We start from the raw sequence: 115,343 nt of genomic DNA on the forward strand, positions 1-115,343 counted from the left end.
GCCGGACCAGGTTCAAAATCGAGACCCATGTCGGCCATTACCTCTTCGATAAGCTTTGTGCCACGGTGGTTTTGGTTCATATCATCATACGGATTGCCATAAAACTCTACATCCACAGTTGTACCTGTACAAAGGGCAGCCCCTTCAAAGATTTTTTTGATCTGCTCAGATAAACGATTTAAGTAATCCCGCTCTGTGTGACGCACGGTGACCTCTAATTCACCGAAGGCAGGAATCACATTGGATGCGGTACCTCCAGCAATGATCCACGTGCCTATGCGCGTTTCAGGGCGTACTTGTTGACGCATCATATCCATAGCATGGATAGCGAGTTGCACACCATTTACCGCGTTGATGCCATTCCAAGGCTCGCCGGCTGCATGAGCCGGTTTACCGTAATACTTAGCACGGAAACAATCGAGTGCCAAGAATTGTGAGTTAGGGCGTGTTTCCTCGCCGTCGAGATGAACCATTATGGCAAAATCGTATTCTTTGAATACCCCTGTATTGCACATATCTACCTTGCACCCCATCGCTTCTTCGTCTGGTGTGCCGATAATATCGATGTCCATGTTGAAAGCTACGCCCTCTTCTTGCATTTTATGCAGTGTCAATGCAGCCAATACACTCATAGAACCACTGGCGGAATGACCACACGCATGGCCTACCTCAGGGAGTGCATCATATTCACAAAGTATCGCTAAGCGACCTTTTGGATGATCTACTTTTACGGCAGACGCCTTGAAGGCAGTCGGCAAATTACAGAATTCATAGGTTACGTCCATACCATATTTTTCGAGAACAGCACCAATGGTTTTGACAGACTCGAATTCTTGACTGGAAATCTCAGGGTTTTTAGCTAATGTATAATTCACCGCAAAAGCATCTGGGGCGAAGCTTTTACAAAGATCGGAAAATGTATGCATAAGGTTCATAGCGCCTCCAATAGATATAATCAAAAATGTGTGCAAATCGATGGATTTAAACAATGTTAAATGAAATCCATTTTTAAATATGAAACTCATGTACTCTTAATTATACAATGTTATTGCCTATTGGTGTAAAATTCCGTACAATATAAACAGAAATGTATAAATCATGTATATGGATGTTTGAGGAGGACACTATGTTTAAGTTCAAAAAATTGACAGCCATCGCCCTCGTAGCGGTAGCAGCAATGGGTTTATTGGCTGGTTGTGGCAACGACAAGCCTAAAATGACACAACAAGAAGGCGTATTGCGTGTAGGTTCTGAAACTACATTCCCACCGTTCGAATTCACTGAAGGCGACAAATATGTTGGTTTCGACGTTGATTTGTCCGAAGCAATTTCCAAAAAAATCGGCCTAAAAATGGAATTCAAATCCATGGGCTTCGACGCTTTGATTCCAGCGGTTCAATCTGGCGATATCGACATGATCGCTGCAGGCATCAACGCTACTCCAGAACGTGAAAAAGTATTGGACTTCTCCGATGTGTACTTTGATCAAGGCGGTTTCATCACAGTTGTGCGTAAAGACAACACTACCATCCACAACATGGACGAGTTAGCAGGTAAAACTGTAGGTGTTCAAATCGGTACAATCCCTGTTGAAATGGCTCAAAAAATTCCTAATACAACTGTAAAACAAATCGATTCCAACGCTAATATCTTCATGGAATTGAAAGCCGGTACAATTGATGGCGCTATCATCGATAACGCTGTAGCTATGTACTACCTCAAACAAGGTGCTGACCAAGACCTTAAACTCGTAGGCGAACCTACACAATCCCCTGGCACAGTGCTTGGTGTAAAAAAAGGCAACAAAGCTCTTCAAGAAGCTGTTAATAAAGCTCTTAAAGAACTTAAAGAAGACGGCACTTACCAAAAAATCTACAACAAATGGTTTGGCGATTACAACAAAAAATAATATGTATTCCTACGAACTAGGATACATAATAACCCCTCTGAAAGATTTCAGACATCACATAAAATTTGTGACAACAGATCTTCTTCAGAGGGGATTTTTTGCGCTTTAATACAACACATACTAAAGCTTCCGTATTAAATTGTATTACATACGGGCATATTAGAAATAAGCTAGTATATTGTGAGAACAGTTAAACGATATCAATATGATATCAATAGAAGACATACAGTTATACTAGCATTGCCTCTTTTACGGTACCTAGCGTTCGTTATATAATAAATATGTATTTTATAGTATAAAAGGAGGCCTAATGGCACAGTATTTTACGGAACGCCTGCAAAAGGTCTTCCACATGATTTTTACATCCTATAATCAAAAAATGGCTCAAGAAGGATTACGTCAGTTAGAACTCATCGTCAATAATCAGCAAGGGACAGTACAAACTGATCATCTTGCCTTGCGAAACGATATGACCACCCTTCTTGAAAGTGATATAGATACTAAAGAAGATGCTCTCAAAATAGCCAACGATCCAGAGAGCCGAGAGCTAGGTGATGCCTATGCCCTCTTGGCACGTGTCTATGCAGGGCCTCGCTTTACCTGGGAAGAGTCTAACTTCCCAGAGGACAATATGCGTACTTATCAGTGCTTACACGATAGCATTCGCCGTTGTAGCCCTATCGGTACATTACAAGCCTTGCGTATCAAAGGCTCCATCACGCCTACCGTTGAAAAGGATATGCAAATCTCCTTCGACGATGCCTTTCGCATTGTCTATGACCATGCGAATCGAGGCGATGCCTATTGCCAATATGTTATAGGCAATGTCTTTTTCTGGCGCGATGATAATCGCATCGACTCCGCTGAAGCTATGCTAACACCACCGCCCATGAGCTGGACTAAACGCATTCAAAGAAGCCTTACAGCAAACTCTGTACAGGATCGTATCGCCGCCTTACAAGGCACCGTGCCAGACGAAAAATTGCAAAAAAATGCATCTAACCTGGCGAAAGAATGGTTTAATAAGGCTCTCGACAACGGTCTTGCCATGTTCCAAGGAAACTTGCGCAATATCTATATCGACGAAGCTGACTTTTCCAATGCGCGCCGCGTCGCCAAGACTGCGGCCGAGCTTGGCAACCCGTCCATGATGCTATATACAGGCCTCGACTGCCATGAAAGCGGTAAATTCGAGGATGCTTTCACGTGGTTCACTAAAGGTGCCGCCTTAGGTCAATCTGAAAGCATCGCAGAATTAGCAGATTATTACTATCATTTCTATGATGCCAAAGAGTTACGTTCTACGATTCCCTACGATCCGGTAAAGGCTATCGGTCTCTACCGCCGTGCAGCAACAAAAGAGTTTAGTGATGCGGGGTACACCGCCTTACAGGCAGCCTTTGGCTACATCTTTCACATAGGCCACCTCCCTCTTGACTGGGGACTAATTGCAGACTTAACACATATGGCGGCTACAAAAGATCGCTTCATATTCGCCTTGCCCTATATCGGATACATGCGAATCCACGGTTTAGGGGTAACGAAAAATATACGCTTTGGTGTGCAATCATTACTACGTGTCTTAGACGAGGAACAACGAGCCTTTGAAGCGGAGAATCGCGTTCTTTTCTACGATATCACACGCGCTTTAACACGTGTTGCCTTAGGCTATGCCTACGAAAAAGGCTATGTAACAGGCAAGCCAGATTTAGATCAAGCCGTATCCTATTACGAGCAATCTCATCAATATATCTTGTCTCATAAAGCCAATTTGGATCCGGAGCTAAAGGATATTCCTATCGATGACGAAGCAGAAGAACGCTTAGCAGCCTTTGAGGAGGTCGATGGTCATTGGCAATACAAAGAAGGCGTTGCCGAATCCACTACTACGGTACGTCCTGCGCCTACCACCTGGCCTCAAAATGCGGCCCGCTTATCTGTAACTATGGACGACTTCCTATGGGATACGACCTTGTACGACTGGCAAACCATTGAAACCGCCATAGAGTCACAGGAGGAAATGAAGCTCAGCTTTTACAATCATTTCCTATCCGTCCCAGATACATTGCGCAATATCTTTAAGGTCGATGTAAAACGGATGCTACGAGATCACTATCAAATAAGGCTACATGGTTATGATCCATCAGAAGGACACGAAATTATCTACAAGTCCATTTACGACAAAGAAAATACCATAAACCTATTGAAAGAGCTTTACGATAATCATCAATTGCCTAGCCTCGAGGATAATTGGACTATCGAGAAGAACGAAGAAAAGCCGACCTGGCATTACGTGCTCGATGTGGATCAACAACCGTTCTTGCTAGAGGAATACGATGATGCAAATGCTATGATTCAGGCTGCCTTGCAAGGATTAAAAGAGAAAAAGTACGAACAAATTAATATTCGCACCCATGACTTTGTAGGCCCATCCTATTTCATTTTTAAAGGCAAGACATCGACCCCATTTAGAGTACAGCTCTATCTGAAAGAGTCCGCCCGTCATACCATCGATGATGATGGAAACCAACAAGACACGCCTGGTAAGACCTACTTATTTGAACAATATGTGGGAAACGAAGTGTCCTTAAATTATTGGATTCAAAAAACGATAAATACCTTGGAAATCCCTGAACTAGATAATTGGAAACAATTAACAGTGCCAAAGGATTTACAAACATAAAAAAGACCATCCCCAGTGAACTGTACCCCCAAATTTGGACACAATTTTTGGAAGTGAAGTTCAACAGGATGGTCTTTTTTGATAATCCCTATAATCTTAATAATAGGATTATTTTGATTCTAGATTTTTACTACAGCGTTTCTATTATAGTAGTCTTATTACAGCACTTTTATTATAGTGTTTTTACAACATCGGCACAACGTGCACAAAGTGTAGGATGTGCGCTATCTTGACCTACTGTATCGCGGTGGATCCAGCAGCGTTCACATTTTTCGAGACCAGAGGCAACAACAACTGTAGCAACGCCAGTTTCTTCGTCTTTAACAGCCTCTGCTGGTGCAGCGCCGTTTACGATGTGCGCTTCGGATACGATAACAAGTTTAGCCAAGCCTTCTTCACCAAGGGCATTCAATGCATCGAATGCAGCACCTTCAGCATATACTGTAACGGATGCATCCAATGGATGACCGATTGTTTTATCTTGACGAGCAAGTTCCAATGCTTTTTGTACGGATGTACGCAAGTCTAACAATTGGTTCCATTTGTCAGCCAATTCTTGGTTGAAGTGTTCTGGATGACCTTGTGGCCAATCTTGAAGCATAACGGATTCGCGCATGCCCTCTTCTTTAGGCATATATTTCCAAACTTCTTCCGCTGTGAAAGAAAGTACTGGAGATACCATGGCTACCAATGTTTTCAAGATTTCGTACATCGCTGTTTGAGCAGAACGACGAGCTACGTTGTTTTTGCTTTCAGCATACATAGTATCTTTCATTACATCAAGGTAGATGGAACTCAAGTCTACTGTACAGAAGTTATGAATTGCATGGTATAACATGTGGAATTCATAGTTTTCGTACGCATCAGTAACCTTTTGACGTACTTCTTCTAAGCGCAATAATGCCCATTTATCAAATTCGGACATATCTGCGTAAGCCACTTTATCGGTATTTGGATTGAAGTCATCCAAGTTGCCGAGTAAGAAGCGGAATGTATTGCGGATCTTACGGTATACTTCGGATAATTGTTTTACGATGTCTTTGGACAAACGTACGTCTGCTTGGTAATCCGCAGAAGATACCCACAAACGCATTACATCGGCACCGTATACATCGATGATGTCGCTTGGAGCCACTGTATTACCTACAGATTTAGACATTTTGCGACCTTCGCCGTCCACAACGAAGCCGTGAGTCAATACGGAGTTGTATGGTGCTTTACCTGTTGTGGCTACTGCAGTCAACAAGGAAGAGTTAAACCAACCGCGATGTTGGTCAGAACCTTCAAGGTACATAGCACATGGTACATCAAGATCATTTACTTCGAGCACGCCAGCCCAAGAGGAACCAGAGTCGAACCATACGTCCATGATGTCTGTTTCTTTTTTGAACTCATCATGACCGCAATGAGGGCATTTGAAGCCTTCTGGTAACAATTCTTTTGCACTATGAGCCCACCAAGCATCAGAGCCCTCTACGGCTACTTTTTCTTGTAATGCTTTGATAGTATCATCGTTGATGATGTGCTCGCCACAGCTTTCACAATAGTAAATAGGAATTGGCACGCCCCAAATACGTTGACGAGAAATTACCCAGTCACCACGGTCGCGCACCATGTTGAAGATACGGTCATGACCCCATTTAGGAATCCATTGCACTTGGTTATCGATTGCATCAAGCGCTTGTTGACGGTACCCATCTACAGAGGAGAACCATTGTTCTGTAGCGCGATAGATGACAGGATTTTTACAACGCCAGCAGTGAGCGTATTGGTGGCGCAAACTAGATTTGTGAAGTAATGCATTATTGTGCGCTAAGATTTTAATAACAGGCACCTCTGCATCGTGAATTTCTACGCCAGCCAATGGGAATTCAGTATCGCCATAACGGTTGTCATCTACTTGTTTAGTGTAGTTACCAGTTTCGTTAACAAGGGAAATGATAGGAAGCTCAGTTTTACCTTCCTTGTTATAACGCATAACGATGTTAAAGTCGTCTTCACCGTGTGCAGGAGCTGTATGTACGCAACCAGTACCTGCTTCAAGTGTTACATGGTCACCACACAATACAGTGGATGTACGTTCTACGAAAGGATGCTTAAACTCAGCTAATTCTAAGTCTGCCCCAGAGAAGCGGTTTACGATTTCGTAATCTTCGATACCGATATCTTTCATAGCTGCGTCAACAAGTTCAGTAGCCATCAAGTAGTATTCGTCGCCAGCTTTCACCCAGCCATATTCTAGATCAGGGTTAACGGAAATAGCTACGTTGGCAGGCATTGTCCAAGGAGTAGTTGTCCAAATAACAGCATATGCTTGTTTAGGATCTACGCCAGCTGGCAATGTTACCTTTTTCTCGGATACGTAAGGGAATTTTACGTAAATGGAGAAGGATTTTTTCTCAGCATATTCGATTTCTGCCTCTGCCAATGCAGTTTCGCAGTGCGTACACCAGTATACAGTTTTAAGACCTTTGTAGATATGTCCGCGTTTTGCCATTTCGCCAAAGATGCCGAGTTGTTTTACTTCGAACTCAGGACGCAATGTCAAGTACGGACGGTCCCATTCGCCTAATACACCAAAACGAATGAAGTCTTGTTTTTGTGTTTCTACGCACTCCAATGCATATTCCTTACATTTATTGCGCAAGTCCAATGGAGCCATTTCATGACGGTTAAGACCAGTGTTCTTAATAACCGCATGCTCGATTGGCAAGCCGTGCGTATCCCAACCAGGAATGTAGCGAGTATAATGACCAGTCATTGTTTTGTATTTCATGATGATGTCCTTCAACGTTTTGTTGAGGGTATGACCGATATGCAATTTACCGTTTGCATATGGAGGGCCATCATGCAAAATGAATGGCTTTGCATCTTTACGCAACTCCAAACGTTTTTGATAAATCTTGTTATCTTCCCAGAATTTTAAGATTTCTGGTTCGCGCTTAGGCAAATTGCCGCGCATTGGGAATTCTGTTTCAGGCAAATGTAACGTCTTACCGTAATCCATGCTGTGCTCCTTTTACATAAAAAAATCGCCCGCCCCCGAAGGGACGGACGTAATATCCGTGGTACCACCCTACTGACTTTCGTTACTTGTGAAAGCTAGCGCCACCGCATTTCTGCAATTGTCACACCATGCTAGCACATGTTTGTAACACATAAGACGCAACTCATCTCTCATATTGTGAAAGCCACTTAAACATATAACGGTGTTCACCGGCGGCGTTGCCGCTTGCTCCAAAGTGATCCGCAAATCTCTAGATTTCCAAACCTTTCAGCCCATGAGTTTGGTCTCTACTAAATCCGTCTGAGACATGCCGTCTTTTTCAACGCAATATTCATATAATAGATAATTATAGGACTCAAACGGGGAAATTGTCAAATATTTCATTTCTAAATTTAACAGAACCTACATCCCCTATTAAGCAAAAGAAAAAGCCTACTTACGTAGGCTTTATTGTATATACAATTATTAAATAGCACTCATGAGAATTAGTTCAAGAATAATAATTGCAATGCACACGTACATGAATTTACGATCCATGTCGTCAGTTGGAGTTTCTTTAAGACCAGTGCGAGCAGCTTCTTCAGCAGTAATTACTTCATAGCTCATTGGAGATCCATATTGGTTATCACCTTCATCACCCTTTTGAGCGAGTAGATAAATAATATAGATAATACCAAATGGAATCAAGCTAATCAAAAGCATCCAACCACTTTTACCAATGTCATGTAAACGACGAGCAGCAAGACCAATGGAAGGCAATAGAATTGCAAGATTATATACTATAGAAATAAGACCTACAACACTTGCTAGCGCAGTATCCATTACAAGAGCACTCAATACATTGAAGATACCAGCAATAACAATTGTGATACCATAGAAACGCCAATATTCACTGCGGCTTGCACGACCTTTAAAATTAGCATAATTACCCATAATCGTATGTTTAAAATTATCTACATACGAAAGATTTTTGATAGACAAATCAGTCATAATCTTCTCTCCTCTAGAAATAACAAATAAATTCTTCTTGAAAATATTATATCATTACTGTTGACGATTTTGAAAATGAATGTCTATATGTTTTGGGAATAACTTATGCTTTATATTTCATTATAGGATACATCATAAACTACATCGCACTAGTCATAAGTAGTTTGTCCACCAAGAACCAGAGCACAAAGATAGCGCAGAATAGTCCTGCAGTTAGTCCCATAGATGGCGTAGTATCAATAAGACCTAATTCACGGGCCATTTGTTTTGTTACAACTACTTGACCTGTAGGGGAACCAAAGCGATTTGGTTGGCTTTCACCAGGCAGAGCCATAAGGATCAACAGGATAATAGTCCCTATCACAGGGATGAATCCAATAAATACGAGGCCCCCTGAGCGGCCTTGATCGTGTAGACGTCGTACTGAAACGGCCACACCAGGAATAACCATAATCACGGACAAAAGAACAAGAATGACCAAGCCAAAACCTACGCCTACTACGCTAGATAGTGGGCTAATATAGCTCAAAAAAGCACAAGTAAATAGAATGGCCACAAACAACAATTGATAGACTAACAAGAAATGCCAATATTCACTACGACTTGCACGACCATCAAAATCAGCATATTTATAAACCAAACATTGTTTAAAGTTTTCAATCAAGCCTAGATTATATTTATCTAACGAGATTTGTGGCCTACTAACATGCCCACATTCTGGACAGTAACACTCTGTTTTTAACACTTCATGTCCACAATAGGGACAAGATTTCATAATAAACTCCTTCTAGTTACAAACAGGAATCAGCAAAGATTACGAAGTCCTGCGGTACTTAACACATATAAGAACTTAGATATTTTTTATTTATTAATATCTATATTTTTGAATTCATCTGAAATTCATTTTACTACAAAGTGTTATATTGTCTATAAAGGAGATGTTAAACTTTTATAAAATAAAATAATGAGATTGTTAATAAATGCAGATCTTTATTACATATATCCATTTCCATTAATACCATACCATAATATCTCTCTAATGATATCAGCAATAATAATAGATTGGATAATAAAGATAGCAATCCCCATCGCCCAATCTTGGCGACGGGATGGAGTTTCTTCTAGACCAGTAGCTTTGCTAACCTCAGGAGTAATAGGTGTATATCCGGTTCTTTCACCATATGAATTCTCTCTTTGATCGCCACGACGCAATTCGTAAATGAGAAATATAAAGAATCCTATAACAGGAATAAATGAGATTAACTGCGTCCAACCACTCCGGCCAATATCATGCATACGCCGTGTTGTGATAGCTATATTGGGAACTATAAAGAAAAGGGATACCCCTACAGTAACATTATCGATAAGCGCTTCATAATTAGGAAAGCCCAAGTTACTACATAGTAAAGCCAAAATCCCAAGTAATCCTTGTATCAACGTAACGCCTGCCACGAATCGCCAATATTCACTACGACTAGCACGACCATTAAAATTAGCATAGTTTCTAATGCCTAATTTGAAGGCATCGGTATAATTCAAATCATATATATTTATGGTTGACATAACCTAATCCTCCTCCGCGGCTTCAATAGCAACAATGCCCCAGCCTTTGCCTTCATTATGCAAACGAACTAATACGGGCTCTAGATTATCTTCAAAGGTAATGGTAAAGCCCATATAGTTTACAACAATATCATCATCTTGGTCTTGGGAAACATAGTCAAGCTGTATCGCTTTCACCTTAGGAACCTCTTCCTTAGTCATGGCTTGTTCCCATAGTTCAAAGGTACCATATCGCTCCATAGCACGAGCACTCAAATAACGATATGCACCATGATAATCCTTTTTGTTGAGGGCTTCATAATAATTACTTACCACAGTACGCCCCTCTGTTGTAGCCGTTTCACTTTGTAAAAGACGATTTGCTTGTTTCGTTAACGAACTAGGTTCCAAATTGCCATAAGCAGTCTCTTCTACCATAAAATTATGATTAATCATTGTACTACCTGCACTAGTGGCTAGGCATCCTAATACTAATATGGACACAATAAAGAGGCCCGAAACGGAACGTTTTTCCTCTAATTCATTAGATACAGGCGATGTGCGCTTACAGAATAGATACAATAATGCAAGCCAGCCTAAAATAGGAACCAATAGTAAAATCATCAACGTTGGATCATTATTAGAATCTCGTAACCGTCTTGCCATTAACATAATCTTCGGCAAGCATAACAGGATGGACAATACAACTAATACGCCGCCACCGATAGAGACAGCATAAAGAAATCCGTACGGTATGTAGGTTGCAAGACCTGTAATACATATAATTAAGCCATATACAAAGGATATAGCACTTATGGTGAGCCAAAAATCGGCTGTATTTGTACGTCCTTTACTGTTTGCATAGTTTTCCACTAGCTCACGATAGAGGATTTCGTATACTCTCTGTTTCATAAAACTCCTACCATAATCTTAGATAATAAATATATATAGATATTCCTATTATACTATGATTTATCAACTTAGTTGATTCATTTTTTGTTCATGAAATATGCCTATACTACAGATATATTTCTTACAACTAAAATTCGTACAATCAATTATACAGGAGATAATTATGAAAGCTAAATTAATGAAAGCAATAGCCTTGGCCAGCTTAGGTGCCTTCTTAACAGTTGGTATTGGTGCCAATGTAACCCAAGCCAAAGATTACCACTTCAAAATCGGTGAAAATCATCGCATGGTAAAAAATGATGATGGCACAGTAGATAGCAGCGCTCATCCATGGTACAAAGTAAATGATAAAAAGAAAAAGCACAGAAAGCATAGAATATCTGAACGTGAAAAGCATGATAAAAATGCAACAGCAAAACGCAGTGAACAACATCAACGTTCTGAATCCTCCAATGACTAAGCCTTGTGCATAATACATATTACTAGCCCTAAAAACACAAAACTAAATTAACCAACCAATGAAAAGGACGTTATACATTGTATAACGTCCTTTTGTGTTATCCCCTATATAATTTTTCCCAAGCCTATATGAGTTATTATATTATGCGCCAGCCTTTAGAACAGCTTGTTTCATGGATTGTACATAGTCAAACAACGCTTGGTCCGCATGTTCGCCATGTTCTGCTACAATTTTAACGATGGCAGAGCCTACGATGGCTCCATCGGATACGCGCGCCATGGCTTCTGCTTGTTCTGGCTTGGAAATACCGAAACCAACAGCTACAGGGATATCCGTATATTTACGAATCATTTCAACAATGGATTTAATATCCGTCTTAATTTCACTGCGCATGCCTGTAACGCCAAGGGAAGATACACAGTATACAAAACCTTCTGCATCTTTGGCGATCATTTCGATGCGGTTTTCAGATGTTGGCGCAATTAAGGATACCACTTCAACATCATGCTTATGAGCCACACTAGCGAGCTCACCTTTTTCTTCAAACGGCATATCTGGCACGATAACACCAGAGATTCCCACCTCTTCACAGAGGGTAAAGAATTTTTCACGACCGAATACGTAAATGGGATTCAAATAGGTCATGAATACGAGCGGTATAGTCACCGCATCATCACCAGTACGTAAACGACGTACCATATCGAAGATGTCATTGATTTTTACGCCTGTAGAGAGAGCACGCGTGCTCGCCTCTTGAATAACTGGGCCTTCCGCTGTTGGGTCAGAGAAGGGAATACCAATTTCTACGATGTCCGCACCGGCTTTCACCATAATACGAATATAACGTTCTGTATTCTCAATACCGTGGTCACCAGCGCTAATGAACGGGATGAATGCCTTGCCCTTTGTGAAAGCGTCTTTAATTTTACTCATGAAGATCCACCCCTCTGTATTTCGCCATAGCCGCCACGTCTTTATCACCGCGACCAGATAAACAAATAATAATGATATCGTCCTTGCTCATAGTAGGAGCAATTTTACGTGCATGTGCCACCGCATGAGCACTTTCAATCGCAGGAATAATACCTTCCAAGCGAGATAAGTATTCAAAGGCATCGACTGCTTCGTCATCTGTAACCGGCACGTATTCAGCACGACCGCTATCGTGCAAGTACGCATGTTCAGGACCGATACCAGGATAATCAAGACCTGCAGAGATAGAATATACTGGCGCAATTTGGCCGTCTTCATCTTGGCAGAAGTACGATTTCATGCCGTGGAAGATACCAACGGACCCCTTTGCGATTGTCGCCGCATGTTCTTCTGTATCAATACCACGACCTGCCGCTTCACAACCGATGAGACGAACACCTTCATCTGGAATGAAGTGATAGAACATGCCCATCGCATTAGAGCCGCCACCTACACAAGCCATAACAGCTGTTGGCAATTTTCCTTCTGCTTCGAGGATTTGCTCATGCGCTTCACGGCTGATAATGGATTGGAAATCGCGTACGATCATAGGAAATGGGTGAGCACCCATCACAGATCCCAATACGTAATGCGTATCAGACATGCGGTTTGTCCATTCGCGCAATGCTTCGGAAACCGCATCTTTCAATGTACTAGTCCCCGTTGTTACAGGATGCACCTTAGCGCCTAGCAATTCCATACGGTAAACGTTAAGTGCTTGACGTTCACAGTCCTCTGCACCCATGTATACTTCACATTCCATACCCATCAACGCAGCGATGGTAGCCGTTGCCACGCCGTGTTGACCTGCGCCAGTTTCAGCAATAACACGAGTTTTACCCATCCGTTTTGCCAATAACATTTGGCCGATTACGTTATTCAACTTGTGAGAACCAGTATGATTTAAGTCCTCACGTTTTAAATAGATTTTGGCGCCCCCAAGGTCCTTTGTCATGCGATCTGCATAGTATAACAGGGATGGACGACCTGTATATTTTTTATGTAAATCCTCAAGTTCGTGTACGAAATCAGGATCATCTTTGTACTTGTTGTACGCCTCTTCCAATTCGATGACTGCATTCATCAATGTTTCTGGCATAAATTGGCCACCAAAGGAGCCAAAATAGCCATGTCTTTGTTCGCTCATATAACTTACCTTTCTATATACCATTCCTACTAGCACGCCATATTATGGCATTGCTATTGTTCTCACAATGTTGGCGAAAGCTTTAATCTTTTCATCGTCCTTCACGCCATCTGTTTCAATACCGCTACTGATATCGATGCCGTACGGACGAACCGTACGAATGGCACGTGCCACATTGGTGCTATCGATACCACCAGCGAGCATAAATGGTCGTTCAAACTCATCTAAGCAAGACCAGTCGAATACTTCGCCTGTACCGCCGCGCTCATCTTTGTGGTACGCATCAAATAATAGCATATCCGCACTGCTATCAATCCACGCCTCTGCATCTGCAGCGCTACGGATTTGAACAGCCTTCCAAACCTCTACATTAGTACGTTCTTTTAAGGATTGGATGAAAGCTTCATCTTCATCACCGTGCAATTGCACCACATCAAGATTGGCTTCTGTAGCAATGCTAACGAGATTATCTAGCGTTTCATTGACGAAAACGCCGACAGTTTTAATAGCTTCTTGATGTATAAGCGTCGGACTTGCATTTTCTGTACTAGTCAGCATCCCTTCATGCGCATCACCAGTTGTTGTTCCTTCTTGCAATGCGTCAGTTATGGTTCCAACTTGTATTACATCATTACTCCATTGGACAGCGTCTCTGTTATATCGATTTGCATATTGTTTGTGTAGCTCACTTACTAAAATCTTAGCTTGGTCTACAGTGACTTGTCGTTTACTTGGTGCAAATACAAGGCCCATGTAGTCTGGTTTTGCTTCTACTACAGCAGGGATTGTTTCCACTTTGGAGATGCCGCACATTTTAACCTTTGGTGTGTAGTAGGTTGGACCATAGAGATATGCCAATTTCTTCACCTTGTTAGGAGAACGCATAAAGGTTTCTCCCATCAAGGCTACGCCGATATTGTTATCGCGCAACACTTGAATATCCTCTGGTGTTTCAAGGCCGCTTTCAGATACGAAGATCACATCGTCTTGAACGAGATTCCGCAAGCGTACACTGTTTTGTACATCTACAGTAAAGTCTTTCAAATTGCGGTTGTTAACGCCGATAATACGCGCACCGCAATCGATGGCCATTTGTACTTCGTGCTCATCATGAGCCTCTACCAAAGAGGACAATCCAAGCGAATCAGCTAGCTCACGGAACTTTGTTAATGTTGGCACATCGAGGCATGCACAGATTAATAAGATGGCACTAGCGCCCCAAACCTTCGCTTGGTAGATTTGGTATTCATCGATGATAAAGTCCTTGCGAAGCACGGGAATTTTTACGGTGCTTGCAATTTCTTGCAAATATTTTTTATCGCCTTTAAAGAAGTCTGGCTCCGTCAATACAGAGATAGCCGCTGCACCAGCAACCTCATATTCTTTAGCGATGTCTAAATATGGGAAGTCCTCAGCAATGATTCCCTTAGATGGAGATGCCTTCTTTACTTCGCAAATAAAGTTGAAGTCTTGCTGACGAAGGGCTGCTTCAAAAGGAAATCCTGTATCAGATGGTAACGCTAAAGCCGCTGCTTTTACAGCCTCAGGAGACTCCACCTGTTTTTCTTGGGCTACCCGAATTTTGGTAGCCTCTATAATCTTATCTAAAATCAATGATTACACCTCTTGGGTTGCTTTCACAAACTGTTCCATTGTCGCAAGCGCCTTACCAGAATCGATTATATGTTTCGCCTCTTCGATGCCCTCTGCTAGTGTAAGGTCCTCTTTTGCAAGGTAAATCGCCATGCCTGCGTTAAGAAGAACGGCAGTGCGTTTGCCACCTTGCTCACCACCGAGAACGCGGCGAGTAATCTCAGCATTCACTGTAGCATCGCCACCTTCAAGCTCGGTTTTATCAGCATATTCAAAACCATATTCTTTAGGATCGAATTCGTAACTTGTGAAAGTACCATTATTAATTTCGCACACATAGGTTTTATTGGTAGCCGTAATCTCATCAAGGCCGTCAAAACCGTGTACCACAGCACCGCGTTTAACCCCAAGATTAGCCAATACACGAGCCAATGGTTCTACTAAGGATTTGTCGTAAACGCCCATCAACTCCACAGTAGCCCCTGCTGGGTTTGCCAAAGGTCCAAGAATATTAAACACAGTGCGTACGCCCAAAGCCTTACGTACAGGACCTGCATATTTCATAGCTTGGTGATACACAGGAGCAAACATAAAGCACATATTCGCTTTGTTCAACACCGCCTCGTTTTGCTCGCCGTTAAGCTCTAATTTAGCGCCCAACGCTTCGATTAAGTCAGCAGCACCACATTTACTAGATACACTGCGGTTACCATGTTTTGCTACAGGAATGCCTGCGGCGGAAATGATAAAGCCAGATGTGGTAGAAATATTAAACGTATTCGCTTCGTCGCCGCCAGTACCTACAATTTCTACAACTGTACCTTCATGAGGTACAGAACCAGCCTTCTCGCGCATAACCTCAGCAAAGGCCGTAACCTCATCTACAGTAGGGCCCTTCGCAGCCAATGCGCACAAGAAACCAGCCATAGGAACCTCGGGTACCTCGCCGCTCATAATTTTGTTCATTGTATCTTTAGCAAGGTCGTAGGATAAATCTTGACCATGCGTTACTGCATATAATGCGTCTTTAATCATTTTAAATCTCCTTTTGAGGATATCTATTAAATTGATACCCTATCTACCTAGTCGGTAACGATTGGGTCATGCCCTCAGCCTCCAAGTGGCCACCCCCCGCTATGCGGGGCGCCAAGTCGGCTTCGCACATAACCCAATCGCACCTATCAATAAAATCATACCAATTTAATAGATATCCCTCAAACAAACTATTATCAAATGATCCTGCGCATTATATGAAGTAATGCACAGGTCATTTCTTTATATGGGGTGGGAACGGTGGTGCTACGCACCACCACTTCTTACATAAGGGGTTCTGGTTCGCATATTTCTTTAGAAAAATATATCTACAGTTCATGTTATGTATTGTAGAGGGGCTATTATTAGATATTGTCAAAATTGAGTTGGCAGGAAATAAGGTCTTAAGGAACGACTTGGCGGCCCCACGTAGTGGGGTTGGTGTCCATCGGAGTTCCGAGAGCTCTTATTTTTGCCTCAACGTGTTAATGCTTAAGAATAGCCCCTCGAATACCTAAATTAGACAGTAGCTATTTTTCTAAGAAATTACGAATCATTTGTTCCCCGTCCGGTGTCATGATGGATTCCGGATGGAATTGAACGCCATATATCGGATAGTCTTTGTGTTCCACGCTCATTACTTCGCCGTCGTCTGTAATGGATGTGACGATGAGTTCACTTGGCATAGTTTCGTCGATAATCGCCAAGGAGTGGTATCTAGCGACTTCGAATTGTTCAGGCAAACCTTTAAGAATTTTGGATGGGTTCACTTGTTTGGCTACACTTTGTTTGCCGTGCATTACTTGTTTAGCGTAGGAAACGGTGCCACCGAATACTTCGCCGATGGCTTGGTGTCCCAGGCATACGCCGAGGATTGGGAATTCCCCTTTACATTCACGCAAGAGGTCTTCGTATACACCCGCATCAGCTGGTCTGCCAGGTCCTGGTGAAAGTATCACATAGTCTGGTTTCAAAGTGCGGATTTCTTCAACTGTTAGTTCATCGCTACGGATGACTTTTATATCTGGATCGATAGAGCCTACTAATTGGTATAAATTAAAGGAGAAGCTATCGTAATTATCTATAAGGAGTACCATTATTCTACCTCCTGTGCATTTGTAATTGCGGAAATCATGGATTGACCTTTTATCAAGGTCTCGTTGTATTCACTTTCAGGAACACTATCTCGAACGATACCTGCACCAGCGCGAACATAGACCTTGCCGCCTTTATTCATGGCCATGCGGATACCGATACATACATCCATGTTACCGGAGAAATCGATGTAACCTACGGCGCCGCCGTATACGCCACGTGGGCTTTTTTCAAGTTCCTGTAAAATCTCGATAGCGCGAATCTTAGGAGCCCCAGACAATGTGCCTGCCGGCAAGGTAGCCCCGATAGCATCGAGTGCATCTTTGCCGTCTTGAATATCACCACTTACAGTAGATGTAATATGGATAACATGCGAGAAACGTTGCAACATATGTAAGGCCTCTACTTTTACGGAACCAAATTTAGAAATTTTACCTAAATCGTTACGGCCAAGGTCAACAAGCATGTTATGTTCAGCCAATTCTTTTTCGTCGTTGATGAGTTTTTCCTCTATGGCAAGGTCCTCTGCTTCGTTTTTACCACGGCGCATAGTGCCTGCAATTGGAAAGGTGTACATCTTACCGTCCGTCAATTTTACCAATGTCTCTGGAGAAGCACCTGTAAGCTCTACATCGCCACCAGATAGGTAGAACATGTATGGAGATGGGTTCAACGTACGCAATACGCGGTACGCATTTAACAAGCTGCCTTCGAACTCAGCTTCGCGACGATTAGATACAACACATTGGAAGATATCCCCTTCCTTGATGTAGTACTGCGTCTTTTTAACAACTGCTTCGAACTCGTCCTTTGTAAATTCAGAGGTAAACTCTGTTTTAAGAACGCCTTTTGGCACATCCGCCTCTTTGCCGTTTACAACGAGATCAGCAAGAGTTTTCAATTCGAGCTCAGCCTTGTTGTAGTTGCGTTCTAAGTCATTTGTGCTGATGTTGGCAATCAAGTAAATTTTATTTTTATAGTGATCAAAAGCGATAACCTTATCAAAGAGCATAAGGTCTACATCATTTACCATGGCAGAGTCATCATCCGGCGTTGGAAAGTCCAATGTTGGCTCGATGTAGCGAATATATTCACATGCGAAGTACCCTACAAATCCACCTGTAAAAGTTGGCAACTCTTCTAAACGAGGACTTTTATATTGGCTTAAAATATTGCGAATCTCTGCGGCAGGATCAGCGCACTCAAAGGTACGTGTCGTACCGTCTTTGATGGTCATTTTATGATTTTTGCAGAATAGCTCAATCTTAGGATCGTAGCCCAAGAAGGAATAACGGCCCCAATGATTACTGTTATCCGCACTTTCAAGCAAGTACGTATGACTGCTCACTTGTTTTAACGCTTTCAACACGCTAATCGGTGTGCGTACGTCGGATAAAATTTCCATATATACAGGCACGATATCGTAGCCCGGTGCGATAGCTTTCACACGGTCAAAACTAGGAAAAATCATGAGAACCTCCATCTGGCATTTGCCAATAAAAAAACTCGCCCATGACAATATAACGTCAAGGACGAGTTTATAGTTCTATTATTACAATATGATTGTATGTGCTATAAATCGCGGTACCACCTTGTTTGAATGCAGTGCATTCCCCTTTCGCAGGATACTAACATATCCCTCACGACTAACGCTCGTGTGACGTCGCACCATACTAGGAATGACTGTGAAAGTTCATTCTTTTCCATGCGCCCTCGGTGGTCCATTTAATAAGCTGCGTACTACGGGTTCTCAGCTAATCCCGCTCTCTGTGAGTGCATTTCCTATTTTTATCTCCACCTCATCGGTTTCTTTCAGGCGAGTATAAAATTATAATCTGATTATAATGTTTCTATAGAATGAAAGTCAAGAAGTTTTAATTTCTGATTGTTGTTCAGCCATAGAAAGATCTTTAACATACAATCTTATATATCATATTTTATGTATCATAATGCATAATAAAAAATACTATTACTTTCTTTATCATATAACGCAGAGGTTTTATTATACAACAGATACAATACATATATATTGATGATAGGAACAAACAAAACAACAATCCAAAATATACTACTATTACTATCTTTCAAACGTCTACAGATCATTACAATAATAGTATATATAAGATAAAAGTATAGAACATATCGCAAAGCATAGTTTTCGATATTATAATTTAATATCATATTGTATATTATAAACGCTAAATATACATTGAACAGATTCCATTGACGAACTGTGCTTCGTCCATTAAGCCAAAGACTATCAATTAATATGCTTTTATAAAGATTTGTTAAAAGAGACCTTTTATCTTGGCGACTATAAAAAGAGCTTATAGCTTTAATTTGAGAGGTAGTTAAATCATTACGCTCACCCCAGAGTACATCTATAACCTTATTATCAAAAATTATTCCCTTAAGTTCAACAGTATTATCTCTTAACCAAAACTTCCTAGGTACTACAGAAAACAACAACATTGAACACAAAAGACATGGATAGAATAAATCTGGTACATCAACACCCCATAATATAATATTGTTGGACTCAAAAATAGCTTTTCCATAAGAAAGGTCAAAATGCTTTCCACCCAATAATATCAATAGTAAAAGCACAGTAATTATGATATTTAACCAATTAAATCGTTCTTTTTTATAATATTTCAAGCTAGCATAATTTGTAAAAGCTACAAAAAGAACATAAATAACTGTGCCCACATAATATATAATGTCATAAATTCCTTGAGTATATACTATCTCCGGAAGAGTGGATAAAATAAAGATATTTATTCCTATACCAATAAACACCAATAAGTTTATAGAAAGGTATGTCTGTATATTGATTGTAAATAATTTGATCGTCTCTAACCGTTGAATTATTGCTAATAATTCAAACTTAAAATTTATTAATTCAGAATATAAAAGCTGTCTCATCATTCTTCATCCACTCTATTATTTCTATAAATATCATCAAAAACCTTAGTTGGAAGAACATGCCAATGTTCATCGCTATCAAGAATTTCATATTTATGAGTGACACTATCAACTTTTTTTATTAAACTTTTTGTTTTTCTATTTTCATCGTAGTAAAAATTACCTTCCTTTGGATGAGCATTATGATATGCCATGGCAACTAACTCTTCCGCTTTAGCATTATTAGTCTTTTCTCTAACTGCAGATATAGCCTCTTTTGTTGCAACAGATTCGATTTCTGTTCTATAAGCAATAGGTACATCAACTTCTATAAGAGTATCTCCACCAGGAAATCTTTTCAAAATCGGTTTATCTATCTTAAAACCAGATTGCCAATAATCATTTCTTTTCCGTCCCATAACAGGTACAAGTGGTGCCTTTAGAATTGATTTAGCCGTTACTTTCTCTCCAGTTATCATTTCTTTAGGTTGGAAAAGGTTGACAATATCTCGTGCAGTGACGCTCCCTTTTAATCTTAATTCTCCCCCAATAAAAATTCGATTATCTTGATTCATCCCCTCAATTAAAGACAAATCAACTTCTCCTTTACCATGTTTTACTCCAAGACCAAAATATCCTTCTTGATTAGCGCCCAACTTTGTCATTTTTTCAAGTTCTCTATAATAATCACTAGTACCAATAATTCTATAAGCTTGTTCTTTAGTTAACGCTAACTTATAATTAGGAGATTTAGTCGATTGCAAAATAAAGTTATTATTTTGGAAGTTAACCTTATAATCATTAGCAAACTTTTGTGAAATACGACCTTCATCTTTTAAACGCATCAAAATATAACTAGGATAAGTATGTCTTAAGTCAATTCTATCTATATTAGCATCAACAGCCGCTCCCTGTAATTTACGTGCAAATGAAGGCCTAACCTTTTCATAGAAATTACCTTCAAAAATATTTCCATTATAATCACCTAGATTATATCTAATAACAGCACCAGATTGAACATTAGCTGCTAAGGATTGCTTAATCAAATATTCATCCGTTTTTTTTATTGGTATATCCGTTCCACTACCAGCTACAATTCCTTTATTGACAGTAAATAAATTATTTGTATTTATCACATTAGTAAAATAATCATTTTCAAATCGATCAAAATGTTTAATATCATAACTTTCACCTTGTTTATTGATTGCAACGTATCTATATTCATGAGTTATAGGATCAATTCCATATAGTGCCAACCATTCATTTTCTCGAAGACTCTCTAGCTTTATGTCACGGTCATAAACTTTTACACTTTTACCTGCCTTTAATTCCTCTATTTGTTCTTTTATATTCTTTATGGTTTGATACTCATTCCACTTCGTCCCATACTGTGCTTCGGCCGCTCCGGTAATAACAGGTTTTCCTAATCCAGCATTAACGACAGCTCCTACCCCGGCACTGAGCCATTGCGCCACAGCAGGATTTGTCTTAGCCACCTTTTGAATTTCACCAATTAGTGCCTCATTGGTAACTCCGGCATAAAACCCGCTACCCGGCTTATTACCGGCAACTCGAGCGGATATTTCCGCCACTACACCATGAGCAATCGCTTTCGCCACTTTCTCTTCTTTAGTTTTCGGTTCCCAATAATGCAATTGTTCAAATGCATCTTTAGCAAAGAGTCGAGCTAATTCCTGTCGTTCCTCTACTTTCTTCTTATCAAAGATCTTGTCCAGTTTATTAAGACTATTAGCAGTATCTCTAGAGATCGAACGTATATCTACAGATTCATCATGTACAGTTATTGTACCATCAGCAATAGCAGATTTGGTAGTGCTATGTGCGGACTCCTTAGATTCCGGTAATAATTTTGGTAAAAGTCCTAACGAATTATATACCGCATCTTGTCCCGCTTGGCTCAGCGACTTAAAGTTTCCTATATGGTTATAACTCACACCTGTATTCTTCGAGGAGTACTCAGCCGTATTTTCTATATCTTTCATCACTAAGCGACCGGTAGATACTGTATTCTTTTCTGCAGCAGCTTTACTGTCAATAACAGCCCCTTCTAATGTGGTAGTGCCTTTTGTAGTAATTGTATAACCATTCTTACCTGCAAAGATACCGGCTTGCTCCGTTACACCGGCATAGTTACTACGCGTATCTCCTTTAGAGTGCTCGCCGGAGATACTACCTAATTGAGTCCCATTTGTAGAAACACTAAATCCTGTATTTTTCTGTTTTCCGACATAGGTCTCTTTATCTTGTAAACTTTGAACATATAAATTACCGCCTACGCTGGCAACAACTCTATCACCTTTGACTGTAGAGCCGATTACATTCGTATCGTTACCGGAATTCATCTTAACCGTATTAGCTGTTATTCGAGAAGGTGCGTATGATACTTTCTCGGTATTTTCTCGTTGCATACCTTTATTATAGTTAGCATCAAATCCTAACACACCGCCACCATTCACACTTATATTAGCTCCGACGGACCAGCTTTTCGTATCATTATTTTCTGTTTTACGACTTGTATTAGTTGCCGCTTGTAGATTAATCGTATTATCAGCTATTACATCAACCGTCTTACCTTGTATCGTTTCACCTATAGCGGTTATCGTTCCGGTATCCGGTGCATTAGATTTAGCCAGCAAGGAAGTAGTATTATTGGATATAATCTTACCACCTGCATAGTCTCGATCGTGTAATTCAGTAACACTCTTGCTGTAACTGGAGCCAATGCCGACATGAATATTAGCCAACCCATCCTTCTTAGCACGCTTTTGTGCTTTATATTGAGACTGATCCCCCTGTATATCAGCCATTTCATTAAAACCTGTCTGATACTCCTGGGCACCTTCTACAGCGAACCGGTCACGCATTCCTGTTACGGTCTTTAGTTGTTTTTCAGTTAACTGTCCGGATGATGCCAACCGATCGAGTCTCGCACTGAAATCCATTTTTTGCAGTCCGGAATCCATTAAACTATCTGCATGATTAACAACATTAGCCGGCGTATACGCCCTATATTCGTTAATATTAGTAAGACCTTTACGTAGTTCTTTACCGGCCTCTACATATTCTAAGGCTGCCAATCGTTTATCATGTCGATCTTTTCCTTTTTGTTGCAACGCATAGGCACCATTAAGTGCCGATGCAATAGAGCCCCCTAGGCTTACAGTTAAACCGGAAGTTTTAACTTCATGTGTCTGTTTTATATCAGCCGTATTATGTTTGCCGTCAAGGACCATATCCGGCGCCTGTACCGTTGCATCTGTACCTGCTAATATAGAAGCGCTTGTTAAATGAGCGGCCTCATTCGCATGAATGGCAACTTTTCCTTTAGCTGCCCCAATTAACGTTTCCACCTGATTCGTATACTTTCCATCCAGTGTATCCGTTACTTTTTTACTGCCTATGGTAAAGCCTATCCCAGCGCTCATGATACCTGTTTTCTTGCTGTGTTCATAGATATCATCGCGCTGTCTTTCTTCACCGGAATCCGTGTGCACATCATGTCCTGCAGTAATGTTCACATCCTTCGTACCCAATACATTGGCCCCTGTTAAGTACACATCATGGTTGGCTTTCATATCGACAGCATTGCCACCGATAGTCGAAGATAGCACACCCGTATGTTCATGGTCAGTACGTAGCGTACGCACTGTTTTAGATAATAAGCTTTTTTCCTTATATTTAATACCATATTCATCACGGCTATAGCTTTCACCGGCTGTCACATTCACATCATGTCCGGCCGCCATTGTCGTTGTGCCTTGCTCACTATTCACGACACCATTGCGAACAGATACATCATGTCCGGCACGAATCGCCACATCACCGTCACCTAGAATGGTTGTCCCCAATTCAGTACGACGTTCCGTACGGTTATAATTATCGCTGTTGACGGTCATATCTTTTTTCGCAGCCAGCTGTTCCGTACCGAGATTCACATCATGTCCGGCCGTAATATCCATCGTTGTAAGAGAGCCACCATGAACCAAGGCGCCTTTGAGATGTATATCACGATTCGCGGCGATAGATAATTGTCCTCCCGGTTCAGATACGCCGACCGTACCTTGACGACGAACTACATCCTGATTCGACAAAGCCTTGACACGAGCGCCCACATTCACATCTCTGCCTGCACGAACTGCTACATTGGTATCCCCATGAATAGCTCCGGTAGTATTTACATCCTGCTTCGCTGCAACCACCACAGTACGTCCGTCAATCGTACCGGTATTATGGATATTCTGTCCATTCAATACAATGGTATCGGCGGTCATCACACCTTGATTGTGTATATCCGCATCTGTATCGCTTACAATCGCGTGACCGCTGATGAGACCGCCCATAGCATCCAGACTCTTGGCGGATTGTTTTGCTAAATATACCTTTGGATAGAGAACTTGCTGTTCTTTACCATTGACAACCATCGTTTTCGTTTCAAGCCATACTATGTCCGTCGTTATGGCCTGCATTTGTGCATCAGACAAGGTAATCCCCGGCGTTAAATTAAACTGTTTACCATAGGCAATGCCCGCCTCAAGAAGCGCTTTATACTCCGCTTCATTATCTGTATAACCGGTCAAATATTGACGGCCGGTAGCAGCTAGAATCTGCTGATTCACCAATTGTTGTTCATAGAAACCGTCACCTAAACGCTTAAGACGACGGTCAGGGTCCTGATTAAGGGCATCAATCATATATTGAGAGGATAAAAATTGTTTGCGGTCTGTGAAAGCCGGATCTGTCTCTACCAGGGCATTGGCGGTAATCTCCGGATGAATTCTATAGAGTGATTCCGTAGGTAATGATAAACCATCGATTATACCGCTACGCTTACCATTTCCTTTTCCTAAACCATACGGATCTAAACTATCATTCACCTTAGCAATAGTTGAAGTCGACAATGCATCCTCCGCATGGTCTTTGATAACACCAATAGGTTTAACATTTTGTTCGGTAATAGACGGAGTCATAAACACTTCGGCATTCCAAGCGCGACGACGTTTATGTCCTATACCATGCGACTTTCTGACCCGCCTAGTATAACTTTCCTGCGTTGTACCTGTAGAAATCGTTTTTTCACTGACTTCATCAGATTGATTATCTATCTTACCGCTAGTACGTACAGTCCCACCTGCTACGATACGGCTATTTGTATTATAGATAGCTCCGGATACAGTCATATCACCTCCACTGCTGATGACTCCGGGATCATCATGGGTAATGTCTGTATGCGTATGTTCAGCTTGACTACGAATAATGGTGAACTTATGAACACGATTTTCCCCTTTATTCATTTCTTTGTTATACGCTTCATCCTTTTCACTATGTACCGGTATAACACGAGGCGTACCGTATCCACTACTATCATCGGCATATGGGAACTCCGATTTGTCAAATACTTGCCCTTCCAGTTTATGATTTGGATCATTCACTTTAAGCTTATCCGGATTCTTAGTCACACCGTCAGAAACTCGTTTAGCCCCAAATGCCGCATTCTCATTCTTTACCTCAGGCACATCAATTGTCATAGCCCCTGCAGACTTAATGGTAGCACCGGTATTCGTCAGGTCCTCTTTAGCTGTTACACGCATGGAGCCACCGCTATATATAAGACCTCGGCCTTCATTTGTTACATGCTTCGCTTCAACATCGACCGTGTTACGTCCTGCTATAGTAGCTGACTTATGTGTTGCAAACTCTGTTTCGATAGTGTTCAGCTTTGTTTGTGCCTCATCATATGCTTTTGTGAGATTTTGAATGCGTTGTTTGTGAGCCTCTAACTCTTCTTGCGTTTTGTACCCGGTTATATCCGCATTCCATTCATCATCAAGCGCTTTCTTTGCCGCTTGTAATGCGTCTCCGGCTGCATGATAGCGTACTTCTAATTCGCGATTTGTATGGTTATTCACCTGATTCGCTTTAATAGATACACCATCCCCATACACACGTCCACCATCATGATTATCTACCGTACTCGCTTGCACACGTGTAGTATCTCCGGAGTTAATAAGACCTGCATTATCTACCGTCGTTTGACTCTCTACGGTAGCGCTTGCATCACCTTGTACAATTCCGGATGCCCCTACTGTAACAGCTTGTCCTGATATAGCCGTATTACCGTTACTCGTCACGCCACCACTAACAACAATACGACCATCACTGGTAATATTCGTAGCTTTTGCAGCACTGACGACACCTTTCACATTCACACCCAGTCCGGTATTACTACCCTTCATGGTAATCGCATTGGCATACATGCCACCGATAGCCGCCACATCCAAGCCAACTTGATTGGATGTGCCTATACGTTTTGTATCTAACGTATTCGCATCCACAACATTCTTACCGGTACGGATATCCGCCTCATTGGCCCATACACCGGCATTAATGTGTGCCGCTTCCGTTAGAATTTGTAATGCATTAGCCCCTTTGGCGTTTAACCCTTTTCCATTAACCGATACGGTACCTTGTTCTACACGATAGGTTTGAATAGTACCATCCGCAGTAAGCTCCGGTTTCCCCGTCGTCAATACAGCACGATCGGTATTAATAAAACCGCCGCCATCAACACTGATGCCATTCGGATTCGCCACCACAACAGATGCCTTTTGTCCTGCCACCTCGATGAAACCTTTCATAGCAGTTGGATTCGAAGAGGTTACCTCATTAAGAATCACACGTGCCGCACCACGAGCCATATTAGCATTACCCGGTATATAACCGGCGAGCGTAGTATTGGACATACCATATGAATTATTTAAAATAGTCCCTGACTCAGGCACATTAAACTTCGTATAATCGTTGCGAGATACACCACCGGCCGTAGGACCTGTTACATTAACTAACGTCACCCCATTGCCGGCCTGAGTGACTTGAGCCTGCCGATCTTGAGGGGCCTGACGGTCCACTTCAATCGGGTTTCCCGCATACGCAAAAGGCATCACAACAGGATCCACAACCAACAATCCCATCGTGAGCCAAATAGCAATTTTATATTGTAATGATTTCTGTTTCATACAGCTCTCTTCTCCACACATAATAACACACTATACGTTGTATATATCATGGCGGCATACACTATAGCATACCGCCAGTTCAATACACATAACGACTACTGAACAGTACAATTGCATCATGCTTGCATTCACGCATATACAACTGTATTGTCAATGCTTAGAATCGAATACCGGCTTGGAACCCGGTCGTTACATGATCAGTTACATATCCGCTCGGTTTATATAAAGGAGCACCGACAAAAGCATCATAAAACAAACCAGACTTAAATTGACCGCGTATACCTAATGCCGTACCGGCTATAATTCGTCCTGTTAATATATCCGTACTAGGTCCATATACTGCACCGACATCTAAATTAACATATACACTGGAATGAAGCCGAGGAATATAGCTAGCCACTTCATTCCGTACATACCAGCCGCTTTCACCTAAAAGCGTCCGTTCCCCATCAAAACCTTGTACCGTATAACGATTTCCAATACTCATCATATCTCGAGAAAATAGCCGCTTACCGCCTAAGGTCCATTGACCGTGAAATGATGTAGTGATGCTGGCCGGCCGATGTCCCCACCGACGTGGTATTTGATAATCTACATCGGCAAGAAGTTGGGTAAATCGAGTGCTAGGTGCACCACCGCCAAAATCAGGCTGGGAACCGAACCAACCTACCCCCTGCTTTACGCCTACACGAGAATATAACGTATTTTGCTTTATATAGCGCCGTTCCGACACCCCCACTTCCAAAGCGGCCGTATCAGCCCGCTGTACAGCAATATCCACATCATTAATATAATTATGTGAGTTACGTTTGCTGATACTCACGTCCCAACTGCGTTTGGTAGTTCGATCACGATGGAACACATGTTGCCAGGTGCCTCTAACGGATTTCACTCGACTGGAACTGATCACAGGTCCCACTATAGACTGAATCGATTGATGATATGATAAATGACTATATCCAATGCTAAAGGTATCCTTACCGAGCGGAATAGAATAACTAATACTATGGTTTTTAGTTCCCTTTACATACCCTTCATTAGCACCATCATGATTGGCACTGATACGCAATACATCGTTCGCATTGAAAAGACGATCAATACCAATAGACGCATTCCATTGCAGTTTACCCGTATCCTTCATTCCCGAGTCATCCACGGAAATAACACCATGAATCGGTGGGCGTTTTGTTGTTTGTAAAACAATACGGGAGGATAGCGGTCTGGTTCCCGGCTCCAGCTCAATCGACACATCTTGGGAGCCGATTCGTTTCATCTGTTCCAGACCTTGTTCAATATCCCGAATATTCAATATATCTCCTGGACGTAATGGAAACGCATTTTCCCATGGTAAATGGGAACTCTTTTCTTTATATACGACAGATTCAATACGACCTACCTGCAAATTAAACTGTAACTGCCCTGATGCTAACGACTGTGCAGGAATACCAATTCGTGACGTGATATACCCATGAGAAACTAATGCCATATTTAACCGTTCTGCTAATGTATTAATATCCTCAACAGTCATTTCCCGATTGACAAATGGATGTGCCGTTTTACTTAAAAATGAAAACTCCTTAGGTACATCCATGACTAACGATGTACGCTGCGCGTCATAAAATAAAGGGCCTTTAATCATGCGCGTACTTGCCGGCACACTATTATCCAGGAAAGTTGTGGTCTCCATTGTGGAGGACGTAATAAAATCACGGGATATAACGGTTTCCTCATGTATCGGCTCCTCCACAATGCGAATATGAGACACAAAAAAAGATGGTCCTACCTGTACTGGCTGCTCTGCCGGTATAGTATGACCATCTAATGATGTACTTGAAGATGCTATAGTATGCATAGCATCTTCTTGTACATGTATACGTTCTTCTCCTAGCCGCGCCTCTCTCGCTATCTGTTCTTCTTTTGCCCGTTCCAACGGTTCCATTTGATCCATAGTTTGTGCTTGTATGGATAATGGAAAACTCATTATAGCTGTAATTCCCATCAATAGTTGTCTATATTTCATAAACACGCTCTTTCTATAACTACTGTATACACATTCTGTACTTATTATATGGTGATTATTTCATGAAATCAAATGAGATATACATGAAGTTACATTCATATAAATCTCATCGATTGATATTGTTTTCTCTTAAAAGATAGTAGTATACTGACAATAAATATATCATGAAGATATCTCAATACATCCACACATATTTACCATTCAATACTAAAGGAGGATTCGCATGGAAACGTGGAAACGTACGGTATATATAAGTTTAATATGTGTATTCTGTACATCCTTTGGAGTAAGCCAATTAGCACCTATTCTCCCTCTATATTTTCATGATTTAGGAGTTCAAACGCCATCGGCTATGTCTCTCTGGTCAGGTTTAGCAACTGGTGCAACCTATTTAATCGTATGTTTAGTGGCACCCTTTTGGGGGCGTGTAGCCGATAAGAAAGGTCGTAAAATCACATTAATACGATCTAGCTTTGGTATGGCTTTATGTAATTTATTGCTCGCCTTTCAAACAACACCTGAAGGGGTTGTAATCATTCGTCTCATACAAGGTTTAGTGAGTGGTTTTTATTCTGCAACCATTACATTAATAGCGTCAGAGTCCCCCATCGAACGAACTGGATGGGCACTTGGCCTATTAGCTTCGGCCAATCTAGCGGGTTCTCTAATCGGCCCTTTATTAGGTGGATATATTGCAGATACTATAGGTATTCGCAATGACTTCATCTTGGTTGGTATACTCATGGGTTTAGCTGGATTATTAGCCACTATATTTATCCATGAAAATTATGTACCAAAGCCTAATGTTGAAAAACTGTCTTTTAGCAAGCTAAAAGAACAAATTCCTGAATTTAATAGTATTGTAGCATTGTGTATAGCATCATTTATTTATGCTATATGCATCATGTCCTTACAACCTGTTATCTCCGTATATATCAAAGGTATTGTTCCGAGCAACACTGAAAATCTAGCATTTATTGCAGGCACTGTCTTCTCAGCTATGGGTATTGCTCAATTGATAAGTAGTTCACCGCTCGGTAAATTAGTTGATAAAATTGGGCCTCGCAAGGTATTAGTCGTATCTCTTATTTATGTAGGCTTATTCAACATCCCTCAAGCCTATGTTACTGATGTTTACCAATTAGCACTTATTCGATTTTTACAGGGCTTCGGCCTAGGTGGTATGTTACCGGCATTAAACACCTATCTCTCTTCAAAAACGCCTCGTGAGTTTACGGGACAAGTATTCTCCTACAACCAATCAAGTTTATTTCTTGGTTATTTCTTAGGTGCTGTCGGTGGTGCAAGCCTAATGGCTTGGCTAGGTTTTACTACCTTGTTCTGGGTAAGCGGTGGTCTCTTTATAATCTCTGCCCTTTGGATTGGTTTAAAGCTTAAATAAAACGTATATAAAACAAAAGAAAACCCTTCTTATGTATCTGAGTAGTAACAGTTATATATTCAAACATATAACAAAATCTAATCAGTACTAGAAGGGTTTTCTTTTACAATATAGTTTTATTGAACTAGAGTAACAATAGCATAATGACTACAGTCGCAATAATACAAGGCACAGCATTGCGCTTTGCCATTTCCATAGGGTTAATACCTGCAAGTCCCGCAATGATGATACCTGCTCCTGCTACAGGACTCATACTTCGACCGATACCAGCACCGATTTGAGCCATGGATCCAAGTTGCATAATACCATAACCAAAGTCTGCTGCATGCGGTGTGACAGCACCGTTAAAGGCAAGAGCTGCCGCATTACCAGAACCAGAAATAACCGCCAATAAGAACGGACCAAAGGCTGCCCCGATTTGGGCGATTTGTTGAGAGTTCTTCATTCCATCAATAAGGGCACTTGTAAGTCCAATGAGTTGCATCCCTGCTGTAAAGCATGCTGCTGCAGCCATAAGGCCCACTACATCACACATACCATCTCCAGTACCGCGGAAGAACTTCTTAACAGCTTCTGCCACATTAGGACGCACGGCAATGATACCAATAGCAGTACCGATGAGCATAGATACAGGAACGGAGATTTCTGGAATCACCGCTACCTGTTTACTACCTAATACAAGTAATACAAGAGGAATAATTGGAATGATTGCATAGAAATAATTTACTTTGAACTCTTTGCCTTCCTCTACAGTATCGTTTTTCATTACATACCCTGTATGCTCCTTCTTAACGATAGCTACAATATTAAGCAAAATAGCGGCTACTACGATACCGATAATTGCTTGCATGGAGAAGCTGGCAATAACTGTCATTACGTCTACCCCCGCCAGTTGTGCCACTTGAGGGTTAAACATAAGGCCTGGACTCAAGGAGCTGCCCCATGTACCTAAGAAGATAGCAGAACCAGCCATCGCTGGATGTACTCCAGAACGAATGAGGGCAGGAATTAAGAGTGCACCTACAGCCGCAGCACAACCTGCCGCTGTAGGCAATGCAATATTAATTAAAAATGTAATAATAACCGCACCTGGGATGATGATTTTAGTCATCTTTTTGAGGCCTGCAGAAATGAAATACACCATATGCTCCGTACATTTTGTATATTCCATAACATAGCTAAAACCTAACACCGTACAGATTGTAGGCACAAGGCCTGGATTTGTAAGTTCTTTCACAAAGGCCGTCGTACCAGCGCCAAGCTGCCCACCAATAAAGCACATTAATAAGCCTGATAATAATAAAACGAGCCGCGTTTCAAACTGTTTAATAATAGCGATAAACGTCGCTACTACGATAACAATACCTGTAATAACCATAACTCTCCTATCCGTGTACATAGGATGCAAGATAGCTATATCCCCTCTATAAACACTTTACATCCAATACACAACTAACAATACTAAATACAATAGTCCTATCTATGTCTTACACCTAAGAGGCCTAACTGTAATAAAAATAATCACTCAAATATATACAGTATAATCATATATCTATATAACTACTTATCTATATAGAAAAAAGTATATTAAACAAGCTTCGTTTCTTCCAAACTAAGTTTCCTAAGCACCTTGTCAAGCACCTCTGCACCCGTTACGATATCATCCATTTCAGCAAATTCTGCAGGATTATGACTGATGCCATCGCGACATGGAATAAAGATCATTCCCGTAGGAACTGCCTCCGCCCAATGCATCGCATCATGACCGGCACCGCTCGGCATTGTCATGTACTCTATACCGACAGACTTAACAGCCTCTTCGATTTCTCGAATCATCGCCGGGTGCATCTCCACTGGATGGTCCTGTGCAATTGTTTCAATTGTATACGATAATCCACGTTTCTCGGCAGTAATGTCGATAAATTCCTTAACGAGAGTAACTACAGAATTGCGAGCTACCTTAGAAATGCTACGAATATCTACCCCTAGCTTTACAGCACCAGGAATGACATTCATCGCGCCAGGCATAACCTCTACAACACCAACAGTACCCACCACGGGTGGCTCCTCTTGCATGGATGCAATCTCCTCGATACCGAGGATGATTTTTGAAGCCCCACATAGAGCATCATGACGCAAGTTCATCGGCGTAGCGCCACTATGATCGGCATTGCCCCGAATGGTCACATAGAATCGCTCTGGCGCTGCAATACCAGTTACAATGCCAATCGTTTTCTGTTCGTGCTCCAGCACCTTGCCCTGCTCGATATGAATTTCTGTGAAAGACTTTACAGGTCGTTTATATTCCATTTCTTCAATCCCATCGGGATTTAAGTTGCGACCTTTCAATGCTTCGTACAAGGAAATTCCTTGTTTATCTACCAATCGGTGTAAGTCTTGTAATCTTAATTCACCACGCATGGCCTTACTACCTAGTGTAGCATTCCCAAAACGACCGGACTCTTCGCACATGAAGGATACCACAGCGATGGTATGGTCATGTTCATAACTATCGTCAGTCATGCTACGAATTACTTCAATGGCAGATAACACGCCCACCACACCATCGTAATTACCTCCATTGGGTACGCTATCTGTATGAGACCCTACCATGACAACTGGTAAATCTGGTTTCTTACCAATCTTATAGCCAATGACATTACCAAAATCATCTATTTCAACGGATAAACCCGCATCAGTCATGCAATCTATAATATATTGACGCCCCTCCCAGTCTGCATCGGTGAAAGCAAGGCGATTAATGCCCTCACCATGAGCCGTCAATTGGGCCATAGCCTCAAAATCCTTAACTAATCGCTCTCGTTGAATCATGTAACACCTCACAATCTATTACATCAATTACTGACAAACCATATGATGCTAGTACATAAAGCTTATTTTAAATAGTGAGCAGCAATGGTACCTAATGCAACGATACCATTTAGCATATCTTCTTCATCGATATCAAAGAGCGGATTGTGATGCGGTGCTTTAATGGCAGATCCCACAACCATATAGGTCGCTCTACCACCGTGATCGATGACACGGTTCAAGAAGTACGCACAGTCTTCACTGCCGCCACCGCTGTAATCGAAGGGAACCTCTTTAAAGATCCCAAGTGGTTCCACGATAGCTTGTACTTCACGAGCTAAATCATCGCTGATGCGACCTGCCGGAGTTTCTCCTTGTTTTGTGATCTCAAAGGTACAATCATGCATTTCTGCAGCACCTTTAATAATAGTCTTCGACCGTTCAATCATGTAATCATTGATTTCTGTCGTAGCACCACGAGTTTCTAGTTTAAGCACCGCCACATCAGGCGTCACATTGCGACCTGTACCGCTTTCAAAAACACCTACATTCATGCGAGAAGCGCCTTGACTATGACGAGCGATGGCTTGTAAGTTAAGAACCGCTGTACAGCCGGCGAGCATTGCATTTTGCGCCTTTTCAGGGGAGCCACCAGCATGAGCAGAATAACCGTGGAATACCGCGTCAAGTTTTGTAGTGGCTAAGAAGCCATGATCACTACATGCAAAGCAATTGGATAATTTTTCATTAAACCCAATATGCATACCGAACATCAAATCTACATCATCTACTACGCCTGCTTCCGCCATCGCTTTAGCACCGCGCACGCCTTCCTCTGCTGGTTGGAAGATAAGTTTAATAGTGCCTTTGAATTCATCCTTGTGAGTAGCCAAGTATTCGGCAAGACCTAACCCCATTGTCATATGTGCATCATGACCACAAGCGTGCATTGCCTTATCGTGACAAGAACGAAATCCTTTCTTTGTAGGCACATGGCTATCCTCTTTAGCTTCGATGACATCGTTAGAGTCCATATCTACACGAAATGCTACTACAGGGCCTTCACCACCGAAGTTCATAGTTGCAACAATGGCCGTTTTACCATAGCTCATCTTTTCTACAAGCTCAGGATTTGCACCTTCTTTGATGGCTCGATCCATAGCAGCTTTCATGACCTCATCACTAGGCAAACCCATGCGAGAGTCTAAATCGAGTACATTTGCGCCTAACGCCACATCATAGCCCAAAGAAATAAGCCTATCCGCTACCTTCGCAGCAGAGCGATACTCAAGCCAAGCAGGCTCAGGGTACATATGAAAGTCGCTACGCATAGCGATTAACGCATCGCGCCGTTGTTGCACGAAATCTTTTACAGACATAAATACCTCCGTAACAAACTAATAATCACGTATACATTTACTATATGAATAGATAGGTAAATAGTCAACTAAATGGCGCATGTATACAGTATCTAAAATATACTGTATGTTATAACAAAAAACACATATACCACGAAACGATTTCTGTGATATATGTGTGCTTATCAATTTATTCTAATATTGTTTTATTCAATTTTGTCAGTACTTCTCGTTTAATAGTTCGTTGTCTATCCCAAGCAATGATAACAACGGTAGCAATAATCATAGCCATACCAATTAGCCCTAATAGACTAAATTCATTTCCTAAAAAAGCCCATCCAAAGAAAGCCGCCGAAATAGGTTCAATAGATGACAAAATAGATCCTTGTACGGCCCCAATTCGTTTAACCCCTTCTAAATAGGCATTGAAAGATACTATCGTCCCGAGGAATATGACATTGAAACAACCAATAACAGTCCATGCGTCCCACACTGCATATGAATTCGGTTGATGGAATAATATAGCGGCTACAATACCACTAATGAACATCCCGAATCCAACAATGGGCAACGTGCCATATTTGTAGAGTAAATCAACAGGAGAAATACTATATACGGCTACACCCACAGCAGATAAAAGCCCCCATACGAGAACCGCTATCGGGAAGCTTTCAATAGAAAGGCCATCATCATTGCCCATTAAACAAATGGTCCCCACTAAGGCAAGTATAACAGAAACCATTTCCCCCTTGGATGGTCGTTTACCATAGCGTACTAGCAGGTAAATAATAATCATAGACGGCGCCAGATATTGTAATACCGTTGCAATGCCAGCTCCAGCTAAAGCAATGGATCTGAAGTATGTATATTGGCATAATGCCATTCCAAATACGCCAAAAACAATGAGTCCTAGCGTATCCTTTACACTATGAAATACATTAAAGATAGAGTTTCCAAATCTAAACCATGCATAAATAACAGTTAGTAAACCTGCTGTAATTAATCGCATAGTTACTAGCCATTCCAAATTCATATCTCTAAAATTGCTTAAAAACTGTACGGATGCACCTGATACACCCCATAAAACAGCCCCTAATAGAGTTATAATAACACCAATAACTTCATATTGTTTCATGCTAGTCACCGAGCAAAGATATGTGAACTTTCACAACCACCTTACGAATTTTAATAGGTTTATCGTTTACAGCAAGCAAGGGCCGATGAACATCAGAGGGAAAGAATACGGTGTAATACCCTTCTGGACAATGGATTTGCCCTTCATCAACAGCTTCGTTAGGATAAAAATAGCAATCTCGATCCGGATAGGACTCCACAGGTTTAATAAGATTTTTATCTACGAAAAAGCCCATGTTTTCCTCGCCGCGCACCATAAATTGGATATCTACATAATTACGATGCGATTCCGGTTTTGTAGCTTCAAATAGCTTTGTTTCTACATCGTCTACGTTGGCATACATCATGTCGCCCTCAATGGCATGACGCCCTCCAGGCAACACTTTCAAATCTGTATTTTTCAAGAAATCCAAAGCACGCACAATGGCTTTAGGATAGCCCATTTTTGTATAATCTGCGGTAATACTAGAGAAAAACATACACAATCCTTTCACAATATCTATGGATATGGCACCACAATAAACCAATTATATTACCTTTTATGTTAGCACATATATACATAAAGAACTAGCTATTCTCTTATGTAAAAGCCCTCCATACGCTACATATATGGAGGGCCTCAGTAAAATACTATTCAAATTTATGACTTTCGTCAATTATTACACTATGAAATTGTTACAGTATTAAATTGTTACATTATGCAATTGTCTATTCAGTTGTAATGATTCAAACTGTATTAGGTACAGCATGTGGGCCATTACCTTAGTCTTGGGTTTTATGAGCAGCGATAATTTCTTCCGCTTGCTTATGGGGAACCTCCTCATAGTTATAGAACTGACGGTTAAATACACCTTGACCTTGGGTAATGGAGCGCAATGCAGTCACATAATCGGACATTTCAGCCAATGGCACTTGTGCTTTAACAACAGAAATACCTGTTCTTTCACTTTGTTCCATGCCTAATACACGACCTCGACGGCTATTCAAATCACCCATGATGTCGCCCATGAAAGCATCTGGTGCAAACACGTTGACTTCATAGATTGGTTCTAATAGGACTGGTTTCGCCTTAGGAATCACATCCTTGATAGCCTGTGACGTAGCTACTTTAAATGCTAACTCTGAGGAGTCTACACTGTGGTAAGATCCATCCAGGAGTGTCACTTGCACGCCAATCATAGGATATCCTGCAATTAGGCCTTTATCTAGGGTTTCTTTGGCACCCTTTTCCACTGCTGGTATATATTGTTTAGGTACAGCACCACCAAAAATTTTGTCTACGAATGCAAATTCGCTACCATCATATAATGGATCCACTTGAATCTTAACGTGACCATATTGACCATGACCGCCACTTTGTTTCTTATACTTAGACTCGGTTTCAGCAGAGCCTTTAATGGTTTCGCGGTATGGAATATATGGAGCCACAAGTTTAGCTTGTACGCCGTATTTACGGTCCATTTTATTGAGAATATGCTCAAGATGTACTTCGCCCATACAATCAATTTGTAATTGGCGAGCTTCAGCATTTTTCACTACTACGCAAGTAGGATCTTCTTCCGCCACTTTAAGAACAGCACTAGCTAATTTTTCCTCCTCACCTTTTTTCACTGGCTCCATAGCCACTGTATATAAAGGTTGAGGGAAACGAATAGCATCGTATGTTACTTTAAAGTCAGGAGCCGTTAATGTATCGCCGGTCTTAGCATTGGCCAATTTCGGTATCACTACGATATCGCCAGCTTTAGCAGCAGATACAGGGATTTGTTGCTTCCCGATAAGGGTAACCATCTTGCCCCATTTTTCTTCTACACCTTGGTTTACATCAAAGAGGCGATCCCCTTCTTTCAGTTCACCAGAGAAGATACGTACAAAGCTTTGTTTGCCTGCGAATGGGTCTAACAATGTTTTAAATACGAATGCAGTTAATGGTTTATCTACATGTACAACACATTGTTCGCCGGTTTCCGCCTCAGTTGCGGTCATCACTTTTTTAGTTGCATCCGGCATGTAACGGATCATACGATCCAATACTTGATCTAAGCCAATACGAGATGTGGCACTGCCACACATGATTGGGCACACACGGCCACTAATCATCCCTTCACGCAAGCCTTGGCGGATTTCCTCTAAGGATAATTCTTCGCCTTCTAAATATTTTTCCAACAACTCATCGCTACCTTCAGCCGCGGCTTCTACGGTCATTTCCCGAATTTCTTGAGCCTTTTCGATAAGGTGAGCTGGTACAGCGACCTCTGTTGGTTGGCCGTCCTTATAAGTAAACGCAGTCATTTTCGCTACGTCTACAACGCCTTCAAAATCGGCACCTTCACCGATAGGAATCTGCAATGGCATAATGCCTTTGCCAAATAATTCCCGCATTCTTTCAATAGTGCCAAAGAAATCAGCACCATCAACATCCATTTTATTGATAAATGCCATACGAGGCATTTGTAATTCCACTGCATAATCCCATGCGCGAACTGTGTCAGTTTCTACACCAGATGTGGAGGATAGCACCATCAACATGCCATCACAAGCACGCAAAGCGGCACGAACTTCGCCATGGAATTCGTTATAGCCTGGAGTGTCTATGAAGTTAACCTTATGGTCATGCCACTCACATGGCGCCATGCCCAATTGAATAGTTACATTACGTTTAATTTCTTCCGGTTCAAAGTCCATAATATGTTTATTATCTTGACCTTTACCTACGAAATCAACCGCACCAGAAGTTAACAACAAGGATTCAACAAGAGCTGTTTTGCCCGCACCATCGTGGGAAACAACAGCAACGTTTCTAATTTTATCACTACTGTACTCTTTCATTGGAATCGCCTCCTTACTGGCAAATTACGGCTTTGCTAATACATTTCGACACTACAATAAAAAAATCCTCTTTTTCTAAGAATTTTTTTCTTAGAAAAGAGGATTATGTAATAATATGAAATTAGCTACTTACCAAATAAGCAAATCTATCAATAAGTAATATAAAAATAACACAAATAATAAAGAAAATAATTGATGTAATAATCCCTATAAGAAATACTTCCCATCTTCCCTAAAGAAAATTTTAGTATTCCTATGTAGATCCTAAACTTAATTAAATTATTAATAAGACTTTATCGGTATATCCTATATATAGATGGGACTAGTGCCCTCACAAAGTTATAAAAAGACGGTCTGTACTTGTGCCGCGACATCAGGAACGAGGAGCAAACAAGTATAGGCCGTCTTTTTTAATTAAGTTGTCGTTATGTAACGGGGCCCCATCTATATATAGGCAATACTAAGGGCAAAGATATAGTCAACTAAATAATTTAATTAGAACATAGAATACTAAAATTCCCCCGTCCGTTTGCCGTAGTGTTTAGAATCACCATTTTGTTTCCACCCTACGGTGTCACCGATGGACATTACGCGGCGCGTCAAGCAGTCTTTACATTGTTCTGCATTGTCGTCCACGCAAGGTTTATTATCGTATAGCAAATATTTCGCACGGTGTTCAGGAATGGTAATAATAGGCATTAGGATATTTGCACCTGCGGCTAAACCTTTTTCACGGCCTAGTTTATCTAGTGCTTGTAAGGCAGTAGTTGCCGCAATGTTTACGTCTTTCAAAAATAGACGTGTTAAGGCAATCATCTTAAGCCCTAGTTGAACGCGACGCAATTTACCTGCTTCGTCATCGATACCCATCGCCAAAGCTTCTTGGCCTAGAGGCGTATCATGATGCACCACATAAGGGCCCATACCGATCATGTCGATATCCATATCGCGATAGAACAAGATATCATTTACGAGATCATCTTCGGTTTGCCCAGGTAGGCCAATCATAACACCTGTGCCAACTTGGAAGCCCACGCGGCGCAAACGACGTAAGCATTCTACGCGCGTCTCAAAGGAATGTAATTCATCACGAGGATGAATCTTATGGTATAAATCTGTATTGGTTGTTTCAATGCGTAATAAATAACGACTCGCACCGGCTTCACGCATACGGCGGTACGCCTCTTCGCTTTGTTCCCCTACGCACATCGTAATGCCAAGGGAACCATCTCCGATGGCTTTAATATCGCGAATTAAATCTACAACATAGTCCACAAAGGCATCATCACAGCGTTCACCAGATTGGAGTGTAATGGAACCATATTCATGATCGTACGCCCACTGTGCCATCTTGATGATATCTTCACGATTCATATCAAAGCGTTCCGTCTTGTCATTTTCACGGCGGATACCGCAATAATTACAATTCTTAATGCATCGGTTTGAGAACTCAATGAGGCCGCGATAATACGCTACAGGCTTTACATATTTTGCCTTTACTTCGTAGGCCTTTTTATATATCAACTGCAACTGTTCTTCATCAGTTACAGACATAAGAAATCGCAATTCCTCCTCTGTCAGCCATTCATCGCCGACGAGGTCTTTTGCAAGAATATCTTGCACTTGCAAACAATCACTTCCTTTCGTAACGAACCGTCATCGATTCGCTTGGTATGGTAATGGATTCAATGTCAGAGACACAAGTAAATCCATTAACTTCGCGCGGCAAGTCCCGCACATGTTTCACTTGTTGAGTTAAACATTCGTGAGCCATCACACCGCGACTCATTTTGGAGGACGTACTCATCTGCTTAAACGTATCGCCCCGTAATTCCCAAAATTCAATGGTTACCACCTTTGGATGGTTCACCATTTTTGCATATTCTTTAGATGCTAGGTTTAGGATCCAATCTTCCTTGTGAAAGTATGCGTCCACCGCTTCACGCCATGTATCGTATAGATTAATGCCCACCTTATCGACCATATCGAGTCGATAGTCGCGCACCCCCATATTAGGTTCAACGACGCCATACAATGCAGACAACACAACGAGATGGCTTTCACCAAAGGCCTTGGCTTCGTCAGATAAGTTCGACCAGTCCAAATATTTGAAAGCAATGCCATCATAACTTTCACAGGCACGACCTACGGGATGAGCCTCAAAGGACTGATAAAAATCAAAGAGAGCCTGTGCCTTATCATCCTTTAATTTCAAAGCCTTTCCAAGAGTTACAACATCGAGAGATTGTACATGAGTTATAATCTTTTTCGTGATATTCGGCTGAAATTGGCCGTCTCGGACTGCATGATGTACTGCCTCAGCGTTGCTAGCAACATCGGCAATTGTTTTTGTCTTACTAGGAGAGAGGACGATTTTCATGAGATAATTCCGCCTTAATAGATTCCTCTGTCAAATTGTCGATCAATTCAGGGTTCCACAACATGAGAGGCACAGCCACTACGTGGCTTGCTTTCAATTCTTTACATAATTTAATGCATTCTTTAAGATAATTAGAATCTTCATCTACAAGATCGCATACGATAACCACGTGACGACCTTTAAGATTTACACCTTCATAATCAATGCTTTCAGCAGATACTGTAAGCATGCCTGTTTCCAAGCGACCTTCGCTCATATCGTTCAAACGAGACATCAATACATGCTCAAGCATAGTAGATACAGGTGTCACTACGCGGCCAATGCCGATAAGAGCCTCAGGTTGTGCATGAACGATAACTGTTTTCTTCCGTTTATCCGTTCTGAACTCAATAAGAGCTTTTTCTAAAGCACCAAAAAATACGAATAACTGCCAAGGATCAAAAGAGCCTGTTTGGAACATATCGATAACAGAACCATCCTCATCCATATTGAGGCGCGTTAATAACTCTTCAGCAATGTCGTTAACCACAACACTAAAATCAGATTGTATTGTCTCTTGTACGTTGATTTCCTTTGCCATTAGGACCTCCTAGTTTTCCATATATCACACTGCTAAGGAATACTCCCAACAGATATTATATTATCCTTAAAAATATTATTCTTATATAATACTATTCTTAATTGTACCATATTTTATACCCCTCTTGGGTATTCAAAGATACGCGTTTTACATAATAGATACGTTAGCAACATGACAAAAGGACCGCCGTAGCGGTCCTTTGTATTCTAATGTTGTACTCTAATCTTGTATTCTAATGTTGATTTTATAATAAACCTTTTGGTAACTAAAAAAGAATATGCTCTTAGCCTACAATCAATAAGTAGATATTCATGATCGTAACGATGATACCTATGCCCCATAAGAGAATATTTGTAAATTTACGGTTCGCGTATTCTCCCATGACCTTGCGGCTACTTGTCATGTAAAGTTGCAAGAAGATGGTGATTGGTAATTGCAAGCTCAAGAACATTTGAGAGAACAATAATGCTTGGAAGGAATCTGTAATAAACACGATCATTAATAATGCTGGAACATATGTTAGTGCCAAGCCTAATCGCGTATGGAAGTCTTTCATATCATAAGACTCGCCAAACATTCCTGCAAAGATACTTGCCCCCGCCATACCTGCCGTAGCAGATGAGGCAAAACCTGCAAATAACAATGCTATCGCAAAAATAATACCCGCTGCCGGTCCAATGAGTGGTCGCAACAACTCCTCAGCCTGTTCAAGCTCTGTTACTTCAATACCATGAGCAAAGAAAACAGCCGCCGCCAATATAATCATGGCGGAGTTAATCATCCACCCAATCCCCATAGATAACAAAGTATCGAGGAATTCATAGCGTAACTGCCGTTTCATAATCGCTGGATCTTGTGTATTGAACTGGCGACTTTGGATGATTTCAGAGTGCAAAAACAAGTTGTGAGGCATAATTACGGCCCCTAATATACTCAAAATAACGAGCATCGATGTATTAGGAATATTAGGATCCACCCAACCGATACCAGCCGCTACCCAATCCACATTGACCATATTTACCTCAACAAGGTACGCCAATGCGATAAGGGATACAAAGCCAGCAATGATTCGCTCTAATTTACGATAGGAGTTCGTAATGAGCATGACCGTACAGATAAGAGCCGTCAAAATGCTGCCTATCAAGATAGGAATACCAAAGAGCATCTTCAAGGCGATAGCGGCGCCAATAAACTCAGCCAAGGCCGTCGCTGCCGCCGCAATTCCTGCCGTGCTAAGCACAAAGCGAGATGCATAACGTGGTAAAAACTCATAAGCACATTCCGACAAGCATTGACCGCGTACAATGCCTAAATGCGCCACATTATGCTGTAATAAAATGAGCATAATCGTAGATAGTGTGACTACCCACAATAATTCGTAACCGTAACTAGCACCAGCTGCCAAATTAGCAGCCCAGTTGCCCGGATCGATAAATCCAACGGTTACGATTATACCAGGTCCTATATATTTAAAGACCTCACTTACCTGCTGCTTACCGTTTTGATGGACAGTAAACAATTGTTTCTTTAAAAAATCAATCATTATAACCCCTTACTAAGAGTTATAGAGTGAACGTCATCTCCGTCTGCATACGAGCATCTGTTTTGGACTTTTTATCCTTGGAGTCCGCATAACGAATACGCACTTCATTATTTACCTTAACGCGAGAATCATCAATTTTGAATTTCTTCATTTTTTCTTTGATTTGTTCATCTGTTAAAGCCCGTTCTTCCGGTTTTGCTACTTCATCGCCAGCTTTATCAAGGGCTTCTTGTTGATCCTTGGATATTTGATAGGTCTTACCAGATTTTTTAGCCCTTTCAGCACGCTTTTCATCTAGTTTTTGACGGCGCTCGTTAGTAGCTTTTTTATCGCGAGCAATACGGTAATCCATTACATCACGCATATTTTCTTGGTAAATACGCAGTGCATACTCTCGATCATTGTCGTTCATTTGCTCACGTTTTGTGACTACCTCATCGATAAGCGGCATAAGCTCATCCTTTGTATAGCTAGCACCATCAAAAGTAAATCCGTGAGTATCTGTAATAGCACCATGTTTAATGAGCCTTTGTAACGCTGTATATGTCCAATCATTAGGCGTAATAACATCTGAGTTTATATGCTGTTGTCCTTTACTAGAACTATTAACAGTCTCTACATCAGCACTTACGCCATCCACCATAGGCCGTGCACTTGGGATGGCAATACTTTCAGCATGACTAAAGCCAACAGACGCAACGAGGCACAATGCACTAATGCCTAACGCTCGACGGATACGATTCATTTGACGTGTATGTTTTGTATTCATAAGAGTCTCCTTAAAATTACATTTTATACAATCTATTATATGAAACCCCTAGACATACGTCAACTCTATACCCTTACACACCTGTGTCATTCAATACTAATAAGGCCTCGGACTCACTCGAATCCTCACAAATAAGGCCTATATAAATAATATAATAAATCACTATATTATACAAAAAGACCCCACATCAAGTGATGTGAGGTCTTTACATGGCGGAGGATTAGGGATTCGAACCCTAGCGACGGTAACCCGCCCTAACGATTTAGCAAACCGTCCTCTTCAGCCTCTTGAGTAATCCTCCATGCTTTACTGGGTAATCATATCATACCCAATAAGGCATTGTCAATCGTCTTATTTCAGCATAGATTCGATGAACCAGATTTGTTTTACATAGTATGCAACGTGATCTTCCATCATGCTTACGAGCAAGAAATCACCTTCTTCATCAGCTGCTGCACGAATTGCTACAGCTTGATCATTCATGTATTTAAAATCCTTAAGAAGGATATCAATTACCTTTGCTTGAGGGATGTCTTCTTGTCCCAATTCTTCGATTTTAGTCAATTTTGCGTATTCTCCGGAATTTACCAATGGAAATTGACCTTGCATTTTCACATGTTCTGCTACGGCATCAAAGTATTCAAAGGCTTCATCATAAATGGATTCCAAGTATTCATGAATAGATTTGAATTGCGGACCAGTTACATTGAAGTGTAGGTTATGTAATTTTACATTCCATACGGAAAGATCTGCTAAATATTGATTTACTTGTTGTACGTTTTTCATAATAAAACTCCTTTTTCCACTTAATTCTCAATTATAGTTTATTCTAAAAGCAGAACAAACACAGTTGGCTTCTATGCCATCAATTCGTTTATTTAATTCATAATCAATATTGATTATATTTATATTCTACCAATAATGATTTTCCATGTCAATATATGAACAAATATTTTCATATAAAATTTCGATGAAATGTATCAGTCTTGTACAAAACATAACTCACAATAACAATAAACCAAAGATCTTACAACAATAGAGCCTTTTATCAATCAAAAAACCTCTAACTACTAGTTACCTTATAGTTAGAGGTTCATATCAATCTATAGTATATATTCTTTTATAGTATTTATATTGGCCTATATTAAATATAGTATTCTATGTAATTATCAGGGATTTTCTTCTCCTCTGCTTGTGCAGCAGTTGCATTGCGACTAGGTTTACGAACATACATATTTTCTGGGTCTGTTTCAAAAATTACCATATCCTTAGGAATATCATGTTTAATAACGAGATTACAGCCAATCTTCGTGCGCGCCCCAATCGTAATGTCCCCAAGAATCTTTGTACCTGTACCGATAAGTACTTCATCTTCAATGGTCGGATGACGTTTAACCTTTTTAGAGGACATACCACCTAAAGTCACTTGATGGAACAAGGTTACATTATCCCCTACAATAGCCGTTTCACCAATAACAACGCCCATACCGTGGTCGATAAATAAACCACGACCGATTGTTGCACCTGGATGGATTTCGATACCCGTCACATGACGAGAATGTAGTGCTACACGGCGAGCCAAGGTCGGCCACCCCGTCTTATAAAGGCGATGGGCAAAAAAATGCCAGAACAGCGCCGTAATATGCGGATATGTCCATATAACCATCCACACACTTGTGGCAGCTGGGTCAGAATCCATTACGCGCTTAATATTATATTGAATTTTGCCCCATAATTCACGCAAACCTTGCATCATAGTGACTCCATCTCAAATTACTCTACTCTCATTCTACTCATATAATAGATATATATAGTATACAACATGTTTGGTCTATATTCCTATATATAAGGCATTTTATCGATATAAAACTATTAGTTCATCTATTCGAAATCGATTACTTCACGTATTCATTATTGCCGAAGTCCAAAAGGGATAAATATTTCTCTACTCCATCTGGGGCAATCACGACGATATTCGCCTTAGGTAATTCACGAGCCATGCGTTTTGCCGCTACAATGGCCGCCCCCGCGGAAAGACCAATAGAGATACCACTTTCACGCATAAAGGTTTGCACCTCACTAAAGGCTTCTTCATCACTTACAGTTTGCACGCCGTCCATCAAGCTTTGGTCAAAGTTTTCAGGAATGAAACCAGCCCCAATACCTTGTATTTTGTGAGGGCCGCCCTTACCTTCGGTAATAGCAGGAGATCCCGCTGGCTCTACAGCAATGGCTTTTAGATTAGGATTATGTTCTTTCAATCGTCTTGTAACGCCTGTGAAAGTACCACCCGTGCCAATACCCGCTATAAATACATCGACATTTGGCACTTGTTCTACAATTTCATTACCCGTCGTGCGGTAATGCATATCTGGATTTGCAGGATTTACGAATTGGCCCAAGGTGAAAGCACTTGGATACTTCTCTAAAATTTCGTTTGCTCGTTCAAGAGCCCCCTTCATGCCAGTTTCTTTTGGAGTTAAGATGAGTTGTGCCCCGTAAGCCTTAATCAGTTCACGACGTTCTTTACTCATGCTTTCAGGCATGATAATCACTGTTTTAATATGTAGAATAGCGCCTACCATAGCAAGAGCAATCCCCGTATTTCCACTCGTCGCTTCTACGATAATACTATTTTCGTGAATGCGACCTTGCGCCTTTGCAGCCTGCAACATGCCGAGTACGGCACGGTCTTTTACAGATCCACCTACATTATATTTCTCAAGTTTTACATAGATATTAGTATTTGGTAATTGATATACCGGTGTTTTACCGATAAGTTCAGTTGTTTGGTTTGTTACTATGCTCATCTAATCCTCCATCTAGCGATAGATGATAAAAATCGCCCTTAGGAAAATCCCAAGGACGATATTATATTTCACCTTGTTATTCACTATACACGGGATATAACCGTTTATGTATTCTAATTAATACAACCATACTCTATCATCTGTATTAATCCATTGTCAAGAGAATGAGAATAGCTTTTAAAACCCCCAAAATACAGGAAATAACTAGGTTCATCTATTTACTTGTAAGAATGTCCACCACGATATCCCAAGTGATAGGCACCAATATGATGGCTAGAGCCAAAGCAATAAAAAGAACGGCTCCCACCAATACACTTAGACGAGGAACTAAGGATATGGCAACGCTCTTAGCCAAACCAGATAGTTTACTAAAATCATGATGCAACGCTACATGGCCCCATAAGAAGCCTGCTACTACATAGGAAATTATATAAGGATCTAGCAGTAGATGCGTAGACAGCTCATTATTTTCATGCATAATGCAATTGATAACGGGTGAGACTAGTACATTCACTAGCATAGCTAAAACCTTGAACCACACAACGCAGACAATATATGTCCACATGCTCCTCTTGGTCATCCAGAGCATGTATAGGAGTCCTATTATACTTGCTCCCAGCGATCCTTTCTCACCTTCCATGTATCGCTCCATCCAAGATGGCTGATCCTTGCCTGACTCTACTTGGCTGTAGTAAAAGGATAGATTTCTTTCACCATGTGCTACATCGACAAGCCCCAAAACTTGGAATAACACAAGCAAAAACATGATAGCTACAATGACTTGGAAACTTTCACTAAAGAAAATATCCATAAAATCAACATCAAGATGACCTATGTTCATAAGGTTGCCGTATATATCGTAAAAGGCTAGATATACAGCATTTGTTAGGAACAGGTCCATAACAAATAGGAGCAACACAAAAATAATATAGCCATTCCATCGAGTCCATTTGCTTTGTGATTCTATATAGGTATTTGACCCTACCATAATCGACGCAGGGTGTATAGACAAGGTCACACCGATCATAAAAAACATTATAAACGATGTGACCATTGTTAAATATTCGTATGCCATATTAACGGTATGCTACACGCTCTGGCTGCATATCGTGGAAGTGAAGGCGCTCTTTTGCAGTCTTTTCCCACTCGGTACCTGGCTTGCCATAGTTTGCGTATGGATCGATAGATAAACCACCACGAGGCGTAAACTTGCCCCAAACCTCGATATATTTTGGTTCCATCAACTTTACGAGATCTTTCATGATGATGTTGATGCAGTCCTCGTGAAAGTCCCCGTGATTGCGGAAACTAAATAGATATAACTTCAAAGACTTGGACTCTACCATTTTCTTATCTGGAACATAAGAAATATAGATTGTCGCAAAGTCTGGTTGACCTGTCATAGGACACAAGCTGGTGAACTCAGGACAATTAAACTTAACGAAGTATTCATTATCTGGGTGCTTGTTATCAAACGCCTCTAACACCTGTGGCGCATAATCAATAGGATAATCGGTCTTGTGACCTAACATCGTTACCCCTTGTAACTCTTTTTCAGATCTGCCGGATGCCATAAGGAACCTCTTTCTATAAAATATAAATTCTGCAAAATCATTCAATATAAATAAATTATATCATACGTAGTGCTAAAAAAGTCCTCCCTCAGATCTAGTTAAACTGTTAGTAACAACTAATGCATCTAATAACATGCTCTCAAACATCAAATCCATAAAAACTAAAAGGACACTATGGCTCCAACCCATTCAGTAATACCGCTCACTGAAGATTAGACTATAGCGTCCTTTTTTAGATTCATATACCTTATATTAGCATTATACATTAATCAATAGATCTTGCTATATGTACGGTCAGAGTATCTAATAATAGGTCAAAATATATAAATATATGTATAAAGCTGCTAGAAATAACCAAACATATACGCCAGCTTTAAAATTAAACTGATATTTTTCTACTTTATCACTTTCAAACTCATTATTTTTAAGCATAAAGTACATTCCAACTAAAGAAATCCCCATACAAAATATCCACCAAAACAACATAGTAAATGGAGATATTAAATTACGTATGAAAAATATTCCAAACCCGAGTACTAAGCTAAAAGTATAGATAATTCGAGCTAAACTAAGCTTACCTTTATGCGTAATAAGTTTGTATATGAGGATTATAATACCAAGTATTATAATCAGATCTTGATACATTACTTATCTACATCCCTTTTCAAATTAAATTTAATTTCATCTTTAATGCGATCGCCAAATGTTGCACCAGCAACACCAACAGCAAAAGCCCCTACAGGGCCAGCACCACTTCCTACAAGTCCGCCACCTAATCCAGTAGCTACAGGAATTAAATCAGCTTCCCATGCCTTTGCTAGTTCACGCCCACTGTACATTTGGTAATCTTATAGTATTCCTCATTATGCTCCTTATTACTATTCTCCAAAAATGTATTGATATTTTGCTCCATAGTCTTATTTCTTACTCGTTTAGTTGTCTCTGTAAGCTTAAAGCGATCAATATTACCGTTATTATCTTCACCATAAATTACATTTGAAACTGAATGTAGCTTCATCCCTGCTTTTATAAGACTTTCTCTTGCCGATTGGTCGAGTTTCGAGTATACAACACTGTTATCTCGTGTATCATATTTTAAATTGAAATGTCCTTCTACAGAATGTAATTCCCCATTATATTTTATGAATGTTTCACCTATATCAGTCCCATCCCCAATAAAATTATCTCCATAATAATACCAAACAATTGCGCCTCGAGGTAGATCCGACTCTTTAACTTCAACGACATTAGTCATATCATCAATAGCTTTATAGAAACGATTACTACCATCCTTTTGTTTAATTGCCTGATATTTGGCCTCTGGTACAATCTTTCCAGTAATCTTCATCGCGCCTTGATAATTCCATTTAATCCCATATTGTGCTTCAGCTGCACCTGTTACAGGTGAATAACCTAAGCTACCATTTACAGCAGCGACTACACCATGGGCTATCGCTTTTACAGCTTTACCTTCTTTAGAGGTTGGATTCCAATTATGTAATTGACCAAAAGCTTCTTTTGCAAATAATTTAGATAATTCTTGACGTTCTTCAATTTTCTTTTTATCAAAGATTTCATCAAGCTTATTTAAACTTTCTTTTGTATTTCGAGACAGTGTTTGAATATTAAAGTCAGCGTCTTGTACTTCTATTGTACCATTTGAAATAGCAGATTTTGTAGTGGAAGAAGTAGATTTACTAGAATCTGGCAACAGATTAGGTAGTTTACCCAATGTATTCCACACAGCATCTTGCCCTGCTTTACTAAGATTCTTAAAATCACCTACGTGATTATAACTCACACCTACATTACGAGATCTATATTCTGCCGTATTTTCAATGTTTTTAACAACTAATGATCCAGTAGAAAGTTTATTTTTATTAGAGTCTACTGCACTATCTATAACAGCCCCTGCTAATGATGTTGTTTCGGCCGTGTTAATTACAAATCCACCATCACCTGCATATATACCCGCTTGATCAGTAACACTTGTATAATCACTTTTCATTTTACCTTTGCTTGAACTCATAGATACATTACTTAGAGAACCCGCATTTGTAGATACACTAAACCCTTTATTAGAGCTTTCACCTACATATGTCTTTGTATCTTGTAAGCTTTCAATGGAAAGGTTTCCACCTACGTTGGCTGTTACAGATTTACCAATTACCTTGGAACCACTGATATGGGTGTCCTTTCCAGATGTAATAGCAACAGCATCCGAACCTACAACAATAGTACCAGTATGTGTTGTTACCTTTGTATTACTCTTTTATTTTGCAGCATTAGCACTAGCATCAAAACCTAGTATACCGCCACCAGCAACACTAATATTAGCCCCAACAGACCAGCCTTTACTCTTAGCATTTTCAAGCTTTTCACTTGTATTTGTTGCCGCTTGTAAAGATACATCATTAGAAGCCACTAATTTGACTGTTTTACCGGAAATTGTTTCACCAACAGCTTTAATATTTCCTTTGATAGAGTCTGCACTATTAGCCTCAATTGTAATATCACCATTACTTTCAATAGAGCCCCCCATCAAATGTATTTGCTTCATAGGAAGACTCACTTCGACTACTACTAGAGCCAATACTTACACGAATATTTACAAGATTACCTGCTTTAGCACGTTTCTTAGCCTTATATCCAGCTTTATCATTTTCTAAATCAGCTAACTCTGCATTTCCCTTACTTATATTAGCTTCGCCTACTTTGGTTTTATAATCAGCAACATTTGCTGTTGCTGTATTCGCATATCGATTCATAAGAAATACATTATATTAGACTATAATCCATATCTACGATAGTTTTTTACATTAAAAGTAATCCACAATCTCTCGCCTCTATAATATCCTTCAAACTGCTACCATTTATTAATGGATTTTCTAATAAAGGTAAAAAATCATTACATTCAACCAAAAGCTCTTTATCTTTCCATAATTGCCATAATTCCCCATAAGTAACAATCCCATATGTAAAATCATTATAATATATTTCTAATTCCCTGTTATACGTCAAGCCTTCAATAATTTTTGCATACAAAGAAATATCCAAGTTACTCATTTATGTTTACTCCTTCCTAAATTTTCTAACCAAATATACTTATGTGGGAAATCGTGATTATCACCAGAATGTGTGTACTCGATATCTACAATTAGATTGCCTCCATTATCATAGTATCTTTGTTGCTTCGAATTACCATTTATGATAAATGCTGTTTTTATAAATGTATATATCTAACATCATACAGTGGCTACGACAAGAGTGCTCAAGTGATAAAGGAAGCTTACAAACTCAGTTACTCTATCAAAGAAATCATCTTGGAAGAAAAACTCATGACCGAATACGAATTTGCTGAAGCAGTTCGCATGAAATAAAACCGCTCTCATCTCTATGACATATATGTAACATCCTCTCATACCTCAAATGAACGGAATATAAAAGGACGCTATAGTTCTAAATCACTCAGTATAAACCACTGAAGATTAAATTATAGCGTCCTTTTGGAGTTTATGCACCTGATATTAGCATTAAACTTAGTTAATAGATCTACTATTATCAATAACAAATACTATCTAATAGTAGGTTAAAACATATACATATATATAATCATTAGAAATAACCAAACATATACGCCTGCTTTAAAATTAAACTGATAGAACTTTACTTTATCACTTTCAAACTCATCATTTTTAAGCATAAAGTACATTTCAACCAAAGAAATTCCCATACAAACTATAATCAATAAAAAAATACAAACCCAGATTTTAACTCAGAGACTAAATCAGGAAGTAAAGCTATCCCCCCCAATATTATAATCAAATCTTGAGATGTCACTTATCTACCTCTTTCCAAATCGTAGCCTAAATTATCATCAACCGACTATATATAGGAAACCATTACATTAAGCTTTTATCAATTCCTGTTATATTTCTTAGTACTTGAAGCCATTTGGGCTCTCGATTTACATCTACATAAGTAGGAAGACGCTTATCAACTCTATCAAGTAACTTTTGATAGAGTTTTTTCTCTTTATCACTTAACAATTGATTGTCCTCAAGCACTACAACCTGTCGCTCCTTTGCTTTGTCTTTATAAGAAGCAATTTCTTTTAAAAGAGATGCTCTATCATCGATCTCAACAAGATATCGAATACGTCCTTCATTACCATTCACAAAAATGCCACCAAAGGATGTTAAACACGCAATTTCATAGTCATTATAAACTTCAACAGTCAGTATTTCGCCTGGAACACGTAAATCATAATCCATATCATCAAGATAACCAGCATCCCTACCGAGAGCAGAATCATAATTAGAAGAAGCTAAAAAAGTTGTTGTAGACGCAGCATAGGTCATTATATATATAGCTACAATACTAATAAATATAATTACAAAATAACCCACCCTCTTCAGTAAAGATTTTAGTATTATCATTTAGTATATACCTTTCCAGTAGCCTTATTGAAGTAAAAATTAGAAGTTACCTCAAAAGAAAACGGAGTAATTAAACCTTGTTGTTGTAAATCATAAAAGAAATTATTGGCCCATCTAATCCACTTATTACTTATATCACTAGCATCTTCTTTATATTCATAATTAGACCTATCGAAACCTAAAAGTCTGACATCATAATAATCACCATGCCTTATAACCTTTAATCTAATAGCCATTCTTCCTACCGACGCACCTAAATCGGACCATCCGCCACCCTTCTCAGTCTTAGCAAAATTAATATCAATACGTTTTAAAACACTATTTGTATCCTTATCAAAATTCTCATCACGCAAAGAAACTAAAATATCATTAATGCCTTTAGACTGAGCAATTGTTTTTGCTAAAATACTTTTCGAGTTATACTTTTCCATACTGCCATTCCCAGTTCTCATTTTTTCAAAAAAAACTGTTAACACAGGGAATTCAGATTTAAGTACATTACGTTCAAAAGCCATACCAGCTTCCTTTGCTGTGTAGTGAATTATATTCTGACGTTTATTAACATCTCTTTCTTTATTAACATCAATAGCCTTTTCCTTCTCTAATCTTATTGCTTCATCCAAGGCTCTTCTATCTTCATCAACATAAATATCTTTAGCCGTTACAACATCAGTAAACTCATATCCTTGTTTGACTAACTCTTTTTGTAGTCTAATTTTCTCATTCTTCAATAAACTATAATGATGTTCAAAGTCAGAGATACTTTGATAGGATAAATTGCCATATGAAATAAGAAAATTCTCCCAATGAGATAAATCCCAATATGATTCTGACATTATCTTCCAGGATTTAGCTTTATCACTATCTTTTTCAGCTATATTCCTTAAAACCCCCAAAAGGAATATTACTTCACTCTCACTTAAACTTTCTCCGTTCTTTTTCTTTAAATATTTTTTTGCCAAATATATTGTATCTGGATTTGTTGTTAAATATTGATTCCATTTAGTCCCATATTGTGCTTCAGCTGCACCTGTTACAGAGGAATAGCCTAAGCTACCATTTACAGCAGCACCGAGTAAAGCACTTAATGTTTGAGCTACATCAGGTTTTTCTTTAGCAATTTTTTGAATTTCTCCAATTAATGCCTCATTGGTGGCACCCGCATAAAAACCACTACCCGGTTTATTTCCTGCCATACGAGCAGATATTTCCGCCACTACACCATGGGCTATTGCTTTTGCCGCTTTACCTTCTTTTGAGGTCGGATTCCAATTATGTAATTGACCAAAGGCTTCTTTTGCAAATACCTTAGATAATTCTTGACGTTCTTCAATTTTCTTTTTATCAAAGATTTCATCAAGCTTATTTAAACTAGTATTTGTATCTCGAGACAGTGTTTGCATATTAAAGTTAGCGTCTCGTACTTCTATTGTACCATTTGAAATAGCAGATTTTGTAGTGGAAGAACTAGATTTACTAGAATCTGGTAACAGATTAGGTAATGTGCCCAATGTGTTCCACACAGCATCTTTTCCTGCTTTACTAAGATTCTTAAAATTACCTACGTGATTATAACTCATACCTAAATTACGAGACGTATATTCTGCCGTATTTTCAACATCTTTAACATCCAATGATTTAGTGGATAATTTATTTTTATTAGTGTCTACTGTACTATCTATAACAGCCCCTGGTATAAATATATTTTTAAATCAAGCCTAGGTATAAAATCGATAAATTTATTCCTTTGCTTTTATTAGTTTTATAAAATTAAAATTTATAATATAATATTCATATATCCATGTTATAGTACCCATTATGATTTATCGTTACGTTTTATACACAATGGAGGTTACCATGAAATTAAAACAACTGATTTTATCCGGTATAGCCGTTGGAGCGCTAGCTTTCACAAGCGGAATGGTGCAACCTGCCCAGGCAGCAGTCGGAACGGAGACAGCTACAACGACACGGAGTTTAAAAAAACCTGCATCAGTAACGACACAGCATTATATCAATGTAGATGGCATATTATTAGAGCCCATAGATAATAAACCAAATGTTATCTATGTTGACGGACAACCACTCGTAGCATTGCGTCAAGTATCAGAAGCATTAGGTTACAAAGTATCTTGGGATGCCCCTACTAAAACAGCATTGATCGACATGAACATTGCTACATTAGCGGTACAACCGGACTCTAAACAAGTCGTGCGCAAGGGTAAATTACAAATCATCAACCTTGATACATCCGAATCTTTACTGCCTGCAGCACGTATGGTAGACGGAATTCTGTATGTAAGTCCGAACGCATTCAAACTCTTGTTAAATGATGTAACCATCAATAAAGACGAAATTTACATCGTTCCACAACAAAGTCAATTGGCCGCTGACACTAACACGCAAAAAGGCAAACGAAACGGTATCGAAACATTCTTACCGGATCAAGGAGATAAAGTAATTCCATACGAAGAAGAGGAAACCAAAGAAAAGAAACCTCTTATTACGGTAAAACGAACTAACACCAAAACAGATACCAAAGACACAGAAAATACCGAATATGTACGCTCTAATGGATTAAACAGATAATAAAATCTTTCGTATAGCTACATATAATTTAGCACCTTATAACTAAAAGAAGGCAACTCATCACCATGATGAATTTCCTTCTTTTTTGATTTCTGCTAGTTTATTATTTCCGTTACTTTATATTATTACTTTATTGTTTCTTCTCACCCTTTACGGCTCAATACAGTTTATTGCTTACTGTTTTTTGACAGATTATCTAAGCTATCTTTTGCCGTATCCATACTCCGCTTCAAATCCTTCATGGATTCTTTTATGTCCGGTGCTGTAAGGCCAGATTTGTCGATGCCTTTTGCAGAGTCAGAAGCACGCCTACTATTTTCCTTAGCTTGTTTCATATCATCTTTAATGCGAGTCATATTTTCATCAATTTCATCAAATGACTCATCATACAGAATGAAATTACTGCCTCCGTGAGAAGTAATATTAAGCGGCCCCATCGTGAGCTGTCCATCATCGATACGCAGAGCATCCGTAGTGATAGTGGTGATTTTCGTATTTACTTTCACATCGCTAAAGGATAAATGTCGCCCTTTATTGTGAAAGTTTCCCGTAATGCTTTGAATCGGAATCAGCATATAGTGCCCTTCACCAGACCAGAAGTTCCCCCATACCTCCATGTCTCGAGGTTGGCCTTCACTTTTAAAGTTCAAATTTGCCGATACGGGCACGAGAAACTCAGGCGCTTTAAGGGCTACACTACTATCTAAATCCTTTGCTACGCCTGTAATCGTATAGGCTCGAGTGTCCAAATTATATACACCCTTAGCCTCCAATTTACCGCTGTATACATTGGCACTAACGTTTTCAAAATTCAAAATACCATCTTGGTACGTCACATCTCCTACTACATTCTCAAAAGTAAGTGCAGGAATGCGTAAAATAGGCATCGTCACACGCCCTTTAGCAAAAGGACGGTTAAAATCACCTGTTACCTTTGTAAGCAAGGTCATGGCATCATGAATATTTTCACCAAAGCCTAGTGATGATGGATCCACCCCTTTCACATCAAATTGTAGATCCAGTTGAGGCATGCGATGCTTTAAAACATCCTTTAAATCTACACGACCTTTTAATACGAGACCATCCCCTATGGCGGTACCACCAAATTTGCCCGTCTCCATATCGATACGAATGGCCCTCTTACTATCAAGATCAATTTTTGAGTTTACATTCTTTATCACATAATGGCGATTTCTATTAAAAACCTCTAACTGACTATTTCTAAGTGTAATCTTAAGATCTAAATGTTGACCTTGCCAATTAAAGTTACGTACTTTCTTACCTAGTTCCTCTTGCCGTTCTTGTGTGGTCTTTCTAGGTGCTTTCGGACGGGGTTCTATCTCGTTAATTGGTTTATGTACATCTGGAGATATGGGCGCGAAATCCAATCGATTATTATCGTCCAAGTCAATGACTATAACCGCATCATCTAATTCAATGCCCTTGATAGCGGAGGACTTAAAATTACGTGTCACCACATCCCACATATTGACGCGGACTTTCCCACTTGGTGCATTGAGCAACTCATGCCCTTCTGGGTCCTTCCAAACAAGGCCTGTAAAAGTCAAAGTTCCCCACGGTGTAGCAGATAAACTTTCAACAGTAACCGTACCGCGCATCATAGTTTGTCGAGCCATAACCTCATTAAAAATAACGCCCATTCCACGACTAGCAATGGTTGCTAGTACAAAGACTATAATCGCTCCAATGGCAAGAAAGGCAGCAATGCCTTTTAGGCCTTTCTTATACAATTGTTTATATTTTGTCCAATAAGAACGTATATAATGTTTCATAGCCCTATTATAACATGTTCAAATCACAATACCCATGTGGTGTTGCCTGTATCAATCATATTGACCATAAGAAACTCTTTTCCATACAAAAAGCGCCTTGCTCACAGAAAACTCTGCATGCAAGGCGCCATTACCTAACTATTTTATAAAAAAGACAGCAAATTTATAGATTAAAAGTGCACCCACAAATGTGAGTGCACTTTATATATTGCAATAATCAATCTTATGCTTTTACTTCTTTACCGTATTTTACAAGGCTTTCAGCTTCGATTTCAGCTTGAGTCCGATAGTCTTGAGGAATACTGGACAAGCGAATCCAGCTACGTACAGCTTCAATTAATACGATAAGAATCATGAGAAACATAGCGGCACTAAATGCTACTAGAATCCATTTACCAGCAGGAATATAGCTGTAGAATACATTTTCATAGTCTGCAGCGATAGCCACGATAGCCATTAAGATACAAGGAATACCTGTTACCCAAGCATAGCGTTTGCGGCCAAGTCTCATAATAACTGTAGTACCTACGGCCAATGTCATGGTACCTAATAATTGGTTAGATACGCCGAATAGAGGCCAGATAATACCGATATTACCTTGTAGAACTAGGTAGCCCCACAAGATACAAATTAAAGCGGCACAACCATACACACCAGGAGCCCAGTGTTGGTCGTTGAATTTAGGATGGAAATGACCTAATAATTCTTGAAGTAAGTAACGACCTACACGAGTACCAGCATCGATTAATGTCATGATGAACAATGCTTCAAACATGATACAGAAGTGATACCAGTAACCCATCAAGTGAGCCATGTTAGGCAATCTGGAGAAGATATGAGCCATACCTACTGCAAGGGATACGGCGCCACCAGGACGGTGCATCAAGTCTTCACCAACCATTGCAGACAATGCTGGCAATTCATGGACTTGAAGGCCTAAAGCTTTGAAAGACTCAACTGTGGAGTTAATCGCAAAGTAATCATCTGGATGCAATGCAGTGGCAGCAATCAACGCCATCATAGCGATGAAGCCTTCTGTTAACATCGCACCATAACCGATAGGTAAAATTTCTTTTTCATTAGTAAGCATTTTAGGTGTTGTACCTGTAGCAATAACAGTATGGAAGCCAGATAACGCACCACATGCGATAGTAATGAAGATGTAAGGGAATACGGAACCTTTCAATACAGGACCGCCGCCCCAGATGTAAGGAGTTACAGCTGGCATTTGAATTTCAGGCATTACGATAATAATACCAAGAGCCAATGCACCGATTGTACCGATTTTAAGGTATGTGGACAAATAGTCACGAGGAGCAAGTAACAACCATACTGGCAATGCAGCTGCAAAGAAACCATACACAGCAAGCATAATTTCAATGGTTTGCAAGTCGTATGTGAACCAAGATGCATATTCGCTAGCCGCTACATTTGGACCGTAGATGATAGCTGCGAAGATTAAGGCTACCCCAATAATAGTCGCCTCTTGGATTTTACCAGGACGCAACCATTTCAAATAAATACCAATAAAAATAGCGATTGGAATGGTAGCAAATACGGAGAAGAATCCCCAAGGAGAGTTATGCAATGCGTTAGCTACTACTACAGCCATACCAGCAAGGGTAATAATCAATAGGAATAAGGTAGCGAGCATAGCACCAAAACCAGCAAGTTTACTGATTTCTTCGCGAGCAATATCCGCAATCGATTTACCATCGTAACGAACGGAAGCAAACAAGATAACCATATCATGTACAGCACCGGCTAATACGGAACCAATTAGGATCCATAATGCCCCAGGCAAATACCCAAACTGTGCTGCGATAACAGGACCTACAAGTGGACCTGCACCAGCAATTGCTGCAAAGTGATGACCAAAGGTTACCCATTTGTTGGTTGGCACGTAATCGTGACCATCATTGTGAACCATGGCTGGCGTTGGACGATATTGATCCAATGTCAGTACCTTAGCCGCTATAAAAGCCCCATAAAAGCGGTACGCTAAAATTAGAATACACGCGGAGGCAATAACTAAGTAAATACCATTCATAACCATATAAACACCTCCAATAATCACGTGACATGGAGTATATGAATATTACTGATAAAACTTATGTATCGTATCCATGCCACAATGGCTTCCTAAAATGTTAGTACTTACAACATTATTGTATAACTAATCAACAAGGTGTCAATTATTAATTTCTCATTTTGAAAGTTAAGTATAACTATAAAGCATAATAACGGCATTCTCTACCTATGAGATGCCGTTATTATCCTAGATATATTGGTTACTGAATGACTCATTCTTATCTGTAATAAAAGATAGCTATATCCCTATTCTCCTGCTTTCCTATAAGTTTTTGTAATAGTCCCAAATGTACGCAACAAATTTAGACCTACGACACCGCTTTTTTCAGGGTGGAATTGCATTCCATATACTCTACCTCGTTCTACAATGCCAGGTACATCGATACCATAATTTGCAGTAGATATGATATATTCAGGATCTGTATCCACATAATAGGAATGAACGAAATATGTATATTGATCATCTACATTGCTAAAAGCACTATGAGGCTGGTGTACTACATTTTTATTCCAACCCATATGAGGCACGCTAAGGCCAAGGTTGCGAGGAATTTCTTTTACCTTACCGGGAATAAGGCCTAAACCGGGCGTTGGGCCGTATTCTTCAGATTCTTCAAATAAAAGTTGCATGCCTAAACAAATACCTAATAAAGGTATTTCACGTTTTACTACTTCATAGATGACATCGACTAAACCACGTTCTTTTAGAACTGCCATCGCCGGTGCATATGCGCCTACACCTGGCAAGAGAACACCATCAGCATTTAGTATGGTCTCAGGATCTGCCGTTAGCACTGCATCAAGACCGATATAAGCTAATGCTTTCTGAACATTGAAGGTATTCCCTGCATCATAATCTATAATGGCAATCATAATAAACTCCATTCTATAGGGTAAAACACGATAAGATTAAACAAAACGTATTACGAATTGTATGTTATTCTGTACGAATTAATTCATGAAATCTCTTAATATCCTGCGCATAACATCCCCATCTTGAGACATAGGAATCGTAAGACGCAACCACCCTTCACGTTGACCTCGGCGCACTTGGTAACCTGATTTGAGCCAAGCATCTGCAAGACCTTCCGCATCAGGCGCTGCAAAAAAAATAAAATTAGCCTCACTCTTATAGTAGTGAATACCTAGCTCGTCAAAAAGGATTTCCCATTTTGCCCGTTCCTCTGCATTTTGAGAGACCGTTCTCGACACGAATTCTTGATCACCGAAAGCGGCTTCTGCAGCCACTTGAGATAAAGTATTCAGATTGTACGGCAAGCGAATAGTTTGCATATAATTTGCCAATTCTATAGGTGTCATCATGTAACCTACACGGTAGTTAGCAAGGCCATAAGCCTTCGAGAAGGTACGCATGATAGCTACATTAGGGAACTCATCCAAGAGCGCACGTGCCGTAGGAACTGCTACAGAGGTAACAAAATCGATATACGCCTCGTCTATGATGACCAAGGTTTCCTTTGGTATAGCTGCTACAAATTTACGAATATCTTCAACAGACTCATAGGTACCCGTTGGATTATTAGGATTGCAAATCCACACGACACGTGTCGTTTCATCTACAGCTTTCACGAGAGCAGAAAAATCATACTGTCCCGTTTCAAAATCAGCTGGCACCTCGCGGATCTCAGCACCTTCCACGAGGCCACTCAAGGCATATTCCGAGAAGGCTGGCACGCTTACTACGATGGAGTCACCCGTAGTAATCAATGTTTTATTGACCATGGCGATGACTTCATCGAGACCTACTCCGATGATGAGTTGCTCAGGTTGTACCTGCCAGTAGTCAGCGAGTTTCATACGCAAATCGGAGGCGTTGCCATCTGGATAGTAGTTAGCATCATTATGAGTTACATAGCTAAGAATAGCCTCCCGTACCAATGGCGATGTACCGTAGGGATTTTCATTCGCCGACAAGCGCACCAATCGCTCTACACCAAGGCGCTCTTTCACCGCTTCAGCCGGCTCCTCAGGTATATAAGGTTTCAATGTGCGAATTATCTCTTTCATAGGCTATCCTTTCTATCTATTCCTTAACTCATATAACACATATGAACTCCACCAGAGCTTATATGTCCGAGCTCATAACAGGATATACATTATAAGTTTGTAATTTCTGGGCGCTCCGTAGTCTTGCTAACGACCCCTTCGCGGCTCGCTAGCTCAGCTTCAATGGCTTCGTATGGAATATTTTTCTCTACTAATAACACAAGCAAGTGATATAACACATCTGCCGTCTCGTAAATCAGCTCTTGAGGATCATCATTTTTTGCGGCGATTACTACCTCTGTAGCCTCTTCACCAACTTTTTTCAAGATTTTATCAAGTCCTTTGTCGAATAAATAATTCGTATAAGAACCTTCCTTTGGCTGTGCCTTGCGATTTTTAATAATTTCGTATAATTCGTTCAGTGTTTGCTGTGCCATAATTTACTCCGTTATACCTCTTATAATATGCATTCTATTATACTTCTCTTATTCATTGCCATTGTGCTTATCTTATCGAATACTATGACTCTACTTCATTAAAGAAACAGCTTGTACGCCCGGTATGACAGGCAGGACCTTCAGGCTTAACTTGAATGAGCAAGGTGTCGCCATCACAATCTAGGGCCATACTCACCACATGTTGCACATTGCCGCTGGTGCTACCCTTATGCCATAACTCCTCACGAGATCGAGACCAAAACCACGTTTCCTTTGTTTCTAGTGTCTTGTGAAAGCTTTCTTCGTTCATCCACGCCACCATGAGGACATTTTTAGTCTCCGCATCCTGCACAACCGTCGGCAACAAGCCATTTCCTTTTTCAAAATCCGGTTTCATATTCTATCCTTTATTAAAAGTAATCACCAATCTGTTATCCTATATTAGCTTGTATCTCTATCTATTGCTATTTCTATTTTCTATTTATCTATAAACAAACTATTTAACTAACTCTGAACATATAGACTAGTAAAGAACTTGCGAGAGATAATAATTTTTTTAAATCTGTTTTAGCGTACCGTAATTCCGTGAGCTCGTAGTTCTTGTTTAAGTTCAGGAATTTTAACTTCTCCGAAGTGGAATATAGATGCCGCCAGTGCACCGGTAACGCTAGTTTGCTTAAAGAGATCTACAAAATCCTCAACCTTACCTGCCCCTCCAGAGGCGATGATAGGTACATTTACGACGGACTCTAGAGCCTTATATAGTTCAATATCAAAGCCGGATTTCGTGCCATCTTTGTCCATACTTGTCACTAATAACTCTCCTGCTCCACGAGCTACGGCCTCTTTAGCCCAGTCGAGAGCTTTCCATTCTGTACGGTTGCGCCCACCATGAGTGTAAGCATACCATTCACCAGTTTTTTCATCGGTTTTCACGTCAATGGCTACAACCATGCATTGATTGCCAAATTTTTGAGCCCCTTCTGTGATGAGCTCAGGGTTAGCGAGAGCCGCGGAGTTCAAAGATACCTTGTCCGCACCAGCTTTCAACAAAGCCGTCATATCATCAACGCTCTTGATACCGCCCCCCACGGTAAGTGGCATAAATACTTGTGTGGAGATTTCTTGAACCACATCGCGCATAGTGGTCCGCGCATCAACGGTGGCCGTAATGTCTAAAAATACGAGCTCATCAGCTTGTTGCTGCTCATAGGAGCCCGCAATGTCTACGGGACTGCCTACGTCTATGAGATTAACAAAATTAACCCCCTTTTTTACGCGCCCATCATCTACATCTAGGCAAGGAATAATCCGTTTCGCTAACATAAAGCTCCTTTCCATCGAGTGTCACTCAATATATTCCATTGGTTGCGGTCAATAATTAATTTGAGAGCATCACGATCATTTCTATTATTTCTGCTGATTGTACTCGGCGATTTCCTCTAGTGTAATCGTGCCCTCGTACAGAGCCTTACCCACGATACTATCCTTAACGCCTTTTTGTTCTAGGGATTTAATATCCGCCAAATTACGAACACCCCCAGAGGCAACGATACGTGCTGTAGGGAATTCTTTTTGCAAATTTCCAAGTAACTCTTCATTGGCCCCCTGCATCGTACCATCCCTGTCTACATCGGTAACGATGAAATACTTTGCCCCACCTTCAACCATGGCACCGATTAAATCGGTCATCGGCACGTCGGATTGGTCGAGCCAACCTTCAGCGGCGACCTTGCCATTTTTCCCATCTACACCGATAACGATGCGCTCCGCACCGTATTCAGCGATAACCTGCTTTGTAAGCTCCGGATTTTTAAGCGCTACAGATCCTAAGATAACGCGGTCTACGCCCAAGCTTAAATAGAGGTCAACGGCATCTTTATCTCGAATGCCACCTCCAATTTCAAGGATGCCTGTGAAAGCTGCACGCACTGCTTTTACAATGTCTATATTTACAGGCTTGCCCACCTTGGCGCCATCTAAATCGACAAGGTGCAAGGCTCCAACCTTAGCTGCTTCATATTGTTTTGCTTGATTTACTGGATCAGGATTGATGACCGTTTCCTGTGTGAAATCACCTTTATAGAGGCGAACACTGCGCCCATCTTGTAAATCTATAGCTGGAAAAATCATAGGTTCTCCTTTATTAAATGACTGTATTAAATAACGCCCTTTGTAGAATTTACGCCTTGAATATCTGGGTTAATAGTAACTGCTTTGCGCAACGCACGACCCGTTGCCTTAAACATGCTTTCAATAATGTGGTGTGTATTGCGACCATATAAATTGCGCACATGCAAATTCATAGCAGCGCTCATCGCAAAAGCTTGGAAGAAGTCCTCCACTAGCTCTGTTTCAAAGTTACCACCTAAAACGGGCGTACTCCATTCCCCTTGGAAAACGAGGTACGGACGACCACTCAAGTCGATGACAACTTGCGTCAATGCTTCATCCATAGGAACCCAGGCGTCGCCGTAGCGCTCGATGCCAGCTTTATCGCCAAGGGCTTTCACCAAAGCCTGACCTAATGCAAGTCCAACGTCCTCAACCGTATGATGAGCATCTACATATGTATCGCCCTTTGCCTCTACCACAAGGCCAAAACGGCCGTGCTTCGCCAATAGCGTCAACATGTGGTCAAAGAAGCCTATTCCGATCGAGACGGAGCTCGTTTGCGCCCCATCAAGGGTAATTTTTACTGTAATATCTGTTTCTTGAGTGGTGCGTTGCACCGTACCTGTGCGTATCATAACGACCTCTATACTTCAAATTTATTTTTATAATCTATATTTCTAATCTATATTTTCACTGTATATTTTAAATACACATATAAATATAGATGCCAAATCTATTTTCTAATATTTTTTATAAGCTATTTTTCAAATCGTACTTCGATGGCACGAGCATGCGCTTCGAGGCCTTCCGTACGAGCCAATGTAGTAATGTGTTTTGCCACTTCTTCTAGACGTTCTTTTGTAAATTGTGTGAAAGACGTACGTTTCACAAAGTCATATACGCCTAACGGAGATGAGAATCGCGCCGTACCACTAGTAGGCAATACGTGGTTCGTACCACCTACATAATCGCCCAATGGCTCAGACGCATAAGCGCCGAGGAATACGGAGCCTGCATTTTGAACGAGGCTCATATAGTTCATTGGATCTGGCAATTGGATTTCCAAGTGTTCTGGAGCCACTTCGTTCATCACCGTGAACATGTCTTCAATGCTGTCCATAATGGCAATATAACTATTGTTTTCAATAGCTGGACAAGCGATGCTTTCACGAGGTAACAATTTAAGTTGACGTTCTACCTCATCGGATACGGCATTTGCTAAGCTTTCACTGGTAGTCACCATAATGGCGCGCGCACGAGGGTCATGTTCCGCTTGGGATAAGAGATCTGCTGCGAGATGCACTGGATTTGCGCTGTCATCGGCGATAACACCAATTTCACTTGGGCCCGCAATCATGTCGATATCGACTTGACCAAACACTTGACGTTTTGCCGTTGCCACGTAAATATTGCCAGGACCTACGATTTTATCTACCTTTGGAATCGTTTCCGTACCATAAGCAAGGGCCGCCACACCTTGGGCACCGCCCACTTGATATACCGCATCAACGCCGGCAAGCTTTGCAGCACCTAATACGGCAGGATTAATGCCATCCTTTTGAGGGGGCGTAACCATAACGATTTCTTTTACCCCTGCGATTTTTGCAGGCAAAGCAGTCATGATAATGGTCGAAGGGTACGCGGCTGTACCACCAGGAACGTAGAGACCAACACGAGCCAAGGGGATCACCTTTTGACCGCGGATGATGCCCGGTGTGTCCATATCCACAAAACCTTGCTCGATTTCACGGCTGTGGAATTCTGTAATGTTTGCCTTTGCCTTTAATAATGCGGCTTTCAAATCATCAGATAGAGACTCATAGGCTGCATCGATTTCCTCTTGAGGTACCTTGAAATCTTCGATGGATACGCCATCAAATTTTTCAGAATACGCTTTGAGAGCCGCATCACCGTTAGTCCGGACATCAGCAATGATATCGTACACGCGACGTTCAATTTCCATATCTGTAGTTTGCTGTGTATAATCACGTACGATACCGAGCATCGCCTCTAGTGATTCCTTATATATTTTCATCTGTCGTCCTTCTTCCTACTCGAGCTATCAGTATCGCTAGTTAGATCTATTATTCATTCCATATATTAATAGTTTTATCTGCTATTAATCCTAAATCTTACTAGCCAAATATATGATTCACTCTACATCTTATTTATTAATTGCTTCTGAAAGCTGATCAATGAGTTTAAAAATAGTATTTCTCTTTTGTTTTAAAGCTAATGGATTGGCTACGAGACGTGTAGAAATTGGTTGCAACCAGTCGAAAATTTCTAAACTATTCTCACGCAAAGTTGTACCCGTTTCCGTAATATCTACGATAGCATCAGCTAGCCCTACGAGTGGAGCCAGCTCAACGGAGCCTTCAATTTTGATGATTTCTACATCTTGAGCTCCAAAGTATTGTTTTGTAACAGTTGGATATTTCGTACCAATTCGTTGTCGACGACCTTCTTTAGGGTCATAGCCTGCCAAGGACGCCAAAATAAATTGGCATTTACCCGTTTGTAAATCAAGCATTTCATAGCTCGTATCGTCTTGTTCATCTAGAACATCACTACCGACGATACCGAGGTCCACAACGCCATTTTTCAAATACGTCGTTACATCCGGCCCCTTTGCGAGGATGACCTCCATAAAATCTCCCAAAGAGATAATGAGCTTACGCGCCTTATTATGTAATGGTTCACAATCTACGCCACATGCTTCTAGGAGTGGAATAAAATCCTTTTCTACGCGCCCCTTCGTAAGAGCGATACGTAATGTATCGTTATCTTGAACTTTGCTTTTACCTTGCAAGGTAATCTCAGTCAAAATGTCAATGTTGAAAGCCATCCCCACAGCCGGCATCGGTGTACCATCAAAACTAGATAACAGTCCGTCATAACGACCACCACTGACGATGTATTGAGACACGCCGTCCACATAGCCTCTAAACGTAAGGCCTGTGTAATAGGATTGAAGCGGTTCCGTAGATACATCGATGCGAACCTGTTGCCCCGTTGCTTCCACTTGATTTGCCATATCTACGAGATTATCTAAAATGCGCTGCGCCGCTGCAGGCAAGATAATCTGATTTAGCTCATCCTTAATATCTTGAACCGTACCAAACAAGCGAGGCCATACAGTTAAGAATGGATATAGCGCACTATTTTTAAAGTCAGAAATCAACTCGTTATATCGTGGCAAGTATTTAGTGAATAACGCCTCTAAGAGCTCTGCTTTTTCATCATCGCTAAGTCCTAGAGCATCGGTAATAGCACGAGAAAAACGAGCATCCCCAATTTCGAGCAACAAATGATTACCCAACTGAGCTTCGTTCACCTCTTTAATAATCTTGAAGCACTCTTGCTCAGCCTCAAGCCCTTCGTAGCCTACCATCTCGATGCCACCTTGCGTCACTTGGTTAACATCACCACGGTGCTTTTTATTTTTCATAAACACATCGCCCAAATAGTAGAACGTGCGAGGCAATTCAATATTTGTTGTCGCCAAGAAACGACCGATAGGCATTGTCAAATCAGGACGAATTACGACGGGCACTTCAGAACTATCCATGAATTCGTACATATGTTGACCGCGCCCCATTGCATAGCCATTGAATACATCTTTGTACTCTACAAGAGGCGTAGAAATCTTTGTGTATTGACGATTTCGACAAAGACCGAGTACATATTGACTCACATCATCCTTACGCTCTGCTACGATCCCTATATCATCGCGGAAACCAGTAGGTAATTGCTGCTGTACCATCGTAAACATCCTTTCTATCAATTGATTCATATCATTTCTCGTGTTTTTGAAAACTATATACCTATATTAACCTTTTAAGTTATATGACGATTTAAGTCATCTAGCTATTCAGTTTACTATGAGAAAAAATTTACCTATATCGATACTTTTTTATTTTATCGCTTTACTTTACTAAAGTATGAAATCATAATATAACGGTTCTATAGAATTGTCAATAGAACCGTTAATATTTCATATATTTACTATAATAATGATTTTATGCTAGCCCCAAACTCGTTCTATATCTGCCACACTATGTGCATCAGAGCCCAATACAAATGGCACACCAATGATAGCCGCCATGCCTTGAATGAAGCGGCTTGGGTACATTTCACGGCAGTCAGGTTTGAAGAAGCCGCTCATGTTGTAGTCTAGCTCGCGACCTTGAACGCGCATGATATGCAAAATATCGCTTACCACCTGCGCATTGCGACGATCTAAATGACGTTCAAAGCCAAAGTGATGTTGGTATTTCTTGATTAAATCAAAGTGCCCAATACGTTTAGGTGTATATTCACCGAGGTCAGCACGCACGGCTTGGCGCACGGTGGAGTAATATTTGTAATATAACTCATATTGTTTTTCGATCCACGGCCCAAAGCCTTTTTCAAATTCTTCTGGACTGTAGTCTAAGCAGTAAAAGGCATTATTAAGGCCTTCCATAAAGTGAACGGATAAAATATTATCATCCGTCAACGGACCATAGCGATCTAAGAACTCTTGAATGTCTGATTCAAAGCCTGGAATATAATCGACTTCAAAACCGAGAGAAATATCGATATGTGTGCCATACGCACGTTGTAATTGACGACCCAACTCTAAGTAAGTATCAACTTCATTTAATTTCAAAGACGCTGTATCATAGGCCTTTTTATCACCACCATATTCTGCAGCAAAAGCTGTTGGCAATGGTGCATGTTCTGTAAGGCATACCTTTTCGATACGCAACTCGATGGCCTTTTCTATCATCATCGCAGTTCGGTCCCCACTACCATGTGGACACAATTCCGTATGCACATGACCGTCCACGAGACGGCTACGATATTTACTATATCCAACGAACTGCCGTTCATCTTTCATGTTCATTCAATCACCCCTATTCGCCCTAACCCCTGGCGAACCCTTATCTATAATCTATACATCATTAATATAACGTATTAATATCTATCTTTTACTATACTAATTATTATACCAATAATGCGTATGTTTCGGTATCCTGATATTTACCATGTTTGAATCCAACTTGAGGCGTTAAACCACAATAGGTAAAGCCAAATCGCGCGTGTAACTTGGTGCTGCCTTCATTGCCAGCCGTAATAACGGATACCACATTGTGCAATAACGGATTATTTTTTGCTATTTCTAAAATATGAGCCATCAGTTGTGTAGCGATCCCTCTACCGCGATAATCTTGATGGATATAGATAGATAATTCGACGGTACTTTTATAGGCCTCTTTAGGTCGATATGGTGAAAGCGATGCATAGCCTGCTACAATCCCATCAATGGTACCTACCACAATAGGATGGTGCTCATCGCTATGAGACTCATACCACTCCTGCCACTCTGACAACGTGCGAGGTTCAAGATCAAGCGTGGCTACGCCGTTTACAACCTCGTAATTGTAAATATCTAAACAAGAGGCTATATCATTCCTTGTAATTGGTCGTATTACTAATTCACTCATAAGTATTCCTCAAAACTGTAGGTATCCTAAAAATATTATTTCTATTTAACATAATATATAAAAATAGCCCACATACGCAAGAAAAAGGACGAACTATTCGTATAACATACCATTTCACTTTTATCCATCTTTTGAGGTAAGAATTACATATTTTACATCTATATCCCCAATACAACAAAACTGAGTGGTAAAAACAACGTTTTTTACCACTCAGCCTATACATTTTGAAGCATATATAAGTAAAAAGCTCTTATTTTACTTATATACTTTTATCATATTTTTTATTATGACTATTAAAGCTAGTACATTTCTATAGGAGCAAAATTATACTCTTACTTGATATATAAGAAAATTACACAATAACAAATAAAAGTATTGTAATAGCAATTAAGGCACTAATAACAGTATAGTCGATTCTTTTCAATCCTACGGATGCGGCAAAGCTGTGTGTAGGGCCACCAAAACCACGTAGTTCCAAGGATAACGCCATTGTTTCGGAGCGTCCCAAGGATTTTAATAGCAATGGTTGAATAACAGATGCATAAGATTTGATGCGCTTAATGAAATTGCCTTCTAGAGATAAGCCGCGGCAAGCTTGCGCCTCTTGTACAGCATGGCTTTCAGCAATGAAATCAGGCACGAAGCGAAGAGCTGCAGTGAACATAAATGCATATTCGTAAGGAATTTTGCATTGTGTTACGAGCGCGGCCGTAAGGTCTTGTAATTTTGTAGTTGCCAACAAGCCTATAAAGACAAGTGTCATAGCCAACATTCGTAAGCCGGATACGATGGCAGAGGTTACATCGCCGCTGCCAAGGAATTGGATGAGGCCAAGGAATACAGCGAAACTAGTTAATGCCAACACGGCTTTGCGTTGTTTGAATAACAACCCTGCCAAAAACAGTACACCGAGTTCTACTACGACTAATGCCAATAGCGATGCCCAGTCGCGCAAGAGAATGGCCCATACGGATACAGCGAGGGTCATCAAGATTTTTGTTAACGGTACTAAACGTTCCATATGTCCCTCCTATTTTCCGCTCAACTGAGCCACTAACTTAGATTTCAATTCATCCATAGATTTGCAATAGCCTAAGGATGGTACCGCTAGTGAAAGTTCCACACTTGGCGGTTTTGTAAGGCCTAAATCCTGCAATTCATCCGTAGATTTTTTGAATAATTCTTCTGGACTACCGTCAAAGGCAACGGTTTGGTTGCCCATAATGATAGCACGGCTACATTCGCTAGCCATGATTTCCATATCATGGGTAATAAGAAGGATTGTTATACCTTCTGAATTAAGCTGACGCAATAATGCTAATAGCTCTTTAGTTTCCTTACCATCTTGACCACTGGTTGGTTCGTCAAGGATGAGGATTTTAGACTGCATAGCCAACGCAGAAGCAATGGCAACGCGTTGCTTTTCGCCGCGACGCAATGTTGGAGGATAGGCTTCACGCAAATGACCGATGCCTGTGCGCTCCAATACTTCATCAACGATACGCTTCACTTCGGCTTTACTGCGCCCCAAGGACTCAGGTCCGAAGGCAACCTCTGTGGCTACGGTAGGTCTGAACATTTGGCGATCTGGCTGTTGGAATACATAGCCGATAAATTGACCCCGTTTAGACGGCGGCATGGACGTAATATCTCTGCCGTTATAATACATGTGGCCTTCCCTAGCCTTTTCGAGGCCGACAAGCAATCGCGTAATAGTCGTTTTGCCACAACCATTACGACCACCGATAGCGATATATTCGCCCCCTTCGATGGTGAAAGTCACGTTTTGGAAAATATCTACGGATGGCACATAGCCAAAGCGGATGTTTTCAACCTTAAGCATGAGCGCCACCGTCCTTTCCTGGTACATCATCAACGCGTTGAACTGATTGTCTATTTTCTACTATATTAGATTGATCAACAAGATTATCTACTGTAATTCTTTGATTAGCTGGAGAGCTGCTTTTACCATGCACCTCTGTTTGTATTGCGTGAGCCATTTCAATTTGGTGCAAGCCCTTGATAGCAGACTCGATGCTGAGCCAAGGTTCATCACTCTGGAAGCCGGCTTGTTCCAATTCCATATACGTAGTAAACACGGATGGCAATGCATCGACGTGAATGTTGTGCTCATACATGTAACGAAGCGTAGTCGGTACATCGTCATCACAGGCGATAGAGCCATCTACCATGAGAGCCATGCGGTTAGCGTACGGCAATACGGCATGCAAATCATGGTCGATAACGACAACGGTGATACCGTGTTTTTGGTTCAAGTCACCTACGAGGCGATATAATTCAGCGGTCCCATCTGGATCGAGGGAGCTTGTCGGTTCATCAAGAACAAGTACGGTTGGGTTCGTAGCCAATACGGAAGCGATAGCTAAACGTTGGCGTTGACCACCAGATAAACTTGTAATCTTGCGATCTTCTAAACCTTCGAGGCCAACTTGCTTAAACACCTCTTCAGAACGAGCTTTAATAGTTTCACGGTCATAACCGCGGTTTTCCATAGCAAAGGCCACTTCTTCACGAACTGTCATCGTTACGAGCTGTGTATCGTAGTCGGCCAGAACTACACCGATATGGTTCGCTAGTTCTGGAATTTCCATTTGCGTAGTCGCATGACCATCTACAAAAACCATGCCTTCTAGGCGTCCACCATAGAATTTAGGCACCGCCCCTACCATCGCCATACAAAGGGTGCTTTTACCACAGCCTGCAGGGCCTGTAACAACGAGGAAATCACCTTCATTTACATCGAGATTGATATTTTCGAGGGATGGTGTAGTCGCCTTAGGATGATAGTAATTTACGTGCTCAATGGATATTTTAGCTTGGCGCTCAGGCAAGATAGTCAAGCGACTATGATCAGATGTCAATTGGTCCGCATTTGGCAACATGCCACGTTTAGAAAATAGACGTTGTGCCGGAATATATAAGATTGGCGTAATGGCACCATTCAAGGCCCCTACAATGAGTACCAATGGCCACATGCCATACATGTACACATTATTTGGCAACCCAAGCACTTGCCACAAAATAGTAACAAAAATACCACCAGATACAACAGTTGCTAAGAAGCCAGACACGACAGGGGTTAAATCAAAACCACCAATTTTACGGAACTTCATGGACAACATAGCGCGCGTTACGAGCGCCGCCGTCAAAGCACCGCCTGGCTCAGACAACAAATTGCCGTAAGGGAACGCTGATTTAGACGTCAATACATTGATGAGGGCCGCCACGAGTCCAATCCCCAAGGTTTGACTCAAACTAGGACGAGTCAATAAAATAGCTACGCAGTACGTAGCAATCGTCCAGTTCGGCGTTACCCCAGCCACACTAGGGCTCACCAAATGCAAAATCGTGCCCAATGCGAGCATCAATGTGCTAACAGTAACCCATCTAAACTGGCCACCCTGCACATGTGTGTACACAAGATCCTGAATCCGTTCCATAATAGCCTCATTTCTATAAAAATATATATGGATTTATTTTAACATTCTTCGAGAATTTGTGAAAGCCTAGAAACTATCAAGGGACTTCAAGTAAAGCCCATAAAAAAAGCACCATCTATTAATGATAGTGCTTTTGGTGCATAGCTAATTTGATTATTCATAATTAAATCCCCAATTCACTCTTTAGTTGCTCTGATGAAATCCAGCCTTGTTCTTCACCAGATTTACGTCCTGTCTCTAAAGCGCCCATAAGTTTTATCGTAGCCATTAGACGTTCATAATCTTGAATATCCATAATTGCATATCGGCCTCTACCATTTTTAGTTAAGAATACGGGACTATCTATAGTAACATCACGTAAAACTTCAGAATAGTTTCGTAAATCTGAAATAGGTTTTATATTCGGCATACTATCACCTCCAGAGTACTATAGTGATATACTACTCATATTTCTAATATCTTATCACTATTGTAGTTAAATTATCGCGTAAATTCAACATTAAATTTTACAGCACCCTTTAAAATTACTATCAACATCTATGATACTTCTTTCTTCCTTTTCTTGTTATATACTTATGATATAATGCGCATAGATACTTATTTACGAATAAAAAAGGAAATATATCATGGCACAAGCATTAATCGTAATCGATATACAAGAAGGTTTAGTTAAGGAAAACCCTTACAATGCCAAAAACTTTATCTCAAATACAAAAGCAATCATTCAACATTTCAGAGATCAAAATATAGAAGTCATTTTTATCAGACATTCTGAAGATGAAGGCTTATTAGCAACCGGTAGCGATAATTGGCAAGTCTATCACGAATTAAAACCACAAGAAAACGAAACAATCTTCAATAAATATTACAATAGCATCTTCAAGGACACTGAATTAAAGGAATATTTAAACCGAAAAAATATTACCAATTTAACATTCGTAGGAATGCAGGTGGAATTTTGCATTGATACATCTGTAAAAGTAGGCTTTGAATATGGTTATAAAATCACCATTATCGAAGATGCTATCTCAACCTTTGATAATGAACATCTACCAGCAGATAAAATCCTATCCTTTTACAAAGAAAAGATTTGGCGGAATCGATTTGCACAGCTAAAAACAACAAATGAAATGTTAAGCATCAATTAAATTACGAAAATAATACAAAGATTTTTATAATTTTTTCTCACGTATTTGTCATATATGTATGTTAAAATTTCATTAAATATTTATGCCCGAACATAGGAGGTCTTTTTTATGTATAAGTATATTACGATTTTAGGAGCTGCGGGCCAAATAGCTCAAAAGTTGACTGCTACACTATTAACATATACAGATATGCACATTACATTATATGGTCGTCAGTTGAAAACACGTATACCTCCAGAGATTATCGACCATGAACGCGTTACAGTGATTGAAGGTTCGTTCCAAAATCCAGGTAAATTAGAACAAGCTGTAACAAATGCGGAGGTTGTATTTGTAGGTGCTATGGAGTCTGGCAGTGATATGGCGTCCATCGTGAAAGCGTTGAGCCGCAAAAATATACGCCGTGTTATCGGTGTATCCATGGCTGGACTTTCTGGTGAATTCCCTGTAGCACTTGAAAAATGGACCTTCGACAACTTGCCGATTAGCTATGTTCAAGGTGAGCGCCAAGCACGCAACGTATTGCGCGAATCCAACTTAAATTACACCATCTTGCGCCTTACATGGCTCTACAATGATCCAGAGAAAACCGATTACGAACTCATCCCTGAAGGAGCTCAATTCAACGATGCCCAAGTTTCACGCGAAGCAGTAGTAAAAGCCATCTTTGATATCTTACATGCTGCGGATGAGACTCCTTTCCATCGCACAAGCATCGGCGTAGGTGAACCAGGTACACACTATGACAAACCAAGCTTTCACTAATATATAAATAAATATTTAGTAAAAAAGAGAAAATACTATATACCAATACAAGACTATCTTCAATGCGCTTGAAGATAGTCTTTTTATATATCATTTTATGATTAAAGTATCTAGTTAACCTCATTTGAATTAAATATCTCATATATATTTGTATACTGCAATTATATCGTTTAAATGATATAATTGCAGTATAAGAATGATGAACAAATACTTTTAAAACTATAAGGAGATAACTATGGGAATATTACGCGAAACAATTCGTCCATCCTCTGATTTACGAAATAAGTATCCTGAAATTTCTAAATCCTTACAACTTAAAGATGAGGCTGCCATTATTACTGTAAATGGTCGTGGAGATACGGTAAGTCTCGGCTATAATACATATAATATGTTAAAGTCAAAAATAGAATTATTATCCTCTCTTGTAGAAGGACAAAACGATATCATTCAAGGTCGCACCACTACACTTGATGAAGCTTTCAACAGTATCGATAAAATGCTAGATCAAATGGGGTAACTCTATGAAATCCCAAACCTACACAATCATTCCTACTGAAAAGTTCAATAAAGAGCTACATCAACAAATACTTTATATAACTATGCAGTTTTCAAAAGAAACAGCTATACAAGTAAAAGAAAATATTCAAAATTCAATTTCAAATCTTATGAACCATCCATATATGGGGACTACACCTAAAATTAGAGCACTTAATGACAGCGACTTTCGAATGTTGATTTTAGAAAAACTTATTATTTTCTACACAGTTGTAGAGAAAACTAAAACTATTTATTTAATCTCTATACTTGATCAGCGACAAGATTATGTAAATATACTAAACGGATTATAACGTTTGATCTTAACCAATACTTTTTCAATAATAAAATAACCATTCAAAGCGGTATATCCAAAATCTATTCGGTACATTTTTACTCATGTAACATAGATTTTGGGTATACCTTTTTTATTCCTACATTTTATAGATATTTATATAGATAAACTCACGTATTTACGCTATACTAATAAATGATTAATATGTACTTATAGGTATGTGAAAGCAAATGCCTCTTTGATTATCAATTATATTTATATATGCAACTTATCGTATAAAACACTCTAAGTTTTATGTATAAAAATAAATGATAGTCATTTTTAGTCCCAGTTAGGGCCGAGGCTTATTAAGGAGTTATTATGAATCGCATTGTTGTTATTGGCAGTTGCAACATGGATATTGTAGTCCTCGCGGATAAACGCCCTACTGCAGGAGAAACAATTATGGGCAACGAATTGCACATCGCTCACGGTGGCAAGGGAGCAAACCAAGCGGTGGCTGCGGCTCGTCTAGGTGCAGAGGTCACTATGGTCGGCTGTATCGGTGAAGATGCATACGGCCATATGATTATAGATAATTTAAAAGAAAATTTCATCAATACAGATTACATCGTTACAGTACCGAATACTACAACCGGTACAGCACACATTACATTAGCGGAAGGCGATAACAGTATCATCGTTATTGCCGGCGCTAACGCTAAGGTCGACAAATCCATAGTTGATAACGCTTGGGCTGCCATTGAGCAAGCCGATCTTGTAATGGTTCAAAACGAGATTCCTATTCCAACTATTGAATACATCGTTCGTCGTTGTCACGAGGCGAATGTGAAAGTCCTCTTAAATCCTGCTCCTGCAGCCGACCTCGATTCGGAATGGTTAAAATTAGCAACCTATATTACGCCAAACGAACATGAGTTATCTGCGCTCTACCCTAACCAATCTACAGAGGAGATTTTACTAGCTAACGAAAACAAAATCATCGTTACCCTTGGTAGCAAAGGTGTAGGATATGCGGACAACAGTGAAATCCACATCGCACCAGGCTTCAAGGTTGAGCCCGTAGATACAACAGGTGCTGGCGATACATTTAACGGTGCCTTTGCAACGGCTATCGTTAATGGTAAAAGCTTAGCCGACGCTCTACACTACGGCAATGCAGCAGCGGCCCTCTCCATCCAACGCTTGGGGGCTCAAGGTGGCATGCCAACAAAAGACGAGGTCGCTGCATTCTTAGCAGAACACGTATAGATTGAACCGGTCTTTCAAAGCTCCACTGACCGGGTCTGCCTTCGCAGGGCCAAAGTCGCTTTGAAAGGCCTATTCAATCCAAACTATACGTTCTTCAAGCAATGAATGCAACTGTCCTCTATATAACAAAGGGAGTTAATGACTAAGGCATTAAAGCCTTAGTCATCGGAATAGATAAGGAGTTATTTATGCAACGACACGGTATTTTAAATAGCCATATTGCTAAGGTTTTGGCAGATCTTGGTCACACAGATACAATTTGTATCTCTGATTGTGGCTTACCGGTACCTGAAGGGGTTCAAAAAATCGACTTAGCCTTGGATTTTGGTGTACCTAGCTTTGAGCAAGTAGTATCCATCATCGCTAAACATATGAAATCCGAAGCGATTCATGTGGCAACAGAAATTAAAGAAAATAATCCTAAGGCTTACGCCTTCTTAGAGTCTACCTTCCCATCTGATCAATACGAATGGATTGAAACGAGCCACGATGCTTTCAAAGAAGCCACGAAACAATGCAAATGCATTATTAGAACTGGTGAAACATCTCCGTATGCGAACATTATCTTACGTGCCGATTGTATTTTCAGCGATCGTCCCTAAAATAATAGATTAACCAACTAAGTTTATACGTTAAGGAACTGAACCTATAAATCAGTTTATGTAAATTAGATAGCTTAGTTTTCAAAGATTATCTAAACATCTAATCTATTACATATATCAAGAGATACTTTCATCAGTCATATAGGAGTAGTTATGGAAATTGTTATGTCAGGCATTGCGAAGGCATTTGGTACAAACCAAGTACTGCGCGATGTAAGTATTACCCTCAAAGAGGGCGAGGTTCACGCCTTGATGGGCGAAAATGGGGCCGGCAAATCCACCCTCATGAATATCCTCACCGGTATTCACAAGGCTGACGCTGGTACGATTACCATCGACGGCGTAGAGCGCACCTTCCCGAACCCAAGAGAGGCCGAGCTGAACGGTGTAGCCTTCATCCACCAAGAGCTCAACATTTGGCCAAATTTAACATTGTTAGAAAATCTATATTTAATGAGACCAAAGCGCAACAAATTTGGTATGCTCGATAAAAAGGCGATGCTCGCTGAGGCTGAAAATACATGCCGCGAACTAGGCATCGAATTGCCACTCACAACAGAAGCAGGCCTTTGCTCCGTTGGTCACCAACAAATGACGGAAATCCTTCGTATCTTGATGTTAGATGCGAAGGTTGTCATCATGGACGAGCCGACAGCAGCCCTTACAGAGCGTGAAACGGCGACATTGTTCAACATGATGCGCAAAATGAAAGCACGCGGCGTTGCTATCGTATATATTTCTCACCGCATGGAAGAGGTATTTAGCGAATGTGACACAATTACGGTTATGCGTGATGGTCACACAATTATCACTAAACCAACATCTGATATTTCCGTAGACGAAGTGGTACGTCACATGGTAGGCCGTTCCATCGACGAGTTCTACCCTGCTCGTACTACAACACCGGGCGATGTGGTTATGAGCGTGGATAACCTCAAACCAGAAGGTTTTGACAACGACATCTCCTTCTCCTTGCGTAAAGGGGAAATTCTCGGCGTAGCAGGTCTCATGGGCGCTGGCCGTACAGAAATTATGCGCGCCATTTTCGGTGTAGATAAACACAAAGGTGGTACCGTAACAGTAAACGGCTCCGTTCTCAACTGTAAAAAACCAGAAGATGCCATCAAGGCAGGCATTGCTTTCATCACAGAAAATAGAAAGAGCGAAGGCCTGATCCTCGATTTCTCCATCGGTTCCAATATTACATTGCCGAACCTTGGCAAGATTTGCCCCTCTCATGTACTAGATAAGGGCAAACTTACGTCTTTTGCTGACGAATTGTCTAAAAAACTGGGCGTTAAAACTCAATCCATTCACGAGCCCGCATCATCCCTATCTGGTGGTAACCAACAAAAGGTTGTCATCGCTAAATGGGTTGGTAAAAAGCCATCCATTATCATCATGGACGAACCTACGCGCGGTATCGATATCGGTGCGAAACGTGATATTTATGATTTAATGAACGAATTAACGAACGATGGTGTGTCCATTATCATGGTGTCCTCTGAGTTGCCGGAAGTACTCGGCATGAGTGACCGCGTCATGGTCATTCATGAAGGTCGCGTAGCAGGTATCTTGGATCGCAGCGACGCAACACCGGAATCGATTATGACATTAGCCACAGGAGGACAATAATGGACAGCAAAGCTCTGCAATATGTAAAAAAATTAGGCCCCCTCATCGGCCTCATCCTATTATTTATCATTATCTCTGTCATGAACGACAGTTTCCTTGAATTCTCTAACTTGCGTAACTTGTTGCGCCAAGTATCCATCAATGCGATTATCGCCTTCGGTATGACCTTCGTCATCTTAACTGGCGGTATCGACTTATCCGTTGGTTCCATCCTCGCCCTCTCCAGTGCAGTGATGGCAAACCTCATTGTAACTGGTACTGACCCTGTATTGGCTATCTTCTTAGCTGCAGGTGCGGGCCTCGTATTGGGCGGTATTAACGGTCTCGTTATCACCTATGGCCGCGTAGCTCCATTTATCGCTACCTTGGCGACCATGACCATCTACCGTGGTGCGACATTGGTATTCACAGACGGTAACCCAATCTCCGGCCTTACGCAAGACCCTCTATTCCATGGCTTTGGCCAAGGGGATATTGCAGGCCTTCCAGTTCCAGCTATCACAATGTTCCTAGCTTTCATCATCCTCTGGTTCGTATTGAGCCGCACATCCTTAGGCCGCAAAACATACGCCGTAGGTGGTAGTGAAAAGGTAAGTTACATTGCTGGTATCAAGATTGACCGCGTTAAAATCTTCGTGTATGCCTTAACAGGTATGCTCTGTGGTATCGCCGGTGCAATCATCACCTCTCGTCTTAACTCTGCACAACCTACAGCAGGTGCAGGCTACGAACTTGATGCTATTGCAGCCGTAGTTCTTGGCGGCACAAGCCTTGCTGGTGGTCGTGGTCATATCGTTGGCACATTAATTGGTGCCTTAATTATCGGTACCCTCAACAACGGGTTAAATATTCTCGACGTTTCCAGTTTCTATCAACAAGTTGTAAAAGGTATTGTCATTTTATTGGCGGTTCTTGCAGACCGCAAGAAAGCCTAGGAGGTTCCTATGAAAAAACTATTGTTACTGTTGGCGATGGCTATCATGGTTATCGGTCTTGTAGCAGGCTGTGGTAAAAGCGCTGATAACGGCGGCGACAAAAAATCCGGCACAATCGGCTTCTCTGTTTCCACATTGAACAACCCATTCTTCGTAACTATGAAAGAAGGCGTTGAGGCTCAAGCTAAAGCGCTTGGTCTTAAAGTTAAAATCGTTGATGCTCAAAATGACCCTGCAAAACAAGCAAACGATATTTCCGACTTGCTTGAAAGCGGCGTTTCCGTATTGATTATCAACCCTGTAGACTCTGCAGCTATCTCTACTTCCGTAGAAGCAGCAAATGCTAAAAACATTCCTGTAATCACTGTTGACCGCTCTGCTGACAAAGGCAAAGTAGTAGCTCACATCGCTTCCGATAACGTTAAAGGCGGCGAAATGGCTGCACAACTTATCGCTGATAAAGTAGGCAAAGCTGCAAAAGTTGCAGAAATCGAAGGTATCCCTGGTGCTTCCGCTACACGTGAACGTGGCCAAGGTTTCCACAACGTAGCGGACAAAGACTTAACAGTAGTAGCAAAACAAAGTGCTGACTTCGACCGTACAAAAGGTTTGAACGTAGCAACAAACATTCTGCAAGCTAACCCTGACGTACAAGCTATCTTCGCTCATAACGACGAAATGGCATTGGGCGCTATCCAAGCAGCTAAATCCGCAGGCAAAACAATCTTCATCGTAGGCTTTGATGGTACTGCTGATGCAGACAAAGCTGTTAAAGACGGCACATTGGCTGCAACAATTGCTCAACAACCAGACCAAATGGGTAAAATCGCTATTGATACAGCTCAAAAAGTGATCAAAGGCGAAGCTGTAGAAGCTAAAATCCCTGTAGATCTTAAAGTTGTTACAAAATAATTGTAAATAGAAACTGGGTACAAAAAAGAGTCGCATCATTAGGATGCGACTCTTTTTATTTTGGCTCTCGTTCCAAAAATGCTTCGAAAAACTCAATAAACTTTGGCAAATATGTTTGATCTAAACTTTCAATTGTCATATTACATTTGTAATTATAAGTAGTACAGATAGTAACATCTATCGTCAAAGCACCCTTTTGATCTAACGAGAATGTTAGAGTATCCCCTTCTCCAGTTAATACATAGGTAAAGGTTGCTTTGCCTTTACAGTTCTCATACAAATTAACCAATTCTTGATAGCCTTTGCGAATTCCGGACCAGTCGCTAGGATCAATGCATCCGGAACAGATATTATAGCCTCGTTTAATATATACGCCAAACACACCAAATTCAGATAGCTCCACATCCATATCAAAGGCTATTGTTAAATTTGGTTCATTTACGATTTCATACATACTATTCACACTCCACAGACAAAAACAATTTCATTTATTATAACGTAACTATATGTAAAAATAAAATAGCGACTAGTTGATTATCTTAACTAGTCGCTATTTGTATGGTAGGACTTTAAAATTAGAGTTCTTATTACAGTGTTTTCTTAAAGAATATGGTCGTATGTACCTTTCCAGGTAGTTGTTTCCGTTTATATTCTTTAAAGCCAAAGCCTTCATACATTTTGGCAAGCCATGGGTGTTCTGCAGCAGTACCTAGTGTTACGGCTGGTGTTTTATATACGTTGCGCAATAGGTCTTCTGCTTCGGCAAGGACTTCACGAGCATAGCCCTTCCCCTTATGTTCAGGGGCCGTCACAAAGTGTGCAATGTGGGGATATACGTCTGGTGTAGCCTTTGGAATCCAAGGCATGCGGAATGAAATAGAGCATACCAAGGAGCCATCTACGTAGAGACCAAATACAGGATATTTTAAGATCCACACCCGAGATTCTTCTGGGCTAAAGTTAATAGCATCGAAGGATATAGGGTAGTTCTTATTCTCCGCATATCCTGCAATTAACACCTCGTGATATTCAGCCGCATCATCTACGGTTAATTGTCTAAATTCTTTCATATGTACCTCGTTTAAAGCGACCTAATTCTAAAAATATTAGGTCGCCATGAATTTCTATATTACTAGGATAGCACGCATTATTATGCTCTGCATTATTTATAGAGCAGTATTTTTATAGAGCAGTACTATTTATAAAGCTGCACTATCTAGTGGCTGTTCGCTATCTAGTGTAAGGTAACGGCTCAAGAATTTGCGTGTTCGTTCTTCTGTTGGATGTTCAAGGACAACCTTAGGATCCCCTTGTTCTACGATGACGCCGCCTTCCATAAATACGACTTGGTCAGCCACTTCTTTGGCAAAGCCAATTTCGTGAGTTACGATAATCATCGTAACCTTGAGCTCTTTCGCAATCTTGCGTATAACAGCTAATACTTCACCTACGAGCTCTGGATCGAGGGCTGATGTAGGTTCGTCAAAGAGGATAACCTCTGGGTCCATCGCAAGGGCACGAGCGATGCCAATACGTTGTTGTTGACCACCGGAAAGTTGTACCGGATAGTAATCATCATAGCCTTCCATGCCTACTTCCTTGAGGAAGCGTTGTGCGATTTCACGGGCTTGAGATTTCTTCATCTTCTTAACCGTTACAAGGCCTTCCATAATATTTTCAATAACGGTCTTATTAGAGAACAAGTTATAAGATTGGAACACCATGGATGTGTTACGGCGTGCGTTTAAGATTTCCTTGTTAGACGCTTTATGGAGGTCTACAGAAATATCATTTAACTGCATTGTCCCTGCATCGGCCTTTTCAAGGAAGTTAAGCGTTCTAAGGAATGTCGTCTTACCACTACCGGATGGGCCAAGGATAACCGTTACAGACCCTGTTGGCACATGTAAGTCGATGCCCTTTAAAATTTCACGGTTCCCGAAGGATTTGTGAACTTGTTTAATATCTATCATAATGCATTACCTCGTTTATACTTGCTTGCATAGATTTCTAAACGATGGAAGATAAATTCAAATACAATCCCCATCACCCAGAATAGACCGGCCACCACGATGTAGGCCTCAAAATATTGTGAATTTTCCTCTGTATATAACTTTGCAGCGCCAAATAGTTCAATAACTGTGATGACAAATACGATACTCGTACTCTTCATGGTGTTAAGGAACTGATTTGTAAATAGTGGCAACGCAAAGACTGTAGCCTGTGGCAATACGATGCGACGGAACGCTTGGAACCAAGTCATACCGATGGCCTGAGCCGCTTCCATTTGCCCTTTCGGTACCGATTGTAAGGCAGCCCGGAAGATTTCACTCAAATAGGCTCCTGTGTGCAAGGTTAAACCTACAACGGCTACAAAGGTAGCTGGCACCTTTTCAAAGGGCACATGCACCCCTGTTTGATCCTCTAGCGCGAGGAATAGAATTGGTAAACCATAGTACACGAGGTATAAGAGAACCATGTTCGGAATACTACGGCACAATAATACATATAGGTAGCTGAGCTGACTGAGCACAGGCACTTTATTTTGTTGTAGCACGCAACTTAATAACCCTAGGATTGTACCCAAACCAACGCTGAGGAAGGTAATCATGAGGGTAACTTTCACATAAGGAATGACAGCAAAGAAGGTGCCATAAATATAGGTTGAATCGATTATATGTCCCATACGCCCCTACTCCTCACTGATCAAAATGCGTTGCGTTTCCTTGCCCGCAACGGTAAAACGTTTTTCAAGCAATCGGCCCAAGAGAGACACGATGATAATTAGAATACCATAAATGATGGCCGCATCGACGAATAGCTCAAGATAGCGCTGACTATTGCCGCCCATGAGGTCCGCCTTACGCATCATATCGACAACGCCGACGTTAAAAATGAGCGCCGTCCCTTTCAACATGCCGATAACGAGGTTCGTCAACGGTGGAATGCTCATGGTGAAAGCCTGCGGCAAGATGATGCGCACATAGCTTTGGAACTCGGTCATACCAAGACTTTTAGCGGCTTCCTTCTCACCAGGAGCCACCGCATCAATACTGGAGCGCATGATTTCAGCGCTGTAAGCTGCAATGTGCAATGTAAATACGGCGTATACGAATACGAGGCCTGGCACATTTTTCATGTTAAGCCCCATGTGGGACATGATTTCTGGTACCCCAAAGTAAATAAGGAAGAGCTGTACCAAGAACGGAGTGCCCCGCATAAAGGAGATAAATACGATAAATAATTGGTTTAATACTGGTACCTTCTTGAGGCGAATGATGGCTATGATAGAGCCCAAAATAACACCTAAGATGGCAGAAATAACGGTGATAAGCACCGTTACGTGCACATAATTCAAGAGCTGTGGAAACGCTTGGATCATGTAGGACACATCAAAATACTTGCCCACAGTAACACCTCGCTTCTAGACATAATAGAATAAGGCCGCCAAGGCGGCCTATCCGTTATTTTTGTGTTGGATCGAATGTGTAATCCCCACCAAGATATTGTTCAGAAAGTTTTTTCAACGTACCATCTGCACGCATTTCTTTCATAGTTTTATCGATTTTTTCGTTTACTTGTTTCATGTCATCTGTACGTTTAGACAAGAAATAAGTTGGTACTACGGCCAATACATCACCTACGGCTTTAAGTGGCAAGCCACGGTCTTTAATAGCAGAGTTAATTACGTATTCATACTCACCTGCTGCATCAGCACGGCCTGTAGCAACGAGGTTTAATGTTTCTGCACCTGCTTTATCTGTATAGATAACTTCGATTTGAGGATTTGCTGTTTCGTTGAATTGTTTTACTAACTCGTTGAACTCAGAGGATGTAGTAACGGCGATTTTCTTGCCTTTCAAATCATCCAATTTAGAGATGTCGTTGCGATCGTTTTTAACTACTAATTTACGTGTAGAGTAGTTGTTAACCTCATTTGTGTAGTAGTATTTTGCTTCACGTGTCGGGTTGCGACGCATTTGGTTTGCAATCATGTCCACTTGGCCTGCATCCATTGCTACAAAGGCAGCATCAACGGCCATTGGCTTGAAGTTGAAGTGAAGGTCTGGATTACGACGCTCAATTTCTTTCAACAATTCTACGTCAAAACCAGTAAGGTTGCCATTATCATCTGTATAGGAATAGGGGCGAACTGTACCGCGTGTAGCTACGTTAATTACTTTAGCATCAGGATTTACCTTTGCGTCCTTAGATGTATCGTCACCGCAACCAGCTACGACAAGCACGCCTAGTGCCAACGCGCCGATGGCGAATAATTTCGTTAATTTCTTTGTATTAAACATGTAAAACTCCTTCTTTTCGCAATGTTTGCAGGAATGACTCTACCTTATCTGTATGGGTAAAAGCCTCAATAACTCTATCTATTTGGTCAGCCTCCAAGGTGAGACCTAATTTAATGCGTATATCCTCCATAGTAAGAGGATTCTTCGGCGATCCTTTAGGATTATTCACCGTTTCTGTGAAAGTATCTCCATTTTTCAAGGTAACGGTTACTTTCGTAATCCGCTCTGTTTGAGATACCTTCGGCAAGTCATAGACACGCTCTATGCGCGACATACAGTCTCGTACATCTGTGTCTATGGCATCTATCTTGAACAACTCATCCTGTACCGACCCATACGCGAGGACTTGGTACACGATGTACTCTATGGAAAACTGCCCTTCTCGACCTGTTGTTGGCGATGTATAACGCAATGCCGCATCAGCACCAGGTGGGAAGTGAACAGTCACTCGATTTATCTCATCCCAAAGGGAGAAATCGGGGGTGGTACATAATCTACATTGATCTTGTTCCTCTGTATCTGGTGAAAGGTAGTTGTGTTTAGACACATACGAAGAAGATGTATATAGTCTATGTACCACGATTTCTGCTGCTTCAGCGCCACAAATGGCTGCCGAGCAATACGGGTGAACTTTCATCCACAAACCAGGATCAATGAGTTGTCCTGGTGCTAGCCAACGGCTAGCAATGTCATTTGATGTAACGGTAATATTACCGATAGTTTTAAACCAACCCCGTTCAGGGTCAAATGGTTTTGTACTTGTTCGCAGTGATGTATGTTGTAACAGTTCGTAAGCCCATACGCCATTGCGTGCCGCCAGTCCCGCATGGAGCGGCTTACCATCTGTGCCACTTTGAAAGAACATGCCCGCCGATTGAGTAGCAGCCAAAGACAGGAGCTGAGCCAAGCTTTCACCATGAAGGCCTCGCAAAGCGCCTATAGCGGCCGCCGCCCCAATAACACCAACGGTCCCCGTAGAATGCCATCCTTGGGTCCGATGGGCAGGATTGATAAGGGAACCAATAATCCCTTCTAACTCGGCACCGATGATATAGGCCCGAAAGAATTCGTGCCATGTATCCGTCGGCTCGAGCACTGCCAGTAAAGCAGAGTATAAAACAGTACTGAAATGACCTGCTAGATTTGCCTGGGCGTCATCAGAATCTAAATAATGGGAGGCAAAGCCATAATACAAAGCTTTATCGGCTTTAGATACGTTTTCTCCATTAGTCCCGATGAACCGAGCCAAATCTTGAACGGCCTGTTCCGTCTCAGCCGGCGCTAGAGATGCCAAATAATCTAGAAAAGCAATGCGAGCCACTGACAGGAGGTCCTCACGGTTCGTCACATCCGTTTGTTCTATGTGGTTCACAATCGTCTGTGTTACTAAATCCATGGGGCCCCCTTTCAGTTATCTATACAATCTATTATTTACCAAATTTTTCAGCACGGTCATTTGGTTCTAACCAAATGGAGTCGTCTGGACCTTTTGGAACGAGGCGTGGTAGGTCTTCAAATGGCGTATGGTCTACATAGTAGAAGCGTTTACGCATAGAGTCGAAGTCTGTTGTGCCACCGAATGCTGGATTAGAGTACAAATCCTTCGCATAGTTCCAAAGATTTGGATAGTCTACGAGGCGTTTTTTATTCACCAAATATTTTTGGTAGAACACGAGATCAAAGCGCGCTAATGTTGGGAAAATACGGATATCAGGGTCTGTAATGGTATCCCCCATCAAGTAACGTTGCTTGCTAAGGCGTTCTTCGAGCCAATCTAAGCGAGCAAAGATACGATCATAGTAATATTCGTAATCTTTTTGGTTTGTTACAAGAGCTGCCAAGTTTACAGCCAAGTTGAAGTCAGCGTAGATGATAACATTCAATGCATCGATGTCAGCACGCAATTCTTCTGGGTAAATATCTGGCGCATCAGGGGAGATGAAATCTTTAAAACCCAATGCCAACTCAGTAGTCAACGCATGGTAGTCGTTGTTTACTACCGCACCTGTTGTAACATCTACGATAGCCGGTACTGTGGAGCGTGCATCGTAGTTAGGGTCGCCTTTGCGGTACGCTTCACCTAAGGAGTGAATGCCCAATACAGGGTCCTTCTCATCCTTATCAAGGGTAAAGAACCAGTCTGCAATTACACCTGCAGGACGCAATGGATCAACCGTACCTTTTGAAATCACTTTATCTAGTCCGAGCAAATCGATGGCAATAGCAATACGGTGAGCCCAAGGGCAATGCTTAGACCATACAAGACGATAACGATCTTTCTCTACAGGTAAAAACCCTGGTTCACTGCCAAAAGGTGTTGTGAATTGAGGCTCTTCACTATCAGAATATTTTTGACGACGGTTAAAATTCGATGCATCTTTACCTTCATACTCCTTCTGCTCCCCTTGAGAACGAGGGTTACTAGATTGAAACTCAGAAAAATCGATGGGACAAGGATTCATAGCGCGTTGGAACTCAACCTCTTTCCGAGCCGCTGCAATGGTAGGATCCTTAATGTTACTTACATCTACATGTTCACTCATTCTATACTCCTTATAGAGGTCATCCCCATGAGCTTTATTCCACCTTTTATGGTAAAAGCTTCTGTTGTATACCTCAATTATTCCTACTAACTTAATATGAATATAAACCTATATTATATTATTTAAAAACCTATGTCAATAGTAGGTATTTTTATTTTTATAATGATCATTAAAAATTAAAAAGCTCAAGCTATATCATTTCTAAGATATAACTCGAGCTTTTTAATTATGCGTTATGTAAATGTAAATATTATATGTTAAGTAAACATTATGTGTATTGAATAAACACTAGTATTGATAATATTTTTATTCGTGCGGTGTTGTATAGTTAATATCTTGTGCCTTGTAACTTTCACCATGAGCTAATACATGAACGATGGTTTCCAATGTGGCACGTACAGTTTCAACAGCCATGCTAGGTTGATTTGGTTTATCCACCACTTGGGATGGCAAGTATGGGATGTGCATAAAGCCCGCCTGAATATTGCCCTTTTGCGCGGCATAGTGACATACACCATACATCAAGTGATTGCATACAAAGGTTCCCGCTGTATTGGAGACCTTAGCAGGAATACCGTTTTGATGTAACGCGTTGACGATATTTTTTATGGGCAATGTCGCAAAATAGGCACTAGGGCCATCGGCTACAACAGGCTCATCTTCCGGTTGATTACCCCCATTATCTGGAATGCGAAAATCGTCACAGTTAATAGCAACGCGTTCCACTGTAATATCAGGACGACCACCTGCTTGACCTACACATAGAATGAAATCTGGTTGGCACTGTTCAGCCGCTGCTTTTACAGTATCAACAGATTTATAACGAATGGTAGGAACCATTTGTGTCACTACCTTGTAATCACCATCAGTATAACCATCCATTGTTTTGACCGCTTCCCAAGCCGGATTAATAGGTTCACCGCCGAATGGATCAAAGCCGGTAATTAAAATTGTTTTCATCACACTACCTCATAACGATATCTTATGGTTCATTAGAATAATCAAACATGATACATAATCTTAGAAGGATATATCATACAGTCTCATAAGAATATCGTGCTTTCACAGAAAAGGGTTAAATAAAGTAATACATTAATAGAATATTCAATACGAGCATAATCAATGCAATTGGAAGTTGTGCTTTAATAACGCCGTATTGGTCGCGCATTTCAAGGAGCGCTACCGGTACGATGTTAAAGTTGGCAGCCATAGGTGTCATCAAAGTACCGCAATAGCCTGCAAGCATTGCTATAGCACCAACAGCCGCAGGGTTCGCACCATGAGCTACAACGAGCATTGGGATACCGATGGTACTTGTAATCATCGCAAATGCAGCAAAGGCGTTACCCATGATCATTGTGAAGATAACCATACCGATGCAGTAAGCCACAACAACGAGGAATACATTATCTGCTGGTACTACACTTGCGACTGCACTGGAGATAAGTTTACCAACGCCAGCCAAATTAAATAGATACCCAAGAGCCGCTAATAACTGGGACAAAATAGCAGTCCAACTGATAGCATCGATAAGACGACGACCTTCATGGAAACCTTGGTTAAGTTCGCCCTTTGTAATAAAAAGAGCAGCACACATAGCGATGATTGCGGCAATACCTAGACCAACAAGAGCGCCTAACTTAGTAAAGAAACCAATGAAGAATGTAATAATACCAACAAGTAACGCTGGTACGAAGATAACATTACCAATGCGAACAGCTTCGCCTTTTTTGAATTCGATAGGAGATTCAAAGTAATGGCCTTTGCCGAGTTGTTTTACTAATACAATAGCCGCCATAGCAATGACAAGCCAACCATTAATTTCCTTGGAGAGATAAGAACCAAAGATAAAGGATACGCTATATAAGAGCCAAAATAAGCCTGTACCAATGCGATATTTATGTTCTTTATCTAGAAATGATTGAATAGCAAAGATAAATAGAATAATCCCTACGAGAAGATATACATAATCTAAGGGCTGCATTTTATAGAATATTTCTAACATATTATTCAGCCTCCTTCTTCAATTCTTCTGGTGTAACAAGAATATTTAACTCATTAGGTACTAATTTACCAGCTTTCATATCCGCTTCGTCACGAGCTACAGATGCTTGAATTGTTTTATCAAAGATAATAAAGCGAATAAAGTTAACGATATAGGCACAAACAGCAGTTGGCAATCCGTACAATACCATATCTGTTAATTCTACAGAATAACCTAATTGTTCCATAACGCCTTTGATGAGTAATAACCCACCAGCAGCAAGGAATAAGTTTTGACCGAAGAAGTTACCTATATTATCTGCAGAAGCAGCCACACCGCGCACCTTATCAAGCGTACGTTGAGATACTGGACGGCCTTGAGCTACCGCAGCTTCACTCATAGGAGCAATCAATGGACGAACCATAGCAACCATACCGGACATGTTAATGCCAAAGGCTACAGTTACTTGACGCACAAATAAGTAAATCATAAAGATACGACCTGCCGTAGCAGCGTTGATCTTACTGATCAAAATTTCTGCCCGTTCACGCAAGCCGTGACGTTCCATAAGACCGATAACAGGTAAAATCAAAATAAATAATGACATATAACGATTTTTAACAAAGGCCTCTCCAATAGCACCAACGATATCGTTAATACTGAGACCACCTGCAAGGCCCGTTACAAAGCCTGCGGCTACGACAACTAACAAGGCATTAAAGCGCAGCATCAGACCGATGACCATCACTAAAATACCAGACAAAATCAACATATGGTCACATCCTTTCTACAAATCATCCATAACACATATAACCATAAAGATACGTTATATGTATATATTATATACTGAATAGTCATAATCTTACACAAAAAAATACCTTGTATCTAAATTTAGTGAATGTCCCTGATCTGCGATCAGAGCATAAAACACTCAAATAGAGTACAAGGTAATTTACATAATTAATATAACGCTTTCTTAATTAATTTAATTCTTTCTTAAATAATATAGTTGTATGCTGTTTTCCTCTAAAATGAACCTTATCATATGCCGTAAACCCAAAGGATTCATACATTTTAGGCAACCACGGATGCTCCTTAGCCGTTCCTAATGTAACAATATGCGTTTTAAACTGTTCTTTTAAAAGCTCCTCTGCATAGCCCAAGACTTCCCGTGCATACCCTTTGCCTTTGAAAGCTGGTGCTGTTACAAAATGAGCAATATGCGGATATTTATCCGGTGTTGAGTATTTCACCCAAGGCATACAAAACGTAATAGAACTAACTAATTGCCCATCAATATACAAGCCGTATACAGGATAATTTTCAATCCACTCCTTAGATTCCTCTTCCGTAAAATCAATAGCGTCGAAGCTAATAGGATAGTCTTTTATAGCTGCATAACCGTCGATTAGTACCTTATGATATTCTGCTGTGTCTGCTACTGTTAATTGTCTAAATTCTTTCATGGTCTTTCCCTCATATCTATATTTTATTCACAAACTACGTATATTAATTCACTTTGTGAAAGTAATTATACACCTATATGTATTTATTTGCAATATAATTACATAAATATTATATGAAATTATAATATCTATAAAGAGGATCTCATATGTAGTACCATAATATATACACAGAAGAAACTAATAACAAGATAAAACTATTGAGACAAATAAGTTATCAACTACGCCATATTGATAGATTTATATTACGTATTCTATTTTTAATCAAAAAGAATGACACCAACCATAAAATGATTGATGCCAAAGAATACTCGTAAGATAAAATTGTAATATTTGACGGATAGACAAAATAAATTATGTCTCCTTAATAGTAGTATTATACATATAAGGAGACATAACTCAAAATCTTTTTAAAACACTTTTAAAATTATACGTTATAAATGATATACTTACGCCCTATCATTGGACATCCAATCACAATAAAACAGATTTTTTTCATATGAAAATCTTTCGATTCTATTAACCGCGACCTTTAATAACGCGAACACGTTGAATATCAGGAGTACCATCTTTATGTTTAGAAATAGTATCTACTCTAATACGTTCAAGTTCTGGTTGGAATTCTTTAAGCGCTCTAACCATTTGATCATCGGCGACAGCACCGTTTTGAATAGCCCTGTAAATTAATGCAGCCATTTCATAACGAGTCATCATACGATCTCCACCAAATTTACCGTCTGGATACCCCACAATAATACCATTACCTGCTAATGTCGCCACATAGTCGTATGCCCAATGATTTTCAGGTATATCTGGGAAAAGTTGCATCTTATCCAAATCCAAGGAGTTGAGCTGTTTCCCCTCAGAAACCTTCATGAGTATGCCCTTCACATTTTCAAGCTCAGCACGAAGATCTTTGATTTCTTTCGCCATTGCTACTCTAGAAGTAGACACATGATTGCCTTGACCGATTTTCATGCTAACACCAGCGTTCAACATATTTTCACCGCCGCCGAAGGAACCACCTACACTAAATAGAGTATCCTCATTTGGACGATAGAATGCACCGATTGAAGCTGCATGAGCATCTTTGTAGTTACCATAGCCTGCAGCGATATCCCATTTATCATCAGGATCGAAATCTAGAGGGTGAAGTGCTGCCAATGCGGCTGCCCCTGCACCAACCCTATTCATACGACTATCAATATTCTTGATATTTCCACCGATTTCTTTTAATTGACTTACATTAACGGCATCCGTATCAGACGTACCTGCTGCAACATTGGTGATTTTCTTATTACCTGCATTGATACCAGTTTCTGTGATGCTAGGACCATTCTTAATTGTCAAGCCATTATTGTTTATTACGGTATTACCAGTTGTTACAGATTTAAATGTCGGTGTATCGATTACAGATACTTTATAATCTACACCACCAATTGCATTTGTCCCTTTAATTACGCTAATATTGTTACCTTCCGATACGGAAGAGTATTTACCTGCCCCATTAGCTACAGCCTTCAATTGGTCTTCTGTTGCCGCTTGACCACTAGTTATGTTAGCAGGGTCCCAGGTCTTATTAGTCAAATTATTCACTGTACCAGCTGTGCCATTAACAGTTACTTTACCTGCTTGTATTGTTCCTTCAGAACCCTTAATAGAAATTTGCTTATTAGGATCTGTTCCAAGAGTAATATCATCATTGAGGTTTACTTTATAAGTCTTAGATCCATCATTATTAGTTATGGAAGTTACTGTTGTATTTTTACCATTCTCTAGTTTTGTTGTAGCACCAGCTACCGCTTTACTCAATTGACTCACATTTACTGCATCTGTAACATCAGTACCGTCAGCGACATTAGTAATCTTCTTTCCACCCGCATCGATACCAGTCTTAACAATCTTGGGACCACCATTAATAGTCAATCCATCAGTATTCATAACAGTATCACCGGTAGTTACGCTGTTCAAACCTTTCAAGTCCTTAGCTAGACGAACTTTTAAGTTGCTATCACCATCGGATATAACACCGATATTGTCATCAGTAGTCAATTTACTTACATCGGTAATACCACCGACTACATTCACTTGTTCGTTAAGTTTCTTCTTGATAACAGCGCCTGTATCACCGCCATACTTCATACCGTCATCTAAAGTTGCAACATCATGCTTGTCGCCATTCTTTTCTTCGATTACTAAGCGAGTAATATTTTTGCCATCAATACCAGATTTTCCCTCGCCCCCCTTGATAGAAATAGCGTTATTACCATCCTTGCCATTCAAACCAATAGATCCATCTTTACCATTGATAACAACAGCTGAACCATCTTTACCGTTAACTCCGATGGAACCGTCTTTGCCATCAATACCTTTCTTACCAAGGACTAGATCATCATTTACATTAACTTTGTAAGGATTAGCAGCTGAGCCATCACCTTCAACAGTTGTATTTTTACCATCTTTAAGAATAGTCTTACCTGCTGCAATAGCGTCTTTCAGTTGACCAACATTTACTGCATCCGTATTATCAGTGCCAGTCGCTACATTAGTAATCTTCTTATTGCCTGCATCGATGCCGTTCTTAAGAATCTTAGGACCACCATTTATAGTCAAGCCATCCGTATTCATAACGGTATCGCCGGTAGTTACACTAGTCAGATTTTTCAATTCTTTTGCTAATTTAACATTAAGCGCACCATTTGCAGATACTACACCAATATTGTCATCAGACAATTTATTAGTATCGGCACCACCTTTGATATCTAACTGTTCACCTAATTGTTTATTGATAACAGTTGTATCGTCGCCTTTGAAGTTTAAGCCTTTTACAATGGTTTTATTGATATTTGTAATATCATTTTTATTATTTTTTACACCGTCACTAACATATTTTAATTGGTCTTCTGTTGCTGCTTGACCATGTACAACTGTAGGATTATCGATATCCCATATACGGTTAGTCAATTCATTTACCGTACCGGCGCCAGTTATTTTAACTATTCCCGCCTTAATATCACCTGTTGTACCATGAATTGTAACCTTATTTCCAGCTGTAATCGTACCAGTAGTACCATCTACAACGACTTGTTTATCAGCATCTGAACCGAGAGTAACCTTATCGCCTAATCCAACTGTATATTCTTTACCGCCAGCAGCGTTAACTCCTTCTGTAACGGTTACGTTAGCATCTTTAGCTTTTACAGTTGTTGCTTTGGCTGTACCACCAATGGCGGCATTTAATTGATCCACATTGACAGCATCAGTTCCAGCAGTACCTGCTGCTACATTAGTAATTTTTTGACCACCCGCATTCAAACCATCTTTATTGACATAAGTCTTCCCATTAATAGCCAAGCTACCATCAGGCCCTAAGTTAATATCTTTTTTAAGTTTAACATTTAGTTGAGTGCCATCAGATTCTACACCAATATTATTATCTGTCAAGTCCGCAGAAGCACCACCCTTAATAGATAACTTATCACCCAATTGCTTATTAATATCTGTACCAGTATCACCAGCGAAGTTCAATCCTTTTGCAATAGTAGTATTGATATTTGTGATATTCGTTGTATTGGTATCTTGTTGTACTTTGGATGCGATATCTGTCAATGTAACTTGTTTTTTATCGCCTTTATCATTAGCTACAGTCAATACCATGTTGCCATCACTGTCAACTTTATATTTACCTTGGCTATTTGGATCAGGGTTTGCTACCAAACGATAGTCCCCTTTTCCCACTTCGGTAAATACATTACTCAAATCGACATTGACTTTACCTGTATCGTTACGTTCCAATGTCAAAGTTTTACCATCATTGGATACACTACCACTTGTAACAAAGTTATTTTTAAGGCCTGTCACATTAGCGATCAAACCATTTGTACCGGTTAGATTTGCAATGCCATCACCATTAGCTTGATAAGTTGCGGTACCGCCGGTCACGTATTTATCCTTTGCATCAACGATACGGTTAATATCTCCGATATTAGCACCATTTGTAACTACATCTCCACCACTAGCAACGCCTGTAATCTGTTTGTTCCCCGCATTAATACCATCTTTTACGATTTTTGGACCTCCGGTAATAGTCACACCGTCAGTATTCATAACCGTATTACCAGTTGTTACACTAGTCAGATTGTTAAGTTCTTTAGCCAATTTAACATTCAGCGTATTTATTCCATCAGATACCACACCAATATTGTTGTCGCTCAATTTAGATACATCTGTTACCCCGCCAACAACATTAGTTTGTGCACCTAGTCTTTGAGTAAATTTATTATCCGTAGCTCCTGCAACCTTTACATCTCCTGCATACACTACGCCTTTATTCACTTCAGTATTCACCGCATATAATTGGCTACCATTTATAGCATCGGTAGATGTAGCAGAAAGATGCCCAGCTGCCACATTAGTAATGGTACGCTCTACACCTGTCTTGCCAACACTCACTGTAGAACTAGGATTAATGCCTGCAAAATTATGTACTTCTCCATTGACCGTTTCAGACGCAGTACCAACTGCTGCTGCGGTTTCAGAGCCAGAACCAATAGCTACAGCATTTTCATTCTTTGCATTTGCTTCAGTACCGATAGCTACACCATTCTTTACTGTTACGTTAGCCTTATTACCTATCGCAGTACCATTTAATCCAGTAACAGAAGTCGAAGACCCTATGGCAGTGCCATCTACTGCAGTAACATTCGTGAGTCTACCAAGTGCCGTTGCTCCTAAAGCTTTTGCTTTGGCTTGATAGCCAACAGCTGCAGACTGCCCACTCGTAGCATTTGACCATGTTCCAATCGCCACACTAGCATCATCTTCAGCCACCGCATTCGTCCCCATAGCAATGGACCATCTTCCCTTTGCCTGCGCATTACCACCAATTGCATAAGCATAGGTATTTGTAGCTTTCGCTAAATTCCCCATCGCCAAAGAAGATTCTTCTTGAGCATGAGCAACGCTACCAATAGCAATAGCATGAGTCTTATCCGCTTTTGCGTCTCCACCAATAGCAGCAGCATATTCTCCAGAAGCTTTAGCATTTGCACCTACAGCAACTGCATTTTTAGCTGATGCATATGCTACGCCACCAATAGCAGTAGCATTTTGAGCCGTAGCATTTGAGCCTCCACCAAGAGCAGTCGAATATTGAGCTGAAGAATTGCTATGAGCACCTATCGCCAAAGCAACTGTACCTAAAGACTTAGCATAACCGCCTATTGCCACATTATTAGGATCAGATCCTGTCTCAGTTCCATTTCCCAATGACATACCTGATCCTGTTCCTTCAGGAATTACTGCATGAACAGTGTTCAATGGCAGTGCTATACTTCCCGCCAATGCAAGTGCACATAAAACCGTACACGCACTCATTCCACCACTTCCGCTGATTTTTCCACGATTATTAGCAAATTCCGAAACAACCACATAACATTTTTTCACCCGACTCCAAATGACTTTATAAATCCGGTTCATAACACTCCTCCTAAATTTTTTCTGTTACACTAACTAATTACACTAAAAATACACTATATATATTAAGATAAAAGATATATACTCTCTGCCAAAAACACTCTTCAAAAACAGGTAAGTATATATTTTAAAATCATTATTACATTATTATTATAATAATAATTCAAGAACCCCAAAATCTTAATTATTATGCAATTCTATTTATAGTGCTAGAAAACAAAATAAGGCTACTTTGATTTGTAAAAGTTTCGCAGAAAAACCATATAAATCAAGGCAGTCTTTTTTTTAAATTTCATTATAACATAAAGAAAAACATCTGAAAAGGAACATAAAAGAGGCTTCGTCAAATATTGGGACATTTATCTCACAAATCTTTTTTGATTAAAAGTAGAATACGTATTCAAAAAAAACATATAAGATAATACAAAAGCATATTAGACAAAAAAACAGGATGTATCAAAGATACATCCTGTTTTGAGCTTTTACAAACTCTAGAAAAGTTAATCCTATTGATTATTGTATATACGGGAACCGTATACGTCACGTTCGTTTTTAGGCTCATTGTTAACGCGAACACGTTCAGTTTTATGACGATCGTTATCATCACCAGAAATACGGTCAACACGGAAGTGGTTAAGACGAATATTTTGTAATTCAGGACCGAATTCATTCAATGCACGTTTCATGTTTTCGTCAATAGGAGCACCATTTTGAAGTGCACGGTACAACATTGTAGCGAATTCGTAACGAGTCATCTTAACATCGCCTTTGAATGTGCCATCAGGGTAGCCAACAAGGATACCATTACCAGCCAATTGGCTAATATATTGGTAAGCCCAGTGGTTACGAGGAACGTCTGGGAATTCAGCAGTTTTGCTTGGATCAATTGCATGTGGAGTCAAGATTTGTAACAAGTTATTATATTTGTTTTCCATATCTTGAAGACGTGCGTTCAATTCAGCAATTTCACGACCCATAGCTACGCGGGAACGGGATTCAGGGGAACGTTTACCAAGGCGAATAGATACACCTGCGTTCAATTGAGTTTCACCAGTACCTACAGTGCCACCAACGGAGAACATTGTATCTTCGTTAGGACGGTAGAATGCGCCCAATGCAGCGGAGTTAGCATTATGGTAGTGACCATAGCCAGCAGCAATTGTCCATTTGTCATCTGGGTTGAAGTCCAATGGATGCAATGCAGCCAATGCAGCGGAACCTGCACCTACTTTGTTAACCCGTCTTTCAACAGTACCAACACGATTAGTCAAGATTTTGATATTGTTATTAATTTGACCAGGTGTGGAATTGTTGATTTGTGTTTGTAAGTCATTGGCTACAGAATATAATTGGCTACCGTTTACAGCATCTGTAGAAGTAGCGGAGATTTCCCCAGCCGCAACATTTTTAACTTGACGTTCAGCACCAGCTTTACCTACGGACACGGAACCATTAGCTGCGGAACCTACGCCAGCAAAGCCACCGAATGTATGACCAGCAATTGTCGCACTACTTTGTGCTGTAGCTTCGCTTGTAGTGGAACCTGTACCTAAAGCGATAGAGTTTAAATGTGTTGCATTTGCATGATCACCAATCGCCATAGCGTAGTCAGCTGTAGCACTTGCATCAGAACCAAAAGCATTAGAACGCACGTTAGTTGCCTGTGCACCTGCGCCAAATGCTTGAGCATGATCACCAGATGCAAGGGCAGAGGAACCCATAGCAACAGAATGATTATTGGTTGCTTGTGCGCTAGAACCAATCGCATTAGATTTATAGCCAGACGCTAGTGCTTCATAGCCAATAGCTTGTGAGCGAACTTCGGAAGCCTTTGCACGTGTACCAATAGCAGTAGACCATGTACGTTGTGCTTCAGCAGAATGACCAATAGCAATAGATTCATTCATCAACGCTTTGGAAGAATTCCCCATTGCTAATGCAGAGGTACCTGCTGCAGTATTGTTAACACCTATAGCGACAGAATTACTTTTCCAGTCACCAGTTCTCTTTGTAGCATCATCTGGCTCATTTTCATAATCACGATCACGGAAGTTTGCATCAGATTCTTTTACAGTATTACCACTACCATACGCAACTGCATTATTAGCACCTGTAACAACATTAGTGTTGTCCATTACAACAGAAGCAGCGTCTACTGGATTAACATTCGCACCAACAGCAGTGACAGCAGCCAATACAGCAAATGCTAATTTTTTGGAATGTTTCATTTCTCTCATCTTACACCCTCACTAAATTAAAAAATTATCCAAATTACAATACAATTTTTCATTCTCTCTATGTTCCGTCTCTCACCTCGGTCTGAACAGGCGCATATTCTAAATTAGCATAAAGAAATATCCCTAATCAGTTTAAGAAAAATTTATATTGTCGATTACCCGCATAGCATATCAAAGTTTTACGATATACACAACCCTTTTTTCTAACACAAACCAAATTACCAAGTCTTTATACCTATCAAAATCCGCTTTATTCCTAGCTTTACAGGGAAATAAATTTTACTCATTATTTCCCCTTATGAGTTAAATTTTTCGCAACTTTGTAAACTTTTCTCATATAACAAACTGTATAACTTATAAATAAATAATCACCTTATAAGTACGCAAAATATACCTTATATCCTCATTAATTCACATTCACACTTAATTCATGAGTTATATGTGAATTAAACTATTTTGTATATTTAATCAACAACTTAACATTTTATTATAATTTTATATTTCTATAGCGCCAGTATCTATCAATGCAAATCGGTGCCCCAAAAAACGCTAACGAGAATGTTATGAGAATAAACATGACAAATACAATTTATATTGACTAATATTTTATGTATATGTTTAAAAAAAGAAGGCCCCTATTCTTCATGAAAATACCCCTTTTACTGATTATCCAGTAAAGGGGGTACATATCAAAAATAGGGGTTTTATAACAAGAATCTTTCTTTATTATATGTAATTATGCTAATAAGGCGCTTACAAGTGCTTCTGCTTTATTAAAATCGGATTCTTCTGGGTTCCAGTTGCATTTAATTTCAGGTTCTACTACAGAGAATCCATATTTAGTCAACTCTTCACGGAGTACCTTTGTAGATTCACCAGACCAGCCATAGGTACCAAATACAGCAGCCTTTTTATTTTTAAATTTCAACTCACGCAAGAAATCGAGCCAACCAGCTACGGAAGATAATACGCTATTACCTACTGTTAGAGACCCTACAGCAATAGCTTTAGACTTAAAGACTTCTGTCATGATGTCATTTTTATTGGTTTTACTAATATTGAAAATCTTAACACGTGTATCAGGGGATTGTTTCGCAATTTCTTCAGCAATCTTATGTGCCAACTTCTTGGTGCCGTCCCACATAGTGTCGTATACTATTGTGATTTGATTCTCTTGATATGCTTGCGACCATTCATAGTATTTTTCTACGATTTGCATTGGATTTTTCCGCCAAATGGCGCCATGACTAGTAGCGATGATATCGATTGGCAAGTTAAGCTTTTGAATTTCTTCAACTTTAGCTTTTACCAATGGAGAGAATGGATTCAAGATATTAGCGTAATATTTCATCGCTTCTTCCCATAGACGGCATTGATCGGCCTTATCCGCCCATAGTTCTTCTACGGCAAAATGCTGACCAAATGCATCGTTGGAGAACAAGATATTATCCCCTGTCATATAAGTCGCCATGGAATCAGGCCAGTGAAGCATGCGCATTTCTACGAATACCAAGGATTTATCGTTCCCGATATCTACGGAGTCACCAGTTTTAACAGTTTTGAAATTCCATTCAGGGTGATGATATTGACCAACCAAGGACTTAACTGCATTTTCGGTACAATAAATTGGCGTATTAGGTATTTTTTCCATCAACGCAGGCAAAGAACCACTATGATCTACTTCGCCGTGATTACATACGATGAAATCAATCTTATTCAAATCGATTTCAGATTCCAAATTATCAATGAACTCGGAGGAATGAGGTTTCCACACAGTATCGATGAGGACAGTCTTCTCCTCTTCAATCAAGTACGCATTTTGGCTAGAACCATTATTAATGCTGTAGTCAGAACCGTGGAATTCTTGCAATTCCCAGTCGATTTTGCCAACCCAAGAAACATTGTTTTTAATGTGCTTTCTCATAATAACCTCCATGTTCTGTGAAAGTTGATGTGCTTAACTCAGATTTTTTAATGAACCTATATAGAAACACGAATGATAGAAGCAACTTTCACCGATAATACCAAATATATGGCCAAATGTTATATCAATGGATACAACATAAATCGGTCATTAACTATAGTTTTATTATATCGATATCACACAATTAAGTCTGTACCTGTAGGTACAGTTTTGAGAATTATTATAAAAACCACTCATAGGTAATCACATGTTGTACATTAGTACACATCGATTTCCCATGAGTGGTTACGAGTATATGTAATTATATGATTATTTATTACCCGATTTAGATAGTCCAGGGATAGCTTTATAGATATATAATGCAATATATCCATCAACCAAGCTATGAACGATGGTACCGCCACCTACAAGAACAAATACAACGTAGATGAGATCAATGTTTGGCATCGTAGTGGTAGTATAGAACAATAGGCATGCTAGTACCTCACCAATAGCGTGAACGATAGCACAAGCAAGGTTAAACGCAACAAAGGATAGAGCCCCTGTTAATACGCCTGGATGATGTTTAATATAGTAAGCCCCCATCAAGGCAAAGATGATATGAGATGCAGCGCGCATAACGATAACAAGTGGGAACCCTGCTACAAAGAAGCCGAGCGTAGAACCTATCACGACACAAGCTGCCATCTTTCTAGATAAGAACATAGCTAAGAATATAGGAACATGACTCGCCAATGTATACGATGCCGGTGGAATCACAACTTTCAAAGGCATCACGATAGGAATCATGATGGCTAATGCCATCAATAAAGCAGTAATGGTTAAATTTCGATACATCGAAGAATTCATAAAGGCCTCCTTAAAGAATATTTTGCCATTCATCTACCAATATAGCACTCTAATATATGAAGAACAACTACATATACCGCTAGTGTCCTACAAAAAAGAGAGGGCCTTACAACCCCCTCTTATTTAATTGGACAAATATATTATAATATCTATATCTTAACGCTTATAATATGATTTTAAAAATGACGTAACTCACGTTAATAACTTTGAGAAATCTTAATTTATTACTTTTATAAACGTTCGATTACGGCTTGCGCCATTTCAGTAGTACCTACCCGTTTCAAGCCTTCGCGGTAGATATCGCCTGTGCGGTAACCATCAACGAGCACTTGTTCTACAGCACTTTCAATAGCGTCAGCCACTTGAGGTAAATCAAGGGAATGACGACACATCATCGCAGCGGACAAGATTGTACCCAACGGATTCGCCAAGTTTTGGCCCATGATGTCCGGCGCGGATCCGTGGATTGGCTCGTACAATGCAGTACCGGTACCCATGGATGCAGATGGTAAAAGCCCGATAGAACCAGAGATAACAGCGCCTTCGTCTGACAAGATATCGCCAAATAAGTTCGTTGTAACGATAACATCGAATTGTGCAGGATTTACAACGAGTTGCATTGCTGTATTATCTACATAAAGGTAATCTGTTGCGATATCCGGGTTGGCAGCCGCTTTCTCTTGAGCGATTTTACGCCACAAACGAGAAGAAGCCAATACATTTGCTTTATCTACGGATACAACCTTTTTGTTGCGTTTACGAGCTGTTACCATAGCGATGTCCATGATGCGCTCTACTTCATAACGGCTGTACGTTTCTTTATCCCATGCGAACTCGTTAGCACCTTCACCTTGTGCCTCTTCCCGTTCACCGAAATAAATACCACCAGTCAACTCACGAACGATGACGAAATCCACATCTTGTACTAGTTCCTTTTTAAGTGGAGAATACTCTTGCAAGGATGGGTAGATTTTTACAGGACGCAAGTTACAGAACAAACCAAGCTCCTTACGAAGGCCTAGAATTGCTTTCTCAGGACGGATAGAAGGATCGACATTATCCCATTTAGGACCGCCTACAGCACCGAGCAATACAGCATCAGCCGCTTTACAAGCCTCAATCGTATCCTCAGTCAAAGGCACGCCATACGCATCAATAGACGCACCGCCCGCTTTCTTATCAATCCAATTAACCTTTACACCGGCTTTCTCAAAAGCCACATCACACACAGCCTTCGCTGCCGCAATAATCTCAGTACCGATACCATCACCAGGAATCAATACGATACTCTTTTCGCTCATATTACCTCTCCAAACAGTAAAAAATTGTAAACCTCATGCTCTCCCTCCAGTGCCCTTTGCGAAGAAATCGCAATAACAGTTAATGAAACAAGAGCTGGCATATGCCTTGAGACCTACTTAGCTCGCTCCTCATTCCCCCTCTGCCATAAATTCATTCAAGATATTGTTAGCTAGAGGGATTTATAGTTTTGCTACACAAAAGTAGAATGGTTTGAAACGAAACACGTGTCGAAACCGACTTAGCTCGCTTTGGAGGCTTGAGATACGTGTTTCGTTTCATCCTGCTACTTACGGTTTTTAGCAAAACTTACAAGACCGCCTGCCGCCGCAATATCTTGAATGAATTGTGGCAACTCAGTCCCTTGGTATTGTTCGTTTTTCGTCAAATTGTACACGATACCTTTAGACAAGTCTACGCCGATTGCATCGCCAGCATCGATACGATCAACTTGTTCACCGATTTCCACAACTGGCAAACCGATGTTGATAGCATTACGGAAGAAGATACGTGCAAAGGAATGTGCCACAATAACAGGCACGCCTTTAGCTTTAATAACGCCTGGTGCATGTTCACGAGAAGAACCACAACCAAAGTTTTTACCAGCTACCATGATTTCGCCAGCTTTCACATTAGGAGCGAACGTCGTATCAATATCTTCCATCGCATGTTCGGCCAATTCGTTCCAGTCAGCAATCGCCAAGTAACGAGCCGGAATGATTACGTCTGTATCTACATCGTCGCCGTAGCGCCAGATTTTCTTGCTTTCAAAATCCATATTAAACCTCCTCAGGGCCTGCAATACGGCCTAGTACAGCACTCGCTGCCGCCACATACGGGCTTGCCAAATACACCTCGGAATCCACATGTCCCATACGACCACGGAAGTTACGGTTTGTAGTGGAAACGGTACGTTCCCCTTCAGCCATGATTCCCATGTAACCACCTAGGCATGGACCACATGTTGGCGTGGACACTGCGCAGTCAGCTTGAATGAAGATATCTAAAAGGCCATCTTTCATAGCTTGGTCGTACACATCTTGGGATCCAGGGATTACGATGCAACGAACAAATGGAGCCACCTTGCGGCCTTTGAAGATTTCTGCAGCTGCTACCAAGTCTTCGTAACGGCCATTTGTACAGGAACCGATGATAACTTGGTCAATTTTAATATCTTTGTCGATTTCGTTGATGTAATGTGTGTTGGATGGCAAATGAGGGAATGCTACCACTGGTTGCAATTTGGACAAGTCGATGGTAATAGTTTGAGCATATACCGCATCAGCATCTGGAGCGATTGGCTCAACAGGACGATTGACACGGCCTTTGATATATTCTTCAGTAATTGCATCATAAGGGAATACACCACATTTACCACCAGCTTCGATAGCCATGTTACAGATTGTGAGGCGATCAGCCATAGTCATATGTTGTACGCCTTCGCCGGCGAATTCAAGGGCCATGTAACGAGCGCCGTCTACGCCGATTTGACCGATTAAATCAAGGATTACGTCTTTACCAGTTACCCATTTGTTAGGTTTGCCGATAAGCTCAACCTTAATTGTTTCAGGTACTTTGAACCAAGTTTTACCTTCTGCCATAGCAACGCCCGCATCAGTGGAGCCTACGCCTGTGGAGAATGCATTTACCGCACCATATGTACAAGTGTGGGAGTCAGCACCGATCATCATTTCGCCAGGGCCGATAAGACCTTTTTCTGGCAAAATAACGTGCTCGATACCCATTCTACCGACTTCAAAGTAGTTTGTAATGCCATGTTCGCGCACGAAGTCGCGCATTACTTTCGCTTGTGTAGCGGATTGAATATCTTTATTTGGTGTAAAATGATCCGGCACTAAGTAGATTTTATGACGATCAAATACAGGTTTGCCAATCTTCAAAAACTCTTTACGAGCCGGTGGGAATGTGATGTCGTTCATCAATACCGCATCCAACTGACATTCGATGATTTGTCCCGGTTTAACGACATCAAGACCCGCGTGGCGAGCCATATTCTTTTCAGTAATGGTCATACCCATATTATTCTTCCTCCTGTTGTTCTAGCTCCATAGCTAGGAATACTGAGTTTACTGCATTAATATATGCATTTACACTTGATTTAACGATATCTGTGCTGATACCACGACCATGGTACAAGCGACCGTTATATTCTACCTTGAGGGTTGCTTCCCCAAGGGCATCTTTACCGGCTGTGATAGCACGGATTTGGTAGTCTTTTAAGCTGATTGGCAAGCCAACAACACGTTCAACCGCTTTAAGGGATGCGTCTACTGGACCATCACCAACGGCAGCATCCGCTCTTTCACCATCTGGAGTCATGAGACGAACGTCAGCGTATGCGTAGCCTTTTTCACCCAATTTGTAATATTGAGCCACGAGCTCGAACGCTTTTTTGTGGTGAAGATTATCTACAACAAGGGCTACGATATCATCATCGTATACTTGTTTTTTGCGGTCTGCTAACTCTTTAAACTTAGCGAAAAGATCGTTGATTTTTTCCTCAGCAAAAGATTGGAACCCAAGTTTTGCCAAGTGATCCGCAAAGGCATGACGACCGGAGTGTTTGCCCAATACGAGGTCTGTTTTTTCAGCCCCTACGGACTCAGGAGTCATGATTTCATACGTTTCAGGATTGCTCATCATGCCATGTTGATGAATACCAGACTCATGAGCAAAGGCGTTAGAACCCACGATTGGTTTATTTGGAGGAACTACAACCCCTGTTAAACGGCTCACAAGTTTAGATGCTTTCGTAAATTGTTTTGTATCGATGTTCACTTGAAGGTCATCAAAATAATCATGGCGTGTTTTAAGAGCCATTACCACTTCTTCAATCGCTACGTTACCAGCCCGTTCACCCAGACCATTAATTGTGCCTTCTACTTGGCGTGCACCTACTTTAATAGCGGCTAACGTATTCGCATTGGCAAGGCCTAAGTCGTCATGGCAGTGAACAGAGATAATTGCATTTTCAATTCCTGATGTATGTTCTTTAATGTAGCGGATTTTATCACCGAACTCATTAGGGTTCATATAACCTACTGTATCTGGTACGTTAATAATTGTAGCGCCACCAGCAATTGCAACACCAAATACTTGGCATGCGAAATCTAAATCAGCGCGTGCCGCGTCTTCACCAGAGAACTCGATTTCATCAACCTTACCTTTTGCATATGCCAACACGGATTTAACCTTATCCAATACCTCTTGGCGAGTCATTTTTAATTTATATTCCATATGAAGTTCGGAAATAGCAATGAATACATGTAAACGGCTACGTTCCGCATCTTTCAACGCATCAATCGCTTTTTGTACGTCCTTTTCATTAGCACGAGCCAACGCACAAATTGTTGCACCTTTGACTTCGCGTGCAATCGTTTGTACCGCTTCAAAATCTCCATGGGATGCCGCCGGGAAACCGGCCTCAATAACGTCAATGCCGAGACGTACTAGGCCTTTCGCAATTTCAATTTTTTCAGGAGTTTGTAAAGATACACCTGGTGTTTGTTCCCCATCACGAAGGGTTGTATCAAAGAAATATACGCGATTCTGTTCCATAATAGCCACCTTTTCTATCCTCATAAAACATAACACTTTATTATATCTATCCATAGTGAAAGTTTGTAAAATCGCCAATGTCGACACCATATATAATCTGTGACTTACTAGACTTTCACAAATAAAAAAGCCCCTCAGAACAACTGTCGTTGCTCAAAGGGGCGTTATATTCATAACACGGTACCACCCTAATTGGGACTCGTTTCGGGTATAACGGAACCACCGTCAATGACTACTGCTGTATTCGCCATCAAAGCTCACGGGAGAGTGTCAGCGTACAACCTCTATTGCCTCGCACCAGCCGGCAACTCTCTGAAAGCAGGATTTGTAAACCTTTATACCCGTTCATCGCTTGATTTAAGATATAAAAGTATTATACGGCATTCTATAGAACTGTGTCAACAGGATGGACATGTGAGTTTTGTGAAAGCACAGTTTTATCGTTACAATTTGACATTCCCCATGATTTCACGCATACTGAAAATAGGCAGTACCAATGATTGGAGGAATTATTATGAGTGGTTCAAGCAAATTCTTCTTTATTGTATCGGGTATTGTAAGCATTATCCTGGGGATATTCTTACTATTAAACCCCGTTATTAATCTCATGGCTTTTGCCTGGCTTTTTTCTATTATCTTTTTCGTCAATGCGGTCAGCTCCATTATAAATTATTTTATGTTACCGGCTGAATTACGTAGCGGCTGGTATCTCATCAGCGGCATTATCAATGCTCTATTCGGTATCTTTCTCGTATGCGGCGGATTTGCATTCCTACCGTTAGTATTCCCGATCACAATCGGCATCTGGATGGTATTTGAAGCCATCTTTATTTTCATTAAATCAAGAAAGTCCGACAGCATGGTATCACTCATGGGACGTAATGCAAAATGGCTTGCACTAATTCTTTTACTATTAGGCCTATTACTTATATTCGAGCCGATCGCTTTTGGTGAAGCATTTATCTATTGCATCGCTTTCGGCTTCTTATTTGACGGGATTTATTCCATCGGTGAGGCTTTCAGAAAATAAAATAACAATACACTGTTAGATTGACCATGTACTGCCAAAGCAGCTGTCATAAATTACGATGTCTATTTCGTATTTGTGACAGCTATTTTATTTGAAAATATCTATCCAAAAGCATACCTCTAGGCAATCAATCTTAAAAGCGTATCCACTCTAAATTCACAAAATTTTTTAGAATTCGTTTATCCACTTTTACAACTTGATTAGTAAGCTCTATTCGATTATTAACAAATGAAATATCTGTATACCATCCCTTTAAACTAGCATACACTTCATTCTCTAAATCAATAATGATGGATTCTATGGGATTCCATGTTTTGCATCTTACAGACTCTACCATAACCATACTACCTATGAAAGTAACATCTCTACCATAAATCCAAAATGGCAATACTTTGCCCTTTATAGAAATAGAATATATAGCATCTCCATGAGGCGGTTCCGTTTCATATTTCGTGTGTATTTGGTACCTTTCCATAATTTCATTACTACCATTTTCTATATATGATAGCTTTGAAATCTTGTAATTTTCTGCTTTCATTAGTTTATCTCCACTATCTAAAAAAATCCCCCAGAGCTACAACTCTGAGGGACTTCGTAGTTAATTGCACAACTATCAATTGGCTATCTAGAATATACTACACTTAAAGTATTTTTTCAATATTCTACACGCTTAATCATTTCTCTAGCTCGCTCAACAGAAACTGGCTCATTAAACAAAAACACGTGATTCTGTCCCTCATATTCCCAAGATGCCAAATACACAGCATCATCCACCATTCGATAGGTTACCGTCATCCCATTTACAACATCTGTTTTTTGAGGTAAGTAATCCTTATAATCGCCTGCGATATTACCTGATAGAGTCGATACACGATACTTAATATATTTCGGCATATCATCTACACGATCAAAATATCTCCCTTTTAAAAGCTCATGATAGGCATGCACGACTTGTAATACATCGTGATCCACAATAGATACATGTACAGGACATAATCCCCCTAATCCACTTGGCAAATGCGGTTTAAAGTTCAAATGCTGTTTAGCCTCATATAGAGTATCAAACACCTCTAGCGATTGACCTTTACGAGTGCTTCTATAATCCTCATCAGTCATAGTGCAACTTCCAAGTCTATCTGGACAAGGAAACTCATTTCGATCACCATAAGGCTGATTATAAATAGAATTACCATTAAGACGGAACCGCATCAAGTCATCTGCGGATGCAACATTGATGGAACCTATGAAAGCTAATGCAGACAATGCACACACAATCTTTTTCATGATACATTCCCCTGTAAGCAAACTACATTTATTAAGTAAATTATATCACTTAAAATTCTAATATTTTTATATTCTTATATTTATAAGGATTTTCTCTACAGAAAAAGAAAAGCATTTTGATTGCAAAATGCAATCATTTGATTGCGAATATAAATTATTTGCATTACAATATAAGTAACAGGAGGTGATACTATGGCTAAAACAGCCTCTATCAGTTTGCGTATCGAGCCAGCTGTAAAAGCACAATTAGAAGCATTATATGCTAGCTTTGGCATATCCGTAACTGATGCGATTAATATTTTTCTCCACACATCACTAATGGAAGGTGGATTTCCATTTCAACCTAAACAACCTCGTTATAATGCAGAAACAGAAGCTGCTATTCAAGAAACGAAAGATATATTAGCAGGAAAAGTAAAAGCAAAATCATATGCTAATGTAAAAGAAATGATTGAGGATTTAGGATTGGAGTAATCAGTTATGTTGAGATTAGTGCTTAGCAGTAAGTTCAAAAAGGACCTAAAGCGCTCCAAGAAACGCGGTAAAGATCTCAATAAACTCTATTCAATCATCACTAAATTACAGAATCAAACGCTATTAGATCCTAGTTATAAAGATCATCCATTAACAGGAAACTACGAAGGCTTTAGAGAATTACACATCGAGCCAGATTGGCTTCTAATTTATGCAATTAAAGATGATATGTTAGTATTATCTTTAACTCGCACAGGCAGTCACTCAGATTTATTCTAACCAAGTTAAAGAGGAATGCGAAAGCATTCCTCTATTCTATTTCCCCAAAAAATTTAAAACAGCTATCATCATAAATCTATCACATTTGATAGTATCTATCGTAAATTATTCTACTATTCAAAATTACTGTAGATGCTATAATGTACTCAACAAAAGGAACAGGTGCTCATATGATACTAAATGCACTTTTCCAAAACTATAGTTAGTAGTTTATAAAAGGAGATCATCATGACACATACACAATTAACACAACTCGTGCAAGCTTTATTAGATGCACCTACAAGCAACCCTACAGTAAAAGAATTTGCTCAATCTTGGATCAACGCAGAAGGCAAACCTGAGCAAGAAGAGCTTACAAAACAACTCGTACCATTAGCAGAGCAAAACATTGCACTCATCGATGAAACAATCGGCTTTGCAGGCTCTGAATTAGCTACACAAATCCTTGGCGAAGAAGGCGCAGCTAACCTATTACAACATGCTAAAGACATTAAAGCAAAAGGCGCTGAATTCTGCGACTGCCCTGGTTGCGTAGCTGCTAAAAATATAATTGATTTGAAAGCGAAAATTGAATAAACCTATATATTTCAAATTAACTATTAAGTGGTTACCGACGTATTGCTGGCAACCACTTTTTTATCATATTAAATAAGCATATGTAACTAATCTATACTGGACTCACTATTAGAAGAATTACAACTAAGCCAAGTCTCATATGGTAACAAAATATTCTGACTTCTTATATAAGTTATTGCAATCGCTTTACCAACACTCGTAAGTACTGCTTTAGATAGATATGAGTTATCCCATAATTTAATTATTTCTCTAAAACAGGGCTCTGTATTAAGTAATTCATTCATATCATTTGGATCATTAGAAATTCCAACACCAAAACATACCTCCATATAAGGTTCAAACGTAGCAAAAGCGGGATGCATAAACGCATTAGTTGGAGTAATACATCTACTATAAGCTAAATGATCAAATACGATTTCAGTATTAGTATTAGTACATTTTTTTATAAACTCTAAAACAATGTTAAAATAATCTATGATTTCATATCTATTAACTGCGTGATTTTTAACATATCGCATAAAGAAAATAGCAGCCAATATATTTAAATGTTCTTTAGTTAATAAATTAATTACATTTAAGGATTCATTTAATATAATTTTACTTAGGTCATCTTCATGCTGATTGACTCGTTCTATTAAAAGTGTTATTAGCAAATCTTCAACATCTTTATCACCCGACTTTGCATACGCAATTTGCGCATTTACCAATGTATATTGCATATCAGGGTCTTGAAAGACTTCAGGCTTTATAAGTCCTCTCTCCGCTAACTTTTGAAGAAATCCATTTATAAGTTCTTCAGCTCTTTTAGTTGCAATAGCTTCTGCGGCTTCCTTCAATTTATAAAAATTTAACTGAAACAAATCATTACATATTGCTTTTGCCTCCATGTATGTTATCCCATTATTAAAATGATTAACGTCTCTTCCAGCCATAACTGTAGTTGAATTATCCCCTGTTTCTATCCTTTGTTTCTCTAACATTATTAATGTCCCCCAAATTCACATCATTATTTGACTGAATATTAATTGAATTTTTTCCTGCTCTTATCTTTTGCGATACATTTGCAGATTTACCAAAAATAGATTTTATTAATACAATTAATCCAACTACCCCTCCACTTCCTAAAACCCAAGAATTCTCCTTAATGAAATCTAGTATCGAATTAAAATCCATGTTAATTTTCCTCCAACTAACTCACTACTTATATATTTCTTCAATTTAACAAAATCTCCTGCATATATAAGTATTATTAATTTAATTTATAAAAATTATACTTATGATAATCATAATTATTGCTGGATACCTCCAAACACTTACGTACTTAAATAATAAATATATAGCAAAAGGCCCCTGTTTCAAACAGGGGCTCTTTGCTTTTTACTCACTCGCTTCCACGAGTGCTTGTGTATATGGATGTACCGCTTCTTTTAATCGTTTTGATTCGATGGTTTCTACGATTTGTCCGTCTTTCATGACGATGATTCGGTCTGTTACGGCTTGTAATAGTCCGATGTCATGGCTGACGAATACGTAGCCGAAGGGTTGTTCCGTATGGAGTTTTTGTAATAGGTCTAGCACCAGTTTTTGATTCACTGCATCAAGGGCTGATGTAGGTTCATCAAAGAGTACTAGTTTTGGATTCATCAACATTATTCGTGCTAATACAACGCGTTGCAATTGACCGCCGCTGACCTCATGCGGGTATTTGTTAACGATCGTTTCAGGTAGGTCTACATGTTGAATCCACTTACGGATATCGTCCTTTGCTGCCGCTATATCCATAAGCTCATAGTTGATATACGGCTCTAAGAGAAATGCTTCTAAGTTCATTCTCGGTGGAATCACCGCCAAGGGATTTTGGAACATCATCTGCATAGAGCGATATATTTCTGTATGATTTTGAATGGAATGGATTTCCTCACCAAAGAGTCGCAAGGTGCCAGATGTAGGTTTTTCTAGCATAGCAATCAGCCTAAGCAGCGTGCTTTTACCAGAACCACTACCACCAGCAATACCTACCCGTTCATTCTCCGCTACAGAAAAAGATACATCATCAACAGCACGAACCGTATGATTGTGGTTTGTATATTGTTTACAGATATTCTCGAGTTGAATCATACTACACCACTTTCATTACAGAATCTAACAAAATACGAGTATACTCATCTTTTGGGAATGCCATAACCTCTTCGGTGGAGCCTACTTCAACGAGCTGTCCCTTATTCATAACGCCAATACTATTGGCAATGCGCGCCGCCGCCTTGATGTTATGCGTTACGATAATCACTGTTGCACCAAGGGCTTGTGTTACCTCTTTCATAAGGTCCAATACAGAGGCTTGCACCAGCATATCTAAGGCACTAGTTGGTTCATCAGCAAATACGATGCTCGGCTTCAAGATAAGGCTTAAAGCTATTGCCAATCGCTGCTGCATGCCACCGCTCAATTGAAACGGATAGGACTGCAAGATACGCTCTCCGTCGGTTAAGTGAACAAGATTAAGCATATCTATAACGCGGCTTACATCATAGCTTTCATCATGAGCACAGAACAAATCCTTAAAGTGATTTTCTACGGTGCGATTTGGATTTAGATAGGCGCTGGGATTTTGAAAGATCATAGAAATCTTTGTGCCCCGCAATTGTCGCCAATCACCATCACTCAATGTAGAAACATCGGTGCCGTTTAGCAAAATTTGGCCGCTAATGTTAGCTTGTTTCAACATGCCAAAGGCGGCACGAACTAACGTAGATTTACCAGATCCGCTTTCACCAACGATGGCAAAGACCTCACCATTGGGCACGGAGAAGGATACATCGCGTACCGCTTGCTCCGCACCGTATGAAATTGTAACCTTATTAAATACGATACAATCAGATTTATTCAATAGTAGAATCCTTTGTTAATAAGTAGTAATCGATTGGATGTACTGGTACATTTTTAACTTTTGTAGTGGATACAACTGTTGCACTTGGGTATAACAAGTAGATATCTGCTACATCATCCACTAATAATTGTTGCGCTTGTTTTGCAATATTAGAGCGTTCGTTTTGATCAAATGTTACTGACAATTGGTCGATTAACGCATCTACTTGAGGGTTAGAGTAGCCACCAACGTTTGCTTTCGCACCAGTTTTGTAGAATAAGCTGAGGAACCAGTAAGGATCGTTTGTAGACATAGTCACTACATTGCGTTCTACTAAATCGAAACCATCTGTACCAAGTGTATCTACTTCATCAGGGCTTTGTAATTTCTTAAGAGTTACAGCAATACCTGCTTTTTTCAATTCTTGTTGAATTTCTTCGTATAAGCTTGTGTCTTTACCCCAAATAGCAATAGTAATCGCTAATTCTTTGCCATCTTTTGCATACATGCCGTTTGCATTCTTAGCGTAACCAGCTTGAGTCAAGATTTGGTCAGCTTTTGCTACATCTGTCATCGGTTTATTAGCAATCGCATCATAGCCTAAGTTGGCAGATGGCGGGAATGGTGCCGCCCCTGGTGTGGAGCCGTTACCAATAATTTTTGCCATGGAGTCATAGTTAATGATATGAGCAATAGCGGAACGCACAGCTTTATCATGTAATGGAGACGCTTCTGTGTGGTTTGCTTTCAACATAAACACACGAACGCCAGCAACGTCTTGAATATTGAAACCGTCTTTGAACAAGCTGCGGTTAGCAGAGTCCACTTTTTGAATTACGTCTACGTCTTTAGATTGCAACGCCATAGCGCGTTTATTGTTGTCTTCGATATCTTTTACAGTTACAGAATCAAGACCTGGTTTGCCGCCCCAGTAATCTGCGAATGCTGCAAGTTCAATTGTTTCACCTTTTTTGAAAGCAGTGATTTTATAAGGGCCTGTAAGAACTGGTTTAGATGCTACGTCTTTAAGATCTGCAGTATCCATGATAACGAAAGCAGGTTCAGTCAAGCTAGATAACAAGGAACCATTAGGCTCTGTAGTTTTAATGATTAAGTTTTGACCATCTACTGTGATGGACTCGATTTTAACTGCTTTAGCGGAACGAGCACTTTGTTTCATCGTATACTCAATGGACTCTTTTACCTTTTGAGGCGTCATCGGTGTACCATTGTGGAATTTAACATTTTCACGGATGTGGAATTTCCATGTTGTAGGGTCCACATTTTCCCAGGAGTCTGCCAATTGTGGAGTAAATTTCATATCTGGTGTTACTGTTGCCAATGTTTCACCAGCGCCGATACGCGTCAATGTCCACGCATCCCATTCGTGAGTTGGGTCTAATGTTTCACCAAACCAATACAAACCAACATTCATATGCTTCCCTTGTTTGCCATCTTTAGCAGTATCATTGCCACAGCCGACCAAGAGAGCTACCATGCATAGCATGGACAAACATGCTAACAACCAACGTTTCATAATATCTCCTTTAAAATACATTGCCTCGTCGAGGCTTTCACCATAAAAAATCTATACACAGCACGGTTAACGAGATACATCGAGGGCATCGCGCAACGCATCACCAATATAATTAAATAAAACAACAGTAATAAAAATAGCGAGCCCCGGGTAAATTAGCAGCCACGGCGCCGTTTGTAGAAAATCTCGGGAACTCAACAGGATCGCGCCCCACTCCGGATCCGGCGGTTGTACACCGATGCCAATGAGCGAAAAACTGGCTACCAAAATGATGGCGTCCCCTAAATGTTGGATAATAACGATCACCAACGGTGGCAATACATTCGGCAGAATATAGCGCCACAGAATTTGTAGATTTGAAGCACCTGACATACGAGCAAAGATAATATACTCCGCGTGGCGTTCAATCTGTACGAGGCCTCTAGTGATACGGGCATATTCCGCCCATTTCGTAATGCACAAGGAAATGATTACATTCGTTATGCTAGGTCCCATAATACCGATGAAAGCAATGGCAATCACCATGTTCGGGAACCCTAGTACCAAATCAATCAAGCGAGATAACCAACGGTCAATGCGAGGTGTAGAGAATCCTGCTAACCCACCAATAGCGATACCGATGGCCCCACTAATGCCAATGATGGTGAAA

At 40.3% G+C, this 115,343-nt stretch carries 101 protein-coding genes, 1 tRNA gene, 2 pseudogenes and 1 other annotated feature (2 of these 105 cut by a window edge); of the genes and pseudogenes, 19 read left to right on the forward strand and 85 right to left on the reverse strand.

The window, feature by feature from the left end; genetic code table 11:
- Positions 1–935, reverse strand: partial view of an amidohydrolase gene (locus E7A03_RS04675; RefSeq protein ID WP_227037591.1) — the 5' portion only. 250 nt of this gene lie to the left of the window's left edge; only the first 935 of its 1,185 coding nucleotides appear in the window; the start codon lies at positions 933–935; its stop codon lies beyond the left edge, outside the window.
- Positions 936–1,126: 191 nt separating this feature from the next.
- Here E7A03_RS04675 and E7A03_RS04680 point away from each other — a divergent pair, with 191 nt between their 5' ends.
- The gene (locus E7A03_RS04680; RefSeq protein ID WP_024061331.1) at positions 1,127–1,909 is read left to right on the forward strand and encodes a basic amino acid ABC transporter substrate-binding protein; all 783 of its coding nucleotides are present in this window, start codon (positions 1,127–1,129) and stop codon (positions 1,907–1,909) included.
- A 310-nt stretch (positions 1,910–2,219) separates the two neighbouring features.
- Positions 2,220–4,592, forward strand: coding sequence for a tetratricopeptide repeat protein (locus E7A03_RS04685; protein ID WP_316073744.1), 2,373 nt, complete (start codon positions 2,220–2,222; stop codon positions 4,590–4,592).
- Between the two features lie 172 nt (positions 4,593–4,764).
- Here the strand turns inward: E7A03_RS04685 and ileS are convergent, their stop codons facing one another.
- The 5 genes from ileS to E7A03_RS04710 form a co-directional block, all read right to left on the reverse strand.
- Positions 4,765–7,599 (reverse strand): isoleucine--tRNA ligase, encoded by a 2,835-nt coding sequence (gene ileS / locus E7A03_RS04690; protein WP_316073745.1) that lies wholly within the window; start codon positions 7,597–7,599, stop codon positions 4,765–4,767.
- A 465-nt stretch (positions 7,600–8,064) separates the two neighbouring features.
- Positions 8,065–8,589, reverse strand: coding sequence for a DUF805 domain-containing protein (locus E7A03_RS04695; RefSeq protein WP_243632542.1), 525 nt, complete (start codon positions 8,587–8,589; stop codon positions 8,065–8,067).
- Between the two features lie 139 nt (positions 8,590–8,728).
- Complete coding sequence (locus E7A03_RS04700) at positions 8,729–9,364, reverse strand: DUF805 domain-containing protein (RefSeq protein WP_279008115.1); 636 nt, start codon at positions 9,362–9,364, stop codon at positions 8,729–8,731.
- Between the two features lie 218 nt (positions 9,365–9,582).
- The gene (locus E7A03_RS04705) at positions 9,583–10,152 is read right to left on the reverse strand and encodes a DUF805 domain-containing protein (RefSeq protein WP_316073746.1); all 570 of its coding nucleotides are present in this window, start codon (positions 10,150–10,152) and stop codon (positions 9,583–9,585) included.
- A gap of 3 nt (positions 10,153–10,155) precedes the next feature.
- On the reverse strand, positions 10,156–11,043 hold the full coding sequence (locus tag E7A03_RS04710; RefSeq protein ID WP_316073747.1) for a DUF805 domain-containing protein: 888 nt from the start codon (positions 11,041–11,043) through the stop codon (positions 10,156–10,158).
- A 163-nt stretch (positions 11,044–11,206) separates the two neighbouring features.
- Here E7A03_RS04710 and E7A03_RS04715 point away from each other — a divergent pair, with 163 nt between their 5' ends.
- Complete coding sequence (locus E7A03_RS04715; protein WP_316073748.1) at positions 11,207–11,503, forward strand: hypothetical protein; 297 nt, start codon at positions 11,207–11,209, stop codon at positions 11,501–11,503.
- A 141-nt stretch (positions 11,504–11,644) separates the two neighbouring features.
- Here E7A03_RS04715 and trpA read toward each other — a convergent pair whose 3' ends face one another.
- The 9 genes from trpA to E7A03_RS04760 all read right to left on the reverse strand — a co-directional run bounded on the left by trpA (position 11,645) and on the right by E7A03_RS04760 (position 29,300).
- On the reverse strand, positions 11,645–12,436 hold the full coding sequence (gene trpA / locus E7A03_RS04720) for a tryptophan synthase subunit alpha (RefSeq protein ID WP_316073749.1): 792 nt from the start codon (positions 12,434–12,436) through the stop codon (positions 11,645–11,647).
- Positions 12,429–13,622: a tryptophan synthase subunit beta gene (gene trpB, locus E7A03_RS04725; RefSeq protein WP_270279278.1), complete on the reverse strand. Its 1,194-nt coding sequence runs from the start codon at positions 13,620–13,622 to the stop codon at positions 12,429–12,431. The genes trpA and trpB overlap by 8 nt, the downstream gene beginning before the upstream one ends.
- Positions 13,623–13,664: 42 nt before the next feature.
- Positions 13,665–15,236 carry an indole-3-glycerol phosphate synthase TrpC gene (gene trpC, locus E7A03_RS04730; RefSeq protein WP_316073750.1) on the reverse strand — a complete coding sequence of 524 codons (1,572 nt, stop codon included), beginning with the start codon at positions 15,234–15,236 and terminating at the stop codon, positions 13,665–13,667.
- Positions 15,237–15,239: 3 nt separating this feature from the next.
- On the reverse strand, positions 15,240–16,250 hold the full coding sequence (gene trpD, locus E7A03_RS04735; protein ID WP_316073751.1) for an anthranilate phosphoribosyltransferase: 1,011 nt from the start codon (positions 16,248–16,250) through the stop codon (positions 15,240–15,242).
- Between the two features lie 527 nt (positions 16,251–16,777).
- A complete protein-coding gene (locus E7A03_RS04740; RefSeq protein ID WP_316073752.1) occupies positions 16,778–17,344 on the reverse strand; it encodes an anthranilate synthase component II in 567 nt (188 codons plus the stop codon).
- Positions 17,344–18,813 carry an anthranilate synthase component I family protein gene (locus E7A03_RS04745; RefSeq protein WP_316073753.1) on the reverse strand — a complete coding sequence of 490 codons (1,470 nt, stop codon included), beginning with the start codon at positions 18,811–18,813 and terminating at the stop codon, positions 17,344–17,346. Before E7A03_RS04745 ends, E7A03_RS04740 begins: the two co-directional genes overlap by 1 nt.
- A 473-nt stretch (positions 18,814–19,286) precedes the next feature.
- Positions 19,287–20,267 carry a DUF805 domain-containing protein gene (locus E7A03_RS04750; protein WP_316073754.1) on the reverse strand — a complete coding sequence of 327 codons (981 nt, stop codon included), beginning with the start codon at positions 20,265–20,267 and terminating at the stop codon, positions 19,287–19,289.
- Positions 20,267–27,280 (reverse strand): two-partner secretion domain-containing protein, encoded by a 7,014-nt coding sequence (locus E7A03_RS04755; RefSeq protein WP_316073755.1) that lies wholly within the window; start codon positions 27,278–27,280, stop codon positions 20,267–20,269. The genes E7A03_RS04750 and E7A03_RS04755 overlap by 1 nt, the downstream gene beginning before the upstream one ends.
- Before the next feature lie 157 nt (positions 27,281–27,437).
- Positions 27,438–29,300 carry a ShlB/FhaC/HecB family hemolysin secretion/activation protein gene (locus tag E7A03_RS04760; RefSeq protein ID WP_316073756.1) on the reverse strand — a complete coding sequence of 621 codons (1,863 nt, stop codon included), beginning with the start codon at positions 29,298–29,300 and terminating at the stop codon, positions 27,438–27,440.
- A 223-nt stretch (positions 29,301–29,523) separates the two neighbouring features.
- Between E7A03_RS04760 and E7A03_RS04765 the strand changes: the two genes are divergently transcribed.
- Positions 29,524–30,702 (forward strand): MFS transporter, encoded by a 1,179-nt coding sequence (locus tag E7A03_RS04765; RefSeq protein WP_316073757.1) that lies wholly within the window; start codon positions 29,524–29,526, stop codon positions 30,700–30,702.
- A 124-nt stretch (positions 30,703–30,826) separates the two neighbouring features.
- Here E7A03_RS04765 and dcuC read toward each other — a convergent pair whose 3' ends face one another.
- From dcuC to E7A03_RS04880, 23 genes and pseudogenes are all read right to left on the reverse strand, one after another.
- Positions 30,827–32,080, reverse strand: coding sequence for a C4-dicarboxylate transporter DcuC (gene dcuC / locus E7A03_RS04770; protein ID WP_004697950.1), 1,254 nt, complete (start codon positions 32,078–32,080; stop codon positions 30,827–30,829).
- A 209-nt stretch (positions 32,081–32,289) separates the two neighbouring features.
- Positions 32,290–33,534, reverse strand: a complete 1,245-nt coding sequence (locus tag E7A03_RS04775) for a M20 family metallo-hydrolase (protein WP_316073758.1) — start codon at positions 33,532–33,534, stop codon at positions 32,290–32,292.
- A 62-nt stretch (positions 33,535–33,596) separates the two neighbouring features.
- Positions 33,597–34,892, reverse strand: coding sequence for an amidohydrolase (locus tag E7A03_RS04780; protein ID WP_316073759.1), 1,296 nt, complete (start codon positions 34,890–34,892; stop codon positions 33,597–33,599).
- A gap of 169 nt (positions 34,893–35,061) precedes the next feature.
- Complete coding sequence (locus tag E7A03_RS04785; RefSeq protein ID WP_316073760.1) at positions 35,062–36,006, reverse strand: DMT family transporter; 945 nt, start codon at positions 36,004–36,006, stop codon at positions 35,062–35,064.
- Between the two features lies 1 nt (position 36,007).
- Positions 36,008–36,484, reverse strand: a complete 477-nt coding sequence (locus E7A03_RS04790) for a NanQ anomerase/TabA/YiaL family protein (RefSeq protein ID WP_316073762.1) — start codon at positions 36,482–36,484, stop codon at positions 36,008–36,010.
- Between the two features lie 283 nt (positions 36,485–36,767).
- Positions 36,768–38,834 (reverse strand): elongation factor G, encoded by a 2,067-nt coding sequence (gene fusA, locus E7A03_RS04795; protein ID WP_316073764.1) that lies wholly within the window; start codon positions 38,832–38,834, stop codon positions 36,768–36,770.
- A gap of 510 nt (positions 38,835–39,344) precedes the next feature.
- Positions 39,345–40,463, reverse strand: a complete 1,119-nt coding sequence (gene hydE / locus E7A03_RS04800; protein WP_004694149.1) for a [FeFe] hydrogenase H-cluster radical SAM maturase HydE — start codon at positions 40,461–40,463, stop codon at positions 39,345–39,347.
- Positions 40,464–40,467: 4 nt separating this feature from the next.
- Positions 40,468–41,214, reverse strand: coding sequence for a YaaA family protein (locus E7A03_RS04805; RefSeq protein ID WP_004694151.1), 747 nt, complete (start codon positions 41,212–41,214; stop codon positions 40,468–40,470).
- Positions 41,192–41,794 (reverse strand): hypothetical protein, encoded by a 603-nt coding sequence (locus tag E7A03_RS04810; RefSeq protein WP_004694153.1) that lies wholly within the window; start codon positions 41,792–41,794, stop codon positions 41,192–41,194. Before E7A03_RS04810 ends, E7A03_RS04805 begins: the two co-directional genes overlap by 23 nt.
- 283 nt (positions 41,795–42,077) lie before the next feature.
- Complete coding sequence (locus E7A03_RS04815; protein ID WP_004694156.1) at positions 42,078–43,337, reverse strand: Nramp family divalent metal transporter; 1,260 nt, start codon at positions 43,335–43,337, stop codon at positions 42,078–42,080.
- 19 nt (positions 43,338–43,356) lie between these two features.
- Complete coding sequence (locus E7A03_RS04820) at positions 43,357–44,106, reverse strand: hypothetical protein (protein WP_316073765.1); 750 nt, start codon at positions 44,104–44,106, stop codon at positions 43,357–43,359.
- 210 nt (positions 44,107–44,316) lie between these two features.
- Positions 44,317–44,407 (reverse strand) — tRNA-Ser (locus E7A03_RS04825).
- A 50-nt stretch (positions 44,408–44,457) separates the two neighbouring features.
- Positions 44,458–44,892: a Dps family protein gene (locus E7A03_RS04830; RefSeq protein WP_128113961.1), complete on the reverse strand. Its 435-nt coding sequence runs from the start codon at positions 44,890–44,892 to the stop codon at positions 44,458–44,460.
- Positions 44,893–45,250: 358 nt separating this feature from the next.
- Entirely contained in the window at positions 45,251–45,862 is a 612-nt protein-coding gene (gene epsC / locus E7A03_RS04835) for a serine O-acetyltransferase EpsC (protein WP_077707963.1), read from the reverse strand.
- A gap of 139 nt (positions 45,863–46,001) precedes the next feature.
- Positions 46,002–46,916, reverse strand: a complete 915-nt coding sequence (cysK, locus tag E7A03_RS04840) for a cysteine synthase A (protein WP_316073766.1) — start codon at positions 46,914–46,916, stop codon at positions 46,002–46,004.
- 214 nt (positions 46,917–47,130) lie between these two features.
- Positions 47,131–47,757: a hypothetical protein gene (locus E7A03_RS04845; protein WP_237301819.1), complete on the reverse strand. Its 627-nt coding sequence runs from the start codon at positions 47,755–47,757 to the stop codon at positions 47,131–47,133.
- 235 nt (positions 47,758–47,992) lie between these two features.
- A complete protein-coding gene (gene queF / locus E7A03_RS04850) occupies positions 47,993–48,490 on the reverse strand; it encodes a preQ(1) synthase (protein WP_316073767.1) in 498 nt (165 codons plus the stop codon).
- Positions 48,491–48,793: 303 nt separating this feature from the next.
- Positions 48,794–49,135: a hypothetical protein gene (locus E7A03_RS04855; RefSeq protein WP_316073768.1), complete on the reverse strand. Its 342-nt coding sequence runs from the start codon at positions 49,133–49,135 to the stop codon at positions 48,794–48,796.
- A complete protein-coding gene (locus E7A03_RS04860) occupies positions 49,135–49,329 on the reverse strand; it encodes a hypothetical protein (RefSeq protein WP_316073769.1) in 195 nt (64 codons plus the stop codon). Before E7A03_RS04860 ends, E7A03_RS04855 begins: the two co-directional genes overlap by 1 nt.
- Complete coding sequence (locus E7A03_RS04865) at positions 49,308–50,519, reverse strand: hypothetical protein (protein WP_316073811.1); 1,212 nt, start codon at positions 50,517–50,519, stop codon at positions 49,308–49,310. Before E7A03_RS04865 ends, E7A03_RS04860 begins: the two co-directional genes overlap by 22 nt.
- Positions 50,520–50,627: 108 nt before the next feature.
- Positions 50,628–51,050: pseudogene (locus E7A03_RS04870) on the reverse strand (hemagglutinin repeat-containing protein); the annotation flags it as partial.
- Positions 51,016–51,258, reverse strand: coding sequence for a hypothetical protein (locus tag E7A03_RS04875; protein ID WP_288580796.1), 243 nt, complete (start codon positions 51,256–51,258; stop codon positions 51,016–51,018). The gene E7A03_RS04875 and the pseudogene E7A03_RS04870, both read right to left, overlap by 35 nt.
- A 46-nt stretch (positions 51,259–51,304) precedes the next feature.
- Positions 51,305–51,556 carry a hypothetical protein gene (locus E7A03_RS04880; RefSeq protein ID WP_128113954.1) on the reverse strand — a complete coding sequence of 84 codons (252 nt, stop codon included), beginning with the start codon at positions 51,554–51,556 and terminating at the stop codon, positions 51,305–51,307.
- Between the two features lie 122 nt (positions 51,557–51,678).
- Here E7A03_RS04880 and E7A03_RS04885 point away from each other — a divergent pair, with 122 nt between their 5' ends.
- Complete coding sequence (locus E7A03_RS04885; RefSeq protein WP_278618668.1) at positions 51,679–51,870, forward strand: hypothetical protein; 192 nt, start codon at positions 51,679–51,681, stop codon at positions 51,868–51,870.
- A 522-nt stretch (positions 51,871–52,392) separates the two neighbouring features.
- Here E7A03_RS04885 and E7A03_RS04890 read toward each other — a convergent pair.
- Positions 52,393–52,851, reverse strand: coding sequence for a hypothetical protein (locus E7A03_RS04890; protein ID WP_151189534.1), 459 nt, complete (start codon positions 52,849–52,851; stop codon positions 52,393–52,395).
- Positions 52,852–53,912: 1,061 nt separating this feature from the next.
- Positions 53,913–54,311: pseudogene (locus E7A03_RS09960) on the reverse strand (hypothetical protein); the annotation flags it as partial.
- Between the two features lie 475 nt (positions 54,312–54,786).
- Between E7A03_RS09960 and E7A03_RS04900 the strand changes: the two are divergent.
- The gene (locus E7A03_RS04900; protein WP_316073771.1) at positions 54,787–55,518 is read left to right on the forward strand and encodes a copper amine oxidase N-terminal domain-containing protein; all 732 of its coding nucleotides are present in this window, start codon (positions 54,787–54,789) and stop codon (positions 55,516–55,518) included.
- A 167-nt stretch (positions 55,519–55,685) separates the two neighbouring features.
- On the opposite strand, the gene E7A03_RS04905 is transcribed toward E7A03_RS04900, so the two are convergent.
- The 17 genes from E7A03_RS04905 to E7A03_RS04985 form a co-directional block, all read right to left on the reverse strand.
- On the reverse strand, positions 55,686–57,311 hold the full coding sequence (locus E7A03_RS04905; RefSeq protein ID WP_316073773.1) for an AsmA family protein: 1,626 nt from the start codon (positions 57,309–57,311) through the stop codon (positions 55,686–55,688).
- A gap of 223 nt (positions 57,312–57,534) precedes the next feature.
- On the reverse strand, positions 57,535–59,367 hold the full coding sequence (locus tag E7A03_RS04910; RefSeq protein ID WP_316073775.1) for a carbon starvation CstA family protein: 1,833 nt from the start codon (positions 59,365–59,367) through the stop codon (positions 57,535–57,537).
- A 281-nt stretch (positions 59,368–59,648) separates the two neighbouring features.
- Positions 59,649–60,275, reverse strand: a complete 627-nt coding sequence (gene hisH, locus E7A03_RS04915) for an imidazole glycerol phosphate synthase subunit HisH (protein ID WP_105086841.1) — start codon at positions 60,273–60,275, stop codon at positions 59,649–59,651.
- 78 nt (positions 60,276–60,353) lie between these two features.
- Positions 60,354–61,430: a histidinol-phosphate transaminase gene (hisC, locus tag E7A03_RS04920; RefSeq protein WP_316073776.1), complete on the reverse strand. Its 1,077-nt coding sequence runs from the start codon at positions 61,428–61,430 to the stop codon at positions 60,354–60,356.
- 89 nt (positions 61,431–61,519) lie between these two features.
- Positions 61,520–61,846, reverse strand: a complete 327-nt coding sequence (gene hisE / locus E7A03_RS04925) for a phosphoribosyl-ATP diphosphatase (RefSeq protein ID WP_155086470.1) — start codon at positions 61,844–61,846, stop codon at positions 61,520–61,522.
- A gap of 82 nt (positions 61,847–61,928) precedes the next feature.
- Entirely contained in the window at positions 61,929–62,243 is a 315-nt protein-coding gene (gene hisI / locus E7A03_RS04930) for a phosphoribosyl-AMP cyclohydrolase (RefSeq protein WP_302132088.1), read from the reverse strand.
- A 170-nt stretch (positions 62,244–62,413) separates the two neighbouring features.
- Complete coding sequence (gene hisF / locus E7A03_RS04935; protein ID WP_316073777.1) at positions 62,414–63,172, reverse strand: imidazole glycerol phosphate synthase subunit HisF; 759 nt, start codon at positions 63,170–63,172, stop codon at positions 62,414–62,416.
- Between the two features lie 84 nt (positions 63,173–63,256).
- Positions 63,257–63,979, reverse strand: coding sequence for a 1-(5-phosphoribosyl)-5-[(5-phosphoribosylamino)methylideneamino]imidazole-4-carboxamide isomerase (hisA, locus tag E7A03_RS04940; protein ID WP_287501307.1), 723 nt, complete (start codon positions 63,977–63,979; stop codon positions 63,257–63,259).
- A gap of 26 nt (positions 63,980–64,005) precedes the next feature.
- Positions 64,006–64,596: an imidazoleglycerol-phosphate dehydratase HisB gene (gene hisB / locus E7A03_RS04945; protein ID WP_316073778.1), complete on the reverse strand. Its 591-nt coding sequence runs from the start codon at positions 64,594–64,596 to the stop codon at positions 64,006–64,008.
- A 122-nt stretch (positions 64,597–64,718) separates the two neighbouring features.
- Positions 64,719–65,996 carry a histidinol dehydrogenase gene (gene hisD, locus E7A03_RS04950; protein ID WP_316073779.1) on the reverse strand — a complete coding sequence of 426 codons (1,278 nt, stop codon included), beginning with the start codon at positions 65,994–65,996 and terminating at the stop codon, positions 64,719–64,721.
- Positions 65,997–66,125: 129 nt separating this feature from the next.
- On the reverse strand, positions 66,126–67,727 hold the full coding sequence (gene hisG / locus E7A03_RS04955) for an ATP phosphoribosyltransferase (protein ID WP_316073810.1): 1,602 nt from the start codon (positions 67,725–67,727) through the stop codon (positions 66,126–66,128).
- A gap of 261 nt (positions 67,728–67,988) precedes the next feature.
- Complete coding sequence (gene hisJ, locus E7A03_RS04960) at positions 67,989–68,852, reverse strand: histidinol-phosphatase HisJ (RefSeq protein ID WP_278470136.1); 864 nt, start codon at positions 68,850–68,852, stop codon at positions 67,989–67,991.
- Positions 68,853–68,952: 100 nt separating this feature from the next.
- Positions 68,953–69,453, reverse strand: coding sequence for a GNAT family N-acetyltransferase (locus E7A03_RS04965; RefSeq protein WP_316073781.1), 501 nt, complete (start codon positions 69,451–69,453; stop codon positions 68,953–68,955).
- A gap of 352 nt (positions 69,454–69,805) precedes the next feature.
- Positions 69,806–70,474 carry an energy-coupling factor transporter transmembrane component T family protein gene (locus E7A03_RS04970; protein ID WP_215676203.1) on the reverse strand — a complete coding sequence of 223 codons (669 nt, stop codon included), beginning with the start codon at positions 70,472–70,474 and terminating at the stop codon, positions 69,806–69,808.
- Between the two features lie 9 nt (positions 70,475–70,483).
- Complete coding sequence (locus E7A03_RS04975) at positions 70,484–71,296, reverse strand: energy-coupling factor ABC transporter ATP-binding protein (RefSeq protein WP_004694220.1); 813 nt, start codon at positions 71,294–71,296, stop codon at positions 70,484–70,486.
- Complete coding sequence (locus E7A03_RS04980) at positions 71,289–72,914, reverse strand: tryptophan transporter (protein ID WP_287529132.1); 1,626 nt, start codon at positions 72,912–72,914, stop codon at positions 71,289–71,291. The genes E7A03_RS04975 and E7A03_RS04980 overlap by 8 nt, the downstream gene beginning before the upstream one ends.
- Before the next feature lie 163 nt (positions 72,915–73,077).
- A complete protein-coding gene (locus E7A03_RS04985; protein ID WP_021147581.1) occupies positions 73,078–73,323 on the reverse strand; it encodes a type II toxin-antitoxin system prevent-host-death family antitoxin in 246 nt (81 codons plus the stop codon).
- A gap of 217 nt (positions 73,324–73,540) precedes the next feature.
- On the opposite strand from E7A03_RS04985, the gene E7A03_RS04990 reads away from it, so the two are divergent.
- The 9 genes from E7A03_RS04990 to rbsB all read left to right on the forward strand — a co-directional run bounded on the left by E7A03_RS04990 (position 73,541) and on the right by rbsB (position 80,991).
- Complete coding sequence (locus E7A03_RS04990; protein ID WP_316073782.1) at positions 73,541–74,062, forward strand: cysteine hydrolase family protein; 522 nt, start codon at positions 73,541–73,543, stop codon at positions 74,060–74,062.
- 108 nt (positions 74,063–74,170) lie between these two features.
- Entirely contained in the window at positions 74,171–74,827 is a 657-nt protein-coding gene (locus tag E7A03_RS04995) for an NAD(P)H-binding protein (RefSeq protein ID WP_004694229.1), read from the forward strand.
- Positions 74,828–75,062: 235 nt separating this feature from the next.
- Positions 75,063–75,344 carry a type II toxin-antitoxin system Phd/YefM family antitoxin gene (locus E7A03_RS05000; RefSeq protein ID WP_278604806.1) on the forward strand — a complete coding sequence of 94 codons (282 nt, stop codon included), beginning with the start codon at positions 75,063–75,065 and terminating at the stop codon, positions 75,342–75,344.
- Positions 75,345–75,348: 4 nt separating this feature from the next.
- Positions 75,349–75,675, forward strand: a complete 327-nt coding sequence (locus E7A03_RS05005) for a type II toxin-antitoxin system RelE/ParE family toxin (protein WP_278604805.1) — start codon at positions 75,349–75,351, stop codon at positions 75,673–75,675.
- 341 nt (positions 75,676–76,016) lie between these two features.
- The gene (gene rbsK, locus E7A03_RS05010; RefSeq protein WP_278604804.1) at positions 76,017–76,907 is read left to right on the forward strand and encodes a ribokinase; all 891 of its coding nucleotides are present in this window, start codon (positions 76,017–76,019) and stop codon (positions 76,905–76,907) included.
- Between the two features lie 188 nt (positions 76,908–77,095).
- On the forward strand, positions 77,096–77,509 hold the full coding sequence (rbsD, locus tag E7A03_RS05015; RefSeq protein ID WP_004694238.1) for a D-ribose pyranase: 414 nt from the start codon (positions 77,096–77,098) through the stop codon (positions 77,507–77,509).
- A gap of 153 nt (positions 77,510–77,662) precedes the next feature.
- On the forward strand, positions 77,663–79,144 hold the full coding sequence (locus E7A03_RS05020) for a sugar ABC transporter ATP-binding protein (protein ID WP_278604803.1): 1,482 nt from the start codon (positions 77,663–77,665) through the stop codon (positions 79,142–79,144).
- A complete protein-coding gene (locus E7A03_RS05025) occupies positions 79,144–80,079 on the forward strand; it encodes an ABC transporter permease (RefSeq protein ID WP_287517747.1) in 936 nt (311 codons plus the stop codon). The genes E7A03_RS05020 and E7A03_RS05025 overlap by 1 nt, the downstream gene beginning before the upstream one ends.
- 9 nt (positions 80,080–80,088) lie before the next feature.
- Positions 80,089–80,991 (forward strand): ribose ABC transporter substrate-binding protein RbsB, encoded by a 903-nt coding sequence (gene rbsB, locus E7A03_RS05030; RefSeq protein ID WP_101928634.1) that lies wholly within the window; start codon positions 80,089–80,091, stop codon positions 80,989–80,991.
- Between the two features lie 55 nt (positions 80,992–81,046).
- Here rbsB and E7A03_RS05035 read toward each other — a convergent pair whose 3' ends face one another.
- From E7A03_RS05035 to E7A03_RS05130, 20 genes are all read right to left on the reverse strand, one after another.
- The gene (locus E7A03_RS05035; RefSeq protein ID WP_278605106.1) at positions 81,047–81,445 is read right to left on the reverse strand and encodes a hypothetical protein; all 399 of its coding nucleotides are present in this window, start codon (positions 81,443–81,445) and stop codon (positions 81,047–81,049) included.
- Between the two features lie 133 nt (positions 81,446–81,578).
- Entirely contained in the window at positions 81,579–82,061 is a 483-nt protein-coding gene (locus E7A03_RS05040; RefSeq protein ID WP_278605107.1) for a GNAT family N-acetyltransferase, read from the reverse strand.
- Positions 82,062–82,190: 129 nt separating this feature from the next.
- On the reverse strand, positions 82,191–82,964 hold the full coding sequence (locus tag E7A03_RS05045; protein ID WP_004694249.1) for an amino acid ABC transporter ATP-binding protein: 774 nt from the start codon (positions 82,962–82,964) through the stop codon (positions 82,191–82,193).
- The gene (locus E7A03_RS05050; protein ID WP_004694252.1) at positions 82,961–83,677 is read right to left on the reverse strand and encodes an amino acid ABC transporter permease; all 717 of its coding nucleotides are present in this window, start codon (positions 83,675–83,677) and stop codon (positions 82,961–82,963) included. Before E7A03_RS05050 ends, E7A03_RS05045 begins: the two co-directional genes overlap by 4 nt.
- Positions 83,678–83,683: 6 nt before the next feature.
- Entirely contained in the window at positions 83,684–84,400 is a 717-nt protein-coding gene (locus tag E7A03_RS05055; protein ID WP_004697693.1) for an amino acid ABC transporter permease, read from the reverse strand.
- Between the two features lie 55 nt (positions 84,401–84,455).
- On the reverse strand, positions 84,456–85,295 hold the full coding sequence (locus E7A03_RS05060) for a transporter substrate-binding domain-containing protein (protein ID WP_021147573.1): 840 nt from the start codon (positions 85,293–85,295) through the stop codon (positions 84,456–84,458).
- Positions 85,288–86,691, reverse strand: coding sequence for an MmgE/PrpD family protein (locus E7A03_RS05065; RefSeq protein WP_316073783.1), 1,404 nt, complete (start codon positions 86,689–86,691; stop codon positions 85,288–85,290). The genes E7A03_RS05060 and E7A03_RS05065 overlap by 8 nt, the downstream gene beginning before the upstream one ends.
- Before the next feature lie 31 nt (positions 86,692–86,722).
- Positions 86,723–87,838 (reverse strand): glutathione S-transferase C-terminal domain-containing protein, encoded by a 1,116-nt coding sequence (locus tag E7A03_RS05070; protein ID WP_024062051.1) that lies wholly within the window; start codon positions 87,836–87,838, stop codon positions 86,723–86,725.
- A gap of 306 nt (positions 87,839–88,144) precedes the next feature.
- Entirely contained in the window at positions 88,145–88,798 is a 654-nt protein-coding gene (gene pcp, locus E7A03_RS05075) for a pyroglutamyl-peptidase I (RefSeq protein WP_077707927.1), read from the reverse strand.
- A gap of 115 nt (positions 88,799–88,913) precedes the next feature.
- Positions 88,914–89,843: a DUF979 domain-containing protein gene (locus E7A03_RS05080; protein WP_316073784.1), complete on the reverse strand. Its 930-nt coding sequence runs from the start codon at positions 89,841–89,843 to the stop codon at positions 88,914–88,916.
- Between the two features lies 1 nt (position 89,844).
- Positions 89,845–90,594 (reverse strand): DUF969 domain-containing protein, encoded by a 750-nt coding sequence (locus E7A03_RS05085; RefSeq protein WP_024062049.1) that lies wholly within the window; start codon positions 90,592–90,594, stop codon positions 89,845–89,847.
- Positions 90,595–90,802: 208 nt separating this feature from the next.
- Complete coding sequence (locus tag E7A03_RS05090) at positions 90,803–91,288, reverse strand: GNAT family N-acetyltransferase (RefSeq protein WP_004694271.1); 486 nt, start codon at positions 91,286–91,288, stop codon at positions 90,803–90,805.
- 516 nt (positions 91,289–91,804) lie between these two features.
- Positions 91,805–96,763, reverse strand: a complete 4,959-nt coding sequence (locus E7A03_RS05095; RefSeq protein ID WP_316073785.1) for an ESPR-type extended signal peptide-containing protein — start codon at positions 96,761–96,763, stop codon at positions 91,805–91,807.
- 503 nt (positions 96,764–97,266) lie between these two features.
- Positions 97,267–98,997 (reverse strand): S-layer homology domain-containing protein, encoded by a 1,731-nt coding sequence (locus E7A03_RS05100; protein ID WP_287526786.1) that lies wholly within the window; start codon positions 98,995–98,997, stop codon positions 97,267–97,269.
- Between the two features lie 736 nt (positions 98,998–99,733).
- Positions 99,734–100,921 carry an oxygen-binding di-iron domain-containing protein gene (locus E7A03_RS05105; RefSeq protein ID WP_316073786.1) on the reverse strand — a complete coding sequence of 396 codons (1,188 nt, stop codon included), beginning with the start codon at positions 100,919–100,921 and terminating at the stop codon, positions 99,734–99,736.
- A 309-nt stretch (positions 100,922–101,230) separates the two neighbouring features.
- The gene (locus tag E7A03_RS05110; protein WP_012863703.1) at positions 101,231–101,770 is read right to left on the reverse strand and encodes a hypothetical protein; all 540 of its coding nucleotides are present in this window, start codon (positions 101,768–101,770) and stop codon (positions 101,231–101,233) included.
- A 230-nt stretch (positions 101,771–102,000) separates the two neighbouring features.
- Entirely contained in the window at positions 102,001–103,071 is a 1,071-nt protein-coding gene (gene leuB / locus E7A03_RS05115) for a 3-isopropylmalate dehydrogenase (protein ID WP_174892138.1), read from the reverse strand.
- 284 nt (positions 103,072–103,355) lie between these two features.
- Complete coding sequence (locus E7A03_RS05120) at positions 103,356–103,847, reverse strand: 3-isopropylmalate dehydratase small subunit (protein ID WP_174892137.1); 492 nt, start codon at positions 103,845–103,847, stop codon at positions 103,356–103,358.
- 1 nt (position 103,848) lies between these two features.
- The gene (gene leuC / locus E7A03_RS05125) at positions 103,849–105,108 is read right to left on the reverse strand and encodes a 3-isopropylmalate dehydratase large subunit (protein ID WP_174892136.1); all 1,260 of its coding nucleotides are present in this window, start codon (positions 105,106–105,108) and stop codon (positions 103,849–103,851) included.
- 1 nt (position 105,109) lies between these two features.
- Positions 105,110–106,648: a 2-isopropylmalate synthase gene (locus E7A03_RS05130; protein ID WP_316073788.1), complete on the reverse strand. Its 1,539-nt coding sequence runs from the start codon at positions 106,646–106,648 to the stop codon at positions 105,110–105,112.
- 154 nt (positions 106,649–106,802) lie between these two features.
- Positions 106,803–107,006, reverse strand: a binding site (T-box leader).
- Positions 107,007–107,162: 156 nt separating this feature from the next.
- On the opposite strand from E7A03_RS05130, the gene E7A03_RS05135 reads away from it, so the two are divergent.
- Positions 107,163–107,678, forward strand: coding sequence for a DUF308 domain-containing protein (locus tag E7A03_RS05135; RefSeq protein ID WP_021147564.1), 516 nt, complete (start codon positions 107,163–107,165; stop codon positions 107,676–107,678).
- Positions 107,679–107,811: 133 nt separating this feature from the next.
- Here E7A03_RS05135 and E7A03_RS05140 read toward each other — a convergent pair whose 3' ends face one another.
- Positions 107,812–108,216 (reverse strand): hypothetical protein, encoded by a 405-nt coding sequence (locus E7A03_RS05140; RefSeq protein ID WP_021147563.1) that lies wholly within the window; start codon positions 108,214–108,216, stop codon positions 107,812–107,814.
- Between the two features lie 116 nt (positions 108,217–108,332).
- Positions 108,333–108,962, reverse strand: a complete 630-nt coding sequence (locus tag E7A03_RS05145) for a hypothetical protein (protein ID WP_118091131.1) — start codon at positions 108,960–108,962, stop codon at positions 108,333–108,335.
- A gap of 192 nt (positions 108,963–109,154) precedes the next feature.
- Between E7A03_RS05145 and E7A03_RS05150 the strand changes: the two genes are divergently transcribed.
- The 3 genes from E7A03_RS05150 to E7A03_RS05160 all read left to right on the forward strand — a co-directional run bounded on the left by E7A03_RS05150 (position 109,155) and on the right by E7A03_RS05160 (position 110,291).
- A complete protein-coding gene (locus E7A03_RS05150) occupies positions 109,155–109,436 on the forward strand; it encodes a type II toxin-antitoxin system RelB/DinJ family antitoxin (RefSeq protein ID WP_004697933.1) in 282 nt (93 codons plus the stop codon).
- Between the two features lie 6 nt (positions 109,437–109,442).
- Positions 109,443–109,715: a type II toxin-antitoxin system RelE/ParE family toxin gene (locus E7A03_RS05155; RefSeq protein WP_021147561.1), complete on the forward strand. Its 273-nt coding sequence runs from the start codon at positions 109,443–109,445 to the stop codon at positions 109,713–109,715.
- A gap of 228 nt (positions 109,716–109,943) precedes the next feature.
- On the forward strand, positions 109,944–110,291 hold the full coding sequence (locus E7A03_RS05160; protein ID WP_021147560.1) for a hypothetical protein: 348 nt from the start codon (positions 109,944–109,946) through the stop codon (positions 110,289–110,291).
- Between the two features lie 86 nt (positions 110,292–110,377).
- Here E7A03_RS05160 and E7A03_RS05165 read toward each other — a convergent pair whose 3' ends face one another.
- The 6 genes from E7A03_RS05165 to E7A03_RS05190 form a co-directional block, all read right to left on the reverse strand.
- On the reverse strand, positions 110,378–111,271 hold the full coding sequence (locus E7A03_RS05165; protein ID WP_021147559.1) for an LPO_1073/Vpar_1526 family protein: 894 nt from the start codon (positions 111,269–111,271) through the stop codon (positions 110,378–110,380).
- Positions 111,237–111,464, reverse strand: coding sequence for a hypothetical protein (locus E7A03_RS05170; protein WP_042986318.1), 228 nt, complete (start codon positions 111,462–111,464; stop codon positions 111,237–111,239). Before E7A03_RS05170 ends, E7A03_RS05165 begins: the two co-directional genes overlap by 35 nt.
- Before the next feature lie 204 nt (positions 111,465–111,668).
- On the reverse strand, positions 111,669–112,409 hold the full coding sequence (locus tag E7A03_RS05175) for an ABC transporter ATP-binding protein (protein ID WP_316073789.1): 741 nt from the start codon (positions 112,407–112,409) through the stop codon (positions 111,669–111,671).
- Position 112,410: 1 nt separating this feature from the next.
- A complete protein-coding gene (locus E7A03_RS05180; protein WP_316073790.1) occupies positions 112,411–113,178 on the reverse strand; it encodes an ABC transporter ATP-binding protein in 768 nt (255 codons plus the stop codon).
- Positions 113,171–114,694, reverse strand: coding sequence for an ABC transporter substrate-binding protein (locus E7A03_RS05185; RefSeq protein ID WP_314051618.1), 1,524 nt, complete (start codon positions 114,692–114,694; stop codon positions 113,171–113,173). The genes E7A03_RS05180 and E7A03_RS05185 overlap by 8 nt, the downstream gene beginning before the upstream one ends.
- 66 nt (positions 114,695–114,760) lie before the next feature.
- Positions 114,761–115,343, reverse strand: the 3' portion of a protein-coding gene (locus tag E7A03_RS05190; protein ID WP_287531497.1) for an ABC transporter permease. 227 nt of this gene lie beyond the right edge of the window; the window shows 583 of its 810 coding nt (coding positions 228–810); the start codon falls outside the window, past its right edge; the stop codon is at positions 114,761–114,763.

Origin of the sequence: Veillonella parvula (genome assembly GCF_032472435.1) — a bacterium.
In the GTDB taxonomy this organism is placed as follows: domain Bacteria; phylum Bacillota; class Negativicutes; order Veillonellales; family Veillonellaceae; genus Veillonella; species Veillonella parvula_N.

Bases quoted from the DNA above. Each gene is read 5' to 3' on its own strand.
- E7A03_RS04805 (WP_004694151.1), bottom strand. From the start codon at position 41,214: ATGAAAATCGTCCTCTCTCCTAGTAAGACAAAAACAATTGCCGATGTT.
- hisH (WP_105086841.1), bottom strand. From the start codon at position 60,275: ATGATTGCCATTATAGATTATGATGCAGGGAATACCTTCAATGTTCAG.
- queF (WP_316073767.1), bottom strand. From the start codon at position 48,490: ATGGCATCCGGCAGATCTGAAAAAGAGTTACAAGGGGTAACGATGTTA.
- E7A03_RS04985 (WP_021147581.1), bottom strand. From the start codon at position 73,323: ATGCCGAATATAAAACCTATTTCAGATTTACGAAACTATTCTGAAGTT.
- E7A03_RS05120 (WP_174892137.1), bottom strand. From the start codon at position 103,847: ATGGATTTTGAAAGCAAGAAAATCTGGCGCTACGGCGACGATGTAGAT.
- cysK (WP_316073766.1), bottom strand. From the start codon at position 46,916: ATGAGCATAGTAACAAACCAAACAACTGAACTTATCGGTAAAACACCG.
- E7A03_RS05145 (WP_118091131.1), bottom strand. From the start codon at position 108,962: ATGAAAAAGATTGTGTGTGCATTGTCTGCATTAGCTTTCATAGGTTCC.
- E7A03_RS04715 (WP_316073748.1), top strand. From the start codon at position 11,207: ATGAAAGCTAAATTAATGAAAGCAATAGCCTTGGCCAGCTTAGGTGCC.
- hisC (WP_316073776.1), bottom strand. From the start codon at position 61,430: ATGAAAGAGATAATTCGCACATTGAAACCTTATATACCTGAGGAGCCG.
- E7A03_RS04710 (WP_316073747.1), bottom strand. From the start codon at position 11,043: ATGAAACAGAGAGTATACGAAATCCTCTATCGTGAGCTAGTGGAAAAC.
- dcuC (WP_004697950.1), bottom strand. From the start codon at position 32,080: ATGGTTATTACAGGTATTGTTATCGTAGTAGCGACGTTTATCGCTATT.
- E7A03_RS04765 (WP_316073757.1), top strand. From the start codon at position 29,524: ATGGAAACGTGGAAACGTACGGTATATATAAGTTTAATATGTGTATTC.
- leuC (WP_174892136.1), bottom strand. From the start codon at position 105,108: ATGGGTATGACCATTACTGAAAAGAATATGGCTCGCCACGCGGGTCTT.
- E7A03_RS04700 (WP_279008115.1), bottom strand. From the start codon at position 9,364: ATGAAATCTTGTCCCTATTGTGGACATGAAGTGTTAAAAACAGAGTGT.
- rbsD (WP_004694238.1), top strand. From the start codon at position 77,096: ATGCAACGACACGGTATTTTAAATAGCCATATTGCTAAGGTTTTGGCA.
- E7A03_RS04785 (WP_316073760.1), bottom strand. From the start codon at position 36,006: ATGAAACAATATGAAGTTATTGGTGTTATTATAACTCTATTAGGGGCT.
- hisA (WP_287501307.1), bottom strand. From the start codon at position 63,979: ATGATTTTTCCAGCTATAGATTTACAAGATGGGCGCAGTGTTCGCCTC.
- E7A03_RS05060 (WP_021147573.1), bottom strand. From the start codon at position 85,295: ATGTTTAATACAAAGAAATTAACGAAATTATTCGCCATCGGCGCGTTG.
- E7A03_RS04970 (WP_215676203.1), bottom strand. From the start codon at position 70,474: ATGGAACGTTTAGTACCGTTAACAAAAATCTTGATGACCCTCGCTGTA.
- E7A03_RS05065 (WP_316073783.1), bottom strand. From the start codon at position 86,691: ATGGATTTAGTAACACAGACGATTGTGAACCACATAGAACAAACGGAT.
- E7A03_RS04905 (WP_316073773.1), bottom strand. From the start codon at position 57,311: ATGAAACATTATATACGTTCTTATTGGACAAAATATAAACAATTGTAT.
- E7A03_RS04860 (WP_316073769.1), bottom strand. From the start codon at position 49,329: ATGTACAGTGGGCGTGAACTAGCAAAGGCATGGGAAGCTGATTTAATT.
- E7A03_RS05140 (WP_021147563.1), bottom strand. From the start codon at position 108,216: ATGAAAGCAGAAAATTACAAGATTTCAAAGCTATCATATATAGAAAAT.
- E7A03_RS04775 (WP_316073758.1), bottom strand. From the start codon at position 33,534: ATGATTCAACGAGAGCGATTAGTTAAGGATTTTGAGGCTATGGCCCAA.
- E7A03_RS04880 (WP_128113954.1), bottom strand. From the start codon at position 51,556: ATGAGTAACTTGGATATTTCTTTGTATGCAAAAATTATTGAAGGCTTG.
- E7A03_RS05105 (WP_316073786.1), bottom strand. From the start codon at position 100,921: ATGAGAAAGCACATTAAAAACAATGTTTCTTGGGTTGGCAAAATCGAC.
- E7A03_RS05135 (WP_021147564.1), top strand. From the start codon at position 107,163: ATGAGTGGTTCAAGCAAATTCTTCTTTATTGTATCGGGTATTGTAAGC.
- E7A03_RS04790 (WP_316073762.1), bottom strand. From the start codon at position 36,484: ATGTTTTTCTCTAGTATTACCGCAGATTATACAAAAATGGGCTATCCT.
- E7A03_RS05080 (WP_316073784.1), bottom strand. From the start codon at position 89,843: ATGTTAGAAATATTCTATAAAATGCAGCCCTTAGATTATGTATATCTT.
- E7A03_RS04755 (WP_316073755.1), bottom strand. From the start codon at position 27,280: ATGAAACAGAAATCATTACAATATAAAATTGCTATTTGGCTCACGATG.
- E7A03_RS04910 (WP_316073775.1), bottom strand. From the start codon at position 59,367: ATGGTTATGAATGGTATTTACTTAGTTATTGCCTCCGCGTGTATTCTA.
- E7A03_RS04695 (WP_243632542.1), bottom strand. From the start codon at position 8,589: ATGACTGATTTGTCTATCAAAAATCTTTCGTATGTAGATAATTTTAAA.
- E7A03_RS04975 (WP_004694220.1), bottom strand. From the start codon at position 71,296: ATGCTTAAGGTTGAAAACATCCGCTTTGGCTATGTGCCATCCGTAGAT.
- hisG (WP_316073810.1), bottom strand. From the start codon at position 67,727: ATGGTACAGCAGCAATTACCTACTGGTTTCCGCGATGATATAGGGATC.
- E7A03_RS04810 (WP_004694153.1), bottom strand. From the start codon at position 41,794: ATGGCAAAGGAAATCAACGTACAAGAGACAATACAATCTGATTTTAGT.
- trpD (WP_316073751.1), bottom strand. From the start codon at position 16,250: ATGATTAAAGACGCATTATATGCAGTAACGCATGGTCAAGATTTATCC.
- E7A03_RS05005 (WP_278604805.1), top strand. From the start codon at position 75,349: ATGAAATCCCAAACCTACACAATCATTCCTACTGAAAAGTTCAATAAA.
- E7A03_RS04875 (WP_288580796.1), bottom strand. From the start codon at position 51,258: ATGAATCGATATGCGAATACAGCAACAGCAAATGTTGCTGATTATAAA.
- hisB (WP_316073778.1), bottom strand. From the start codon at position 64,596: ATGATACGCACAGGTACGGTGCAACGCACCACTCAAGAAACAGATATT.
- ileS (WP_316073745.1), bottom strand. From the start codon at position 7,599: ATGGATTACGGTAAGACGTTACATTTGCCTGAAACAGAATTCCCAATG.
- fusA (WP_316073764.1), bottom strand. From the start codon at position 38,834: ATGAAAGAGTACAGTAGTGATAAAATTAGAAACGTTGCTGTTGTTTCC.
- E7A03_RS05160 (WP_021147560.1), top strand. From the start codon at position 109,944: ATGACACATACACAATTAACACAACTCGTGCAAGCTTTATTAGATGCA.
- E7A03_RS05155 (WP_021147561.1), top strand. From the start codon at position 109,443: ATGTTGAGATTAGTGCTTAGCAGTAAGTTCAAAAAGGACCTAAAGCGC.
- E7A03_RS04990 (WP_316073782.1), top strand. From the start codon at position 73,541: ATGGCACAAGCATTAATCGTAATCGATATACAAGAAGGTTTAGTTAAG.
- E7A03_RS05175 (WP_316073789.1), bottom strand. From the start codon at position 112,409: ATGATTCAACTCGAGAATATCTGTAAACAATATACAAACCACAATCAT.
- hisD (WP_316073779.1), bottom strand. From the start codon at position 65,996: ATGAAAATATATAAGGAATCACTAGAGGCGATGCTCGGTATCGTACGT.
- E7A03_RS04980 (WP_287529132.1), bottom strand. From the start codon at position 72,914: ATGGAACGGATTCAGGATCTTGTGTACACACATGTGCAGGGTGGCCAG.
- E7A03_RS04760 (WP_316073756.1), bottom strand. From the start codon at position 29,300: ATGAAATATAGACAACTATTGATGGGAATTACAGCTATAATGAGTTTT.
- E7A03_RS05070 (WP_024062051.1), bottom strand. From the start codon at position 87,838: ATGAGTGAACATGTAGATGTAAGTAACATTAAGGATCCTACCATTGCA.
- E7A03_RS04740 (WP_316073752.1), bottom strand. From the start codon at position 17,344: ATGGTACTCCTTATAGATAATTACGATAGCTTCTCCTTTAATTTATAC.
- E7A03_RS04900 (WP_316073771.1), top strand. From the start codon at position 54,787: ATGAAATTAAAACAACTGATTTTATCCGGTATAGCCGTTGGAGCGCTA.
- E7A03_RS05150 (WP_004697933.1), top strand. From the start codon at position 109,155: ATGGCTAAAACAGCCTCTATCAGTTTGCGTATCGAGCCAGCTGTAAAA.
- E7A03_RS05165 (WP_021147559.1), bottom strand. From the start codon at position 111,271: ATGTTAGAGAAACAAAGGATAGAAACAGGGGATAATTCAACTACAGTT.
- E7A03_RS04865 (WP_316073811.1), bottom strand. From the start codon at position 50,519: ATGAGTTCAAGCAAAGGTAAAATGAAAAGTGATTATACAAGTGTTACT.
- E7A03_RS05025 (WP_287517747.1), top strand. From the start codon at position 79,144: ATGGACAGCAAAGCTCTGCAATATGTAAAAAAATTAGGCCCCCTCATC.
- trpB (WP_270279278.1), bottom strand. From the start codon at position 13,622: ATGAGCGAACAAAGACATGGCTATTTTGGCTCCTTTGGTGGCCAATTT.
- hisE (WP_155086470.1), bottom strand. From the start codon at position 61,846: ATGGCACAGCAAACACTGAACGAATTATACGAAATTATTAAAAATCGC.
- E7A03_RS04745 (WP_316073753.1), bottom strand. From the start codon at position 18,813: ATGATTTTTCCTAGTTTTGACCGTGTGAAAGCTATCGCACCGGGCTAC.
- E7A03_RS04890 (WP_151189534.1), bottom strand. From the start codon at position 52,851: ATGACCTATGCTGCGTCTACAACAACTTTTTTAGCTTCTTCTAATTAT.
- epsC (WP_077707963.1), bottom strand. From the start codon at position 45,862: ATGATGCAAGGTTTGCGTGAATTATGGGGCAAAATTCAATATAATATT.
- E7A03_RS05035 (WP_278605106.1), bottom strand. From the start codon at position 81,445: ATGTATGAAATCGTAAATGAACCAAATTTAACAATAGCCTTTGATATG.
- E7A03_RS05045 (WP_004694249.1), bottom strand. From the start codon at position 82,964: ATGATAGATATTAAACAAGTTCACAAATCCTTCGGGAACCGTGAAATT.
- E7A03_RS05110 (WP_012863703.1), bottom strand. From the start codon at position 101,770: ATGAATTCTTCGATGTATCGAAATTTAACCATTACTGCTTTATTGATG.
- rbsK (WP_278604804.1), top strand. From the start codon at position 76,017: ATGAATCGCATTGTTGTTATTGGCAGTTGCAACATGGATATTGTAGTC.
- leuB (WP_174892138.1), bottom strand. From the start codon at position 103,071: ATGAGCGAAAAGAGTATCGTATTGATTCCTGGTGATGGTATCGGTACT.
- E7A03_RS05170 (WP_042986318.1), bottom strand. From the start codon at position 111,464: ATGGATTTTAATTCGATACTAGATTTCATTAAGGAGAATTCTTGGGTT.
- E7A03_RS05095 (WP_316073785.1), bottom strand. From the start codon at position 96,763: ATGAACCGGATTTATAAAGTCATTTGGAGTCGGGTGAAAAAATGTTAT.
- E7A03_RS04830 (WP_128113961.1), bottom strand. From the start codon at position 44,892: ATGAAAAACGTACAACAAGTAAATCAATATTTAGCAGATCTTTCCGTA.
- hisF (WP_316073777.1), bottom strand. From the start codon at position 63,172: ATGTTAGCGAAACGGATTATTCCTTGCCTAGATGTAGATGATGGGCGC.
- E7A03_RS05020 (WP_278604803.1), top strand. From the start codon at position 77,663: ATGGAAATTGTTATGTCAGGCATTGCGAAGGCATTTGGTACAAACCAA.
- hisI (WP_302132088.1), bottom strand. From the start codon at position 62,243: ATGAAACCGGATTTTGAAAAAGGAAATGGCTTGTTGCCGACGGTTGTG.
- E7A03_RS05000 (WP_278604806.1), top strand. From the start codon at position 75,063: ATGGGAATATTACGCGAAACAATTCGTCCATCCTCTGATTTACGAAAT.
- trpA (WP_316073749.1), bottom strand. From the start codon at position 12,436: ATGAGTAAAATTAAAGACGCTTTCACAAAGGGCAAGGCATTCATCCCG.
- rbsB (WP_101928634.1), top strand. From the start codon at position 80,089: ATGAAAAAACTATTGTTACTGTTGGCGATGGCTATCATGGTTATCGGT.
- hisJ (WP_278470136.1), bottom strand. From the start codon at position 68,852: ATGAACATGAAAGATGAACGGCAGTTCGTTGGATATAGTAAATATCGT.
- E7A03_RS04855 (WP_316073768.1), bottom strand. From the start codon at position 49,135: ATGTATCAAGATCTGATTATAATACTTGGTATTATAATCCTCATATAC.
- E7A03_RS04685 (WP_316073744.1), top strand. From the start codon at position 2,220: ATGGCACAGTATTTTACGGAACGCCTGCAAAAGGTCTTCCACATGATT.
- E7A03_RS04750 (WP_316073754.1), bottom strand. From the start codon at position 20,267: ATGAGACAGCTTTTATATTCTGAATTAATAAATTTTAAGTTTGAATTA.
- E7A03_RS04995 (WP_004694229.1), top strand. From the start codon at position 74,171: ATGTATAAGTATATTACGATTTTAGGAGCTGCGGGCCAAATAGCTCAA.
- E7A03_RS04845 (WP_237301819.1), bottom strand. From the start codon at position 47,757: ATGAACATAGGTCATCTTGATGTTGATTTTATGGATATTTTCTTTAGT.
- E7A03_RS04705 (WP_316073746.1), bottom strand. From the start codon at position 10,152: ATGTCAACCATAAATATATATGATTTGAATTATACCGATGCCTTCAAA.
- E7A03_RS05085 (WP_024062049.1), bottom strand. From the start codon at position 90,594: ATGTTGATTTTGTCTGGTATTTTAGTGATGGTCATCGGTCTGATGCTG.
- E7A03_RS04815 (WP_004694156.1), bottom strand. From the start codon at position 43,337: ATGATTGATTTTTTAAAGAAACAATTGTTTACTGTCCATCAAAACGGT.
- E7A03_RS05090 (WP_004694271.1), bottom strand. From the start codon at position 91,288: ATGAAAGAATTTAGACAATTAACAGTAGCAGACACAGCAGAATATCAT.
- E7A03_RS05050 (WP_004694252.1), bottom strand. From the start codon at position 83,677: ATGGGACATATAATCGATTCAACCTATATTTATGGCACCTTCTTTGCT.
- E7A03_RS04820 (WP_316073765.1), bottom strand. From the start codon at position 44,106: ATGAATACAAAACATACACGTCAAATGAATCGTATCCGTCGAGCGTTA.
- E7A03_RS05100 (WP_287526786.1), bottom strand. From the start codon at position 98,997: ATGAGAGAAATGAAACATTCCAAAAAATTAGCATTTGCTGTATTGGCT.
- pcp (WP_077707927.1), bottom strand. From the start codon at position 88,798: ATGAAAACAATTTTAATTACCGGCTTTGATCCATTCGGCGGTGAACCT.
- E7A03_RS05185 (WP_314051618.1), bottom strand. From the start codon at position 114,694: ATGAAACGTTGGTTGTTAGCATGTTTGTCCATGCTATGCATGGTAGCT.
- E7A03_RS04680 (WP_024061331.1), top strand. From the start codon at position 1,127: ATGTTTAAGTTCAAAAAATTGACAGCCATCGCCCTCGTAGCGGTAGCA.
- E7A03_RS04965 (WP_316073781.1), bottom strand. From the start codon at position 69,453: ATGAGTGAATTAGTAATACGACCAATTACAAGGAATGATATAGCCTCT.
- E7A03_RS05130 (WP_316073788.1), bottom strand. From the start codon at position 106,648: ATGGAACAGAATCGCGTATATTTCTTTGATACAACCCTTCGTGATGGG.
- E7A03_RS05040 (WP_278605107.1), bottom strand. From the start codon at position 82,061: ATGAAAGAATTTAGACAATTAACCGTAGATGATGCGGCTGAATATCAC.
- E7A03_RS04780 (WP_316073759.1), bottom strand. From the start codon at position 34,892: ATGTCTGTAAAAGATTTCGTGCAACAACGGCGCGATGCGTTAATCGCT.